72 protein-coding genes and 2 pseudogenes (1 of these 74 cut by a window edge) are annotated in these 84,633 nt (G+C 70.1%); 45 read left to right on the top strand and 29 right to left on the bottom strand.

Annotation, left to right across the window (positions count from 1 at the left end):
* The first annotated feature begins 41 nt into the window (after window positions 1–41).
* The 6 genes from rimO to GAS53_RS56230 all read left to right on the top strand — a co-directional run bounded on the left by rimO (window position 42) and on the right by GAS53_RS56230 (window position 4,612).
* A complete protein-coding gene (gene rimO, locus GAS53_RS12865) occupies window positions 42–1,532 on the top strand; it encodes a 30S ribosomal protein S12 methylthiotransferase RimO (protein ID WP_151477645.1) in 1,491 nt (496 codons plus the stop codon).
* Complete coding sequence (gene pgsA, locus GAS53_RS12860; protein ID WP_151477644.1) at window positions 1,529–2,275, top strand: CDP-diacylglycerol--glycerol-3-phosphate 3-phosphatidyltransferase; 747 nt, start codon at window positions 1,529–1,531, stop codon at window positions 2,273–2,275. The genes rimO and pgsA overlap by 4 nt, the downstream gene beginning before the upstream one ends.
* Window positions 2,272–2,817: a CinA family protein gene (locus tag GAS53_RS12855; protein ID WP_151477643.1), complete on the top strand. Its 546-nt coding sequence runs from the start codon at window positions 2,272–2,274 to the stop codon at window positions 2,815–2,817. Before pgsA ends, GAS53_RS12855 begins: the two co-directional genes overlap by 4 nt.
* A gap of 109 nt (window positions 2,818–2,926) precedes the next feature.
* A complete protein-coding gene (locus GAS53_RS12850) occupies window positions 2,927–3,301 on the top strand; it encodes a helix-turn-helix domain-containing protein (RefSeq protein WP_151477642.1) in 375 nt (124 codons plus the stop codon).
* 370 nt (window positions 3,302–3,671) lie between these two features.
* Window positions 3,672–4,142: a Dps family protein gene (locus GAS53_RS12845; RefSeq protein ID WP_151477641.1), complete on the top strand. Its 471-nt coding sequence runs from the start codon at window positions 3,672–3,674 to the stop codon at window positions 4,140–4,142.
* Between the two features lie 203 nt (window positions 4,143–4,345).
* Window positions 4,346–4,612 carry a hypothetical protein gene (locus tag GAS53_RS56230; RefSeq protein ID WP_404829212.1) on the top strand — a complete coding sequence of 89 codons (267 nt, stop codon included), beginning with the start codon at window positions 4,346–4,348 and terminating at the stop codon, window positions 4,610–4,612.
* 112 nt (window positions 4,613–4,724) lie between these two features.
* Here the strand turns inward: GAS53_RS56230 and GAS53_RS12835 are convergent, their stop codons facing one another.
* The 3 genes from GAS53_RS12835 to GAS53_RS12825 form a co-directional block, all read right to left on the bottom strand.
* Window positions 4,725–5,489, bottom strand: coding sequence for an SDR family NAD(P)-dependent oxidoreductase (locus GAS53_RS12835; protein WP_151477639.1), 765 nt, complete (start codon window positions 5,487–5,489; stop codon window positions 4,725–4,727).
* A gap of 90 nt (window positions 5,490–5,579) precedes the next feature.
* Window positions 5,580–6,392, bottom strand: a complete 813-nt coding sequence (locus GAS53_RS12830; protein ID WP_151477638.1) for an Fpg/Nei family DNA glycosylase — start codon at window positions 6,390–6,392, stop codon at window positions 5,580–5,582.
* 94 nt (window positions 6,393–6,486) lie between these two features.
* The gene (locus GAS53_RS12825; RefSeq protein WP_151477637.1) at window positions 6,487–11,433 is read right to left on the bottom strand and encodes an ATP-dependent helicase; all 4,947 of its coding nucleotides are present in this window, start codon (window positions 11,431–11,433) and stop codon (window positions 6,487–6,489) included.
* 162 nt (window positions 11,434–11,595) lie between these two features.
* Here GAS53_RS12825 and GAS53_RS12820 point away from each other — a divergent pair, with 162 nt between their 5' ends.
* From GAS53_RS12820 to GAS53_RS57585, 4 genes are read left to right on the top strand one after another with little or no spacing between them, the layout of a single operon-like run.
* Window positions 11,596–12,543 carry an AraC family transcriptional regulator gene (locus GAS53_RS12820; RefSeq protein WP_151477636.1) on the top strand — a complete coding sequence of 316 codons (948 nt, stop codon included), beginning with the start codon at window positions 11,596–11,598 and terminating at the stop codon, window positions 12,541–12,543.
* On the top strand, window positions 12,462–13,220 hold the full coding sequence (locus tag GAS53_RS12815) for an AzlC family ABC transporter permease (RefSeq protein ID WP_151477635.1): 759 nt from the start codon (window positions 12,462–12,464) through the stop codon (window positions 13,218–13,220). Before GAS53_RS12820 ends, GAS53_RS12815 begins: the two co-directional genes overlap by 82 nt.
* Window positions 13,217–13,525, top strand: a complete 309-nt coding sequence (locus tag GAS53_RS12810) for an AzlD domain-containing protein (RefSeq protein WP_151477634.1) — start codon at window positions 13,217–13,219, stop codon at window positions 13,523–13,525. Before GAS53_RS12815 ends, GAS53_RS12810 begins: the two co-directional genes overlap by 4 nt.
* 45 nt (window positions 13,526–13,570) lie before the next feature.
* On the top strand, window positions 13,571–13,705 hold the full coding sequence (locus GAS53_RS57585; RefSeq protein WP_263974129.1) for a hypothetical protein: 135 nt from the start codon (window positions 13,571–13,573) through the stop codon (window positions 13,703–13,705).
* Here the strand turns inward: GAS53_RS57585 and GAS53_RS12805 are convergent.
* Entirely contained in the window at window positions 13,676–14,620 is a 945-nt protein-coding gene (locus GAS53_RS12805; protein ID WP_151477633.1) for a hypothetical protein, read from the bottom strand. The genes GAS53_RS57585 and GAS53_RS12805 overlap by 30 nt on opposite strands.
* An 80-nt stretch (window positions 14,621–14,700) precedes the next feature.
* On the opposite strand from GAS53_RS12805, the gene GAS53_RS12800 reads away from it, so the two are divergent.
* The 6 genes from GAS53_RS12800 (at window position 14,701) to GAS53_RS12775 (ending at window position 22,445) form a co-directional block, all read left to right on the top strand.
* Window positions 14,701–14,895, top strand: a complete 195-nt coding sequence (locus GAS53_RS12800; RefSeq protein ID WP_151477632.1) for a DUF3046 domain-containing protein — start codon at window positions 14,701–14,703, stop codon at window positions 14,893–14,895.
* Between the two features lie 60 nt (window positions 14,896–14,955).
* Window positions 14,956–16,215, top strand: a complete 1,260-nt coding sequence (locus tag GAS53_RS12795) for an AI-2E family transporter (RefSeq protein ID WP_151477631.1) — start codon at window positions 14,956–14,958, stop codon at window positions 16,213–16,215.
* Window positions 16,216–16,502: 287 nt separating this feature from the next.
* Window positions 16,503–17,630 (top strand): recombinase RecA, encoded by a 1,128-nt coding sequence (gene recA / locus GAS53_RS12790; protein ID WP_151477630.1) that lies wholly within the window; start codon window positions 16,503–16,505, stop codon window positions 17,628–17,630.
* A gap of 3 nt (window positions 17,631–17,633) precedes the next feature.
* Window positions 17,634–18,554, top strand: a complete 921-nt coding sequence (gene recX / locus GAS53_RS12785; protein ID WP_151477629.1) for a recombination regulator RecX — start codon at window positions 17,634–17,636, stop codon at window positions 18,552–18,554.
* A gap of 736 nt (window positions 18,555–19,290) precedes the next feature.
* The gene (locus tag GAS53_RS12780; protein ID WP_225858893.1) at window positions 19,291–19,917 is read left to right on the top strand and encodes a winged helix-turn-helix domain-containing protein; all 627 of its coding nucleotides are present in this window, start codon (window positions 19,291–19,293) and stop codon (window positions 19,915–19,917) included.
* Window positions 19,914–22,445 (top strand): FtsX-like permease family protein, encoded by a 2,532-nt coding sequence (locus tag GAS53_RS12775; RefSeq protein WP_151477628.1) that lies wholly within the window; start codon window positions 19,914–19,916, stop codon window positions 22,443–22,445. The genes GAS53_RS12780 and GAS53_RS12775 overlap by 4 nt, the downstream gene beginning before the upstream one ends.
* Window positions 22,446–22,638: 193 nt before the next feature.
* On the opposite strand, the gene GAS53_RS12770 is transcribed toward GAS53_RS12775, so the two are convergent.
* The 5 genes and pseudogenes from GAS53_RS12770 to GAS53_RS12755 form a co-directional block, all read right to left on the bottom strand.
* A complete protein-coding gene (locus tag GAS53_RS12770) occupies window positions 22,639–23,181 on the bottom strand; it encodes a cupin domain-containing protein (protein WP_192583087.1) in 543 nt (180 codons plus the stop codon).
* An 82-nt stretch (window positions 23,182–23,263) separates the two neighbouring features.
* Window positions 23,264–23,350 carry a putative leader peptide gene (locus GAS53_RS57985; RefSeq protein ID WP_318722129.1) on the bottom strand — a complete coding sequence of 29 codons (87 nt, stop codon included), beginning with the start codon at window positions 23,348–23,350 and terminating at the stop codon, window positions 23,264–23,266.
* A gap of 65 nt (window positions 23,351–23,415) precedes the next feature.
* Window positions 23,416–25,011 carry an FAD-dependent monooxygenase gene (locus tag GAS53_RS12765; protein ID WP_151477627.1) on the bottom strand — a complete coding sequence of 532 codons (1,596 nt, stop codon included), beginning with the start codon at window positions 25,009–25,011 and terminating at the stop codon, window positions 23,416–23,418.
* 291 nt (window positions 25,012–25,302) lie between these two features.
* Window positions 25,303–25,878 carry a response regulator transcription factor gene (locus GAS53_RS58315; RefSeq protein ID WP_225858892.1) on the bottom strand — a complete coding sequence of 192 codons (576 nt, stop codon included), beginning with the start codon at window positions 25,876–25,878 and terminating at the stop codon, window positions 25,303–25,305.
* 349 nt (window positions 25,879–26,227) lie between these two features.
* A pseudogene (locus tag GAS53_RS12755) lies at window positions 26,228–27,489 on the bottom strand (transposase).
* Window positions 27,490–28,146: 657 nt separating this feature from the next.
* Between GAS53_RS12755 and GAS53_RS12745 the strand changes: the two are divergent.
* Window positions 28,147–28,473 carry a hypothetical protein gene (locus GAS53_RS12745; protein WP_151477623.1) on the top strand — a complete coding sequence of 109 codons (327 nt, stop codon included), beginning with the start codon at window positions 28,147–28,149 and terminating at the stop codon, window positions 28,471–28,473.
* 407 nt (window positions 28,474–28,880) lie between these two features.
* Here GAS53_RS12745 and GAS53_RS58310 read toward each other — a convergent pair whose 3' ends face one another.
* Entirely contained in the window at window positions 28,881–29,180 is a 300-nt protein-coding gene (locus tag GAS53_RS58310; protein ID WP_151477622.1) for a hypothetical protein, read from the bottom strand.
* Between the two features lie 367 nt (window positions 29,181–29,547).
* On the opposite strand from GAS53_RS58310, the pseudogene GAS53_RS58775 reads away from it, so the two are divergent.
* A pseudogene (locus tag GAS53_RS58775) lies at window positions 29,548–29,694 on the top strand (IS630 family transposase); the annotation flags it as partial.
* Between the two features lie 304 nt (window positions 29,695–29,998).
* On the opposite strand, the gene GAS53_RS12730 reads toward GAS53_RS58775, so the two are convergent.
* The 4 genes from GAS53_RS12730 to GAS53_RS12715 form a co-directional block, all read right to left on the bottom strand.
* A complete protein-coding gene (locus tag GAS53_RS12730; RefSeq protein ID WP_151477621.1) occupies window positions 29,999–30,913 on the bottom strand; it encodes an amino acid ABC transporter permease in 915 nt (304 codons plus the stop codon).
* Window positions 30,910–31,575, bottom strand: a complete 666-nt coding sequence (locus GAS53_RS12725) for an amino acid ABC transporter permease (RefSeq protein ID WP_151477620.1) — start codon at window positions 31,573–31,575, stop codon at window positions 30,910–30,912. The genes GAS53_RS12730 and GAS53_RS12725 overlap by 4 nt, the downstream gene beginning before the upstream one ends.
* Before the next feature lie 89 nt (window positions 31,576–31,664).
* Window positions 31,665–32,510, bottom strand: coding sequence for a glutamate ABC transporter substrate-binding protein (locus tag GAS53_RS12720; RefSeq protein ID WP_151477619.1), 846 nt, complete (start codon window positions 32,508–32,510; stop codon window positions 31,665–31,667).
* A 60-nt stretch (window positions 32,511–32,570) separates the two neighbouring features.
* Complete coding sequence (locus GAS53_RS12715) at window positions 32,571–33,347, bottom strand: amino acid ABC transporter ATP-binding protein (protein WP_151477618.1); 777 nt, start codon at window positions 33,345–33,347, stop codon at window positions 32,571–32,573.
* 278 nt (window positions 33,348–33,625) lie between these two features.
* On the opposite strand from GAS53_RS12715, the gene GAS53_RS12710 reads away from it, so the two are divergent.
* On the top strand, window positions 33,626–34,312 hold the full coding sequence (locus tag GAS53_RS12710; protein ID WP_151477617.1) for a response regulator transcription factor: 687 nt from the start codon (window positions 33,626–33,628) through the stop codon (window positions 34,310–34,312).
* 9 nt (window positions 34,313–34,321) lie between these two features.
* The gene (locus tag GAS53_RS12705) at window positions 34,322–35,734 is read left to right on the top strand and encodes a sensor histidine kinase (RefSeq protein WP_151477616.1); all 1,413 of its coding nucleotides are present in this window, start codon (window positions 34,322–34,324) and stop codon (window positions 35,732–35,734) included.
* A 118-nt stretch (window positions 35,735–35,852) separates the two neighbouring features.
* On the opposite strand, the gene GAS53_RS12700 is transcribed toward GAS53_RS12705, so the two are convergent.
* Window positions 35,853–36,851 (bottom strand): TAXI family TRAP transporter solute-binding subunit, encoded by a 999-nt coding sequence (locus GAS53_RS12700; protein ID WP_151477615.1) that lies wholly within the window; start codon window positions 36,849–36,851, stop codon window positions 35,853–35,855.
* Between the two features lie 289 nt (window positions 36,852–37,140).
* On the opposite strand from GAS53_RS12700, the gene miaB reads away from it, so the two are divergent.
* The 3 genes from miaB (at window position 37,141) to GAS53_RS12680 (ending at window position 39,822) form a co-directional block, all read left to right on the top strand.
* Window positions 37,141–38,670 (top strand): tRNA (N6-isopentenyl adenosine(37)-C2)-methylthiotransferase MiaB, encoded by a 1,530-nt coding sequence (miaB, locus tag GAS53_RS12690; RefSeq protein ID WP_151477614.1) that lies wholly within the window; start codon window positions 37,141–37,143, stop codon window positions 38,668–38,670.
* A 29-nt stretch (window positions 38,671–38,699) separates the two neighbouring features.
* The gene (locus GAS53_RS12685) at window positions 38,700–38,966 is read left to right on the top strand and encodes a hypothetical protein (RefSeq protein ID WP_151477613.1); all 267 of its coding nucleotides are present in this window, start codon (window positions 38,700–38,702) and stop codon (window positions 38,964–38,966) included.
* 76 nt (window positions 38,967–39,042) lie between these two features.
* A complete protein-coding gene (locus GAS53_RS12680; protein WP_151477612.1) occupies window positions 39,043–39,822 on the top strand; it encodes a class III extradiol dioxygenase subunit B-like domain-containing protein in 780 nt (259 codons plus the stop codon).
* A 191-nt stretch (window positions 39,823–40,013) separates the two neighbouring features.
* Here GAS53_RS12680 and GAS53_RS12675 read toward each other — a convergent pair whose 3' ends face one another.
* On the bottom strand, window positions 40,014–40,298 hold the full coding sequence (locus tag GAS53_RS12675) for an antitoxin (protein ID WP_151477611.1): 285 nt from the start codon (window positions 40,296–40,298) through the stop codon (window positions 40,014–40,016).
* A gap of 24 nt (window positions 40,299–40,322) precedes the next feature.
* Window positions 40,323–40,520: a gliding motility protein gene (locus tag GAS53_RS12670; protein WP_225858889.1), complete on the bottom strand. Its 198-nt coding sequence runs from the start codon at window positions 40,518–40,520 to the stop codon at window positions 40,323–40,325.
* Between the two features lie 275 nt (window positions 40,521–40,795).
* On the opposite strand from GAS53_RS12670, the gene miaA reads away from it, so the two are divergent.
* From miaA to hflX, 6 genes are all read left to right on the top strand, one after another.
* On the top strand, window positions 40,796–41,734 hold the full coding sequence (gene miaA / locus GAS53_RS12665; RefSeq protein WP_151477609.1) for a tRNA (adenosine(37)-N6)-dimethylallyltransferase MiaA: 939 nt from the start codon (window positions 40,796–40,798) through the stop codon (window positions 41,732–41,734).
* Between the two features lie 108 nt (window positions 41,735–41,842).
* Window positions 41,843–42,364, top strand: a complete 522-nt coding sequence (locus tag GAS53_RS12660; protein ID WP_151477661.1) for a hypothetical protein — start codon at window positions 41,843–41,845, stop codon at window positions 42,362–42,364.
* A gap of 100 nt (window positions 42,365–42,464) precedes the next feature.
* On the top strand, window positions 42,465–43,334 hold the full coding sequence (dapF, locus tag GAS53_RS12655) for a diaminopimelate epimerase (RefSeq protein WP_151477608.1): 870 nt from the start codon (window positions 42,465–42,467) through the stop codon (window positions 43,332–43,334).
* 170 nt (window positions 43,335–43,504) lie between these two features.
* Window positions 43,505–45,613, top strand: coding sequence for a RelA/SpoT family protein (locus GAS53_RS12650; RefSeq protein ID WP_151477607.1), 2,109 nt, complete (start codon window positions 43,505–43,507; stop codon window positions 45,611–45,613).
* A gap of 70 nt (window positions 45,614–45,683) precedes the next feature.
* Window positions 45,684–47,198: a M1 family metallopeptidase gene (locus GAS53_RS12645; protein WP_151477606.1), complete on the top strand. Its 1,515-nt coding sequence runs from the start codon at window positions 45,684–45,686 to the stop codon at window positions 47,196–47,198.
* A 185-nt stretch (window positions 47,199–47,383) separates the two neighbouring features.
* Window positions 47,384–48,877: a GTPase HflX gene (gene hflX, locus GAS53_RS12640; protein WP_151477605.1), complete on the top strand. Its 1,494-nt coding sequence runs from the start codon at window positions 47,384–47,386 to the stop codon at window positions 48,875–48,877.
* Window positions 48,878–48,985: 108 nt separating this feature from the next.
* Here the strand turns inward: hflX and GAS53_RS12635 are convergent, their stop codons facing one another.
* Together GAS53_RS12635 and GAS53_RS12630 are read right to left on the bottom strand one after the other, a co-directional pair.
* The gene (locus GAS53_RS12635; protein ID WP_151477604.1) at window positions 48,986–50,185 is read right to left on the bottom strand and encodes a trypsin-like serine peptidase; all 1,200 of its coding nucleotides are present in this window, start codon (window positions 50,183–50,185) and stop codon (window positions 48,986–48,988) included.
* Between the two features lie 253 nt (window positions 50,186–50,438).
* Window positions 50,439–51,674, bottom strand: a complete 1,236-nt coding sequence (locus GAS53_RS12630; protein WP_151477603.1) for a trypsin-like serine peptidase — start codon at window positions 51,672–51,674, stop codon at window positions 50,439–50,441.
* A gap of 430 nt (window positions 51,675–52,104) precedes the next feature.
* On the opposite strand from GAS53_RS12630, the gene GAS53_RS12625 reads away from it, so the two are divergent.
* Complete coding sequence (locus tag GAS53_RS12625) at window positions 52,105–52,902, top strand: VOC family protein (protein ID WP_151477602.1); 798 nt, start codon at window positions 52,105–52,107, stop codon at window positions 52,900–52,902.
* Window positions 52,903–53,039: 137 nt separating this feature from the next.
* Here GAS53_RS12625 and GAS53_RS12620 read toward each other — a convergent pair whose 3' ends face one another.
* From GAS53_RS12620 to GAS53_RS12600, 5 genes are all read right to left on the bottom strand, one after another.
* Complete coding sequence (locus tag GAS53_RS12620) at window positions 53,040–54,758, bottom strand: PhnE/PtxC family ABC transporter permease (RefSeq protein WP_151477601.1); 1,719 nt, start codon at window positions 54,756–54,758, stop codon at window positions 53,040–53,042.
* Entirely contained in the window at window positions 54,755–55,501 is a 747-nt protein-coding gene (locus tag GAS53_RS12615) for a phosphonate ABC transporter ATP-binding protein (RefSeq protein ID WP_151477600.1), read from the bottom strand. Before GAS53_RS12615 ends, GAS53_RS12620 begins: the two co-directional genes overlap by 4 nt.
* On the bottom strand, window positions 55,498–56,412 hold the full coding sequence (locus tag GAS53_RS12610; protein ID WP_225858888.1) for a putative selenate ABC transporter substrate-binding protein: 915 nt from the start codon (window positions 56,410–56,412) through the stop codon (window positions 55,498–55,500). Before GAS53_RS12610 ends, GAS53_RS12615 begins: the two co-directional genes overlap by 4 nt.
* A gap of 126 nt (window positions 56,413–56,538) precedes the next feature.
* Entirely contained in the window at window positions 56,539–57,453 is a 915-nt protein-coding gene (locus GAS53_RS12605) for an Rv1678 family membrane protein (protein ID WP_225858887.1), read from the bottom strand.
* Between the two features lie 34 nt (window positions 57,454–57,487).
* On the bottom strand, window positions 57,488–58,597 hold the full coding sequence (locus tag GAS53_RS12600) for a radical SAM protein (protein ID WP_151477599.1): 1,110 nt from the start codon (window positions 58,595–58,597) through the stop codon (window positions 57,488–57,490).
* A 113-nt stretch (window positions 58,598–58,710) separates the two neighbouring features.
* On the opposite strand from GAS53_RS12600, the gene GAS53_RS12595 reads away from it, so the two are divergent.
* From GAS53_RS12595 to GAS53_RS12570, 6 genes are all read left to right on the top strand, one after another.
* A complete protein-coding gene (locus GAS53_RS12595) occupies window positions 58,711–59,355 on the top strand; it encodes a class I SAM-dependent methyltransferase (RefSeq protein ID WP_151477598.1) in 645 nt (214 codons plus the stop codon).
* A 224-nt stretch (window positions 59,356–59,579) separates the two neighbouring features.
* Window positions 59,580–61,076 (top strand): diaminobutyrate--2-oxoglutarate transaminase family protein, encoded by a 1,497-nt coding sequence (locus GAS53_RS12590; protein WP_225858886.1) that lies wholly within the window; start codon window positions 59,580–59,582, stop codon window positions 61,074–61,076.
* A gap of 225 nt (window positions 61,077–61,301) precedes the next feature.
* A complete protein-coding gene (locus GAS53_RS12585) occupies window positions 61,302–63,395 on the top strand; it encodes an IucA/IucC family protein (protein ID WP_151477597.1) in 2,094 nt (697 codons plus the stop codon).
* A gap of 39 nt (window positions 63,396–63,434) precedes the next feature.
* Window positions 63,435–64,253, top strand: coding sequence for a GNAT family N-acetyltransferase (locus GAS53_RS12580; protein WP_151477596.1), 819 nt, complete (start codon window positions 63,435–63,437; stop codon window positions 64,251–64,253).
* 366 nt (window positions 64,254–64,619) lie between these two features.
* Window positions 64,620–66,497, top strand: coding sequence for an IucA/IucC family protein (locus GAS53_RS12575; protein ID WP_151477595.1), 1,878 nt, complete (start codon window positions 64,620–64,622; stop codon window positions 66,495–66,497).
* Window positions 66,498–66,621: 124 nt separating this feature from the next.
* Window positions 66,622–68,616: an ATP-dependent DNA helicase gene (locus tag GAS53_RS12570; protein WP_151477594.1), complete on the top strand. Its 1,995-nt coding sequence runs from the start codon at window positions 66,622–66,624 to the stop codon at window positions 68,614–68,616.
* A gap of 120 nt (window positions 68,617–68,736) precedes the next feature.
* Here GAS53_RS12570 and lexA read toward each other — a convergent pair whose 3' ends face one another.
* Complete coding sequence (lexA, locus tag GAS53_RS12565; protein ID WP_055617269.1) at window positions 68,737–69,516, bottom strand: transcriptional repressor LexA; 780 nt, start codon at window positions 69,514–69,516, stop codon at window positions 68,737–68,739.
* Between the two features lie 521 nt (window positions 69,517–70,037).
* Here lexA and nrdR point away from each other — a divergent pair.
* A complete protein-coding gene (nrdR, locus tag GAS53_RS12560) occupies window positions 70,038–70,586 on the top strand; it encodes a transcriptional regulator NrdR (RefSeq protein ID WP_151477593.1) in 549 nt (182 codons plus the stop codon).
* 152 nt (window positions 70,587–70,738) lie between these two features.
* A complete protein-coding gene (locus GAS53_RS12555; RefSeq protein WP_151477592.1) occupies window positions 70,739–73,642 on the top strand; it encodes a vitamin B12-dependent ribonucleotide reductase in 2,904 nt (967 codons plus the stop codon).
* Between the two features lie 151 nt (window positions 73,643–73,793).
* On the opposite strand, the gene GAS53_RS12550 is transcribed toward GAS53_RS12555, so the two are convergent.
* Window positions 73,794–74,327 (bottom strand): TerD family protein, encoded by a 534-nt coding sequence (locus tag GAS53_RS12550; RefSeq protein WP_151477591.1) that lies wholly within the window; start codon window positions 74,325–74,327, stop codon window positions 73,794–73,796.
* Window positions 74,328–74,481: 154 nt separating this feature from the next.
* Between GAS53_RS12550 and GAS53_RS12545 the strand changes: the two genes are divergently transcribed.
* The 4 genes from GAS53_RS12545 (at window position 74,482) to GAS53_RS12530 (ending at window position 78,782) form a co-directional block, all read left to right on the top strand.
* Complete coding sequence (locus tag GAS53_RS12545; protein WP_151477590.1) at window positions 74,482–75,087, top strand: YdbC family protein; 606 nt, start codon at window positions 74,482–74,484, stop codon at window positions 75,085–75,087.
* Between the two features lie 82 nt (window positions 75,088–75,169).
* Complete coding sequence (locus GAS53_RS12540) at window positions 75,170–75,829, top strand: histidine phosphatase family protein (RefSeq protein WP_151477589.1); 660 nt, start codon at window positions 75,170–75,172, stop codon at window positions 75,827–75,829.
* A 12-nt stretch (window positions 75,830–75,841) separates the two neighbouring features.
* On the top strand, window positions 75,842–76,753 hold the full coding sequence (locus tag GAS53_RS12535) for an ADP-ribosylglycohydrolase family protein (protein WP_151477588.1): 912 nt from the start codon (window positions 75,842–75,844) through the stop codon (window positions 76,751–76,753).
* A gap of 580 nt (window positions 76,754–77,333) precedes the next feature.
* Window positions 77,334–78,782, top strand: coding sequence for a DUF4153 domain-containing protein (locus GAS53_RS12530; protein ID WP_225858891.1), 1,449 nt, complete (start codon window positions 77,334–77,336; stop codon window positions 78,780–78,782).
* Window positions 78,783–78,884: 102 nt separating this feature from the next.
* On the opposite strand, the gene GAS53_RS12525 is transcribed toward GAS53_RS12530, so the two are convergent.
* Window positions 78,885–80,432 (bottom strand): MFS transporter, encoded by a 1,548-nt coding sequence (locus GAS53_RS12525; RefSeq protein WP_151477587.1) that lies wholly within the window; start codon window positions 80,430–80,432, stop codon window positions 78,885–78,887.
* Window positions 80,433–80,632: 200 nt separating this feature from the next.
* Between GAS53_RS12525 and GAS53_RS12520 the strand changes: the two genes are divergently transcribed.
* The 3 genes from GAS53_RS12520 (at window position 80,633) to GAS53_RS12510 (ending at window position 82,753) form a co-directional block, all read left to right on the top strand.
* On the top strand, window positions 80,633–81,256 hold the full coding sequence (locus GAS53_RS12520) for a TetR/AcrR family transcriptional regulator (protein WP_151477586.1): 624 nt from the start codon (window positions 80,633–80,635) through the stop codon (window positions 81,254–81,256).
* A gap of 94 nt (window positions 81,257–81,350) precedes the next feature.
* Window positions 81,351–82,052, top strand: coding sequence for a ribonuclease HII (locus GAS53_RS12515; protein ID WP_151477585.1), 702 nt, complete (start codon window positions 81,351–81,353; stop codon window positions 82,050–82,052).
* Between the two features lie 68 nt (window positions 82,053–82,120).
* A complete protein-coding gene (locus GAS53_RS12510; protein ID WP_151477584.1) occupies window positions 82,121–82,753 on the top strand; it encodes a hypothetical protein in 633 nt (210 codons plus the stop codon).
* Between the two features lie 318 nt (window positions 82,754–83,071).
* Here GAS53_RS12510 and GAS53_RS12505 read toward each other — a convergent pair whose 3' ends face one another.
* Together GAS53_RS12505 and GAS53_RS12500 are read right to left on the bottom strand one after the other, a co-directional pair.
* A complete protein-coding gene (locus tag GAS53_RS12505) occupies window positions 83,072–83,698 on the bottom strand; it encodes a hypothetical protein (protein WP_151477583.1) in 627 nt (208 codons plus the stop codon).
* Window positions 83,699–83,920: 222 nt separating this feature from the next.
* Window positions 83,921–84,633, bottom strand: the 3' portion of a protein-coding gene (locus tag GAS53_RS12500) for a RecQ family ATP-dependent DNA helicase (RefSeq protein ID WP_404829210.1). The gene runs 1,450 nt beyond the window's last position; the window shows 713 of its 2,163 coding nt (coding positions 1,451–2,163); its start codon lies beyond the right edge, outside the window; its stop codon occupies window positions 83,921–83,923.

Genomic DNA, 84,633 nt, shown 5'->3' with positions numbered 1-84,633 from the left:
GTCGACGTGGGCTGTCAGTAGGACGAAGTAGTCTTGAGCCCATGCCTGAACGCCGTACCGTCGCACTCGTCACTCTTGGCTGCGCCCGTAACGAGGTGGACTCGGAGGAGCTCGCAGGCCGCTTGGAGGCGGACGGCTGGCACCTTGTGGAGGACGCCGAGGAAGCGGACGTCGCGGTCGTCAACACCTGTGGCTTCGTCGAGGCCGCCAAGAAGGACTCTGTCGACGCCCTCCTGGAGGCCAACGACCTCAAGGGTCATGGGAGAACGCAGGCCGTGGTCGCCGTGGGCTGCATGGCCGAGCGGTACGGCAAGGAGCTGGCCGAGGCCCTACCCGAGGCCGACGGCGTGCTCGGCTTCGACGACTACGCCGACATCTCCGACCGGCTCCAGACGATTCTGAACGGCGGGATCCACGCCGCCCACACCCCGCGCGACCGGCGCAAGCTGCTGCCGATCAGCCCCGCCGAGCGGCAGAGCGCGGGCGCGGAGGTCGCCCTTCCGGGGCACGGTCCGGTCGATCTTCCGGAGGGGCTCGCTCCGGAGTCGGGCCCCCGTGCGCCCCTGCGCCGCCGGCTCGACGGGTCCCCGGTCGCCTCGGTGAAACTCGCCTCCGGCTGCGACCGGCGCTGCTCCTTCTGCGCCATCCCGTCCTTCCGCGGCTCCTTCATCTCGCGGCGGCCGTCCGACGTCCTCGGTGAGACCCGCTGGCTCGCCGAGCAGGGCGTCAAGGAGATCATGCTGGTCTCCGAGAACAACACCTCGTACGGCAAGGACCTCGGCGACATCCGGCTCCTGGAGACGCTGCTGCCCGAGCTCGCCGCCGTCGACGGGATCGAGCGGGTGCGGGTCAGCTACCTGCAGCCCGCCGAGATGCGGCCCGGGCTCATCGACGTGCTGACCTCCACGCCGAAGATCGCCCCCTACTTCGACCTGTCCTTCCAGCACTCCGCCCCCGGTGTGCTGCGCGCGATGCGGCGCTTCGGAAGCACCGACCAGTTCCTGGAGCTGCTCGACACGATCCGGTCCAAGGCCCCGCAGGCCGGTGTGCGGTCCAACTTCATCGTGGGCTTCCCCGGCGAGAGCGCGGACGACCTGGCGGAGCTGGAGCGCTTCCTGAACGGCGCGCGACTGGACGCGATCGGCGTCTTCGGGTACTCCGACGAGGAGGGCACCGAAGCGGCGACGTACGAGAACAAGCTGGACGAGGACGTCGTCGCCGAGCGCCTCGCGCGCGTGTCCCGGCTCGCCGAGGAGCTGGTGTCGCAGCGGGCGGAGGAGCGCGTCGGCGAGACCCTGCAGGTGCTGGTCGAGTCCGTCGGCTCCGCCGGTTCCGGCGGCGAGGAGGACGCTGCGTACGGCCGCGGTGCGCACCAGGCGCCCGAGACCGACGGCCAGGTGCTGTTCACGAGCAGCGAAGGTCTGACCGTCGGCCGTATGGTCGAGGCGAAGGTGGTCGGTACGGAAGGTGTCGATCTGGTGGCCGAGCCGCTCCCGGGCTCGACCGTGTGTACTGAGGAGGCGGCCAGATGACCGGAGCCCCGGCATCCGCGGCGGGCGGCCCCGGTGCGCCCGGTACGCATGGTGCTGCCGGCGCTTCCGGTAAGGGAACCTCTGCTACGGGTGCCTCCGGCGCCCAAGGCTCGAAAACGCCGCGTGGCGCGAAGCTGAGCGCAGCGGTCGTCAACCAGGCGAGCCTGTGGAACGTCGCCAATCTCCTCACCATGCTCCGGCTCGTCCTCGTGCCGGGTTTCGTGGCGCTGATGCTGGCCGAGGGCGGATACGACCCCGTGTGGCGGGCCTGGGCCTGGGCCGCCTTCGCCGTCGCCATGATCACGGACATCTTCGACGGCCATCTGGCGCGTACGTACAACCTCGTCACCGACTTCGGGAAGATCGCCGACCCGATCGCCGACAAGGCGATCATGGGAGCGGCGCTGATCTGTCTCTCCTCACTCGGCGATCTGCCGTGGTGGGTGACCGGAGTGATCCTCGGACGCGAGCTCGGGATCACCCTGCTGCGCTTCGTGGTGATCCGCTACGGCGTGATCCCCGCCAGCCGCGGCGGCAAGCTGAAGACGCTCGCGCAGGGCACGGCCGTTGGCATGTACATTCTGGCGCTGACGGGGCCGCTGGCGACTCTGAGGTTCTGGGTGATGGCTGTGGCGGTCGCCCTGACCGTCGTCACCGGGCTCGACTATGTGAGACAGGCCATTGTGCTGCGCCGCCAGGGACTGGCCGAGCGGAAGGCCGCCGCCGAGGAGGCGGAAGCGTGACCTCCACGGCCGCCGAGGTGCTGCGACTACTCACAGTGAGGGGCGAGACGCTCGCTGTCGCCGAGTCGCTGACCGGTGGCCTGGTGGCGGCGGAGCTCGCGGCGGTCCCCGGGGCCTCCAAGGCCTTCCGCGGTTCGGTGACCGCATACGCCACCGATCTCAAGCGCGACGTACTCGGTGTCGACGCCACTCTGCTGGATCAGCGCGGAGCGGTGGATCCGCAGGTCGCGGCCCAGATGGCGGCCGGCGTACGCAAGGTGCTCGGCGCGGACTGGGGGATCGCGACGACCGGTGTCGCGGGTCCCGAACCGCAGGACGGGCAGCCGGTCGGCACGGTTTTCGTGGCCGTGGACGGGCCCTCCGGAGCGTCCGCCGAGGGCGTTGTTGGCGGGAAAGTGGTGGCGCTGCGGTTGAACGGCGCCCGGACGGAAATCCGTATGGAGAGTGTACGGAGCGTACTCGCACTGCTTCTGGAGCAGCTCGCGGGCGAACGTACAGGGAATGAGCGGGCACAGGATACGGAACAGAACGGGGGGTTTTGATGTTTGCAGCCCTGAGTGAACACGACATCGCTCCCCGCACGGCCGCAGCGCGAGGCGGTACGGTGGGGCGAGAAGGATGCGGCTACGCGGTCCGAGGAGGGAGCCACCGATGATTCTGCTCCGTCGCCTGCTTGGTGACGTGCTGCGTCGGCAGCGCCAGCGCCAGGGCCGTACTCTGCGCGAAGTCTCCTCGTCCGCCCGAGTCTCACTCGGCTATCTCTCCGAGGTGGAGCGGGGGCAGAAGGAGGCTTCCTCCGAGCTGCTCTCCGCGATCTGCGACGCGCTGGACGTACGGATGTCCGAGCTCATGCGAGAAGTGAGCGACGAGCTCGCCCTCGCCGAGCTGGCCCAGTCGGCAGCGGCTACTGAGCCTGTGCGCACGCCAGTACGCCCAATGCTCAACTCCGTCTCGGTGACCGGTGTGCCGCCGGAACGGGTGACCATCAAGGCGCCTGCGGAGGCGGTCGACGTCGTCGCCGCCTGACGCTCACGGGCTCGCGCCTGTGGGCTGAGATGAGAAGAACTGTGTGAGAGCCCCGGCCGGGGCCTCTCCAGGGAGACCTGGAGGGGTGCGGGCGGGGCTTTTGCGTGGGCGCCGCAGGGTGGAGCGGGTCGCGGGGATGCGTGGGCCGGGGCGAGGGGCCGTGGCGATCTGGGCGGATGCCGTGGGGCCGGTTGGTGCGTTGGTCTGGACGGGTGCTGTTGGGGCCGGTTGGTGCACTGGTCTGGACGGGTGCCGTTGGAACCGGCTGGTGTGCTCGTGCGGCTTTTTTCGCGTTTGCCGGTATGAGGCAGGGCGGCCATGGTGGAGGGCGGGGGCCAAGGCCGGGGGTGCTGCTGACCGGAGGATGTCGATGTACGTCGTGAAGAGCCCGCTGTCCGATGCCGATCTGAAGACCGTGTCCGAGGCGCTGCAGGGTGCGCTGGTCGATCTGGTGGATCTGTCGCTCGTGGCGAAGCAGATTCACTGGAACGTCGTCGGGCCGCGCTTCCGGTCCGTCCATCTCCAGCTCGACGAGGTCGTCGACACCGCTCGGCTGCACTCCGACACCGTGGCCGAGCGCGCCTCCACACTCGGCGTCTCGCCGGACGGGCGTGCCGAGACCGTCGCGAGCAGCAGCGGTATCGGGGCCGTACCGGACGGGTGGGTCAAGGACAACGATGCGGTGGGGGCGCTCGTGAACGCGCTCTCGGCTGTGATCGGGCGGATGCGGGAGCGAGTCGAGGCGACGGGGGAGGCGGATCCGGTGAGCCAGGACATCTTCATCGGGATCACCGCGGATCTTGAGAAGCATCACTGGATGTTCCAGGCGGAGAACGGGTGACGTGGGCTCGCCGACGTGGCTTCGGCCTGCAGGGTTGTTACGGCTTGCTGGGTGACGTCGGCGTCGGGTTCGGCTCTGGGCGCGCGACGGTGGAGTGGGAGCCGTCGGTGCGCCGGGCGCGCCCCGTTCGTGCTGGTGCGCCCTGTCGATGGGTGAACGCGGCGGTCTAGCGTCGGGCTGGAGGCGGTGCCATGGCGGGGCGGATGGGGCGAATAGGCGGGTGGGGGCTGGCCCTGGCGGTCGGGGGGCTGTGGTGGTGGGCCGTGATGCGGCTGGTGTTCGCTCCGGGCGCCGGGGTGCTGGAGGGGGCGGTCGCGGCCGGCGGGTGGGGACTGAGTCTGCTTCCGGTGCACTGTGTGCCGAAGGGGCGGGCTGTGGGGGCGGTCGGGTCGGATCAGTGGTTGCGGCGCGTTTTGGAGGCTTGGCGGAGGAGGCGGGGGCCGCTTCTTGGGCGAGGAGGGTCTTCCTGAGGGGTTGTGTTGTCACGGGGCGCTTGGGTGTTCTTGCGGCAGGTCGTCCGGTGCCGCTCGTTGTGTTGTGCGAGGGCGTGTGTTGTTGCGCGGGGCTGCGCGCTGTCGCGTTCTACCAAGGCATCGCCACGCCTCCATTGGGCCGGATTATCTGGCCCGTCGTGAACGACGAGGCGTCGGAGGCGAGATGCAGGACCGCGTGGGCGATGTCCTCCGGCTCGCCGACCCGGCCCAGTGGTGACATCCGGGCCATCAGTGTCTCGGTCCGCGTCTGGGCCTCGATGTCGTTGCGGTCGGTCATGGGCGTACGGATCCAGCCCGGCGCGACCGCGTTGACGCGAATGCCGTGCGGGCCCATCTCGGTCGCCAGGGTCTTCGTCAGCTGGACGACGGCCGCCTTCGCCGCTCCGTAGCAGAGCAGACCCGGCCCGCCGGTATCCACGGCTCCCGAGGCCATCGTGACGATGCTGCCGCGCGTACCGGAGGCGATCATCGCGCCGGCCGCCTCCTGGCAGGCGTACAGGACGCCCTTGAAATTGACGCCGAGCACGCGGTCGAGGTCCTCGTCCCGGGTCTCCAGGACCGGGCTGCGGTGCATGATCCCGGCGACGGCGGCCATGACGTCCAGGCGCTCGCAGGCCGCGACCGCCTCGCCGAGCTGCGCTCGGTCGATGACGTCGAGGGCGTGCGTGTGGGCCGCACCGCCTCTGTCCTTGATCAGAGCCGCTGTCTCGTCGAGGCCCTGGGCATCGCGGTCCGCGCAGTGGACGACGGCACCCGCCTCCGCGAGCAGGACGGCACAGGCGCGGCCGATACCGCTCGCGGCGCCGGTGACGAATGCGGTGCGTCCGGTGAGGTCGTACGCCGTGACGGGCATGAGGGGACGGTACGAGGATTTCTGACGGGTCGTCAATTAGTTGTGCGTGATGGGGTTGGGACGTACGTCATGGGCTGGGTGGGGCGCCAGTCATGGAGTCGGCCCGGGCTGCGGGGACGGGCCCGACTGGCACGCCGGGCACCAGTAGGTGGGTCGGTCGCGGGAGCCGTCGCCCTGGTTCGCCGAGCGGATCGAGGTGCGGCAGCGCAGACAGGGGCGGGGTGCGCGGCCGTACACGTAGAGGTTCTGGTCGCGGCGGCCTGTGGTGCTGCGGGCCGGGCGGTCGCGGTTCGCTTCGAGGAGTTTCTTGGCGAGGGCGGGCAGTTGGGCGGCGTGTGCGGCGGGGAGGTCGCCGATGGGGAGCCAGGGGGTCGCGCGGAGCAGGAAGCAGAGCTCGCTCTTGTAGACGTTGCCGATGCCGGCGAGGTTTCGCTGGTCGAGGAGGGCTTCGCCCAGGGGGCGGGCCGGGTCGCGCAGAAGGTTCGCCAGGGCTCTGTCGAGATCCCAGTCCGGGCCCAGGAGGTCGGGGCCGAGGTGGCCGACGGCTCGGTCCTCGTCGGTGGTGCGGAGCAGTTCCAGTACGGGCAGCCGGTAGCCGACGGCCGTGCGCTCGGCGGTGCCGAGGATCACCCGGATCTGGTGACCTGGGCCGCCGCTCCAGCGCTCGCCCGGTGCGTACACCTTCCAGGAGCCGTCCATCCGCAGGTGCGAGTGCAGGGTCAGACCGCCCTCGATACGGGTGAGCAGGTGCTTCCCGCGGGGGGTGACGTCCAGGACCGTGCGCCCGGTGAGGTCCGCCGTGGCGTACTTGGGCACCCGCAGGTCGGAGCGGGTGAGCACGCGGCCCGCGAGAGCGGTGTGCAGGCGCCTGGCGGTCTGCCAGACGGTGTCTCCTTCGGGCATGGGGTCCAGGGTGGCACGGGGCGGGTGGGGGTGTCTTGTGTGGTGGCGAGGGGGCGGGGTTGTGCTGGGCGGACCCCTTCACGGGCCGGTCCCTTCACGCGCGAAGGCGGAGTCCTCGTGGCGTCGCGTGGAAGCCGGCTCCTTCCAGGAGGGTGCCGAAGGGGGACGTCAGCGCGGAGGCGCCGTTGATGCGCTCCACCGTGACCGTGCCGAGGGAACCCGCGCGGGCGGCCGCGGCGAGCGCCTCGGCGGCTGTGCGCAGGCGGGGGTCCTGCAGGGGCGCGTCGTCCGGAGTCGAGGGCCAGGCCAGGAGCGTCTTGCCGCCTCGCTCCATGTAGAGCGTCAGCTCGCCGTCCACCAGCACGACCAGGGAGCCCGCCTTGCGGCCCGGCTTGTGACCTGCCCCGGTGGGGGGCTCGGGCCAGGAGAGGGCCGCGCCATAGGCGTTCGCGGGGTCGGCTGCGGCCAGGACGATGGCGCGGTTGGCGGTATTCGCGCGGGGGCGGGAAGCCGGGCCTCCTGGGAAGGCATGCGGCGCCGTACGGGGAGTCTCGGCGAAGGGGGACGCGTAGGCCCGCTCGGAGCCGGGTGTCGGGCCGCCGGGGAAGGGCGGTCCAGAACCTTCTCCCAGGGAGTAAGGGTCGCTGCCCGACCGGAGGGTGTCGGTGTCGGGGAAGGCCGGGTCGTCGGCGAAGGGGTCCGGGTGTCCGGCGGGACCCTCGGAGTGGGCCTGCGTGCCCGGGCTCGGGTAGCCGGACGGGGGAGTACCCGGGAATCCGGGATCGGGCAGGGTCTCGCCCCGATCGCGGGCGTTGGCCGCCGCGCGCAGCCGGTCCACGGCGCCGTCCATCGCGAACTGTGCGGCGCCCAGTCCCTCCACCACGTAGCCGCGGCGGGCCTGGCCGCTGTCCTCGAAGGCGGACAGGATGCGGTAGACGGCGGAGAAGCCGCCTTCCACGCCCTCCGCGGCAACCGCGCCCCGGGTGACCACTCCGTGCCGGTCGAGCAGGGTACGGGCCAGGGCGTGGGCGCGGACAGTGAGGTCGGGCTCGCGGTCGGGGAGCAGGGACCAGCGGCCCGCGACGGTCGGTGGGCCGGTCCGTGAGGCGGGGCGCGCGGCGGCCGTCAGGCTTCCGTAGCGCCCGCGGGGCACCGTGCGCTTCGCGCGGTGCGCGGTGGAGCCCGCGGTGCGGCCCGAGCCGAGGAGGGAGCGCATCGGGCCGAGCGTGTCGTTCGTCAGCCGGCCCGACCAGGCCAGGTCCCAGATGGCGTCGGCGAGTTGGGGGTCGGTGGCATCGGGGTGCGTGGTGGCGCGGATCTGGTCGGCGATCTGGCGGAAGAAGAGGCCGTAGCCTCCGGAGAGGGCGTCCAGGACCGACTGGTGGAGGGCGGTCAGCTCCAGTGGATGCGGGGACGGCAGGAGCAGGGGAGCCGCGTCCGCCAGGTACAAGGAGACCCAGCCGTCCTTGCCGGGCAGCGCGCCGGCTCCGGCCCAGACGACCTCTCCGGCGGCGGTCAACTCGTCGAGCATCGCGGGGGCGTAGTTCGCGACACGGGACGGCAGAACCAGCTTCTCGAGCGCGGACGCGGGCACCGAAGCGCCCTGCAACTGCTCTATGGCGCGCACGAGCCCGTCGAGGCCGCGCAGACCGTGCCCGCTGCCCAGGTGCTGCCACTGCGGCAGGAACTGTGCGAGCGCGGCGGGCGGCACCGGCTCCAGCTCATGGCGCAGCGCGGCGAGCGAACGGCGCCGCAGTCGGCGCAGCACCGCCGCGTCGCACCACTCCTGGCCGATCCCCGCCGGGTGGAACTCCCCTTGTACGACACGTCCGCCCGCGGCGAGCCTCTGCAGGGCACCGTCGGTGACCGCCGCGCCGAGGCCGAAGCGTGCCGCCGCCGCGGTCGAGGTGAACGGGCCGTGCGTGCGCGCGTACCGTGCGAGGAGGTCGCCGAGCGGGTCCTTGACGGGCTCGGTGAAGGCTTCCGGGACGCCGACGGGCAGCGCCGTGCCGAGCGCGTCGCGCAGCCGGCCCGCGTCCTCGATCGCCGCCCAGTGGCCGGCCCCGGCGATCCGGACCCGGATGGCGCGGCGGGCTCCGGCCAGCTCCTGGGCCCACTCCGGTTCCGCCCCACGCTCGGCCAGCTCGGCGTCGGTGAGCGGGCCGAGCATCCGCAGCAGGTCCGCGACGCTTTCGGCGTCCTTGGCCCGGCGGTCTTCGGTGAGCCACTGAAGCTCGCGCTCCAGCTCGGTCAGGACCTCGGCGTCCAGAAGCTCGCGCAGCTCCGCCTGGCCGAGGAGTTCGGCGAGCAGCCGTGAGTCCAGCGACAGGGCCGCGGCGCGCCGCTCGGCGAGCGGGGAGTCGCCCTCGTACAGGAACTGGGCGACGTAACCGAACAGCAATGACCGGGCGAACGGTGACGGCTCCGGTGTCGTGACCTCGACGAGCCGCACCTTGCGGGACTCCAGGTCGCCCATGAGCTCCGCGAGGCCGGGCACGTCGAAGACGTCCTGAAGGCATTCGCGGACCGCTTCCAGGACGATCGGGAAGGAGCCGAACTCGCTGGCCACCTGGAGCAGTTGGGCAGCGCGCTGGCGCTGCTGCCACAGCGGGGTACGCTTGCCGGGGCTGCGGCGCGGCAGGAGCAGGGCGCGGGCCGCGCATTCGCGGAAGCGGGAAGCGAACAGGGCGGAGCCGCCGACCTGGTCGGTGACGATCTGGTTGACCTCCCCCTTGTCGAACGCGACATCCGCCGCGCCCACGGGAGCCTGATCGGAGTCGTACTCCGTGCCCAGCTTCACGGGTTCCTGGTCGAGCAGGTCCAGGCCCATCAGGTCGGCGTCCGGGAGGCGCAGCACGATGCCGTCGTCGGCGTGCATGACCTGCGCGTCCATGCCGTACCGCTCGGAGAGGCGGGCGCCGAGCGCGAGGGCCCACGGGGCGTGCACCTGGGCGCCGAAGGGGGAGTGCACGACGACCCGCCAGTCGCCCAGCTCGTCGCGGAACCGTTCGACGACGATGGTGCGGTCGTCCGGGATGTGACCGCAGGCCTCTCGCTGCTCGGCGAGGTAGGACAGGACGTTGTCGGCCGCCCAGGCGTCCAGGCCCGCGGCGAGGAGCCGCAGGCGCGCGTCCTCCTTGGGCAGCGAGCCGACCTCGCGCAGGAACGCGCCCACCGCGCGGCCCAGTTCGAGCGGGCGCCCGAGCTGGTCGCCCTTCCAGAACGGCAGCCTGCCCGGCACGCCGGGCGCGGGGGAGACCAGGACGCGGTCGCGGGTGATGTCCTCGATGCGCCAGGAACTGGTACCCAGCGTGAAGACATCCCCGACGCGGGACTCGTAGACCATCTCCTCGTCGAGCTCGCCGACCCGGCCGCCGCCCTTCTTGGGGTCGGCACCCGCGAGGAACACTCCGAAGAGGCCGCGGTCCGGAATCGTGCCCCCGGACGTGACGGCGAGGCGCTGTGCGCCGGGACGCCCCGTGACCGTCCCGGCGACGCGGTCCCAGACCACGCGCGGCCGCAACTCCGCGAAGGCGTCGGACGGATAGCGGCCCGCGAGCATGTCGAGCACCGCGGTGAACGCCGACTCCGGAAGCGACGCGAAGGGCGCGGCGCGGCGCACCGTCGCGAGCAGGTCGTCGGCCTGCCAGGTGTCGAGCGCGGTCATGGCGACGAGCTGCTGGGCCAGCACGTCCAGGGGATTGGCGGGGATACGGAGGGACTCGATGGAGCCGGTGCGCATCCGCTCGGTGACCACGGCGGCCTGTACGAGGTCACCCCGGTACTTGGGGAAGACCACGCCCGTGGAGACCGCCCCGACCTGGTGGCCCGCGCGGCCCACACGCTGGAGGCCGGACGCCACGGAGGGCGGGGACTCGACCTGTACGACCAGGTCCACCGCACCCATGTCGATGCCGAGCTCGAGGCTGGAGGTGGCCACCACCGCGGGCAGGCGGCCCGCCTTCAGGTCCTCCTCGACGAGGGCGCGCTGCTCCTTGGAGACCGAGCCGTGGTGGGCGCGGGCGATGACCTGCGGGGCGCCCTGGGCCGCGCCCGAGCCGCCCATCAGCTCGGCCGGGGCGTGGTGCTCCTCCAGGGGCTCGCCGGTCGCCCTCTCGTACGCGATTTCGTTGAGCCGGTTGCAGAGCCGCTCCGCGAGGCGGCGGGAGTTGGCGAAGACGATCGTCGAGCGGTGGGCCTGGACGAGGTCGGCGATCCGCTCCTCGACGTGGGGCCAGATCGACGGTCGCTCGGCCCCTTCGTCGGAGTCTGCGACCGGGGAGCCGCCCAGCTCGCCCAGATCCTCGACGGGCACGACCACGGAGAGGTCGAATTCCTTGCCGGACGCGGGCTGGACGATTTCCACCTTGCGCTGCGGCGAGAGGTAGCGGGCGACCTCGTCCACCGGGCGGACGGTGGCGGAGAGACCGATCCGGCGCGCCGGCCTCGGCAGCAGTTCGTCGAGCCGCTCCAGGGTGAGGGCAAGGTGGGCGCCGCGCTTGGTGCCAGCGACCGCGTGCACCTCGTCCAGGATCACTGTCTCGATGCCGGTCAGCGCGTCGCGCGTCGCCGACGTGAGCATCAGGAACAGCGACTCCGGGGTCGTGATCAGGATGTCCGGCGGGCGGGTGGCCAGCGCGCGGCGCTCGGCGGCCGGGGTGTCGCCGGACCGGATGCCGACCTTCACCTCGGGCTCTGGCAGGCCCAGGCGCACTGCCTCCTGGCGGATGCCGGTCAGCGGACTGCGCAGGTTTCGCTCCACGTCGACCGCGAGGGCTTTCAGCGGTGATACGTACAGAACCCGGCAGCGCTTCCTCTGGTCGGCCGGTGGCGGGGTCGAGGCCAGCTGGTCAAGGGCGGCGAGGAACGCGGCCAGGGTCTTGCCGGACCCGGTCGGGGCGACCACCAGCACGTCAGAGCCCTCGCCGATGGCTCGCCACGCTCCGGCCTGGGCCGCGGTGGGCGCGGAGAAGGCCCCCGTGAACCAGGCGCGGGTCGCGGGGGAGAAGCCGTTCAGGGCTCGGTGTGCGGAGCTGACCATGCGTCCATCCTGCACCCAGCCACTGACAATGGCGCTGACCTGCGCGAACGTGGATGGTGGGCGGTTCGCGCCTGCCGGTGGGGTGGGTGGCGAGGGCAGCCGCGGCGGGGCGCCGGGGCTGCCCCTCGGCCGGTCTCCGTCGCGATGGCGGAGAATGAGGGCATGGCGGGTGCGGGGAAGGAGCGGGCACGGCACTGGCAGTACGCGGAGCTGCCCGGCGTCGATCTGCTGCGGGCCCGGTATGTCCACAAGACCTTCGTCCGGCACACTCACGAGAACTTCGTCATCGCCGCCATCGCGGACGGCGTCGAGGTCTTCCATCACGGTGGTGCGGATCAGTATGCGGGAGCCGGGGCGTTGGCCCTGGTCAATCCCGATACCCCGCACACGGGGCGTGCCGGTGTTCCGGAGGGCTGGCGGTACGGGGCGGTCTATCCGTCACCGGAGCTGGTGGCCGAGATCGCGGCCGAGACCACCGCTCTTCGCGGAACCCCCGGGTTCACCAGTCCGGTGCTCGACGACCCGTACGCCGTAGGCCTGGTCCACCAGGTGCTGCGCGCCGCGGACGAGGGCAACGCGCTCGCCGCCGACACACTTCTTCGGGTTGCGGTGACCCGGCTGCTGCGCCTGAACGGCGGCCCGCTGCCGCAGCGGGCCTTGCGGACGGCGGGAGCCCGAGTCGCGGCACGCGCGCGTGCCGTGCTCGAGGAACGGATGGCCGAGCCGCCCAGCCTGGAGCAGCTGGCCACCGGCCTCGGGACCAGCCCCTTCGCGCTGCTGCGCGCATTCCGCGACGCCTACGGCATGCCTCCCCACACCTGGCTGACCGACGTCCGCGTACGCCGCGCACGCCGCCTCCTGGACACGGGCACCGCACCCGCCGAAGCGGCGCTCGCCGTCGGCTTCACCGACCAGCCGCACCTCAACCGCCACTTCACCCGGATCGTGGGTGTGCCGCCGGGGGCGTACCAACGCGAGCGCAAGAACGTACAAGACCCGCGGCAGGGGCTGCTCCTACCGTCCGAGGCGTGGCAGAACAGACAGCACTCGCAGACATACACAGTGAAGACGGCGGAAAACCCGACGCCGCCGTCGTACGGGACGCCCTAGGAGTCGGGGTCGCCGTCGGCCTGTCCGGTTTCGCCTTCGGGGTGACCTCGGCGGGCAGCGGGCTCACGCTGCTGCAGACCTGCGCCCTCAGTCTTCTGGTGTTCACCGGCGCCTCGCAGTTCGCCCTCGTGGGGGCTCTGGCCGGCGGGGGCAACCCGTTCACGGCCGCCGCGGGCGCGTTCTTCCTGGGGGTGCGCAACGCCTTCTACGGGCTGCGTCTGTCACAGTTGCTGGCCCTCCCGCGCGCGGTGCGGCCGTTCGCCGCCCAGTGGGTCATCGACGAGACCACGGCCGTGGCGCTCGCCCAGCCCACGCGGCGCAGCGTACGGATCGGCTTCACCGTCACCGGACTGTCGCTCTACGTGCTGTGGAACCTCACCACGTTGCTCGGCGCGCTGGGTGCCGAAGCCATCGGCGACACAGACGCCTGGGGTCTGGACGCGGCCGGGCCCGCTGTCTTCCTGGCGCTGCTCGCGCCGATGCTCAAGACCACCATGGAGAGGGCCGTCGGGGGGCTCGCGGTGGTCCTGGGGCTCGGACTGCTGCCCGTACTGCCTGCCGGTGTTCCCGTCCTGGTGGCCGCGCTCGCCGCCCCGGCCGTTCTCTGGGCGGAGGGCCGCCGCAGGGGACGTACGACCCAGGCCAAGCCCGACGACGTACCGGGGGAGGACCGTTGAACATCTGGATCGCGATCGGCCTGACCGCTGTCGGCTGCTACGCCGTCAAGCTCATTGGGCTGCTGGTCCCCGCGGGCGTTCTGGAACGGCCGCTCGTCCAGCGGCTGGCCGCCCTGTTGCCCGTCGCCCTGCTGGCCGCCCTGACGGCCCAGCAGACCTTCGCCGACGGGCGCGTCCTGGTGCTGGACGCGAAGGCCGCCGGGCTTGCGGCGGCCGCCGTGGCGCTGCTGCTGCGAGCCCCCTTCCTGTTGGTCGTGGCCGCGGCCGTGCTGGTCACGGCGGGGGTGCGGGCGATGACGGGCTGAGGGCGGCGGCACGCGTGCGCGTGGCACCACCGGGCCGCGGGCGCCGTGACCGAGACGTACGTCGACGCGTGCGCCGTCCTGGAGGCCGACGCCCGCGCCCGGCGGTGCACCGCGGCCGTGCTGGTCACGGCGCTGGAGGCCCAGGGAGCGTCAGCCGACGGGCAGCCCGTAGGCCCGTAGGGTGCGCAGTGTCTCGATCGTCACGATCGGGCGCGCCTCCAGGGCGGCGCTCGGCGCCCACTGGCGCCAGCTGATCGGCCAGCCGCCGTCCTCCTGTTGCTGGCTCACCAGGTACTCCAGGGAGCGCGTCATCTCCTCGTCGGTGAACCACGCGCGCGCGAGTGAGCCCGGTGTCTTCGCGTAGTCGTACGGGAAGTGGTGTTCTCCGGGCGCGTAGCCGGGTGACACGGGGAACGCCTCGAGACGCTCAGGATCCAGCGCCGCGAGCCGGTGCTCGCGCACCAGGCGGCCGAGCCGGTCGGCGGCCCCCTCCGCGCGTGGGCGGTCGGGCGCGGAGTCCAGGAAGGCCACGGCCGCCTCGATCTCGTACGGATGGGACTTCTCCAGGGACTCCACGGCCTGCCAGCAGAAGTCGGTGGCCCTGAACAGCCAGGCGTGCCACACCTCGTTGCGGTGCAACAGGCCCACCACGGGGCCGGTGGCGAGCAGTTCGCTGGGCGGGTTGTCCACGATCGGCACGAAGGGTGCCGCCGGATAGCCGCGCTGGCTGGGATGGATCGCCGGCAGCGCACCGTCCTGAGTCGACACGGAGGTCAGATAGCGGCACACGCGTTCCACCCGCTGCCCGCCGCAGCGCCCGATCGAGTCCAGGACACGCAGCGCGTGTCCCGTGTGCAGGGGCTGGCTGACCGGGCCGCGCAGATCGGGTTCCAGCGCGTGGCCGTACCCGTCGTCCTCGTTGCGGTAGGCGGACAGCGCGGTCTCGACAGCGTCGGCGCCGCCACCCAGGAAGTGGTACTCGAAACGGCGCTGCTCCAGCACGCGCGCGGTGAGCCAGACAAAGTGCTCGGCGCGGGCGAGGGGGGTGTGCGCCGGGGGCGTCGGGGGGAGTGGGGATGCTCCGGTTTCGGCCATGAGTCAGACCGTAGGACGGAAAGCGTTCTCGGCAAGCGGTCCCGGCTCGGGCCCACCCTCAGGGGCGGGATACTGGAGTCATGCGGTTGACGGTCTTCTGGCAGCGGATGGCGGATCACTTCGGCGAGGGGTACGCCGACTCCTTCGCGCGCGACCACGTGATGTCGGAACTCGGCGGACGCACGGTGCAGCAGGCGCTGGACGCGGGCTGGGAGGCGAAGGACGTGTGGCGCGCGGTGTGTACAGCGGTGAACGTTCCGTACGAAAAGCGCTGACAAGCCACGAAGATCCGGGAGCGGGGACCGATTGTCGGTGGCGTGGGCGAGACTTGGTCCGTGGCATCGACAGATGAGACCGCGCAGGTCGGACATCACGCATCCCCGCTCGGCACGACACCTCCCGGCCCCCCGGCCGGGGACGCGGCCGAGGGGCGCGCCCGCATGCCACGCTGGCTGCCGCGCGCCATGGTGCTCGCCCTCACCCTCATCGCCTGCTTTCAGCTGGGCAGTTGGGCCTTCCACCAGCTGACCGGGCTGCTGATCAACATCCTGATCGCCTTCTTCCTGGCACTCGCCATAGAGCCCGCGGTGAGCTGGATGGCCTCGTACGGCATGCGCCGAGGGCTGGCCACCGCGATCGTGTTCCTCGCCGTGTTGATCGTGAGCGCGGGCTTCATCACGCTGCTCGGGTCGATGCTCGCCAACCAGATCATCGACATGGTCGAGGACTTCCCGAAGTACGTCGACTCGGTGATCAGCTGGATCAACACGACCTTCCACACGGAGCTCAGCCGCGTCGACATCCAGGACAGCCTGCTGCGCTCCGACTGGCTCCGGAAGTACGTGCAGAACAGCGCCACCGGCGTCCTGGACGTGTCCACGCAAGTACTGGGCGGACTCTTCCAGCTGCTGACGATCACGCTGTTCGCGTTCTACTTCGCCGCCGACGGCCCGCGGCTCCGGCGCGCCCTGTGCTCCGTACTGCCGCCCGCCCGGCAGGCCGAGGTGCTGCGCGCGTGGGAGATCGCCGTCAACAAGACCGGCGGCTATCTGTACTCGCGCGGACTGATGGCCCTGATCTCCGGCATAGCGCACTACATCCTGCTGGAGTCGCTCGACGTGAACTACGCGCCCGTGCTCGCCGTCTGGGTGGGCCTGGTCTCGCAGTTCATCCCCACCATCGGTACGTATCTCGCGGGCGCCCTGCCGATGCTGATCGCCTTCACCGTCGACCCCTGGTACGCGCTGTGGGTGCTGATCTTCGTCGTGGTCTACCAGCAGTTCGAGAACTACGTGCTGCAGCCCAAGCTGACCGCGAAGACCGTGGACATCCACCCCGCGGTCGCCTTCGGGTCGGTCATCGCGGGCACGGCCCTGCTCGGTGCCGTCGGCGCGCTGATCGCCATCCCCGCGGTCGCCACGCTGCAGGCCTTCCTGGGGGCGTACGTGAAGCGCTACGACGTCACAGACGACCCCCGGGTGCACGGGCGCCGCGAGCGGGCCTCGGGCACCCTCCTCGTACGCATGGGACGCGTGCTGCGAGGACCCCGTGAGGCGAGGCCGGCAGAGGACGCGGAGCCCCGGGACACCGCGTAGCGCGTCGGGGCAGTCGCACTGGCGCGCTGCGCGTACGACCCTGGAAGCAGCCGGGTGTCACCGTCCGCGCCATGCTCCCGTGGGAGCGTGTGGTGCGCTTGACACCAAAATCGAACATCCATTCTTATGGAGGCTCTGGCGAGGCCCGAGACGGGATGTCGACGGGGATTTGATGGAGAAGTGCCCGAGTTATCCACAGGCCGGACGGGCGTCGGGGCGCATTGTCAGTGGCAGGCGTTAGCGTCTTTGACGTGAAGCGATCGACTCAAGCAAATCGGGTGGAACCCATGGCAGGAACCGACCGCGAGAAGGCGCTCGACGCCGCGCTCGCACAGATTGAACGGCAATTCGGCAAGGGCGCGGTGATGCGCCTCGGCGAGCGGCCGAACGAGCCCATCGAGGTCATCCATACAGGGTCGACCGCACTCGACGTAGCCCTCGGCGTCGGCGGCCTGCCGCGCGGCCGAGTGGTGGAGGTGTACGGCCCGGAGTCCTCCGGCAAGACGACCCTGACCCTGCACGCGGTGGCGAACGCGCAGAAGGCCGGCGGTCAGGTGGCCTTCGTGGACGCGGAGCACGCCCTCGACCCCGAGTACGCGAAGAAGCTCGGCGTCGACATCGACAACCTGATCCTGTCGCAGCCGGACAACGGCGAGCAGGCTCTGGAGATCGTGGACATGCTGGTCCGTTCCGGCGCCCTCGACCTCATCGTCATCGACTCCGTCGCCGCCCTGGTGCCGCGCGCGGAGATCGAGGGCGAGATGGGCGACTCGCACGTGGGTCTGCAGGCCCGACTGATGAGCCAGGCCCTGCGGAAGATCACCAGCGCGCTCAACCAGTCGAAGACCACCGCGATCTTCATCAACCAGCTGCGCGAGAAGATCGGCGTGATGTTCGGCTCCCCGGAGACCACGACCGGTGGCCGGGCGCTGAAGTTCTACGCCTCGGTGCGGCTCGACATCCGGCGCATCGAGACGCTGAAGGACGGCACCGACGCGGTCGGCAACCGCACGCGCGTCAAGGTCGTCAAGAACAAGGTCGCGCCGCCCTTCAAGCAGGCCGAGTTCGACATCCTCTACGGGCAGGGCATCAGCCGCGAGGGCGGCCTGATCGACATGGGCGTGGAGAACGGCTTCGTCCGCAAGGCCGGCGCCTGGTACACGTACGAGGGCGACCAGCTCGGCCAGGGCAAGGAGAACGCGCGCAACTTCCTGAAGGACAACCCCGACCTCGCCAACGAGATCGAGAAGAAGATCCTGGAGAAGCTGGGCGTCGGTGTGAAGCCGGAGAAGCCGACCGCTGAGCCGGGGGCGGACGCGGCGGTGTCGGCCACCGCTCCTGGCGAGGCCGCGAAGACGGTTCCCGCTCCCGCGGCCAAGGCCGTCAAGCCCAAGGCCGCGGCGGCCAAGAGCTAGTCCATGACGCGACGAACCGACTGGGCCGAGTACGTCCACCCCGTCGCCTCCGAAGGACGGGGGCGCGGGGGTGACATCGGTTCCGCGGGAGACAGGGACAGGGCGTACGAAGGTGACGGGTCGTACGGTCTCGAGGCCTGGGGCGCCGAGGGGGCGTACGGCGATCCAGGGGGTGACGGTCCGCCGGACGGTGACGGTTCGCCGAGCGGTGGCTCGCGTCGCGGCGCTGGTCGGCGGCGTGGTGACGATGGCTGGTCGTACGGGGACGACGGGTCGCGGGGCGAAGAGCCGCGGGGTGACGGAACCCCGCGTCGCGGCGGCCGGGGCGGCCGGCGACGCGGTTTCGGCGAGGCGCAGACCGACGGCGGCCCACAGGACGGAGGCCCCCCTTCCTCGTCGAGGGCCGAGAAGGGGGAGCCCCCAGGGGACCCGGCTGAGCGGGCGCGGGCGATCTGCCTGCGCCTGCTCACCGGGACCCCGCGCACGCGGAAGCAACTCGCGGACGCGTTGCGCAAGCGCGAGATCCCGGACGACGTGGCGGACGAGGTGCTGTCCCGCTTCGAAGAGGTCGGGCTGATCAACGACAGCGCTTTCGCCGAAGCCTGGGTGGAGTCCCGGCACCACGGCCGGGGCCTGGCCCGGCGGGCGCTCGCCCAGGAGCTGCGGACCAAGGGCGTGGACTCCACGCTGATCGACGAGGCGGTCGGACAGCTCGACTCCGAGCAGGAGGAGGCGACCGCGCGCGAGCTCGTCGCCCGCAAGCTGCGCGCCACGCGTGGCCTCGACCGCGACAAGCGGATACGGCGCCTCGCGGGCATGCTCGCCCGCAAGGGCTACTCCGAGGGCATGGCCCTCAGAGTGGTCCGGCAGGCGCTGGAGGAAGAGGGCGAGGACGCGGAGTTCCTCGGCGACGAGGGGTTCTGAGCCGGGCCCTTGAGGAGGCGTAAAGCTGCCTCCGGGGCTGTCGGCTGCGGGCCTGTCGGCTCCGGGCCGTTCGGCTACGGATCCTGGACACGGTGGACGCGCGGGGGCGCCCATCGCGTCCGGATCCGGACCCGGGCCGGGCTGTGGCCGCGGGCCGCCATCGTGGTGGAGCCTCGATCCCGGATGAGAGACAACTCCCTGCTGGAGAGCCTCCGTTGCGGTGGCCGAGGGTGGGGTTATCCCCCGTACAAGACGCCGGACGACCGCAGTGCACAGGTAGCTGTGCACAGGCGACTGTGTACGCATGGCACAGGAACCCGGCACTACCGATCCCGCGGACCGGGGGCGCATATCCGGACCTCTCGAAACTGGACGCACCTCTCCCGCCCCCGAGGGCGCCGGACAGGCCCCGGGCGAGCCGACGGCAACACCGCACGCCTCCAACCGGACGGCGGAAGCTGAGAGTTCACCTGCTCGGCCCTCGGCAACAGAGCGCGGCGGCGTCGAAGCCGACGGAGGACGCCGAGGCGCTCGGCGGGCCGGTCGCGACGGGTCTGCAGGCGCGGGACACGTTTCGGCAGCAGACTTTCCGCCGGCAGGGCACGTCTCCAACACCCCGGCGGAAGGGGAGGGCTCGCCCACTCAGCCCTCCACGACTGAGCCCGCCGCCACCGCGCCCCCATCCACACGCACCTCCAGCGAATACCCCGACGCCTCCGCAACCCGCTCCGCCCCCATCGAGCTCTCCGGCCTCGCCGCGCTGAAGGCGCTCGCTCAACCCCGTCGGCAGCGGATGTTGCAGCACCTCACCGTGCACGGCCCCGCCACGTCCGCGACGCTCGCCCGGGCGCTCGGGCTCAACACCGGAGCCACCAGCTACCACCTGCGCGAACTCGCGCGCTACGGCTTCGTCGAGGAGACGGGCGGTGCGGGACACGGCAGGGAGCGCTGGTGGCGGGCCGTACCCGGCGACCGCCGTTTCCCGCCGCGCAGTCGGCAGAGCCCCGAGATGCGGCTCGTGATGGACGAGCTGAACCACCACGCGTACGCCGCCGACCTCGAACTCTTCGAGCAGCTCCAGCGGGACGCGGCCGACGAGCCATGGGCCGACGCCTTCCCGTACTCACGCGGCACGATCCGGCTGACGCTCCCCGAACTGCGCGAGTTCTTCGAGGAGTACATCGCGCTCCTGAACCGCTACAAGCGCCCCGAGGCGGACACCCCGGCCGGCGCGCGCACGGTGCTCACCCGGTTCCTCGCCTTCCCCGCCCAGGCCGAAGCCGCGGACGACCCCATGCCCGGTCCCTCGCCCGACTCCGTGCCCGACGACGCAGACAACAGAAGAGAGACCGAGATCTCATGATGCTGCGCTACGCCCTGCAGACCGTCCGGCACCGCAAAGGCGGTTTCCTCGGAGCCTTCCTCGCCCTGATGTGCGCGGCCGCCCTCATCACGGCCTGCGGCACCCTCCTCGAAACCGGACTGCGCGGCACCATCGGCACCGAGCGCTACGCCGCCGCCCCCGTCGTGGTCTCCGCCGACCAGAACGTCCACCAGACCACCGTCAAGCACAAGAAGGGCAAGACGAAGACCAAACACAAGGCCAAACCCATCGCCGAACGGGCCTGGCTGCCGGAGAAACTCACCACGAGGCTCGGCGAAGTCCCCGGCGCCGATCGCGTCATCCCCGAACTGACCTTCCTCGCCGAGCCGTTGACACCCACCGGCACAGGCGGCCGGACCGCCTACGGGCACGCCTGGGACTCCGCGGCCCTCACCCCGTACACCCTCACCACCGGCACCCCTCCCCGAGCGCGCGGCGACCTGGTCGTCGACCGCTACCTCGCCGACCGCGCTCACCTCGAGCCAGGTGACCGCCTCACCGTCCAGTCCACCCAGAACCCGCGTACGTACCGCGTCACCGGCATCGCAGCGCCCGCCGGGGACGGCATACGTCACCAGACCTCGCTCTTCTTCTCCACCGCCGAAGCCCAGGACCTCGCCGCGCACCCCGGCCAGGTCACGGCGTTCGGTGTCGTCCCGGCCAAGGGCACGGACACGGCCACGCTCAAAGCGTCCGTGGCCAAGGCGCTGCACGGCACCACCGCGCAGATCAGCGCCGGTGACGAGCGAGGCCGCGTCGAGTTCCTGGACGCGGCCGCCGCCCGGATCAAGCTCGTCAGCATGGGCGGCGCGATGGGCGGCACGTCCCTGCTCGTCGCCGTCCTCGTGGTCGTCGGCACCTTCGCGCTCTCCGTGCAGCAGCGGCACCGTGAACTCGCCCTGCTGCGTGCCATCGCCGCCACACCAGGACAGATCCGCAAGCTCCTCGGTCGCGAGGCCCTGCTCGTCGGCGCGGCCGCCGGAGTCGCCGGAGCTCTCGCGGGGCTGCCGCTGGGCGGCTGGCTGCACGGCAGGTTCGTCGCCCTCGGCGCCGTGCCCGCCACGCTTCAGCACACGGTCAGTGTGTTCCCGCTGTTCGCCGCCGTCGCCGCCACCCTCTTCGGAGCCTGGGCCGCCGCCCGTGTCTCCTCCCGCCGCATCGCCCGTATTCGCCCGGCCGAGGCGCTCGCCGAGGCCAGGGCCGAGCGCACCCGACCCGCCTGGGGGCGCATTCTCGCGGGGCTCGTGCTGCTCGCCGGAGGTGCGGTCCTCGTCGCCGTACTCAGCGTCCTGCGCACCGAGCCGGCCTCGACTCCCGTGACATTCCTGGCCGTTGTGGTCCTCGCCTCGGCCGTGGCATTGCTGGGGCCCCTCCTTGTTCGGGCGACCGTGGCGATCCTGGGCGGTCCGCTTCGGCTCACCGGCCCGGGCGGCAGGCTCGCCACCGCCAACCTGCGCGGGAACGCAGCCCGTATGGCCTCCGTCGTCACCCCGCTCACCCTCCTCATCGGTATGACCTGCACCGTCCTCTTCGTCCAGCCGACCCTGGGGCACGCCGCCCGAGCCCAGGCCCGCGAAGGCATCCGCGCGGACTGGGTCCTCGCCGCACAGGGCCCTGGCGTCCCTGAGCAGGCCACACGGCAGCTGCGTACGGACCACGACGTCGCCACCGAAGTCGTCCGCACGACCGTCCGCGTGGGACTCGACAAGTACGCGGCACAGGGCGTCACGCCCGCCGGCCTGACCCGCACCTGGGACCCCGACGTCACCGCGGGCTCCCTCGCCGAGCTCACCAAGGACACCGTCGCCATCAGCGAACTCGCCGCGGACCAGCTCCACTTGAAGCCCGGCAGCACACTGAAACTCACCCTCGGCGACGGTACGCCCGTCACCCTCACCGTCGCCGCCGTCTATGCCAGGGGCCTCGGCTTCGGTGACCTCACCATGGCCCACGACCTGGTCGCCCGGCATGTCGACAACCCGCTCGCGGCCACCGTCCTCGTCTCCACCTCCCGTTCACAGGAAGAACTCGCGGCCGCTGTCCGGAAGTTCCCGGGTGTCCGGGTTGTCTCACCCGCCACCGCGGACTCGCTGCAGGCCGAGCGCCAGCAGGCGAACGCCGAGGTCAACTACTTCGCCATGGGGCTCGTCCTGGCCTTCACCGCCATCGCCGTCGTCAACACGCTCGCCATGTCGGTCTCCGAGCGCGTCCGCGAGTTCGCGTTGCTCCGCCTCGCCGGCGCCACCCGCCGTCAGGTGCTGCGGATGCTGCGGACCGAGGCACTGTCGGTGCTGCTCCTGGCCACGGCCCTCGGCAGCGGCATCGCGCTCGCAGTCCTCACGGCCTTCAGCATCGGAATGACGGGCAGTGCGGCCCCGGCCGTCACTCCCCTGGTGTACGTCGCGGTGGTCGCGACCGCCGGACTGCTCGCCCTCGTCGCCACCGCGCTGCCGGGGCGCGTGGCCCTCAAGGCCCGTGCCGTCACGGTGGCGACGGCCAGGGAGTGACCAGGGAGTAAGGGGCGGTACGCAATGGTGGGGGCCCCTTACATGAAGGGGCCCCCACCGCTACATATGCCCAGGAAGCCGCCGGGGCACGCCAGGGAAGCAGACGATCACGACGCGCAGGTCGGGGTCCCGCCCGCTCCGGCGACTCGTCGAATCCGACACGACGGTTCGGCTCCCGCGGGACGTTCCGCGGTCACTGCCAGTCCTCCGGACGCTCGACCTGCTCGAGGCGCAGGACCTGGCCGCTGCGGCTGTAGCGGCGGATCCGCGGCAGGGGCGGGTAGTACGCGTGGACGGAGATCGCGTGCTCCTCGGTGGACTCGTTGAGCACCTCGTGCACATGGTGGCGGCCGAAGGAGCGCCCCTTGCCGGCCGGCAGTCGCCGCTCCCGGTCGATGTCCTCGGTGAGTTCGAGGGTCTTCCAGCCGTCGGTGGGCAGCCGGGCGGTGAGCGAGTTCTCCTTGAGCTCGCCCGACGCGGTGAGGAAGGCGCCGACCGACTCGGCGTGGTCGTGCCAGCCGGTCCCCGTGCCGGGCGGCCAGCCGATGAGCCAGGCCTCGCTGCCACCGGGGCCGTCGAGGCGTACCCATGTACGGCCCTCGGGGTCGAGCGGCAGGGAAGTGATCAGCTCCGTGTCCGCGGCCGTGCGCCGGACGAAGTCGAGCAGCTCGGCCTGGGTGGGCGTGTGAGCCGGAGCGGAGACGGAAGGGGATGCAACAGAAGGGGAGACAGACACGGGCACCGTCCTGATCAGCGTTCGCGTGGGAGCGCGCGGCAGTACATTTCGGTGGCGCGCGCGGGTGAAGAGGAATGCGAATTCAGAAGGACGGGCGACACACGCAGCCCGCGTAGCGGACGAGGTCCATATGGACCCTCCGCCACAGGCGTACACAGGTGTCGGTCACGATCCGGAGTACACCATGACGGTGCAGGCCGGTCAATTCGGTGTCACCGTATGGACAGAGGGCGCTCAGGACGTACCAGCCGTGGCCTCTGCCGTGGTCCGGGGGCCGCCCAGCGCCGCCTCCGCCGCCTCGTACAGATCAGCCGGACGCACCCCGCTCAACGCCGTGACGAGGTGCCCGTCCGGACGGATCAGCAGCACCGTGTGCGCGGCCGCGCCAGGGTAGCTCTCGGTGACCAGCAGCTCGGCGCGGTGCGGCAGCGCGGTCACGGCGGCCGCGAGCCGCGGCATGATCCCGGCCGTCACCCAGTGCTTGCGCTCCCACACTCCGGTCCCCGGCGCGATCAGCAGCACGAGGAGCGCCCCACGGCCCAGCCGGTCCCGCAGCCGTACGAAGGAACCGTCCTCCGCCGTCACCCGCACATCGAAGACCTGGTCACCCACGGCCGTGCCGACCTCGACCGACGACTCGGCGCGTGGAGGCGCGAGCGGCGAATCGGCGTACGCTCCGGGCGCGCCCAGCAGGCCGCGCCCCAGGTGACTGTCCGTGAGCAACGCGTCGTGGCCGCGAGCCGACCCGCGCACCGCGGAGCGCAGGCCGCCGGCGCGCAGCACCGGCAGTGACTGGTCGGCGGCGCGCAGCCGGGCGGCGACGACGGCGCGCCGCTCCACCTGATAGCTGTCGAGCAGCGCCTCGTGCGGGCCGTGGTGCCAGGCGAAGGCCAGCTTCCACGCGAGGTTGTCGGCGTCCCGCAGGCCTTCGTCGAGGCCCTGCGTGCCGAGCGCGCCGAGCAGATGCGCGGCGTCCCCGGCGAGGAAGACACGGCCGGCCCGCCACCGTCGCGCCAGCCTGTGGTGGACGGTGTGGACTCCGGTGTCGAGCAGTTCGTACGGCGGTGTGGAACCCCCGCTCCAACCCGCGAGGGTCTCGCGGACGCGCGCCACCAGCAGGTCCGGGGTGACCAGGTCCTTGCCCGGCGGCAGCAGCCAGTCCAGGCGCCACACGTCGTCGGCGAGGGGTCGTGCGGTCACCTCTCCGGCCGAGGGGCCCGACGTCCGCCACGGCGGCATCCGGTGCAGCAACGCCTCACCGGGCCACGGAAGTTCCGTACGCAGCGCGGCGACGGCGTGCCGCTCCACGGCGGTGCGGCCCGGGAAGCGGATGTCCTGGAGCTTGCGCACCGTCGAGCGCGGTCCGTCGCAGCCGACCAGGTAGCTGCCGCGCCACCACGTCCCCTTGGGGCCGCGGGTGTGCGCCGTGACGCCCGAGGTCTCCTGCTCGATCGAGTCGAGGCGGCTCTCCACGGCGATCTTGACCAGGCTCTCGGCTGTGATCGCCTCCCTGAGGGCGGCGGTCAGCACGTGCTGGGGGACGTGCAACGGCGCGGGTTCGTCGTCGCCGAACGTGATCTGCCGCATCACCTGCTTGCGCCGCATCGACCGCCATCCGGCCCAACGGAAACCGGCTTCGGTGACGGGGAAACCCGTCAGCCGCTCGATGAGCGCGGCGGTGTCCTCACGCAGTACGACGGTCCGCGCGAGCCGCTGTTCGTCCTTGCCGGGCCCCTCGTCCAGGACGACCGACGGGACCTCCTGCCGCGCCAGCGCCAGGGCGAGCGTGAGTCCGACGGGCCCCGCTCCGACGATGATCACCGGGTCCACGGCGCGGTGCCCCCTGCCCGGAGCGGTGTCCAGAGTGTCTTACCGGGACTGGCAGTTGGAGCGGGGTGCACGATCACAGAACGTATGCAACCCACTGCCGGTGCTTGCGTCAAGTGACGGAGGCAGTGCCCTCCACGGCTGGTCGGCAGACGGTTACTGAATCAAGGCCGAGCCACGTGCCGGAGCGGCCAAGGGGCTATGGCGCCTTACGGGCAACCTACGGCTGAGCGGTCGCCATGACGCACACTCTCGCCGGGCCCGGTGAGAGATCTCGAGGATTCACCTATTACGTCAAGCCGAGATACGGCATTCTTTGGCCTGCCATGCGATGCGAGCAGCGTGGAAGCGGCTATCGGCATTCAGTTTCGAGCATACGGAACGTACGTGATCCTTCACGGTCCCCGGACTGATGGTCAGAAAATGGGCTATGGCTTGATTTGGGAGGCCCTCACTCAATAATTCTAGGACTTCGCGCTCCCTTGCGGTGAGGGCGCAGATCTTCGTCTGTGCAGCTCTCTTCAGTGCCGACTCTGTGGCTGGGGCAGTGTATTCGTGGATGACCTGTTTGGAGATCTCAGGAGAGAGGGCGCAGCCCCCTTGAGATGCCGCAAGAACGGCCCATGGTAGATGCTGTGATGCGCTTTCTTGCAGCAGGATTCCGGATGCGCCAAGGGTGAGCAGTTGGCGCGCTCCTCTTTTCGAGATGGATTCCGCTATAACGAGAACCGCAGGAGACTGTGCAAGCTGCCTCAGTTGGGCGAGGGGTCGAATTGCTTCTGTATGCGAAGAAAAGCAGAACAAGACAAGTTCGGGGCGTGTGACTTCAATCAAGGATGACGCTTCGTGTGTATTCCCTTCGGCGACCACGCTCAGTTTGAGCTGAGATTCCAAGATGGCGCGCAAGCCTGCTCGAAAAAATCGCCGATCGTCAACAAGTGTGACCCGTATCACGTGGCCCCCGTAATCCGTGCCTCGCAAAGGCTGCCACTCTGGTCAGGAGGGCAGCGCGGTAAGTGTACTCAGTTCAGTTTATCAATCTCGCTGAAGAAGCTCGAGTGCGATTACTCAAAATTGAGCCCTTCTTGAGCTTCACTCTCGTCAATGTGAATCATTCTGCATTTATCGCCCATCGTGCATATATTCTCTTTGAGTCATAAAGGGCAATCATTTGCAATTGCGTGAGCTACCGGTAGTTCGTTAAACCCGGCAGTAGAGATCAAGGCCGTGACCGGCTGCGACCGCGTCGAGCAGGGCCTGGAGTTCGGGCGGCGGGTCCTTGTCGATCCAGGCCCGCCACCAGCGACGCAGGGTGGTGGCAGGGGTGAGCCAGGACCGAACGGCGCGTAAGGTCCTGGGCCAGCAAGGCAGTTGGGGCTGGTGGGGTGTGCCTGGTCCCGCTCTCTGGCCGGTCGTCGGGGCAGGGGTCCGGTGCGGTGGCGTCCAGCGGTCCGGGTGGGGCGAACCATTGATTCCAGCAGAGGGAGAAGACGCAGTTCACCAGGGTCTGGTGGCGGCGGATGGCCCGGTCGGAGCGGACTGGAAGCCCCAGCCGAGCTCGTCCTTGATCTGCTTGTAGCTCTGCTCGATCCACGGCCGCAGCCTGTACAACCGGACGATCTCGGCGAGGTCGGCCGGCGGGTGCTGGCTGGTGGCGGCGTGCGGCGCGTCGGGGTGGGGCAGGTTGGTGGCCAGGTACCAGGTGGCCTTCTCCGGCAGTGTGCCCGGGTCGGTGGTGGCCACGACCAGGCGGCACGGGCTGTCGGGATCATAGCCGCCCAGGCGGGCATCGGCGGTCCACCAGGTCTCGGTGTGCCCGTCGCGGAAGTGGCGCTCAACCGGTGTCCAGTCGCCCGGATGGTCGGGATCGGTCCCGGTCAGGGCACGGGCGGCGTCGATCGGGGTGTGCGGCTGGTCGGCGCGTGCCCAGGTGCCGCGGTGCGGCTTGAGCGCCACCACATAGGGAAGGTCGGCCTCGCGCAGCGCGAAGTACACGTGTCCGTCGGTCCAGACCGTGGTCACCGTGACGATTCTGCTGTCGGTGTTGCCCAACCGCCCCAGCCACTGTCGACCCACATGTGCGGTGATCGTGCCGTCCTTGCGGTCGCCGGAGTCGTCGATGACGATCACCCCGCCGTCGTGCGGCGCGGTCGTCTCCTGCGTGCACAGCATCTGAAGCCGCCGGTCGTTGACTCGGTCGGCGTCCCAGGACGACTCCGACAGGAAGAACTGCAGCCGCTGCACCACCGTGCCACCCGCGCCGACCACCGGCTCCGCCCCGGCCAGACAAGTAATCGTCTTGTTCCGGTCCCGTGGCGTGAGCAGCCCCGTGAGGTAGTCGCGAAACCCCCGCCTCTGGGCCAGGTCGGCGAACAGGTCGTCAAACCGGGCCGTGTACTCCGCCAACGGCCCCGGCGCGGGCGGGCACGGACGACGCGCAGTCGTCGCCGACCTCCAATGCTCGACGGAACCCCGCTCCACCGTTGCACGCCCGACGAGACCGCACGTCAACCCCAACTACCGCCGGGTTTAACAAACTACCGCTAATGGTTCTGCGCTTGGGGTCCTTTTGGGGAGGATGTCAACCCCCACCTTGGGGGGAGTTGGGTGAGGCTTCCATCCGTCGGGGGGTGTTCTGCGTGCTCCAAGTCCGAGAGGTTGGTTGTGGAAATGGTTGAGCCTCGTAGCGGGGGTCTCAAGCATGTCAACCCGACACAAAGGGACCGAATCCAAAAGAACGGGGATCTGAGTGCGTACGACAACGAGAATTATCCTTACAGGATCCGCAATGCTCGGCCTTATGCTCTCGGCGCCCGTCACGGCGTCAGCAGCCACTACGGCATGGCCGACGGGATGCTCGTACGAGGTCGTTGACACGAAAATGACTGTGGCGAGGTGCAGCAACTCGCATGGCGGCCACTACCGCGCCTCCGCGATGTGCAAGGACACAGACACTGGCGCCATCAAGTTTTTCGAGGGCGACTGGCGGAATAATGGCTCGTTCTCCAGGGCCTATTGCCAGGGATCGACCAGAACTGTGTCCGCCGGCATCACAACCAAGGCGTCCTGAATGCGAGGCGCCAGCCTCCCGCACACGGCACACCTCTAAATGACCGCGCAGCGAAAGGATCCACGCCAATGAAGAAATGGTCGATTCTCGCCATGGGTGGCGTGGTAGCCGCCTTCACCCTCGGCTTCCAGGGGGCAGCCTCCGCAGCGCCCGCTGGAGCAACCGCCTGGCCGACAGGCTGCACCTACCAGAACAACTTCGAAAACGGTGCGATGGCCCGCTGCACCAACAGCAACGGCGGCCACTACAAGGCCAGCGTCAATTGCACACGCTGGGACGGGGGCGGCATTGTCGTCATCGATGCTCCCAGGTGGCGTACCAGCGGCTGGTCGCAGGTCTTCTGCCCGGCACAGACGCAGTTCTCCTCGGCCGGGATCATCACCAAGTCCACGTAAATAGGCCGAACCGCTCGACAGCGTCCGTGGTCGCGCACAGTCCCACGCGGCGACCACCTGCGAGCCGGGCTAGTAAATGCGGCGGCCCACCGGGCTTCCCGGTTGGGACGCCGCATCCGTTGCGCCGACATCTGATCGTTTACATCGACAGTGATGTTGAAATGGCCCGCCGAAACACCCGGCGGGCCATTTCAACTGCATTAATCAGGTTGTTGTCAGGATATGGCGCGACATCGTCACCACGTGCGGTCCGTTTTCTGGCGCCATTGTGGTGCACGCCATAGCGACACTGCCTGTCCTCAAGACGCCTACCTGCCGGGCGGGTCATGGATGACTGCGTCCAGCGGCGGATGCCGGTGCCCTCCATGGGATTGGACCACACGGAGCCTTGAGGCTAGTGATCAAACTCATTTAGAAGAGCCTTTTGTTCCGGCAGAGACGTTTGCTTCGAGGTTCAGCTGTCGAGCCAGTTCGAGGGTGAGTCGGCGGCTTATGAGGTCGACCACCGCGACGTGAACGGATGAGTTTCGTAGTTTCGGGCAAGTCGGTGCTGACGCATCAGCCAGCTGGTTGGGCCGTTCGACAACCCAGCGTCGCAGGATGACCTTGAAGCCCTTCTGCGCGGAGGCGCGGCGAATGCCTTCGACGTCGATGCCGCGGTGGGCGCCGTGGTCGATGCCCTTGGAGCGGTAGCCGGTTTGGCCCAAGCCCTGATCACGCGAGGGTTCGTGGAAGTGATATGGGAGAGTATGTGGATGCCGCCGGTGTTGTCGGAGACGCAGGCGGCGTCACCCAGACCGCCAGCAGGATACCGAGGGCGTCGATGCCGAGGTAGCGCTTGCGGCCTGCGATTTCTTACTCGCATCCATGCCTTGGCCGGCCGCGGACACATGGGCGGAGGTCTTGACGGTATGTGCGTTCAGCACGCAGGCGCTTGGCTCGGCGTCGCGACTTCGGCCTCGCGCGCCAGACGCAGAAGGCCGTTGAGCTGGTTGGAGATGCCCTTTTTTTCTACCAGGTGACGAAGTACCCATAGGCGGTCTCCCAGGGCGCGAAGTTGTGCGGCAGATAGTGGCTGCGTGCGGGCGGCAGGCCCTGGTTTCCAAGGAACCCGGCGGTGCACGCTGCAAGCTCGACGCGGGCCAACTGCGCGTACTGGAAGCGGTGTTGGATGCTGGTCCGGCCTCCTCCGGCTGGAGTGACCAGTGCTGGACTCTGGCGGGGAGTGGGTTACACCGGCAGTGATAACGCTGCTTGTCCCCAACCTGCTGACCGTCGGTATCCCACCGCGCTGAGTGTGAACCGTTTCTGCCTGCAATCTCGTTCTCACCGTGCACACCGGAACACGTCCACTCAGCGTGGGTGGGAGAACCATGCTTGCCTGCGATCTCACCAGCGTGCCTGAGCACTGAAGGCTCTCGGTCAGCCTTATATGTGTCACCTCGACCGCGAGGAGGCAGTGGCCGATCATGCCACTGCCTCCGGCCGCTCACATCTCGTCAGTTCTTCGGTGCGCTCGAGCCGTTCACGGGCCCTTCTCGACGTCGTGGGTGACGTCCACGTGCTCACCGGGTGCGCTGAGCTCCTCGACCGCGTCCGCGCCGAGCACCGCTCCGGTGGACTTCTTGCCGCGGCGGAGCCTGCCCTCCAGCCAGCTCGCGAAGCTCGTGAGAGAGAAGTTGATCACGATGTAGATCACAGCCACGACCGTGAAGCTGGCGATGGTGTTCGCACCGTAGTAACCGCTCATCGTGTTGGCTGACGCGAGCAGCTCGGAGAAGGTGAGGATCGCGCCGCCGAGCGCCGTGTCCTTCACGATCACCACGAGCTGGCTGACGATCGCCGGGAGCATCGCCGTAACCGCCTGCGGCAGCAGGATGAACCGCATCACCTGGTTCTTGCGCAGGCCGACCGCCATCGCGGCCTCGGACTGGCCCTTGGGCAGCGACAAGATGCCGGCCCGGACGATCTCCGCGAGGACCGAGGAGTTGTAGAGCACCAGGCCGGTGACGACCGCGTACAGCGGACGGTCGTCCGAGCTGACGCCCGTGTACTCGGAGTACGCCGCGAGGGCGAAGATCATCAGGATCAGCACCGGGATGGCGCGGAAGAACTCCACGATCGCCCCGGCGGGAACGCGGATCCAAAGGTGGTCGGAAAGCCGGCAGATACCGAGGACAGCGCCGAGCGGAAGCGCGATGACCATCGAGAGCGCCGCCGCGATGAGTGTGTTCTTCAGGCCCGGCCAGATGTACACCGTCCAGGCCTCGGTGCCGGTGAAGAAGGGCTTCCACAACGCCCACTCGAGCTGGCCCTTGTCGTTGAGCATGCTGTACAGCCACCACAGCACCGCGGCGAGAGCCACGAGGAACAGCAGTGTGAAGACGACGTTCCTGCGCTTGGCGCGGGGGCCCTGCGCATCGTAGAGGACCGAGCTCATCGCTTCACCGCCACCTTCTTGCTCACCCAACCGAGAATCAGGCCGGTCGGCAGGGTGAGGCACATGAATCCGACAGCGAACACGGCCGCGATCAGCAGGAGCTGCGCCTCGTTCTCGATCATTTCCTTCATCAGCAGTGCCGCCTCACCGACGCCGATCGCGGCGGCCACCGTGGTGTTCTTCGTCAACGCGATGAGTACGTTCGCCAGCGGACCCACCACCGAACGGAACGCCTGCGGCAGCACGATCAGCGTCAGAACCTGCGTGAAGTTCAGGCCGATGGCGCGCGCCGCCTCAGCCTGGCCGACGGGAACCGTGTTGATTCCGGACCGCAGCGCCTCGCACACGAAGGCCGAGGTGTACGCGACGAAACCGAGTACGGCGAGCCGGAAGTTGATGGTCTCGAACGTGTTCGCGCCGAGACTGATGCCCAGCGTCTGGTTGAGGCCGAGCGAGGCGAACAGAATGATCACAGTCAGCGGGATGTTCCGCACGATGTTGACGTAGGCGGTCCCGAAGCCGCGCATCAGGGGCACCGGACCGACCCGCATGGCGGCCAGCAGGGTTCCCCAGATCAGGGAGCCGACGGCTGAGAGGACGGTCAGCTGCACCGTCGTCCAGAAGGCTTCCCACAGGTTGTAACCTTCAAGAAAGTCGAACACGATCTCCCGCGCTTCCGCGTGTGTGGAGGGCTCTTTCGAGCAGGTGCGCCGCCCCCGGGGGCGGCGCACCTGTCAGGTCAGATCCCGCTTCACTTGACGATGTTGCCGATCTTCGGGGCGGGCTCGTACTTGTAGTTGGCCGGGCCGAAGTTGGCCTCCACGGCCTTCTCCCAGGACTTGTCGGAGACCATCTTTTCCAGAGCCGTGTTGATCTTGGCCTTGAGGTCGCTGCCGTTCTTGACGCCGATGCCGTAGTTCTCGTTGGTCATCTTGAAGCCGCCGAGCTTGAACTTGCCCTTGAAGCTGTCCTGCGCGGCGTAACCGGCGAGGATCGAGTCGTCCGTGGTCAGCGCGTCGATGGCCTTGTTCTGCACACCGGTCAGGCACGCCGAGTACGTCGGGTACTCCTGCAACTGGGCCTTGGGGGCGAGCTTCTCCTTTACGTTCTGTGCCGAGGTCGAACCCACCACCGAGCACAGCTTCTTGTCGTTGAGGTCCTCCGGCGTCTTGATCGAGTTGTCGTCGGCGCGGATCAGAACGTCCTGGTGGGCCAGGAGGTACGGGCCGGCGAAGTCGACCTTCGCGTCACGCTCATCGGTGATCGAGTACGAGGCGGCGATGAAGTCGACGTCACCACGCTGGAGCATGGTCTCGCGGTCGGCGCTCTTCGCCTCCTTCCACTGGATCTGGTCCTCGCTGTAACCGAGTTCCTTGGCGACGTACGTCGCGACGTCGACGTCGAAGCCCTCGTAACCCTGCGGCGTCTTCTGGCCGACGCCGGGCTGGTCGAACTTGATGCCGATGGTGATCTTCTTGTCGCCGCCGGCGCCAGTGTCAGCGCTGTCGCTGTCCTTGTCGTCCGATCCGCACGCGGTGGCTGTGAGGGCGAGCGCGAGGACGGCGGCCGAGGCGGCGGTGACCTTGCGGAGCTTCATGGTGAACATCCTTTGAGTGGTGAAGATGTGCGAACCGTCGGTGGCGGGTGACGCAGGTCGTCAGTGGTGCAGGATCTTGGAAAGGAAGTCCTTCGCCCGATCGCTGCGCGGATTGCTGAAGAACTGGTCCGGCACAGCCTCTTCGACGATGCGCCCGTCCGCCATGAAGACGACGCGGTTGGCGGCCGAACGGGCGAAACCCATCTCATGTGTGACTACGACCATCGTCATACCGTCACGCGCGAGCTGCTGCATGACTTCCAGAACCTCGTTGATCATCTCCGGGTCGAGAGCCGATGTCGGCTCGTCGAAGAGCATGACCTTGGGGTCCATCGCCAGCGCCCGCGCGATCGCGACACGCTGCTGCTGGCCGCCGGAGAGCTGCGCGGGGTACTTGTCCGCCTGGGCGGTGACGCCCACCCGGTCGAGCAGCGCGCGGGCCTTCTCCTCCGCGGCCTTCTTGTCCGCCTTGCGGACCTTGAGCTGGCCCAGCGTCACGTTCTCGAGCACCGTCTTGTGCGCGAACAGGTTGAAGGACTGGAAGACCATGCCGACGTCGGCGCGCAGTCGGGCGAGCTCCTTGCCCTCCTCCGGCAGCGGCTTTCCGTCGATCGAGATGCTTCCCGACTCGATGGTCTCCAGGCGGTTGATGGCGCGACACAGGGTGGACTTTCCGGACCCGGAGGGTCCGATGACCACGACGACTTCACCACGGGCGATGGTCAGGTCGATGTCCTGGAGCACGTGCAACGCGCCGAAGTGCTTGTTGACGTTCTTCAGCACCACCAGATCGCCAGCCATGGGTACGGCGTCCTTGGTCACTGATACTTCGGTCATCGGCCTCTTGCTCCGTCCTCCTCGGTTGCGAGGACAGTAGTAACCCCGCACGACCAGCGTCATTACATCTGAGGGGAAATTGAGCATAACGATCCGGCAGCAAACGGACACTCTTCGTCAAGGGCACTCCGGGTACGTACCGGCTGAGTAACGGAAGCCACCCTCGCCCCGAACCCACTTGACGCCGTCCGCGTCCATCGGCCTGACTTCCAGGGGACACGCGCGTGCTCACCATTATCCGCCGAGAACGTCCGACCGATGAACCTGAGGGGGCTGGGATGAGACTGCTCCTCGTCGAGGACGACAACCATGTCGCCGCCGCTCTGTCCGCGGTCCTCGCACGCCACGGCTTCGACGTCGTGCACGCCCGCAGCGGCGAGGAGGCCCTCCAGGCACTCGTCCCGGAAGGCGCAGGCTTCGGAGTGGTGCTCCTCGACCTGGGCCTGCCCGACCAGGACGGCTACGAGGTCTGCGGCAAGATCCGTAAGCGCACCAGCACCCCCGTGATCATGGTCACCGCGCGCGCCGACGTACGCTCCCGGATCCACGGCCTCAACCTCGGGGCCGACGACTACGTAGTGAAGCCCTACGACACCGGGGAACTCCTCGCCCGGATCCACGCCGTCAGCCGGCGCACAGTCCCCGACGACGCGGCCGCTCCCGCCGAGACCGCGCTGCGCCTCGGTCCCGTACACATCGAATTGCCCACCCGCCAGGTCAGCGTGGACGGTTCGGTTGTCCAACTGACCCGCAAGGAGTTCGACCTTCTGGCGCTGCTCGCCCAGCGCCCCGGAGTGGTGTTCCGGCGGGAACAGATCATCAGCGAGGTCTGGCGCACCAGCTGGGAGGGGACCGGCCGCACCCTGGAGGTGCATGTCGCGTCGCTGCGCTCCAAGCTGCGCATGCCGGCCCTGATCGAGACCGTGCGCGGCGTCGGATACCGACTCGTCGCGCCCGCTTCGTAGCGGGCCCAGGTGCGCGCACGTCTCCTCCCGCTGCTCATCATCCTGATGGCGGCCGTACTGCTTGCCCTCGGCATCCCGCTCGCCGTCAGCCTGGCGGCGGCCCAGCAGCAGAAGGTGGTCGTCGACCGGATCGACGACACGGCACGCTTCGCGTCCCTGGCGCAGTTCGTCAGCGACCGCCCGAGGGGCTCACGGGTGGACTCCGGCTCCACGGACGAGCGCGGTGAGACGCTCAGCAGGGAACTCGTCAAGTACCACGGGCTGTACGACATCAAGGCCGGAGTCTTCTGGCGCGACGAAGAAGTCATGGCCAACGCGCCGCTGAGCTGGTACATCCCCGACGAGGGCGAGGTCCGCGACGCGTTCGACGAGGCGCTCCAGAGCCGCCGCAGCCACGACCCGAAGCAGGTCTGGCCGTGGGAACGCGACCGTCTCGTCGTCGCGTCCCCCGTCATCTACGACGGGGATGTCGTCGCCGTCGTGGTCACCGAATCGCCCACCGGGCAGATGCGTTCGAAGATCCTTGAGGGCTGGCTGGTCATCGGTGCCGGCGAGGGCGCCGCGATGCTCCTCGCGCTCGGTGCCGCGCTGCGCCTGACCGGCTGGGTGCTGCGGCCCGTACGGGTCCTCGACGCCACCACCCACGACATCGCGACCGGCCGTCTGAAGTCCCGGGTCGCGGCCGCCGGCGGACCCCCGGAGCTCAGACGTCTGGCCCGGTCGTTCAACGAGATGGCCGACAACGTCGAGGACGTCCTGGAACAGCAGCGCGCCTTCGTCGCCGACGCCTCGCACCAGCTGCGCAACCCCCTGTCCGCCCTGCTGCTGCGCATCGAACTGCTCGCCCTGGAGCTCCCCGAGGGCAACGAGGAGATCGCCTCCGTCCGTACCGAGGGCAAACGCCTCGCCCAGGTCCTCGACGACCTCCTGGACCTGGCCCTCGCCGAGCACGCCGAGGCGGACCTGCGGCTCACCGACATCGGAGAGCTGACCGCCGAGCGCGTGGCGTCCTGGTCGCCGCTCGCCGACGGCAAGGGCGTACGACTCGTCGGGACCTGCCCCGCCACGACCGCCTGGGCCGACCCCGTCGCCCTCTCCAGCGCCCTGGACGCGGTGATCGACAACGCGCTGAAGTTCACCCCCGAGGGCGAGTCCGTCAAGGTCGAGGTGGCCTCCAACGGCGAGGTCTCGACCGTCGTCGTCGCCGACCGCGGACCCGGCCTCAGCGACGAGGAACTCACCCGCGTCGGCGACCGCTTCTGGCGCAGCCCCGGCCACCAGAACATCAAGGGCTCGGGCCTCGGCCTGTCCATCTCCCGGGCCCTGCTCGCGGCGGGCGGCGGCTCCATCTCGTACGAGCGCCACGAGCCGCACGGGCTGAAGGTGACGGTGACCGTGCCGCGGGCGGTGCCCGGGACCTGAGAGGGCCCCTGTGCCGGCTGCGGGGCCCGCTGGCGTCCCTAGTTGCCGGCCCAGGGTCTTGTTCGGGTCCTGCGGCGGCCCGCGGACGCAGGACCAGCCACGGACGCCGTACGAGTCCTTACGGCTTGACTGAGCGGTAATAGCGACGTGCGCCCTGGTGGAGCTCCAGCGGGTCTGTGTAGATCGCGGTCCGCAGGTCCACGCGCTGTGCCGCGTGGACCTCCTCGCCGATGCGGTCGCGACTGTTGATCACCGTGCGGGTCACGCCCTCGGTGAGTTTCGCGTCCGTCCCGGCCCGGGTCACGAGCAGGTTCGCCACCGCCACCGTCGGCACGGGGCTGCCGACCTGGGCGCTGGGATAGGCGTCCGCGGGCATGACCGCGGACCGGTAGTAGCTGGACTCCCCGCGCTGCTCGTGGAGCTTCTCGACGAGGTCGCTGCCGATCGGGACGAGCTTGATGTCGAATCTGTTCGAGAGGTCGGTCACGGAGGTCGTCGGGAGCCCGCCGGACCAGAAGAAGGCGTCGATCTTCCTGCCCTCGAGCAGCTCCGGCATGGTCCCTATGCCCGCGGACACCGGCTGGATGTCCTTCTTCGGGTCGAGGCCGGCCGCCTCCAGCACGTGCTCCGCGATCAACCGCACTCCGGAGCTGCGCTGCCCCACCGCCACCCTCTTGCCCTTCAGGTCCTCGACGGTGTCCACGGAGGACGTAAGGGGGACGACCACGTGTACGTAGTCGTCGTACAGCCGCGCGCAGCCGCGCAGCAGGTCCGCGCCCGGCCCGCCGGCCAGCTTGTACTTCTCCACCGCGTCGGCCGCCGCGATGGTGAAGTCGTCCTCCCCGGTGGCCACCCGCTCCACGTTCTCCTGGGAGCCCACGCTGTGGTGCAGCGTCACGTCCAGGCGTGGCATGTCCTTCGCGAGCGCGTTCTGCAGCAACTTCCCGTACAGCTGGTACACGCCGGTCGGCGAACCCGTGCTGATGGACACCTTTCCGCTCGGCGAGCTCTCGCCCAGGGGCAGCAGCCACCACAGGAGCAGCCCGAAGGCCACGAAGGCGGCGGCCGAACCCTGCAGGGCGCGGCGTCTGCCGATACGGGGGAGTGCCTGGAACATGCGCGCGATCCTGCCAGCTCACCGGCCGGGATGACCAGGGCCGGGCCCCACGGGGAGCCGGCCGGCTCCGGCATCCACCACGTCGGCAACTGGTCCGACGACGTCGCCGCGGACTCCGCCGAGCTCGTACGCCGGAGCTTTGTGACCGAGGCGTCCCGTACGGGTTCGGACGGTGCCCGTGCGCAGGCGCGGCACCGCTGTCCGGCGACGGCATCGGTGTCGAGCCGGAGCAGGGCTCCGCCGGACCGCTCCCGGGCAGGGCCTTCCCGGGAGCGCCTACCCTAGGGGGATGACCAGCAGCAGTGACCGGAGCCTCACAGTGGACGTTCAAGAATCTAAAAGCTACGAAATCCGCACTTACGGGTGTCAGATGAACGTTCACGACTCCGAGCGGCTCTCCGGGCTGCTGGAGGACGCCGGTTACGTACGCGCGCCCGAGGGCTCCGACGGTGACGCCGACGTCGTCGTCTTCAACACCTGCGCGGTGCGGGAGAACGCCGACAACCGTCTGTACGGCAACCTCGGCCGGCTCGCGCCGATGAAGACGAAGCGGCCCGGCATGCAGATCGCCGTCGGCGGCTGCCTCGCCCAGAAGGACCGCGACACCATCGTGAAGAAGGCGCCCTGGGTGGACGTCGTCTTCGGTACGCACAACATCGGCAAGCTGCCCGTCCTCCTGGAGCGCGCCCGCGTACAGGAAGAGGCGCAGGTCGAGATCGCCGAGTCGCTCGAGGCGTTCCCGTCGACGCTGCCGACCCGCCGCGAGAGCGCGTACGCCGCCTGGGTCTCCATCTCCGTCGGCTGCAACAACACCTGCACCTTCTGCATCGTCCCGGCGCTGCGCGGCAAGGAGAAGGACCGCAGGACCGGCGACATCCTCGCCGAGATCGAGGCACTCGTCGGCGAGGGCGTATCCGAGATCACGCTGCTCGGCCAGAACGTGAACGCCTACGGCTCCGACATAGGCGACCGTGAGGCCTTCAGCAAGCTCCTGCGGGCCTGCGGGCAGATCGAGGGCCTGGAGCGTGTCCGCTTCACCTCGCCGCACCCGCGCGACTTCACCGAGGACGTCATCGCCGCGATGGCCGAGACGCCGAACGTGATGCCGCAGCTGCACATGCCGCTGCAGTCCGGGTCGGACACCGTCCTGAAGGCGATGCGCCGCTCGTACCGGCAGGAGCGGTACCTCGGGATCATCGACAAGGTCCGCGCCGCGATCCCGCACGCCGCGATCACCACCGACATCATCGTGGGCTTCCCCGGCGAGACCGAGGAGGACTTCGAGCAGACCCTGCACGTGGTCCGCGAGGCCCGCTTCGCGCAGGCGTTCACGTTCCAGTACTCCAAGCGCCCCGGCACCCCGGCGGCCACCATGGAGAACCAGATCCCCAAGAAGGTCGTGCAGGCGCGGTACGAGCGTCTCGTCGCGCTCCAGGAGGAGATCTCCTGGGACGAGAACAAGAAGCAGGTCGGCCGCACGCTGGAGCTGATGGTCGCCGAGGGCGAGGGCCGCAAGGACGGCGCCACGCACCGCCTCTCCGGGCGCGCCGCCGACAACCGCCTGGTGCACTTCACCAAGCCCGACGTCGAGGTCCGTCCCGGTGACGTCGTCACCGTCGAGATCACGTACGCCGCCCCGCACCACCTGCTCGCCGAGGGCGCCGTCCTCGATGTGCGCCGCACGCGCGCGGGGGACGCCTGGGAGAAGCGCAACGCCGCCGAGGCCGCGAAGCCGGCGGGTGTCATGCTCGGGCTCCCGCAGATCGGGATTCCGGAGCCGCTGCCGGTCGCCACGAGCAGCGGGTGCGGCCGCGACTGACCCTGTCACGGGCCGGGAAGGGGTCCCTCATGCCGTACAGCGTGGAGTTCACCGAGCGTGCCGCACGCGTCCGGGACAGCCTTCCCGCCGAGCGCCTGGAGGTCCTGGACCGCGGGCTGGCCATTCTGGTGGCCGACCCGCGCCACAAGCTGTCGCACCCCGTGGGCGGTGACGAGGCGACCCGTGAGATAGCCCTGTCGCGGAACCTGTTCATCGAGTACGTGATCAGCGATGGCAAGCTCGTGGTGCTCCTCCTCACGGTCATCGATCTCACGGACGTGCTCATCGAGGAGTGACGTCCGGCCGCCGAGGAGTGACGTCGGGCCGCCGAGGAGTGACGTCGGGCCGCCGCGCGGGGTTACGCTGCCGATCATGCTGGTCGCCGCCGCCGTCTGCCCCTGTCCACCCCTGCTCGTGCCCGACCTCGCCGCGGATGCCGCGCACGAGTTGGACGCCGTGCGCGCCGCGTGCATGGATGCCCTGGGGGTGCTGGCCGCCGCGCGGCCCGACCGGCTGGTGGTCGTGGGTCCCGCCGAGCAGAGCCGGCGCGGGCCGTATCCGGAGGGCGCGCGGGGTTCCTTCCGCGGGTTCGGCGTGGATCTTGATGTGCGGCTGGGCGGGAACGGGGGCCGTGCGCCGGAAGGCCCGGCCGGATCGGAGCCCGCCGAGGGTTCCGCACGTGTGCTTCCGTCCTCGCTCGCCGTCGCCGCCTGGCTGCTCCGTCGTACGGACTGGTCCGACGCTCCCGTCGAAGGGTTCGGCGTCGGGGAACCTCTCGCGGCCGAGCGGTGTATCCAAGCCGGAGAGGACATCGTCGCGCGGACGGGGAGCGGGCGGACGGAGAGCGGGCGGGCTGAGAGGGTGGCGCTGCTGGTGATGGGCGACGCCAGCGCGTGCCGCACACTCAAGGCGCCGGGCTATCTGGACGAGCGGGCGGCGGGCTTCGACGCGGAGGTCGCGCGTGCGCTGGGCGCGGCCGATGTGTCCGCCCTCAAGGCACTGGACGCCGAGCTCGCATACGAGTTGAAGGCCTCCGGCCGGGCGCCCTGGCAGGTACTCGCGGGCGCGGCGGAGGGTGCGGGGCTCGAGGGCGCGCTGTTGTACGAGGACGCGCCCTATGGCGTTGGGTATGTGGTGGCGGCCTGGTCGTAGGCCCTGCGCACCGTCGTAAGAAAGTCGCAGGCCCTACGCGCGTGACCCGGGCGCAGCCCGTACGCAACCGTGGCGCACCCCAAGGATGCCACCCTGGCGCACCCCAAGGACGCAACCCTGGTGCACCCCATGAACACGGCGGACGGCCCGGAGCCCAAACGCTCCGTGGCCGTCCGCCGATGTGGTGTCGCTCAGGATGCCGAGGGCGGTGGCGGCGGGGGTGACGGAGGCGTCGCGCCGCCTTCCGTACCGTCGCTCTCCTTGTGCGCGAGTCGGTCCAGGGCGCCCTTGGCCTTGCCCGTGCCCGTCTGGATCTTGTCGCTGTACTTGCCCTTGGTCTTCTCATCGGCCACCTTCGCGGCCTTGTCGAGACCCTGCTCGATCTTGTCGATCTTTCCCCCGTGCTGCTGCGCGAGGTCAGAGACCTTCTCCTTGGCAGGCGCGAGCCTGGCCTTCAAGTTCTTCAGGAGACTCATGGTTCACCTTCCCTCGCGAGACAGTTACTTGTGGGCGCCCTCGCCGGCGTCGCTGTCGGCCGCTTCCTCGGCGGACTGCTGCTTGGGGATGTCGACGCCGTCCGCCGCGGACTCGTCGGACTCCGCTGTTGCCGTCGCCGTCGCCGCCGCGGATTCGGTCTCGGGTTCGGCCTCGGCCGACCCCTTCGCCGCTTCCTCCGCATCCGCCCCGGACTCGGCCATCAGTGTGTCGGCCTGTGCCTCGGCGGTTGACGCCTCCTCCGGTCCTTTGGACTTAGGCCCATCTTTACGAAGAAGTCGTGCAAAAACGCCCATATCATCTCCATACCCTACTCGTGTGGGCGAAATCCCGCGTCACCCGGTGCGTCCCATTGCGTCGCCCGGGTCACCGGTCCTCAAAACCGGCGGCTGGAACCTCGCAACAGGCAACGACCCCGGCCCCGTGCCGTCACGTAGCTCGTTCGAGAAGAGGCCCGGAGGTTTGCGAGACTGTTGCGGTGAGTAGTGCACCCCCCGCCCCGCGGGTCATCGCCGTCGTCGGTCCCACCGCGGCGGGAAAGTCCGATCTCGGCGTCTATCTGGCCCAGCGCCTCGGCGGCGAGATCGTCAACGCCGACTCGATGCAGCTCTACCGGGGGATGGACATCGGCACCGCCAAGCTGACGCCCGAGGAACGCGGCGGCATCCCGCACCACCTCCTGGACATCTGGGACGTGACGGTCACGGCGAGCGTCGCCGAGTACCAGCGGCTCGCACGGACCCGCATCGACGCGCTGCTCGCCGAAGGCCGCTGGCCGATCCTCGTCGGCGGCTCCGGGCTGTACGTGCGAGGGGCCGTCGACAACCTCGAGTTCCCCGGCACCGACCCCGAGGTACGCGCCCGCCTGGAGGAGGAGCTCACCCTGCGTGGCTCCGGCGCCCTGCACGCCCGGCTGGCCGTCGCCGATCCCGAGGCCGCCCACGCGATCCTGCCCAGCAACGGCCGCCGTATCGTCCGGGCCCTCGAGGTCATCGAGATCACCGGCAAGCCTTTCACCGCCAACCTCCCCGGCCACGACTCCGTCTACGACACCGTGCAGATCGGCGTCGACGTGGCGCGCCCCGAGCTCGACGCCCGCATCGCCCGCCGGGTGGACCGCATGTGGGAGGAGGGTCTCGTCGACGAGGTGCGCGCACTGGAGGCGCAGGGGCTGCGCGAGGGGCGTACGGCGTCGCGTGCCCTCGGCTACCAGCAGGTGCTCGCGGCGCTCTCCGGGGAGTGCACCGAGGACGAGGCGCGCGCCGAGACCGTACGTGCCACCAAGCGCTTCGCGCGCCGCCAGGATTCCTGGTTCAGACGCGATCCACGGGTGCATTGGCTCAGTGGGGCTGCGGCGGATCTCACAGAACTTCCGCAGCTTGCGCTGGCGTTGGTAGAACGACCGGTTACAGCCTGATCACGTCATGGCATCGGGACGCTCCGGCCGTCATCCCGGCCTCTGAGGCCGTGCCATCATCGAGCTTCGATCGACCAAGTGGAGTCCGAGTTGGGAGGGCGCGTGGCGATGGAGGCCGGCCCTCGCGACACCGCACAAGGCGCGGAACAAGGCACCGCCACCGGCGGGGCGCACGACACCGCACAGGATCAGCAGGACCCTGACGGGGACCGACTGAGCCCGGACGGGCCCGACGAGACCACCGGCGGGGTGACCGCCGACGGACCTGAGCCCGATGAGATGTTCCCGGGGCCCGAGGTCGAGGTCGAGCTGCGCCCGCAGCGCCGGATGCGCATCTGGCAGCTCGCGCCCATCGTGGGCCTCGCCGCGCTCGGCTCCCTGATGTTCGCCTTCCCGCTGGCCTTCGACTTCGGCGACAGCGGGGCCATGATCGCCATGCTCGGCCTGCTGATCTGCTCCTGCGCCGCGGGCTGGGGCATGATGGCCGCCCGCCGCGTGGGTTACACGTGGCCCGGCCTGCCGCAGCGCGGATCCGGCCGACGCCCGGACTGGCGCGTCGTGATCGCGTACGCCGTCGTCGTCGGCGCGGTCGTGGTGCTGGCCGTGTGGCGCGTGGCCCGGCTGCGCTGAGCATCCCGGTCCAGCTGCCGGACCGGTCGCCCCTGTGCCGTGCGGTCCGCCTGCCGGACCGGTCGGCCGGGCTGTCGTACCGACCCCTTACGATCGAGGAATGAGCACGCGGATCGCCTTCCTCAAGGGGCACGGGACCGAGAACGACTTCGTGATCGTCCCGGACCCCGAGAACGCCGTCGACCTGCCCCCGGCCACCGTCGCCGCCCTGTGCGACCGCCGCGCGGGCATCGGCGGGGACGGCCTGCTGCATGTCGTTCGGTCCGCCGCGCACCCCGAGGCCGCGGCGATGGCGGCCGAAGCGGAATGGTTCATGGACTACCGCAACGGCGACGGCTCGATCGCGGAGATGTGCGGCAACGGAGTGCGTGTGTTTGCCCGCTACCTCCAGCGTGCCGGACATGTGGCCGAAGGCGATATCGCGATCGCCACGCGGGGAGGCGTCAAGACGGTGCACATCGCCAAGGAGGGCGACGTCACCGTCGGCATGGGCAAGGCGCTCCTCCCCGAAGGGGACGTCACCGTGAGCGTCGGCGATCGCAGCTGGCCCGCGCGCAACGTCAACATGGGCAACCCCCACGCGGTCGCCTTCGTGGACGACCTCGGCCACGCCGGGAATCTGTACACGCCGCCGCCGTTCAGCCCCGCGTCCGCGTACCCGGACGGTGTGAACGTCGAGTTCGTCGTTGACCGTGGCCTTCGTCACGTCGCTCTGCGTGTCTACGAGCGAGGCTCCGGAGAGACCCGCTCGTGCGGCACGGGCGCGTGCGCCGTGGCCGTGGCCGCGGCGCGCAGGGACGGCGCCGACCCCGCCATGACCGGCATCCCGGCGACGTACACTGTCGATGTGCCCGGCGGACGCCTGGTGATCACCGAGCGGCCCGACGGCGAGATCGAGATGACCGGGCCCGCGGTGATCGTCGCGGAGGGTGAGATCGACACCGAGTGGCTCGAAACCGCGACCCCCTGAACCTTCGCTCGAATGGGTGATCCGTTTCACGCTCGGCGAGAGGCGGTCAGTCGGGCGTGGTGGGCTCGGTAGCATCAAGCACCGGCCCGGACGGGGGAACGACGCCATCCCCAGAGCCGTGTACGCCATTGGGGCACCCCGTCCGCCGGTCCACGCAGCCGGAGGTGCCCATGAGTGCGGAGGCCACGAACCCCGCGACGCCCGGCCCCATGACGCCCGGAGCGCAGCGCAGGAGGGGCCGCCCCCGTATCGACCTGCGACGCCTCGGCCGGGCCGCTCTCCTGGGGCCGACAGCCCGTGACCGGCTGCCCGACGCGATCGGTCACGTGGCCGAGGCCCATCGCGCCCACCACCCCGACGCCGACCTGGACCCGCTGCGCCGCGCGTACGTCCTCGCCGAGTCCTCGCACCGAGGTCAGATGCGCAAGAGCGGCGAGCCCTACATCACGCATCCGCTCGCCGTGACGCTGATCCTCGCCGAACTCGGCGCGGAGACCACGACTTTGACGGCGTCTCTGCTCCACGACACCGTCGAGGACACGGAAGTGACGCTCGATCAGGTGCGCGAGGAGTTCGGCGAGGAAGTCCGCTATCTCGTCGACGGCGTCACGAAGTTGGAGAAGGTCGACTACGGAGCGGCCGCCGAGCCCGAGACGTTCCGCAAGATGCTCGTCGCCACCGGCAGCGACGTACGCGTGATGTCGATCAAACTCGCCGACCGGCTGCACAACATGCGCACCCTCGGCGTCATGCGCCCCGAGAAACAGGAGCGCATCGCCAAGGTGACGAAGGACGTGCTGATCCCGCTCGCCGAACGCCTCGGCGTCCAGGCCCTGAAGACCGAGCTCGAGGACCTCGTCTTCGCGATCCTGCACCCCGGGGAGTACGCGCACACCAGGGAACTCATCGTCAGCAACGCCTCCCGCGGCGACGATCCCCTGGCCGAGGTCGCCGAAGAGGTACGCGCGGTCCTGCGCGAGGCCGGTCTGCAGGCCGAAGTCCTCATCCGGCCACGGCACTTCGTCTCCGTGCACCGCGTCTCGCGCAAGCGCGGCGAGCTGCGCGGCGCCGACTTCGGACGCCTCCTGGTCCTGGTGAACGAGGACGCCGACTGCTACGGAGTCCTCGGCGAACTGCACACCTGTCTCACACCCGTGGTCTCGGAGTTCAAGGACTTCATCGCCGTCCCCAAGTTCAACCTCTACCAGTCGCTGCACACCGCCGTGGCCCGCCCCGACGGCCAGGTCGTCGAAGTCCTCATCCGCACGCACCAGATGCACAAGGTCGCCGAGGCCGGCGTCATCGCGCTCGGCAATCCCTACGCTCCTCCTTCGGAGGAGCCCGTGGACGGGGAACGAGCGGACCCGACCCGCCCCGGCTGGCTCTCCCGCCTCCTCGACTGGCAGGAGGCGGCCCCTGACCCCGACACGTTCTGGTCCACGCTCCGCGAAGACCTCGCCCAGGACCGGGAGATCACCGTCTTCCGCCCCGACGGGGGCACGCTCGGGCTGCCGGCGGGCGCCAGCTGCGTGGACGCCGCGTACGCCCAGTACGGCGAGGACGCGCACGCCTGCATCGGCGCACGCGTCAACGGCCGCCTGGCGACGCTGAGTACGGTCCTGAGCGACGGCGACACCGTGCAACTGCTCATGGGTCAGGACCCGACCTCGGAGCCCTCCAGGGAATGGCTGGAGCACGCCCACACACCCGTCGCGCGGATCGCCATCACCCGCTGGCTGGCCGCGCACCCGTCGCCCGCCACACCGCCCGAGGCGCCCGCCGCGACCCCCCGCCCGTCCGCGGACGGGCCCGCCGCGCGCCCGGCCGCGGCGGACGTCGTCGTCGACCAGCCCGGCGCGACCGTACGCCTCGCGGGCTGCTGTACGCCCGTACCGCCCGACGCGGTCACCGGATTCTCCGTGCGCGGGGGAGTCGTGACCGTGCACCGCGTCGCGTGCGCCGCGGTGGCGCGCATGAAGGGCGCGGGGCGCGCGGAGGTCGACGTGCGCTGGGGTGACACCACCGAGTGCCGCGTCACGCTCGTCGCCGAGTCCTTCGGGCGGCCCCATCTGCTCGCCGACCTCACCGAAGCCATCGCCCTGGAGGGCGTCGCCATCGTCTCGGCGACCGTCGAACCGCCCAGCCAGCAGCGCGTACGCCACACCTACACGCTCCAACTCCCGGACGCCGCCCACCTTCCCGCGCTGATGCGGGCGATGCGCAACGTGCCGGGTGTGTTCGACGTGAGCCGGGCCCAGCACCCTGCGACGGCACCGTAGAGGAGCCCGTTCGGGTGGGCCCGGCGCGAGTCGTCACCGTAAGGCGGGGCGGCACTGATAGCCGTGGTCCATGCTGCGCACCCCCAGGACCACCCGTACCGGGACTCCACGCCCGAAGACCGCCCGACGGCTGCGGACGACGTTCGTCGTCTCCGCCGCCTCCGTCTGCCTCGTCGCCGCGAGCGTCCCCTCGCCGGCCCCGCTCGGCATCGGCGACCGCCTCTTCCCGCACCTCGGCAACCCCGGGTACGACGTCACGGCGTACGACCTCGCCTTCACCTATCCCGGCAGCAACAGCAAGCCGCTGTCGGCCGTCACCACGATCGAGGCCCGGACGACAGCCTGGCTGGAGCAGATCAATCTTGACTACTCGCACGGAACAGTGCGATCCGTCGAGGTCGGCGGCGAGCCCGCGGAGTTCCGGAGCACCGGCGAGGATCTGGTGGTCACGCCCGCGGAGTCGCTGCCGCCCGGCGTCCCGATGCGGATCACCGTGCGCCACGACAGCGACCCGGTGTCCGGAAAGGTCCAACGGAGCGGCTGGGTGCGGACCGAGGACGGCCTCGCCATGGCCAACCAGCCCGACTCAGGGCACCGGGTCTTCCCCGGCAACGACCACCCCTCGGACAAGGCGATGTTCACCATCCGGGTCACCGCGCCCAACGGCTACAAGGCCGTCGCCAACGGGCTGCCCGCGGGGGTCAGCCGTCGCGCCGCGGCCACCACCTGGACGTACCGGACCGAGCACCCCATGGCCACCGAGCTGGCCCAGGTGTCCATCGGCCGTTCCTCCGTGCTGCACCGACGCGGGCCGGACGGTCTGCCGGTACGCGATGTGGTGCCCACCAAGGACCGCGAGCTGCTGGAACCCTGGCTCAAGAAGACGCCCGGCCAGATCGCCTGGATGCAGGAGAAGGTCGGCGACTACCCCTTCGAGACGTACGGGCTGCTGATCGCCGAGGCGCGTACGGGGTTCGAACTCGAGACACAGACACTCTCCCTCTTCGAGAAAGAGCTCTTCAACCAGCCCAAGTACCCCAAGTGGTTCGTCGAGGCGATCATGGTGCACGAACTGGCGCACCAGTGGTTCGGCAACAGCGTCTCCCCGCGCACCTGGTCCGACCTGTGGCTCAGCGAAGGACACGCCACCTGGTACGAGGCCCTGTACGCCGACGAGAAGGCCGGCAAGCCCATGGAGGCACGGATGCGCAACGCCTACCGGGCGTCCGACACCTGGCGTGCCGCCGGAGGCCCGCCCGCCGCGCCCAAGGGAGCCGAACCCGGCGAGAAGCTCAGTATCTTCCGGCCGAACGTCTACGACGGCAGCGCCCTTGTCCTGTACGCGCTGCGGGAGGAGATCGGGCGTCGCGCCTTCGAGCGGCTGGAGCGCACCTGGGTGAACGCCCACAGTGACGGAGTCGCGGACACCGCCGACTTCCAGCACCTCGCCTCGGGCATCGCGGGCCGCGACCTGAGCGGATTCTTCAAAGCATGGCTCTACGGGAAGAAGACCCCGCCCATGCCGGGGCACCCCGACTGGCGCAGCGCGGCGCCCACCGAGAAGGCCATGAAGCGCGCGCGATAGCCCGCGAAAAGTCGGGTGACGAGACGGGCCGTGCCGTGCGACCATCTTCACGTCGACGACGCTTCGGGCCTACGGCACGGCCCTCCGGACTCCGGTCGGGAATCTCCCGGCGGCCCCGGACGTTGTCGGGAGTGACGGATCGAAGTCCGTCGCCGCACAGCTGTCTCCATCGACGTAAGGACCCAATGACCTCCTCTTCTTCCCCTTCCCAGGACTCGCAGAGCCTCGCGCAGAACTACCCCGAAGGTCTTCGGGCCGATGCCCTGATGGAAGAGGACGTCGCCTGGAGCCACGACATCGACGGGGACCGGGACGGCGAGCAGTTCGATCGTTCCGAGCGTGCGGCCCTGCGCCGCGTCGCGGGCCTCTCCACCGAGCTCGAGGACGTCACCGAGGTCGAGTACCGACAGCTCCGCCTGGAGCGTGTGGTGCTCGTCGGCGTGTGGACCTCGGGGACAGTGACCGACTCGGAGAACTCTCTCGCGGAGCTTGCCGCCCTCGCGGAGACAGCGGGAGCGCTCGTGCTCGACGGCGTCATCCAGCGCCGCGACAAGCCCGACGCGGCCACGTACATCGGCTCCGGCAAGGCCAATGAGCTGCGGGACATCGTCCTGGAGACCGGCGCGGACACCGTCATCTGCGACGGTGAGCTGTCGCCGGGCCAGCTGATCCACCTCGAAGACGTCGTCAAGGTCAAGGTTATCGACCGTACGGCCCTGATCCTCGACATCTTCGCCCAGCACGCCAAGTCCCGAGAGGGCAAGGCGCAGGTCGCCCTCGCGCAGATGCAGTACATGCTGCCGAGGCTCCGAGGCTGGGGTCAGTCGCTGTCCCGTCAGATGGGCGGCGGCAAGGGCGGCGGTCTCGCCACGCGTGGTCCCGGTGAGACCAAGATCGAGACCGACCGGCGTCGTATCCGCGAGAAGATGGCGAAGATGCGCCGGGAGATCGCGGACATGAAGACCGGCCGCGAGATCAAGCGCCAGGAGCGCCGTCGCAACAAGGTGCCCTCGGTCGCGATCGCCGGTTACACCAACGCCGGCAAGTCCTCGCTGCTCAACCGCCTCACGGGCGCGGGCGTGCTGGTGCAGAACGAGCTGTTCGCCACCCTCGACCCGACCGTGCGCCGGGCCGAGACGCCCAGCGGGCGGATCTACACGCTCGCCGACACCGTCGGCTTCGTACGACACCTGCCGCACCACCTCGTCGAGGCGTTCCGCTCCACGATGGAGGAGGTCGGCGACGCCGACCTGATCCTGCACGTGGTGGACGGTTCGCACCCGGCGCCGGAGGAGCAGCTGGCCGCCGTGCGCGAGGTCGTCCGCGACGTGGGCGCGACGAACGTGCCCGAGATCGTGGTGATCAACAAGGCGGACGCGGCCGACCCGCTGGTGCTCCAGCGGCTGATGCGGATCGAGAAGCGCTCCATCGCCGTCTCGGCCCGTACGGGCCTGGGCATCGACGAGCTGCTCGAGCTCATCGACGTCGAACTGCCGCGCCCCTCGGTCGAGCTCGAGGTGCTCGTGCCTTACACGCTCGGGCGACTCGTCGCGCGCGCCCACTCCGAGGGCGAGGTGATCTCCGAGGAGCACACCCCGGAGGGCACGCTGCTGAAGGCGCGGGTGCACGAGGAACTGGCGGCGGAGCTGGCTCCGTACGTTCCGGCGCCCGCTCTCTGACGCACGCCCTGCGCGCTGTAGAGCGAAGGCCCGCTCCCTCTTTGAGGGGGCGGGCCTTCGTCATGTGGGTGGCGCCGGCGACGGAAGCCGACGCGCGTACGGCGGTGCCTACTTGTCGCCGTACTCCTCGCTCATCTGGTCGTAGATCGCCTCGGCACCCTTGCCCAACTGCGGTCCCGCGAGCCAGGTGTTGTCGGCCGGGCCGATCGACGTGTTCGAGACCAGCTTCGTCGTGCCGTTGATGACACGGAACCAGCCACCGCCCGACGAACCGCCGGTCATCGTGCAGCCGATGCGGTACATCGTCGGCAGGTTCGGGCTGAGCGAGAGCCGGCCCGGACGGTCGACGCACTTGTGCATGATCAGACCGTTGTACGGCGGCGCGGCCGGGTAGCCCCAGGCACCCATCGCGCCCGAGTCCGCCGCGGCCGGCGTGGAGAAGTCCACGTCCAGCGCCGTACCGACGGTCTCCTCAAGGGACTTGGAACCCGACTCCGGCTTCACATGCAGCACCGCGTAGTCGTACGCGGCACCCGCGCCGCCCGACTCCGAGCCGCCCTGGATCCACTCGTTGGAGGTCGAGGCCCAGTCCGCCCAGTACTGGCCGTACGGGGCGATCTCCTGCTGCGTCGCGGTGCCCAGCTCGGCCTCGGTCTTGCCGAGGTCGTTGTACGCGGGCACGAAGGCGATGTTGCGGTACCAGCCGCCGCCACCGCCGGCGTGCACACAGTGGCCCGCGGTCCACACGAGGTTGGACTTCCCCGGGTTGCGCGGGTCCTTGACGACCGTGCCGGAGCAGACCATCGACCCCTGGGGGGAGTCGAAGAAGACCTTGCCGACCGGGGCGGCGGACTCGTGGTAAGGGGTCTTCTCCCGCGTCGCGTCGACCGGGGAGGGTGCCGGGTCGCTCACGCCCTGGTCGGCCGAGGCGTCCTTCGCGGAGATCGTCTTGGCCGGGTCCTCGGCGGACTTCATCCGCTCGGGCTTCCAGAGGCCCTCGATCACCGGGTTGACGAAGTCCGCGGCCTCACTGAGCCACTTGTCCTTGTCCCAGTTCTTCCATTCGCCGTCTTTCCAGTCGTCGACATCGATGCCGTGCTCCTTGAGCTTGTCGGCGATGTCGGCGGGAATTTCGATCTTGTCGTCGCCGGGCGACCGGGATTCGCCGGCGGTCGGCTTGTCCGCGGCGTTGTCGTCGCCCGATTCGCAGGCGGTGGCGGTGAGCGCCAGGGCCGCCATCAGTCCGGTTGCGGCGAGGACGCGGCGTCGCCCGCGGCTCCTCGCGAAGGACGGACGTGTGGAACGCATGGTGTTGTTACCCCCGATAGAACGTGCATCTTTCGCATGCGGGTGAGGCGCGGAGAACGCGGAGAACGCGAAAACATGAAGAAAGCGAAAGACATGAAGAACCCGAAGAAGGCTCTCCGCGGATCCCGTGTCAAAGCTCTCCGCGGGGTCCACGCCGCCGCGACACCCCACTATGCCTGCGGAGTCGGGGACGAACGGCGGTGTACAGGTGAAGGTTTCCGTGAGGCACCCGTCGCCGTCCGTCCCCCTGCCGCTACTGTCGGCCTGCGAACTTCTTGCTCACCGCGTCGTAGATCCCCTTGGCCTCAGCGCCCAGGTGCGGGCCCGCCAGCCAGCCCGCGGTCACCGGGCCGATCGAGGTGTTGGACACCAGCGCGGGCTTGCCGTCCGAGCCCGCCGCGACCCAGCCGCCGCCCGAGGAGCCACCGGTCATGGTGCACCCGATGCGGTACATCGTCGGCTCGGACTCGGCGAGCGAGAGCCGTCCCGGCTTGTCCGCGCACTGGTACATGGTCTCCCCGTCGAACGGCTTCGCCGCCGGGTAACCGGTCGCCGTGATGTCCCCGACCTTCGACACGGCCGGGGTGTTGAAGTCCACCGGGAGCGCCGAACCGACCGTCTCCTCGAGGGACTTGCCGCCGCTGCCCTTCTCCGGCGTCACATGAATGACCGCGAAGTCGTACGAGGCGCCCTGGCCGCCCGTGGCACCGCCCTGCTCGATCCACTGGTCCGAGGTCTGCGCCCAGTCACCCCACCAGAGACCGTACGGAGCGACCTCCTCCTTGGTGGCGGTCGCGAGCTCCGCCGCCGACTTGGCGTCGTTGTTGTACGAGGGCACGAAGGCGATGTTGCGGTACCAGCCGCCCTTCTTGCCGGCGTGTACGCAGTGGCCCGCGGTCCACACGAGGTTGGACTTGCCCGGGTTGGCCGGGTCCTCGACCACGGTCGCCGAGCAGACCATCGTGCCCTCGGGGGAGTCGAAGAACACCTTGCCCGCCTCGGGCACGTTGTCGTGGTACGCCGCCGGAACGGCCTTCGCCTCCACGGGCGCCGGCTCCGGGTCGGTCACGCCCTGGTCACCCGAGAGGTCGTTCTCGTCGACGCCCTTGCCCTGGTCCGGGTCCTCGGCCTCACGCATACGGTCCGGGTCCCACAGGCCGTCGATGATCGGGTTGATGAAGTCCCCGGCCTCGCGCAGCCAGTCGTCCTTGTCCCAGTTCTTCCAGGCGCCGCCCTTCCACTGGTCGATGTCGATCCCGTGCTCTTTGAGCCGGTCCTTGATGTCGTCCGGGATCGTGATCTTGCCGTCGCCGCCCGCGGCCGCCGAGGCGGACGCGTCGCCGCCCGCGTTGGTGTCGTCACCCGAGTTGCAGGCGGTGGCGGTCAGCGCCAGCGCGGTGGCGAGGCCGACCGCGGCGAGTACGGGGGAGGTTCTGCGGCGCGGGCTCCTCCCTCGACGGGCGGCGAAGGACGGGCGTATGGGTCGCATGGTGTGACTCCCCCTGGAGGTGAACGAACAACTCTGTGCTGCCACATGGGACTTCGTACGGATCCGGGGACCCGGATGTGTCCGGCACGTGGACCGTGGATGCTGATCAGCGGGGATCGCTGAACGGCACCACAGACTATGCCGTCGCTGTGGGGGACTTCCGACGGAACCGCAACGGTTTCGCTACGGGCTGTCTGAGCTGGCAACTCGTCCACAGAGCTACCGATTTGACGTCCTCTCGTGGGTGCGCAGAAGGCTCGGCGGATTCCCATGGTCCATGGTTCCCGGCATCGGCCACCAACCGGTCGTCGGGGAACCGGCGCAAGGCGATCGAACGCCCGCCGCAGGACTGACCAGGTGACGCCGACGGGCGAGTGTCAGTACTCGGTGTCACGCTGAAGTCACACAGGACCTGCGAAAGGGAATCGTCGTGATCACCACTGACCTCACTCCCGGCTCCCCCTGCTGGCTGGACCTCGGCGCCCCCGACGTCCGGGCCGCCGCGGCCTTCTACGGCGCGGTGCTCGGCTGGGAGTACGAGTCCATGGGCGAGGGGGAGGACATGGAAGGCGGGATGTTCAGGAAGGGCGGCAAGACCGTCGCCGGGCTCGGCAAGCTCACCGAGGAGGGCGCGCGCTCGGCTTGGATGATCTACTACACCGTCACCGACGCGGACGCCACGACCCAGGCCGTGGAGCGCGCGGGCGGCACGGTGCGGGTGGCGCCGCGGGACCTCGACGACTGGGGCCGGATGGCGCAGTACAACGACCCGTCGGGGGGCCAGTTCGCCGTCTGGCAGCCGGGGAAGAACTCGGGCTTCGAGCTGGCTGACGAGGCGGGCTCGCTGTCCTGGACCGAGCTGTACACGAGCGACGCCGCGGCGGCGAAGGAGTTCTACGGCGATGTCTTCGGCTGGCAGTTCAGCGACATGGAGCTGCCGGGCGGCGGGGGCACGTACACCCTCATCACGCCTGCCGAGCTTCCCGAGGAGCGCATGCAGGGCGGCCTCATGGAGCTCGGCAAGGAGGACCTCGCCCTGGCGAACGGGCGGCCGTACTGGCACCCGGTCTTCAACGTCACCGACTGCGACGCCGCGGTCGCCCAGGTCACCGGGGACGGCGGCAGCGTGCAGATGGGACCGGAGGACGCGGAGGGCGTCGGCCGCCTGGCCGTCTGCCTCGACCCTTCGAACGCGGACTTCGTGGTGCTTACCCCGACCCAGAGTTGAACCCCGGGTCGAACCCCGGCAGGCCGGGCCGGCGGTCCTTCGCACCGACCGGCCCGGATTGTTTCCATGATCGCGGCGATGGCCGGAGAGTACGGCGCGAAGCGGGTGCGGGGGGAGCGCCTGCGGTCGGCCTGGGCTCAGGCCCGGAGCGCGCGTCGCAGTCGGCGTCCGAGTATCTCGACGACGAGGCTGACCAGCAACGATGCCAGCAGGACGCTGGTGACCACGGGGAAGTCGAAGGCCGCGAGACGCTCGCTGAGCAGGCGGCCGAGTCCCGCGGCGCCGACGACACCGACGACGGCGGTGTCGCGCACGCAGATCTCGAACCGGTAGAGCGTGTAGGTGACCAGATGGTTCGCGGACGGCGGTCCCACGGACACGACGGCCGACACCACGCGGGGTACGCCGGCGTTGCGCAGGGACTCCCGGGGCTTGAGGTTCATGGTCTCCCAGGCCTCGGCGACCAGCCGGCCGAGGATGCCGCCGGTGTAGAGGCCCAGCGCCAGGGCCCCGGGCAGTACGCCCGGGAAGAGGCCCAGGAGCGCGACGACGGCCCACACCGTCGGAGGGATCGACCGCAGAACCAGGAGCAGCAGCCGGGCCGTCCACCAGACGGCCCATCGGCCCCAGGCCGCCGGGCCGCGCCGGTCGGCGCGCGGGCGGCTCGCCCAGGGGCCCGCGACCAGGGTGATCACGACCGCCACCACCATGGCGAGGACGGCCATGGTCACGGTGTCGAGGGCGGCGCCGGTCAGGGCCCGCAGACCGCCCTCGGGGAGCGCGGGAGGCCACAGGTCGCCGAGCAGCCGGCCGGCGAGGTCCTGGGTGCGGGCCGAGGTGAGTCCGGCCGGTGAGAGGCCGGCCCACCACCAGGCGACCGCGATCGCCGGCACCGTCAGGGCCAGCGACCAGCGGGTAGAGCGGGACAGGCCACGCGGCGACCGGCCCTCGTCGCCGGAGCGCTCCTGCCCGACCGACCAGTCGGCGCAGGTCACCACCGCGACATCGGAGCGGACGCGGTTGCTCCACAGCTCGACCGCCGCCGCGAGTACCAGCAGCGCCGCGACCAGCGTCCAGACCTCGCCCCAGTTGCGCGACTGCAGACTCACTGTGAGCTCGAATCCAAGGCCTCCGACGCCGGCCACCCCGAGTACGACCGCGGACCGCAGAGCGCACTCGAACCGGTAGAAGGAGTACGACAGCAGCAGTGGCGCCGTCCCGGGGAGGAGGGCGTAGGCCAGGGCCGAGCAGCGCTTGGCACCGGCGGCGCGGAGCGAGCGCAGCGGCGCGTCGGGCACGGCGTCGAACGTCTCCCCGAAGACCTGGGCGCTCTGCGCGCCGAACGGCAGGGCGAGTGCCAGAACAGCGACGAGCGGGTCGAGGCCGAGCACGCTGACGAAGAACAGCGCCCACACCAGCTCGTGGACCGAGCGGACGGCCACCAGTGCGCCGCGCAGGAGCAGCCGTGCGACCCGTACCGGCCAGGGCAGCGCACCGGCCCACGCCACGTCGCTGAGGATCAGGCCGCCGATCAGGCCGATCACCAGCGCCCCCGCCGTCCCGAGCAGGGCCAGGGCCAGGGTCGTAGCCATCGCATCGAGGACCACGCCGAGGAAGTCGGCTTCGAGGGAGGGGTGCAGCGCGGTCGCCGCGAGGTCGTCGAGCAGGGCCAGGCCGCCGTGGTTGACCAGTTCGCTCCCGGAGGGGAGGGCGCGATGGACCGACCAGGCCAGCAGCCCGGCCACCGCCACCAGCGTCACGAGTTTGCGCAGCAGCGCCCTGCGCCCGCTCACGGGCTTTCGCCCCGGCGCGGATGCGGTCGGTGGTGCGGGCGGGGCGTCGAGTCCGAGTGTCATGCGAGCGTGTAGAGATCGTTCAGGTCCGCGTCATCGACGTCGGCGGCCGGGCGGTCGAGGACGATACGGCCCTGGCGCAGGCCCACCACGCGCGTGCAGTGCTCGCGGGCGAGTGCCGGCTGGTGCAGGCTGACCACGAGCGTGCTCACGGTCGGCGAGGTGCCGAGCAGGCCGAGAATGCCCGCGGCGCGCACCGGATCGAGACTGGAGACAGGCTCGTCGGCCACCACCAGCTCGGGCTCCTGCACCAGCAGCCGGGCGATCGCGACCCGCTGCCGCTCGCCGCCGGACAGGCGCTCGGTGCGTTCGTGGAGAGCCCAGCCCAGGTCGACACGGTCCAGCGCGTCCCGGACCACGTCGAGCGAACGGGGCCAGACCAGCGAGGCCAGCGCGCGGGCGGTGCTCCACCGGCCGAGCCTGCCCGCGTTGACGTTGTGCACCACCCGGACCTGCTCGATCAGGGCGAGCTCCTGGCTCACCGAGCCGATGCGTCGCTGAAGCAGTCGCCGCCGTGGGGCGGGCAGGCGTGCGGGGTTCTCGCCGAAGATCTCCATGCTGCCCGTGGTCGGCTCCAGCGAACCGTTGAGCAGAGCCAGGAGCGTGCTCTTGCCGGCGCCACTGGTGCCGAGCACCGCGACGCGTTCCCCGGCGTGGACGGTGAGATCCAGATCGCACAGCGCCTCGTGCGAGCCGAACCGGCGTCCCGCGCCCAGGAGCCGGATCACCGGCGAGGAGCCGCTCACCGCAGCAGCCCCAGTTCGCGGGCCACGTCCTCGATCCGGTCGTAGGCGGAATTCCTGGTCCGTACGAACGACCTGGCTCCGAAGAGCCCCAGCAGCTCGGCGTCCTCGGCGTCCTGCCGGTCCAGGCCCAGGAGCAGATCCAGCACCTTCTCCTGGGTGCCGGCGCCGAAGGTCTTGTCGAGATCCGGACGGGCCAGCCAGTGGTAGTCGGCGTAGCCGGGGGTGCGCCACAGCACGACCACCTTGCTCAGGTCGATGTCGTCCGCCGCGACGGTGGCGTCCCAGACCTGCTTGTTGACGGCCCCGGCCTCGAAGCTGCCGCCCGCGACGAGCTCGATGGTGGCGTCGTGGGAGCCGGAGAAGCCCGGTTTCCCCTTCAGATCGCCCGGCTCGAGTCCGGCCTGCCGCATGAAGTACTGCGGCATGAGCCGACCGGAGGTGGATGTCTCGCTGCCGAAGGTGAGAGTGTGCCCCGCCAGGCCGCGCAACCCGTCCACCTGGTCGAACGGCCGCAGCCCCGAGTCGGTGTGGGCGATGAAGAGACTGCGGAAGTCGGCGTCGATGTCGCGCTGCGCGACGGCGGTGGCACCCGGTACCCGCTCGCGCGCCTGGACGCCGGTCAGCCCGCCCATCCAGGCCAGGTGTATGTCGCCGATCTCGAAGGCCCGCACCACGGCGGTGTAATCGGTGACGGGGCGGTAGGCGACCTCCAGGCCGGTCGTGTCGGCGAACCGCTCGGCCACGGCGGGATAGAGCCGGTTGAGGAGCTCGGGATCCTGATCGGGAATGGCGGAGATCCCGAGCTGTCGCGCGTCCGACCCGGCGGTCCCACCGCCGCCGCAGGCGCTCAGCAGGAGCGTCGCGCCGGTGCCGAGGAGCAACGTGCGACGGGTCATCTGTCGTACAGGCATGGACACTTCCTTGTTCCGGACCCGGTGTTCCGGACCGGGTGTTCCACCGGGCCGGGCAGTGATCGAACTCCAGTGATCGGACCCCAGTGATCGGACTCCAGCGATCGGACTCCAGCGATCGAGGTCTCACCCGCGCGGCGACGCCCGGCCCGGAGCACGGGCGACCATCACGGCGACCAGGGCGAGGGACAACAGAAAGGCCGCCGAGGTCGCGGTGCCGCCCAGGAACGGATCGGTGAAGCCGATCTGGGCGTACAGGGACAGCCCGGCCGCCGCACCGACGACCGCTGCCGCCCCGCCGAGGAGGGCGATGTGGCCGCGGGCGGCCACCAGCACCAGTACGCCGACCACCACCAGCGCCAGGCCGCCGACGAGGTTGTACGTGCCGAGGCTGACCGACGGATCGGAGGACCCCAGGGCATAGCCGCGCGCGTCGAGGGGGTCGTCCCCGGCCGTGCCCACCACGACGACGGCGCCGGCGACCACCGCGACCGCGCCCCACACCAGGCCGAGGTTCCGGGCGGAGCCCACGCCGGAGCGCACCGCGTCGACGGCGAGGACCCGCCCGGCCGAGGAGAACAGGATCACCAGATGGCCCCCGATCATCAGCCAGTAGGACCACGCCCATTCGTGCGGACCGTAGGCGACCGAGAGGCCGATGGCCAGGGACTGGGCCACCCCGAGGAGCGCGGCCGCCCGCACCCAGGCGCCCGTCAGCAGCAGCACCGCGAGGGCGGTCTCGGCGATCAGCACCCCCCAGCCGAAGACCTCGATACTGGGCAGTACGGCGTGCTCCACGACCCAGCTGTACGGCGGAAACACCGGGTCGCTCACGGCGAAGGCCGTGAACTTGTAGAGCCCGCTCCCGGAGTCCTCCCCGAAGTCCGGGGGGCGCTTCCACGCCACGTTGTAGAGCCACATGAGCCCGAGCAGGACGCGGAAGAAGGCCGCGGCGACGGCCTGTTCGCGACGGACGACGTCGGTCGCGGGTGCGAAAAGCCAGCGGACGAACGTGGTCGCCCCTGAAGCCGTGGCTCTCACTCTCGCCTCCTTCATCCCGTTCCCGGGTTCTTTCTCAGGCACAGCGGAAGACCTCACGTCCCGACCGGGCAGCGGCGTCCTGGACGGCGAGCGTGTCCCGTACGACGCCGAAGACCTCGGCCAACGGCAGCGGGGCGTCGGCGATCCGCAGATGCGGGTCGGTGACCGCCACCGGGTGCCACCAGGCGCCGTCCGCGGTGAGGGTCGGTTCCGGCTCCAGACTGTCGAGAGAGACGTGCACACCCCTGTCGGCGAAGCCCTCCCGGGCCACCGGCCGAATGACCCGGTCCGGCAGGGCGATCCCGGCTTCGTCGAGGCGCCGGTGCAGCGCGTCGACACCCTTCGGGTCCTCGTCGTACAGCGTGGCGGCCACCCGCACCCGGAACCCGAGCGAACGCGCCAGTGTGATGCCGTCGAACGCCCGCGACCACGACCCCGCACCGCGTTGCCGGTCGTGCAGATCGGGTGTCGCCGAGTCGAGACTGATCTGGAGCACCACGTCGCGATCCAGATTCTCCAGGGTCGTCCGGCGGGTGCCCCTCGCGAAGATCATCGCGTTGGTCAGTACGGTGCGCTCCAGACCGGCCGCCGCCGCGACCAGGGCACCGAGCTCCGGGTGCATGAAGGGCTCGCCGCCGGTGAAGAACACCTCGCGACCGCCCTGGGCCACGAACTCGTCGAACACCGCGGTGGCGAGGGCCGGTTCGAAGCGCCGGGCCGCCGCTTTCGGGGAGGACTCGGCGCAGCAGTATGCGCAGGCGAGGTTGCAGTCGAAGTTGGTGTAGATCCACAGCCGACGGCCCACCGGTGTCCGCTCGCCCTGGGTGAAGACCGTGACCGCCTGGGCGCCCCTGCCCGCCTTGCTCACGGCGAACCACCACGGGCCTTCGGCCGACTCGGCGATCTCGGTGACGACGTCGTGCCCGACCAGGTCCGCCCAGGCGGACAGATCGGTGACGACGCTTGCCTCCGCGCTGCGCACCCCGAGCAGCTGCCCGGGTTCGAGCCGCCTCATCGCGCGGGTGATCAGCAGCAGCAGACCGCTGCCGCAGTCCATGTCGCCGCCGTCGACCAGGGCCTCGACCTCCACTTCGCCGAGGAGATTCGGCGCCCGACCAGAATCGGTATCTGTCCGTTCGACCATGGCGTCACCGTGCCACGGCCGGGCACGGCATGGACCGGACCGGGTCCTTACGGAACCATGACGGCGTGTCGCCGTACGACCGAGGCGCACTCGCCAGGACTACCGTCAGAACCATGAGCGACCACGCCACACAGCACCCCGACGACGCAGCGGGCCGGACGGCGTTCTGGGAAGGCGTCCATCACAGTAAGGACGTCGACGGGGTCTCCTGGTGGCAGTCGGTCCCGGGGCTCTCACTGAGCCTGGTCGACAAGGCCGGGCTCGGCCTCGACGAGCCGGTCATCGACGTGGGTGCCGGCTGGTCGACGCTGGTGGACCACCTGGTCGAACGCGGCTACCGAGACCTGTCGGCGGTCGACCTGTCACTCACCGCCCTGCGGACCGTCCGCGACCGGCTCGGTCCGGCGGGCGCGGACGTCGTCCTCACCGTGGCCGACGTTCTCGACCTGCGCATGGGGCGGACCTACGCACTGTGGCACGACCGGGCCGTCTACCACTTCCTCACCGAGCCCGAGGAACGCGCCGACTACCTCGCCTCGTTGGAGCGCTCTCTGCGACCGGGCGGCTGGCTCGTCGTCGCGACGTTCGGCCCGGACGGCCCGACCACGTGCAGCGGTCTCCCGATCGTCCGCTACACCCACGCCGAACTCGCCGGCCAGTTTCCCGGCTTCCAGCTCGTCGACACCGCCGGCGAAGACCACCTCACCCCGTGGGGCACCTCCCAGCAGTTCACCGCGGTACTGATGCGACGCCTCTGAGCTGCTTCCGCGCGCCTGACCCGAGGAAGGAGGGCCGGGGCTCTGTCCGGGCGGGCCCGCAGGACCATCGGTGCCGTCACAGCAAGGATCTTCGTCCCACCGTTGCCCCTCGCGGTCGCCGTCGTTGGTACGTACGGGGGACGTTCCGGCCGCGTTCATCCCCCTGCCGCCTCCCACCGGGCGGCCGAGCAACTCGCCTCTGGACTGCGGGAGGACCGACAGACGTGGCTGTGACCGAGTCTGCGCCCGAGGTGGCGCCCGCGATGCACGAGGCCGTGGGAGCGCCCGCGCCGTACGAGACCGGTGCGCGCACCGGGCACGTGAACGCGGGGGCGCGCGCGGCGCACGAGGGGATCCTGCGGAGGCAGTCGGCGCGTGAGTCCGCGGCGCGCACGTACGCGCGCGCCCTCCCGATCGTTCCCGTGCGGGCACGCGGGCTGACGATCGAGGGCGCCGACGGGAGCCGCTACCTCGACTGTCTGTCGGGCGCGGGGACGCTGGCCCTCGGCCACAACCACCCGGTCGTCCTGGAAGCCATCAGAAAGGTCCTCGACTCGGGGGCGCCGCTGCACGTCCTCGACCTGGCCACACCGGTCAAGGACGCCTTCACCACAGAGCTGTTCCGCACGCTGCCGCCCGGCCTCGCCGACCGTGCGCGCGTGCAGTTCTGCGGGCCCGCCGGCACGGACGCCGTCGAGGCGGCGCTGAAACTGGTGCGCGCCGCGACCGGCCGCAGCGGGATTCTCGCCTTCGCCGGCGCCTACCACGGGATGACCGCGGGGGCGCTCGCGGCATCCGGGGGCGCGTCCGACGTACGCGTCGCGCGCCTGCCCTATCCGCAGGACTACCGCTGTCCGTTCGGCATCGGCGGCGAGCGCGGGGCCGAACTCGCCGCGCGCTGGACCGAGTCCATCCTCGACGACACCAAGTCCGGGGTGCCGAGCCCCGCCGGAATGATCCTGGAACCGGTACAGGGCGAGGGCGGAGTGATTCCGGCACGCGACGACTGGATGCGCCGGATGCGGGAGATCACCTCGGCGCGCTCGATCCCGCTGATCGCCGACGAGGTGCAGACGGGGGTCGGCCGGACCGGCACCTTCTGGGCGGTCGAGCACAGCGGCATCACCCCGGACGTGATGGTCCTCTCCAAGGCCATCGGCGGCAGCCTGCCGCTGGCCGTCGTCGTCTACCGCGACGGCCTCGACGTGTGGGAACCGGGCGCCCACGCGGGCACGTTCCGCGGCAACCAACTCGCCATGGCAGCGGGTGCCGCGACTCTCGCGTACGTCCGCGAGAACGATCTCGCCGAGCGCGCCGCCACTCTGGGCGCCCGCCTGATCGCCCAACTCCAGGGTCTGAGCACGGACTTCGCCTCCATCGGCGACGTACGCGGCCGGGGGCTGATGATCGGCGTCGAATTCGTGGACCCCGAAAAGCCGCCGGCGTCTCCTGGGGGACCACCTCCCGCCGCCCCCGAAGTGGCGGCAGCCGTCCAGCGGGAGTGTCTGCGCCGCGGCCTGATCGTGGAACTCGGCGGCCGGCACTCCAGCGTGGTGCGCCTGCTTCCACCACTCACGATCAGCGACGAGCAGGCGAGCGCGGTGCTCGACCGGCTGGCGGACGCGGTGGCGGCGGTCGCGAAAGCGTCCACCGGCACGGCAGACAAGGACACCCGGCGGACAGCGACCGAGAACACCGAACGGGCCGAGCACTCCGGATAGGCGGCCGACCCGGTGGACGGTTCGACCCGGAGCCCTGGAGGTGCTGTCGCTCGGTGACACACCGCAGGGCAGTACCGGAAAGGCAGCCTCCTCCCTGACCACCCAGAGACCGGAAGACGACGCACCCCCACCCGAATCAACCACGAAACGCACAGGTCCAACGCACCCCCGAACAGCCCCGGTTCGTCGCCGCACGAGCCTGAACCACCCCACAAGGAACCCTCTTTGAACGCTACCCCCGCATCCGACGGCCGCCCCCACACCCACGAGCGAGGAGCCCGCGGCACGCAGGCCCCGCTCGGGCCGGGGGCCGACTCGGTCCCCAGGCAGAAGGGAGGGCCCCGGGAGTCCGAACGGCTGCGCGGCGCCACCACCGACCTGCTGGAACACCCCGATCCCTACACCGCGGCCCAGGCCGCGGCCATCGAGAACCTGCTGCGCTGCTGGGTACGCGAGCACGATCTCCCCGCGCCCGACGACGGCACGCTGCGCATCCCCCTGCCCGCCAGCGGCACAGCCCTCGTCGTCCCGGTCCACTACTGGTCCCCCACGGGATGGCACCGCTTCGGCCCTCCTTACCTCTCCGACGCGCCTGACCAGGCGCCTCCCACGGACGCGGCCACACTGGCGGCCCTCCTGAGCCGAGAGACACCTACGGGTGCGGCTCCCGCCGAGCCACTCGCCTCCGCCGAGACGAACGCCTCCGCCAAGCCATGTGCCCCCGCCGAGCCAGCCGCCTCCGCCCAGCCGGACGCGTCTGCCGAGCCGATCACCTCCGCCGAGCCAGCCGCCTCCGCCCAGCCGGACGCGGCTGCCGAGCGACAAGCCTCGGCCGACGACGGCGACCTGGTCGGCCGAGTCGCCGACTCCGTCCGGCGGACCGTCGTCTTCATCACGGACCGCAGGGAGAACGCCGCCGACGGCCCCGACCTCTTCCTCTCCGCCGAGCAGGCGCTGCTGCTCGGGCACCCGCTGCACCCCGCCCCGAAGAGCCGCGAGGGACTCTCCGAGGCCGAAACCCGGCTCTACTCGCCGGAGTTGCGCGGCTCCTTCCCGCTGCACTGGATGGCAGTCGCCCCCTCCGTACTCGCCACCGACTCGGCCTGGACCGAGCGAGGCCGCCTCGTACCCGCGGAACAGCTCACCCCCCGTCTCGCCGGTGCCGGACTGCACCTGCCCGACGGGTACGCCGCGCTGCCGATGCACCCCTGGCAGGTCCGCGAGGTCCGCCACCGCCCGGAAACGGCGAAACTTCTGGACGCCGGACTGCTGAGGGACCTCGGTCCTCACGGCTCCCCGTGGCACCCCACCTCCTCCGTACGCACCCTCTATCGCTCCGGTGCCCCCGCGATGCTGAAGCTGTCACTGGGCCTGCGCATCACCAACTCCCGTCGGGAGAACCTCCGCAAGGAACTCCACCGCGGCGTCGAGGTCCACCGTCTCCTGCGCGGCGGCCTCGCCGAACAGTGGCACGCGGCCCACCCGGGCTTCGACATCGTCCGCGACCCGGCCTGGCTCGCGGTGAACGACCCGGACGGCAACGCCGTACCCGGCGTCGACGTGATGATCCGCCACAACCCGTTCGCGTCGACGGACGACGTCTCCTGCATCGCCGGACTCGTCTCACCCAAGCCCCAGGTTCTGCCCACCGGACAGCGGCACACCGGGGAGCAGCAGCCCGGGCAGAGCAGGCCCACGACGCGTTCCCGGCTCACCGAGATCGTCACCCGCCTCGCCGGACGCACGGGCCGACCGCGCGGCGCCGTCGCCACCGAGTGGTTCCTGCGCTACCTGGAGCAGGTCGTCCGCCCCGTGCTCTGGCTGGACAGTGAGGCCGGCATCGCTCTGGAGGCCCACCAGCAGAACACCCTGCTCCTGCTGGACCCGGAAGGCTGGCCGACGGGCGGTCGCTACCGCGACAACCAGGGCTACTACTTCCGCGAGTCCCGGCGCGCGGACCTGGACAAACGACTCCCCGGCATCGGCGGACGCAGCGACACATTCGTCTCCGACGAGGTCACCGACGAACGCTTCGCCTACTACCTCGCCATCAACAACGTGCTCGGCCTCATCGGCGCCTTCGGCTCACAACGCCTCGCCGACGAACGGCTGTTGCTCGCCGCCTTCCGCCGCTTCCTCACCGATGTCGCCTCCGGACCCGCCCGGCTTCGTACCTCCCTGCCCGCCTGCCTGCTCGACTCACCCGTCCTGCGTTGCAAGGCCAACCTGCTGACCCGGCTGCACGGCCTCGACGAACTCGTCGGCCCGGTCGACACGCAGTCCGTCTACGTCACCATCGCCAACCCCCTTCATTCCTGAGGAACATGATCCGCCCCGTCTCCTGAGAGGAGCGTCGCCGTGCCTCCCACCGATGCGAGCACCGACGCCGGTACCGCCCCCTTCACCGCCGTCGGCAGCGACCCGGGCCCCCGTGCGGACAGCGAGGACACCCTCGATCTGCGCCTGCCCGACGAATTCCTCGCACTCTTCGCCGAGAAGGCCGAGGCCGAGGATGCCGAAGCAGCCGGGGGAGCCACGGAACCGGGCGGGGAGACGGGCGCGGCGCGGGACATGGAGTGGCCCGCCCCCGTCACCCAGGCCGGTGACCACCTCCTCGACCGCGTCGGCGACTGGGGGCCGACCGCCACTTCCGTGGGCGTCTTCCACCTCGTCCCCGTACGCATCGACCGTGATCTCCCGCTCATCAGCCGCTGGATGAACGACCCTGCCGTGGCTGCCTTCTGGGAGCTCTCCGGTCCCGACACGGCGACCGAGCACCACCTGCGCGCCCAGCTCGCCGGCGACGGGCGCAGTGTCCCCTGCCTCGGCGTACTGGACGGCACGCCGATGAGCTACTGGGAGATCTACCGCGCGGACCTCGACCCCCTGGCCCGCCACTACCCGTCCCGCCTCCACGACACCGGAATCCACCTCCTCATCGGCGGTGTCGCCAACCGCGGGCGCGGACTTGGCACGACCCTGCTCAGAGCTGTGTCCGACCTGGTCCTCGACCGGCGCCCCTCATGCGCACGCGTCATCGCGGAGCCCGACCTTCGCAACACCCCCTCCGTGTCCGCCTTTCTCAGCGCCGGCTTCCGGTACTCCGCCGAGGTCGATCTGCCCGACAAGCGGGCAGCCCTCATGGTCAGAGACCGGGCCCTGCGCGATCTGTTGTAGCGCCGTCACTTTTAGTACACCGCTCGTCCCGATCAGGTTCCCAGCCGAGGAGTCCCCGTGCCGAACCCGCCCGCCGCCCCGACTCCAGGCGAGCCGTCATGGCTCTACGACCCGCCTGAACTGAGCCCGGAGCGCTGGGAAAGAGCGGGGCGCCGACTGCTCGCCAAGATGATCGGGGAGTTCGCGCACGAGGAGATCCTGGTACCGGAACCGGATGTGAACCGCGTCAGCTGCACGGCAGCAGCCTCCGCTCCTGCTGGGGCCACGGCACCGGTCGGCGCCTCAACCCCTAGAGGAGACGATTCGCCACCTGGCGCAGACGTCCAAGATTCTTCGACCTCGCTCCCTACCCCTGGCCGACAGGCCTTGCCCCCGACCGCCCCGAACGAAGCAGACCCAGCCGGCGAGCGCCCCTACACGCTCCGCCTCGACGCCGGAGGCATCCTCTCTTTCCGCGCCCGCCGTGGCGCGTACGAGAGTTGGCAGGTCGATCCGTCGTCACTCACCTTGACTGAAGCCACCCAAGCCACCCAAGCCACCCAAGGCACCGAAGCCACCAAAGTCGCTGAAGCTACTAAAGCCACCGAAGTCGCCGAAGCCACTGAGGTCACGAAAGTGACCAAAGCAATCAAAGAGACCAACGCAACCAAAGTCGCAGAAGGTGCCAGCGAAACCGGCGGCCTCGACGGCACCTCAGGAAATCAATCTCCCCGCCCTTACACCGACCCCCTCGACTTGCTCACCCGCGCCCGCGCCACCCTGGGCCTGGACGGCTCCACCCTCGGCCACGTCATCCGCGAACTGACCACCACCCTCGCCGCGGACGCCCGCCTCGATCACACGGCACTCCCCGCCGCCCGCCTCGCTGATCTCAGCTATGCCGAGCTGGAAGGCCACCAGACGGGCCACCCCTGGATCGTCCTCAACAAAGGCCGCCTCGGCTTCTCGGCGACGGACGCTGCCCACTGGGCACCCGAGGGCCGCAGAGTGACAGCCCTGCCATGGATCGCAGTGCACACCTCACTCGCCACCTATCGAGGCGTCGCGGGCCTGGAGACCGCCGACCAGCTGTACGCGCGCGAGCTGAGCCCCACCACCAGGGAGTCCTACGACACGGCACTACGCGCGCGTGGGCTCGCTCCGGAGTCGTACCTCTACCTGCCCGTGCACCCCTGGCAGTGGAACGACGTCGTGCTGCCGCTCTTCGCGCCCTCCGTCGCCGCGGGCGCCATCGTCCCCATGCCCCCGGACGGCGATCTGCGCCTTCCCCAGCAGTCGATCCGCACCTTCCTCAACACCTCACGACCGGACCGGCACACCGTCAAACTGCCGCTGTCCGTCCTCAACACCCTGGTGTGGCGCGGCCTCCCGACGGAACGCACGCTCGCGGCTCCCGCCGTCACCACCTGGATGCACGGCCTGCGCGACGCCGACCCGTTCCTGCGCGACACCTGCCAGGTCGTCCTGCTCGGCGAGGTCGCTTCGGTGACGGTCGGGCACCCCGTGTACGACGCGCTGCCGGAAGTCCCGTACCAGTACAAGGAGTTGCTCGGCGCGATCTGGCGCGAGCCGCTGTCCCGCCATCTCGTATCCGGCGAACGCGCCCGTACCCTGGCGGCTCTCCTGCACATCGACCCGGCCGGCCGTGCCTTCACGGCGGAGCTCGTGGAGCGCTCGGGTCTGGCTCCGCGGACCTGGCTGCGCCGTCTCTTCGCCGCGTTGCTGCCGCCCCTGCTGCACTTCCTCTATCGCTACGGCACTGTGTTCAGCCCACATGGCGAGAACGCGATCGTTGTCTTCGACGACCACGACGTACCCGCCCGTCTCGCGGTGAAGGACTTCGTGGACGACGTGAACGTCAGCTCCGAGCCGCTTCCCGAACACGCCTCCATGCCGGACGACGTGCGGGCCGTTCTGCTCACGGAACCGGCCGCGTTCCTCACCCAGTTCATCCACTCCGGGCTCTTCGTCGGTGTCTTCCGTTATCTGGCCCCGCTGTGCGAGGAGCAACTGGGTGTTCCCGAGGCCGAGTTCTGGTCGCTCGTCCGGGCGGAAATCCTCCGCCACCAGAAGCGGTTCCCGGAGCTCAAGGAGCGTTACGAAACGTTCGACCTGCTCACTCCCCGTATCGAGCGGCTGTGCCTCAACCGCAACCGACTGCACCTGGACGGCTACCGCGACCGCCCCCAGCGCCCGCACGCCGCCGTGCACGGCACCGTCCCGAACCCACTGCACCAGTCTTGATCGCCGCCCGCAGCACCGCCCGCATCGCCACCTGTATCACCGCCCGTGCACACGTCTTGATCGCGTCCCTCGCTCCGGCCTTGATCGCACGGTTGTCAGTGCCGAGCCGTAGGGTGGTCTGGCTATGACAGAGCCCTCACTCCCTGAACTCCTGCATGCCGCCGTCACAGCCGTCGGCGGTACGGAGCGCCCTGGCCAGGTGACCATGGCCGAAGCCGTCGCGCAGGTCATCGACGACGGCTCCCATCTGCTGGTCCAGGCGGGCACCGGCACCGGAAAGTCGCTCGGTTACCTGGTGCCCGCGCTCGCGCACGGGGAGCGGGTAGTCGTGGCGACGGCGACCCTGGCGCTCCAGCGGCAGCTCGTGGAGCGGGATCTGCCGCGCACGGTGGACGCGCTGCATCCGCTGCTGCGCCGCCGCCCCGAGTTCGCGATGCTCAAGGGCCGGTCGAACTACATGTGCCTGCACCGCCTCAATGAAGGCATGCCGCAGGACGAGGAGGAGGGCCTCTTCGACCAGTTCGAGGCGGCCGCGCCCACCAGCAAGCTGGGCCAGGACCTGCTGCGGTTGCGCGACTGGGCGGACGAGACCGAGACCGGCGATCGCGACGATCTCACCCCCGGTGTCTCGGACCGGGCCTGGTCACAGATCTCGGTGTCTTCCAGGGAGTGCCTGGGTGCCTCGAAATGCGCCTACGGAGCGGAGTGCTTCGCCGAGATGGCCCGTGAGCGCGCCAAACTCGCCGAGGTCGTCGTCACGAACCACGCCCTCCTCGCGATCGACGCCATCGAGGGCGCCCCGGTCCTCCCGCAGCACGAGGTGCTGATCGTGGACGAGGCGCACGAGCTGGTCTCCCGCGTCACCGGAGTCGCGACGGGCGAGCTCACGCCGGGCCAGGTCAACCGCGCCGTGCGCCGCGTCTCGAAGCTGGTCAACGAGAAGGCGGCCGACCAGCTCCAGACGGCCGCCGAGGGCTTCGAGCGACTGATGGAGCTCGCCCTGCCCGGCCGCCTGGAGGAGATCCCGGAGGACCTCGGGTACGCGCTGATGGCCCTGCGCGACGCCGCCCGCACGGTGATCTCGGCGATCGGCGCGACCCGCGACAAATCCGTCGGCGACGAGGACGCGGTCCGCAAGCAGGCCCTCGCCTCCGTGGAGACGGTCCACGACGTGGCGGAGCGAATCACGAACGGCTCCGAGTGGGACGTCGTCTGGTACGAGCGGCACGACCGATTCGGCGCTTCCTTGCGGGTCGCCCCGATGTCCGTCTCGGGCCTGCTGCGCGAGAAGCTCTTCGCGGACCGCTCCGTCGTCCTGGCCTCGGCCACGCTCAAGCTCGGCGGCGACTTCAACGGCGTGGGGGCCTCGCTGGGTCTGGCCCCGGAGGGCACCGAGGGGGAGGACGTCCCGCCCTGGAAGGGCATCGACGTCGGCTCGCCCTTCGACTACGGCAAGCAGGGCATCCTGTACGTCGCGAAGCACCTGGCACGGCCCGCGCGCGACAGCGACCGCGGAGACATGCTGGACGAGCTCACCGAGCTGATCCAGGCGGCCGGCGGCCGCACGCTCGGCCTCTTCTCCTCGATGCGCGCCGCCCAGCTCGCCGCGGAGGAACTGCGCTCCCGTATCCCGGAGTTCCCCATCCTGCTTCAGGGCGAGGAGACACTCGGCGAGCTGATCAAGAACTTCGCGGCCGACCCGAAGACCTGTCTCTTCGGCACGCTCTCGCTCTGGCAGGGCGTGGACGTACCGGGGGCCAGCTGCCAGCTGGTCGTCATGGACAAGATCCCCTTCCCACGCCCCGACGATCCGCTGATGAGCGCCCGCCAGAAAGCGGTCGAGGACGCCGGGGGCAACGGCTTCATGGCCGTCGCGGCCACCCACGCGGCCCTGCTGATGGCCCAGGGCGCCGGCCGCCTCGTACGGGCGATGGGGGACCGCGGTGTGGTCGCCGTACTGGACCAGAGGCTCGCCACGGCCCGCTATGGCAGCTATCTGAAGGCGTCACTGCCCGACTTCTGGTACACGACGGACCGTAATCAGGTGCGGCGGTCGCTGGCCGCGATCGACGAGGCGGCAAAGAAGGCGGAGAGCGCAGAGGTAGCAGAAGGCGCGTAGACGTCAGTGGGCTGCCCCCCGGCTCAGGCCGGGGGGCAGCCCACTGACGTGCGCAATCGTGGACAGCACAGGGCCCCGGAACCGGCGCAGGGGTCCCGGGGCCCGGTCAGGGGCGGAGACTCAGATCCGCCGCAGTACCGCCACGACCTTGCCGAGGATGGTCGCCTCGTCGCCGGGAATCGGCTGGTACGCGGAGTTGTGCGGGAGCAGCCATACATGGCCGTCCTCGCGCTTGAAGCGCTTGACGGTGGCCTCGCCGTCCAGCATGGCCGCCACGATGTCGCCGTTCTCCGCGACCGGCTGGCGGCGGACCGTCACCCAGTCCCCGTCGCAGATCGCGGCCTCGATCATCGAGTCGCCGACGACCTTCAGGACGAACAGCTCGCCGTCGCCGACCAGCTGCCGGGGCAGCGGGAAGACGTCCTCGACCGACTCCTCGGCAAGGATCGGGCCACCGGCGGCGATCCGGCCGACCAGCGGGACGTACGACGCGGCCGGCTTGCCCGCGGTGTCGGTGGGCTGCGCGGTGGACTGGTCGGATCCCCGGACCTCGTAGGCCCGCGGGCGGTGCGGGTCGCGGCGCAGGAACCCCTTGCGCTCCAGTGCCATCAGCTGGTGTGCCACCGAGGAGGTGCTGGAGAGGCCCACGGCCTGTCCGATCTCCCGCATGGACGGCGGGTATCCGCGCCGCTGCACGGAGTCCCTGATGACCTCGATGACCCGGCGCTGCCGGTCGGTGAGTCCGGAACTGTCCGCCCGGATGCCTGGAGGTCGGCCCGGCAGGGAGCGTGTGGGCTTGGGCCCCTCCTGGTTCACTTCATTCATGGCATGCACCGGCTCAAATCGGCCCTGGGAGCGGTCCTGGGCAGTGATGGTGGCACTGTCTGCGGTGGTGGTCACGTCGGCCCCTCTCGTTCGTCTCCCTGCTGGACAACGGTAGTTGCTTTCGAAAGGTTGCGCCAAACACACGTTCGAGTGAAAAATCGCGGATAGCCTGACGTGATCATGTGTCTGGGTGTATGGCTAACGCTGCTCCGGGCGGACAAAAGCGCTCATTGCTGTACTCTCCACCGCCGGGGCCATGGCCTTGTGGGCCGGAGCGGGCGCGAGGGCCAGTCTGCCACCAGGTGTCCCGTCGGCCGGGTACCGGCCCCCTTGTCCGTGGCGCCCACCGTATCCCCGTACACCCCTTCGCCGGTATGGCCATGCGGCACATGCCAATACGGGAGCGACACGCGCGCGACGTGTGAATTTATGGGCCAAGCACCACATCTAGTGGTTGGATTGCAGTAGCAGCCCAGAAGTTGTGGTGCCCCGGTCCTCCGGACCCATGGTCATCGCCTATGCTTGGGGCTGCTTCGAGGGGCCCAAGGGGCCTGTCGAGGCTATTGAGTCGTGCTGTGAAGGAGGGTTGGAGTTCGATGCACTGCCCCTTCTGCAGGCACCCCGACAGCCGCGTCGTCGACAGCCGTACGACGGACGACGGTACGTCGATCCGCAGGCGCCGCCAGTGTCCCGACTGCTCCCGTCGTTTCACGACGGTGGAGACGTGCTCGCTGATGGTGGTCAAGCGGTCCGGAGTCACCGAGCCCTTCAGTCGTACCAAGGTCATCAACGGCGTGCGCAAGGCGTGCCAGGGACGACCTGTCACCGAGGACGCACTCGCCCAGCTCGGCCAGCGGGTCGAGGAGGCGGTGCGGGCCACCGGAAGCGCCGAACTGACCACCCACGACGTGGGGCTGGCCATACTCGGCCCGTTGCAGGAGCTCGACCTCGTCGCCTATCTGCGGTTCGCGTCCGTGTACCGGGCGTTCGACTCGCTGGAGGATTTCGAGGCCGCCATCACGGAACTCAGGGAAGAACAGCGCCCCGCCGCGGACGACGATGACGCGGGCGAGGGGCGCCAGGGAACGGATCGCGGGTCCGGGGGGACTGTCGAAGTCCCCGTGCCCGCCAGCGCCGCCGACTGACGAGGGGGGCCGGACCGGCCCGGCCGTTCGGCGGCGACCACAGACCTGGTGTGGGCGGCCGCGCAGGCGGAGCTCGCAACATTCAGACACACACCGTGCCACGGGAAGAACGAGGCACTTCAGGGCGTTTTAGCCCGATACAGGGAGGCGGCATGACAGAGACGGCGAGCGGCCCGGCACGAGGTTCCCGAGCGAAGGGCACCAAGGCCAACAAGGGGCTGCGCATCGAGCGCATCCACACCACCCCGGGCGTGCACCCGTACGACGAGGTGGCCTGGGAGCGCCGTGACGTCGTCATGACCAACTGGCGCGACGGCTCGGTCAACTTCGAGCAGCGTGGCGTCGAGTTCCCCGACTTCTGGTCGGTGAACGCGGTCAACATCGTCACCAGCAAGTACTTCCGCGGTGCCGTGAGCACCCCGCAGCGCGAGGTGAGCCTCAAGCAGCTCATCGACCGCATCGTGAAGACGTATCGGAAGGCCGGCGAGGACAACAAGTACTTCGCCTCGCCCGCCGACGCCGAGATCTTCGAGCACGAGCTGGCGTACGCCCTCCTGCACCAGATCTTCAGCTTCAACTCGCCGGTGTGGTTCAACGTCGGCACCGCGCAGCCCCAGCAGGTGTCCGCCTGCTTCATCCTGGCCGTCGACGACTCCATGGAGTCGATCCTCGACTGGTACAAGGAAGAGGGCATGATCTTCAAGGGCGGCTCCGGCGCCGGCCTGAACCTCTCCCGGATCCGCTCCTCCAAGGAACTGCTCTCCTCCGGCGGCAACGCCTCGGGTCCGGTCTCCTTCATGCGCGGTGCGGATGCCTCTGCAGGAACGATCAAGTCGGGCGGCGCGACGCGCCGCGCCGCCAAGATGGTCATCCTCGACGTCGACCACCCCGACATCGAGGACTTCATCCAGACCAAGGTCAAGGAAGAGGAGAAGATCCGCGCCCTGCGCGACGCGGGCTTCGACATGGACCTGGGCGGCGACGACATCACGTCCGTCCAGTACCAGAACGCCAACAACTCGGTCCGCGTGAACGACGAGTTCATGAAGGCCGTGGAGAACGGCGACAAGTTCGGCCTGCGTGCCCGCATGACCGGCGAGGTCATCGAGGAGGTCGAGGCCAAGGAGCTCTTCCGCAAGATGGCCGAGGCCGCCTGGGCCTGTGCCGACCCCGGCATCCAGTACGACGACACCATCAACCGCTGGCACACGTGCCCGGAGTCCGGCCGCATCAACGGCTCGAACCCGTGCAGCGAGTACATGCACCTGGACAACACGTCCTGCAACCTCGCCTCGCTGAACCTGATGAAGTTCCTGAAGGACGACGGCCTGGGCCACCAGTCCTTCGACGTCGAGCGGTTCTCCAAGGTCGTCGAGCTCGTCATCACCGCGATGGACATCTCCATCTGCTTCGCGGACTTCCCGACGCAGAAGATCGGCGAGAACACCCGCGCCTTCCGCCAGCTGGGCATCGGCTACGCCAACCTCGGCGCCCTCCTGATGGCGACCGGCCACGCGTACGACTCCGACGGCGGCCGCGCCCTCGCCGGATCCATCACCTCGCTGATGACCGGCACTTCGTACAAGCGCTCCGCGGAGCTCGCCGCGGTCGTCGGCCCGTACGACGGCTACGCCCGCAACGCGCAGCCGCACCAGCGCGTCATGAAGCAGCACTCCGACGCCAACGCCGTGGCTGTCCGCATGGACGACCTGGACACGCCGATCTGGGCCGCCGCCACGGAGGCCTGGCAGGACGTGCTCCGCCTCGGCGAGAAGAACGGCTTCCGCAACGCGCAGGCCTCGGTCATCGCCCCGACCGGCACCATCGGTCTCGCGATGTCCTGCGACACCACCGGTCTCGAGCCCGACCTCGCGCTGGTCAAGTTCAAGAAGCTGGTCGGCGGCGGCTCGATGCAGATCGTCAACGGCACCGTCCCGCAGGCCCTGCGCCGCCTGGGCTACCAGGAGGAGCAGATCGAGGCGATCGTCGCCCACATCGCCGACCACGGCAATGTGGTCGACGCCCCCGGCCTCAAGCACGAGCACTACGAGGTCTTCGACTGCGCCATGGGCGAGCGTTCCATCTCCGCGATGGGCCACGTCCGCATGATGGCCGCGATCCAGCCCTGGATCTCCGGCGCGCTCTCCAAGACGGTCAACCTGCCGGAGTCGGCGACCGTCGAGGACGTCGAGGAGGTCTACTTCGAGGCGTGGAAGATGGGCGTCAAGGCGCTCGCGATCTACCGCGACAACTGCAAGGTCGGCCAGCCCCTCTCCGCCAAGAACAAGGGCAACCAGAGCCCCGAGGCCACCGCGGCCGCCGAGAAGGCCGAGGCGACCATCCGCGAGACGGTCGAGAAGGTCGTCGAGTACCGCCCGGTCCGCAAGCGCCTCCCCAAGGGCCGTCCCGGCATCACCACCTCCTTCACCGTCGGTGGCGCCGAGGGCTACATGACCGCCAACTCCTACCCGGACGACGGTCTCGGCGAGGTCTTCCTGAAGATGTCCAAGCAGGGCTCCACCCTCGCGGGCATGATGGACGCCTTCTCGATCGCCGTCTCCGTAGGCCTGCAGTACGGCGTGCCCCTGGAGACGTACGTCTCGAAGTTCACCAACATGCGCTTCGAGCCGGCCGGTATGACGGACGACCCGGACGTGCGGATGGCGCAGTCGATCGTCGACTACATCTTCCGACGCCTGGCGCTCGACTTCCTGCCCTTCGAGACGCGTTCCGCACTCGGCATCCACTCCGCCGAGGAGCGTCAGCGCCACCTGGAGACCGGTTCGTACGAGCCGACCGACGACGAGCTGGACGTCGAGGGCCTGGCCCAGTCGGCGCCCCGCGCGCAGGAACTGAAGGCCGTCGTCACCCCGAAGGCCGAGGTCGAGGCGGCCAAGCCCGCCCCGCAGCAGGCCCACACCAGTGCCGAACTGGTGGAGATGCAGCTGGGCATCCAGGCGGACGCCCCCCTGTGCTTCTCCTGTGGCACGAAGATGCAGCGGGCCGGTTCCTGCTACATCTGCGAGGGCTGCGGCTCGACCAGCGGCTGCAGCTGATTTTGGGCACTGCCCGGGTGTGAATCCTGGTGGTCAGGGCGGTGGAGCCGATTTCTCGGCGCCACCGCCCTTGGCGTGTGTGAGGCCTGGCTGCCTGGCCGGCCCGCCTTGCGCCACCAGCCAGGGCACGCGTCCCTCCGGTGCGCGTGGATCAGGATTCGTGGGCCCTGCCCATGGTCCTGGCGAAGGTCGCCGGGTCCGTGTCGAAGCCGCGGATGCCCGGGTAGAAAGTCCACTCTCCGGATTCGTCGCGTACGAACTCCGCGACCGTTGCGGCCGTCGCCCCGAGGACGCCGCCGAAGTCGTCCTCGGCCAGGACGGTGTAGCCCTCGCGGATCCGCAGGCCGGGGTTGTGCACGCTGACGAAAGTGCGTAGCCCGGTGCGCTGTTGGATGGCGACGCCGACCACCACGCGCGCGTACCGCTTGTCGAGACGGGTCAGCTCCAGGGTCATCACCTCGTCCCAGCCGAAGCCCTTGCCGTCCTTGCTGTCCCGGTTGAGAGTGATGGTGCCGTCCGGGGAGCGGCTGCCGAAGTGCACTACGTAGTCGGGGTTTTCGCGTGTGTCGGTCGCGAGGTAGGTGGCGGCGACGATGTCGAGATCGGTGGGCGGTTCGCCGGCGGGACTGGGATCCCATTTCGCCGAGATCTCGACCTTGCTGATGCCCTTGTTGAGGCCGTTCACCGGTTCTCCCCTCGTGGTCCCCCTGTGTCAGCCGCCTCAACTGCCGGGCAGGTGAGGCATGTTGCCCATCGTGCCACGCGCGCGGGGGCGCTCGTGCGGAGGCAGTACGCCGGAGCGTGACCGACGCCACGTTCCGTGGCCTTACGATGGCGCGGTGCTGGTCAAGTGGATTCGCTGCACCGTGGTGGACCGCCGCGGTTTTGAACGGGGGCAGCGGAAATGGGCGGGACTTCTGGGGGAGCCGGGATTCCGGGGGCAGGGTGGGGGCTGGAGCCGGGGAAGGCCCGGGGTGGCCCACATCTTCGCCTTCTGGGAGAGCCGTGCCTTCTACGACTCCTTCATGGCGCGCTCCCATGACCGGCTCGCCGCTTCCCAGTCGGGCACCTTCAAGGATTCGCAGGTCAAACTCTTCGATCACCGTTTCGATGTGAAGACCGGCTTCGAGCCGCGCTTCACGGACACCGATCTGGTGCGGGTGGCGCACTGTCGCGTTCACCAGGAGCGCGCCGAGCACTTCGCGCTGATGCAGGAGAAGGTCTGGAACCCGGCGATGGCCGGCTCGCCGGGCATGGTGCGGGGCCTGTTCGGCGAGGCGCCCGGCCATGAATTCCTGGTTCTGTCGATGTGGCAGTCGGCCGCCGAGCACGGCAAGTACCGCGCCGAGCGTGTGGAGCGGCTCGCCCTGCGGGCCCAGATCGAGGCGGACGTCGTGGCGCTCGCGGGCGACATCGTCCAGTTGGAACCGGCCTGGACGGTCTGAAACGACCACGATTTATGTGACCTGTGCCTTACGGAGTCCGTACGAGTGCTCGATCGGCCGCGACTCGATCTAGTGTTTCGGTATGGCACGACCACGGCGCATCGTCCTTGTCCGGCACGGCGAGTCGGTGGGCAATGCCGATGACTCTGTGTACGAGCGTGAACCCGACCACGCCCTGGCGCTCACCGAGAAGGGGTGGCGGCAGGCGGAGGAGACGGGAAAGCGGCTGCGGGAGGTCTTCGGCAATGAGCGCGTAAGCGTTTACGTCTCCCCGTACCGCCGTACGCACGAGACCTTCCGCGCCTTCCACCTCGACCCCGAACGAGTACGTGTGCGCGAGGAGCCGCGGCTGCGCGAACAGGACTGGGGAAACTGGCAGGACCGGGACGACGTACGGCTGCAGAAGGCGTACCGCGACGCGTACGGGCACTTCTTCTACCGCTTCGCGCAGGGTGAGTCGGGTGCCGACGTGTACGACCGGGTCGGCGGCTTCCTGGAGAGCCTGTACCGGAGCTTCGAGGCGCCCGATCACCCGCCGAACGTGCTCCTCGTGACCCACGGCCTGGCCATGCGGCTGTTCTGCATGCGCTGGTTCCACTGGACGGTCGCGGAATTCGAGTCGCTGTCGAACCCGGGGAACGCGGAGGTGCGGATGCTCGTTCTCGGGGAGGACGGCAGGTACACGCTTGACCGTCCTTTCGAACGCTGGCGTGATCCGGAACCGTACGGAGTCACCGGATAGAGTGGCAGGGCGATGACCGCTGACTCCTCACCCGACGGGCGCCTGGACCGCGCCGTGGCCAGCCTGCGCGGACTCGCGGTGGGGGACGCGCTGGGCTCGCAGTTCTTCGTGCCCGCGAACTATCCGCTCCTCAAGCGCCGCGCGCTGCCGCCCGGGCCGTGGCAGTGGACCGACGACACGGAAATGGCCTCCTCCGTAGTGGCCACTCTGGCCGCCCACCGTCGCATCGACCAGGACGCGCTGGCCCGCTCCTTCGCGGAGCACCACGACTTCGACCGGGGTTACGGACCCGCGGTCAACCGGCTGCTGCGGCAGATCCGGGAGGGCGGCGACTGGCGCGAGCTGGCCTCGGCCCTCTTCAACGGACAGGGTTCGTGGGGGAACGGCGCCGCGATGCGGATCGCCCCCTTGGGCGCCTGGTACGCGGACGACCCGGAGCAGGCCACGCACCAGGCCGAGATCTCGGCCTACCCCACGCATCAGCACCGCGAAGCCGTCGTCGGCGCCATGGCCGTGGCCGCGGCCGCCGCGCTGGTCGCGTCTCCGGGTGGTCCGCCACCTCCCGAGGCGCTGCTCGACGGCGTCATCGCCCTCGTGCCACGCAGCGCCGTGGGCGCAGGTCTGCGGCGTGCCCGGGACATGCTCGACTACGGCGACCCGACGACGGTCGCCGCGGTCCTCGGCTGCGGGCGGCGTACGACCGCGCACGACACCGTGCCCTTCGCTCTCTGGTCGGCCGCGCGGGCCCTCGGTGACTACGAAGAGGGCTTCTGGGCCACGGCTCAGGTGGGCGGCGACATGGACACGACCTGCGCCATCGTCGGGGGCGTCGTGGCCGCCGGGAAGGCCGGGGCACCGCCTGCGGAGTGGGTGGAGCGGACCGAGGCACTACCGAAGTGGCTGTCGGTGGGGGTTGCGGGTTAGAGCTCGCCCGCGGCCGTCGGCAGGCGAGCCCAGAGCCGTGCTGTCGGCTCGCTCACGGCTGTCGGCAGGCGAGCCCAGAGCCATGCTGTCGCGATCAATTGGGCTGTCGCGATCACTTGGGTGAGCCATGCGGCTCCGCGAGTGGCGGGGCACGCGTGCGTGCCCCGATTTCTCCCGCCTCAAGCGCTGTCCACTGTCACAGCCCTGCCACAGAGGCGCTGTGACCCGCTGTGCCGACTGTCCCGCGGTTAATCTTTCCGCCACGCCGCTCGTTGATCATCACGGGCGTGCACGACGAGACACCGGTCCCTGGCTTCCGCCGCAGCCACGAGCTGCGCGCTGCCCGGACCGGTCGGGAGGGGGTCCCGTGTCCGACACGCCGTCCGAGGCCGAGCCGAGAGGGTCGCTGACCAAGAAGCCCGGCATCGATGCCGAAGAGCCCGAGGACGCCGTTCCCGTGTCCCGCTCCGGCGACGGCTCGGACGAGGAAGGACGGCCAGTCGGCGTCGCGGACGAAGACTGGGACGGCCCCGTCGTCGAGTCCTGGTTCGCCGACAGCCAGGCGGAGCCCCCGCCTCCCATCCGTACCGCCACCCTCTGGGCCGCCCTCGCCACCGGCGTGCTCAGCATGCTTCTGCTGGGTGACGGCCTGGCCCTCAATCTCCTCCTGGTGGCGATACCGGCCACGCTCGGCGCGTACTTCGCGGCCCAGGCGGCGGGCCGGAGCGTGCGCCGCTGGACGCTGGTGTGGGGCGTCGGAGGACTCGCCCTGCTGACCGTACCGGCGCTCCGCGACGCCGACTGGCCGTCCTTCCTCGCCCTCGTGGCCGCCATGGCGGCGGGCTCGCTCGCCCTGCACGGCGGCCGCACCTGGACCGGGGTGCTGTTCGGCCCGATCGGTCTCTACACCTCGCTGCTCACCGGCCCCGCCTGGGGCTGGCGCGGGCTGCGCGAGCGGACCGGCGGCGCCCGGGGCAACGTGGGCCCGGTGCTGCGCGCGGTCGTGGTGGCCGCGGTCCTGCTGCTGGTCTTCGGCGCGCTGTTCGCCGGGGCGGACGCCGCCTTCGCGGATCTCCTCGCCGGTCTCGTGCCGGACGCGTCGGTCTCCGGCGGACCCTGGCACATCGTCCTGTTCGTGATCGGCGTGGTCGGCGCGCTCGCGGCGGCGCACACGGCCGCCGCGCCCGTTCAGTGGGACCGCGTCGAGGTACCCCCGGGCCGCGCTCGCGGCCGCGTCGAGTGGGCGCTGCCCCTGATCGTGCTCGCCGTGCTCTTCGCGGTCTTCAACGCCGTCCAGCTCGCAGTCCTGTTCGGCGGATACGACGCGGTACTGGACAAGACAGGCCAGACGTACGCCGAGTACGCGCGCCAGGGCTTCTGGCAGCTGTTGCTGGTCACACTCCTCACCCTGCTCGTCATCGTCTTCGCCCTGCGCTGGGCCCCGCGCGACGGCTCGCGCGACCGGACGCTGGTGCGCGCCGTCCTCGGAACCCTCTGTGTCCTCGCGCTCGTTGTCGTGGCATCGGCGGTGCGGCGTATGGACATGTACGTGGGGGAGTACGGGCTGACGCGTCTGAGGATCTCGGTGGTGACCGTCGAGCTCTGGCTCGGCCTGGTCATCGTGCTCATCATGGCGGCCGGCGTCTGGGGCGCCCGCTGGCTGCCGCGTGCGGTGCTGGCCAGTGCCGCCGCGGGGGTGCTCGCCTTCGGTCTCATGTCGCCGGACGGCATGATCGCCGAGCGCAACGTCCAGCGGTACGAGAAGACGGGCACCTTCGACCTCGACTACGCGCGCGGGCTGTCCGCCGACGCCGTACCGGCTCTCGACGGGCTCGAGGAGCCCCTGCGTTCCTGCGCGCTGCAGTCCATCGCGCGGGACCTGGAGCGGGAGGACGAGCCCTGGTACGCCACGAGTTGGGGCGAGATGCGCGCCCGGGACGTCCTCGACGACCGGTCGCTGTCTCCCGAGGCCCACTGGCGGGTGTGCAGTCGGCTGAGCGGCGAGCTGGCGTATGGGGCGTATCGCTGAGGCGAGGGCCGCACCGACCGCGTACACGCCGTCCTCGAGGCCTCAGGAGCGAACCACCAAGGCCGGGCCGCCGTCCCCAGGACGGCGGCCCGGCCTTCCCGTTCAGCCTCCGGCGGGCCCCGCCGTGCCCGCCAGAGCGTCGAGGTCGCTCTTGCGGACCCGGATCACCAACGTGGCGATGACCAGGGCGAGTACGGCCATCGCGACGGCCGGTATGAAGGCCGTGGAGATGCCCTGGGACAGCACCTCGTGGCTCCAGGGAGCGGGCAACTGCTGTGTCCTGGCGAACTCGGCCTTCTGCTCGGCCGAGGCGTTGGCCATGAAGTCCTGGACCTGCTTCTCCGCCTCGTCACGGCTGGCCGAGCCGAAGACCGTGGTCAGGATGGAGAGGCCGAGCGAACCGCCCACCTGCTGCGTGGCGTTGAGCAGGCCCGACGCCGCGCCCGCCTCGTGCGCGGCGACCCCGGAGACCGCGGTCAGGGTCAGCGTCACGAAGTTCAGGCCCATGCCGAAACCGAACAGCAGCATCGGACCGAGCACGCCTCCGACGTACGAGCTCCCCGGGTCGATGAAGGTCTGCCAGCCGAGCCCGAGCGCGACGAGCGCCGAGCCGACCAGCATGAAGGGCTTCGGGCCGAGCACCGGAAGGAATCGCTGCGACAGACCCGCGCCGAACACGATCGCGACCGTCACGGGGAGGAAGGCGAGTCCCGCCTCGATCGGGGTGTACTGCAGCACGTTCTGCACGAAGAGAACGATGAAGAAGAACATGCCGAACATCGCCGCGGCCAGGCTCAGCATGATCACGTACGTACCGGACCGGTTCCGGTCGGCGAACATCCGCAGTGGTGTGATCGGTTCCTTGGCCCGGGACTCGACCAGCGTGAAGGCCAGCAGCAGGACGATCGCCGCGCCGAAGGACCCGATGGTGAGGCTGTCCCGCCAGCCCTCCTCCGCGGCCCGGATGAAGCCGTAGACGAGGGAGGCCATACCGGCCGTCGAGGTCAGCGCGCCCGCGATGTCGAAGCGCCCGGGGTGCCGCTCGGACTCACTTATGTAGAGCGGCGTGACGACCGCGATGAGTATACCGATGGGTACGTTGACGAAGAGCACCCAGCGCCAGTCGAGCCACTCCGTGAGCATGCCGCCGGCCAGCAGACCGATCGCGCCGCCGCCGGCCGAGACCGCGGCGAAGACGCCGAACGCCCTGTTGCGCTCGGGCCCTTCGGGGAACGTCGTGGTGATCAGCGCCAGCGAGGTGGGCGACGCGATCGCGCCACCCACGCCCTGGAGGGCGCGCGCCGCCAGCAACTGCCAGGGTTCCTGGGCGAAACCGCCGAGCAGCGAGGCGGCCGTGAAGAGCAGGATTCCGGTCATGAAGACCCGGCGCCGGCCGAGGATGTCACCGGCCCGGCCGCCGAGAAGCAGCAGGCCACCGAAGGTGAGCGTGTACGCGCTGACCACCCAGGTGAGGTCGGTGGTGGAGAACTTGAGCGCGTCTTGAATGTGCGGGAGCGCGATGTTCACAATCGTCGCGTCGAGTACCACCATGAGTTGACAGGCGGCGATGACGGTGAGTGCGATGCCGGGATGCCCCTCCCGGCGGGCCGCTCCTGGCTTTTGATCCTGAATCAACGGAGAGGTTGTCACTATTAAGTCCCCCACGAGTGCGTTAGTGAACGCTCGCGTTCACTGCCGCGCCAAACGGTAGTGAGTCCCCGACAGTGAACGCAAGCGTTCACTGAAGTCGCAACCGCTTTATGGCGCTTGACCGCTCACGGACCCCAAGTCCGCACGGCACGCATGCACGCACGCGCGTGCCGCTTGCCCGCTCAAACGGAGACACGCTCATGGTTACTTCGAGTTGGACGGCCGCTCCCGCTCACGCGGCCTCCCCGCGCCGCCGTGGCGCCGTACTCGAACGTGCGATCCTCGACGCCGCACTGGAGCAGCTCAGCACGGTCGGCTGGAACGGCCTCACGATGGAGGGCGTCGCCGCCGGCGCCCAGACCGGCAAGGCCGCGGTCTACCGCCGCTGGCCGTCGAAAGAAGACCTCGTCGCGGACGCGCTCCGGGCCGGGCTGCCGTCACTTGAGGACGTGCCCGATCTGGGGAGCGTACGAGAGGACCTGCTCGAGCTGTGCCGGCGGGCGCGCGAGGCGATGTACTCGCGCCCCGGATTCGCACTGCGCTCAGTGATTCACGAATGCGACGCCTCCCAGGCCCAGCGCTTCCAGGAGGTGATCATCGGAGGGGTGGTGGAGCCGACCATCCGGCTGCTCGGTGAGGTCATCAACCGCGGTATCCAGCGGGGAGAAGTACGGCCGGACGCCGCGAACTCGTATGTCTTCGACGCCATTCCGGCGATGATGATGTACCGCTCCAAGGTGCACGCGAGCGAATGGAGCGAGCGTGACATCGAGGAGATGGTCGATCAGTTGGCGGTTCCACTGCTGCGGCCGGAGCGTGCATGACCGGCCTCTGAGGCGGTACGGCCACAGGTGCTGAGGTTGCCCTGGGAAACCGAGGTGTCGCGTGGGGTTCCGGGCGGCGTAGGCTGAGGGCGCCATGCCGTACGAACCACCTACCCACACAGTCGAGCGCTCCCTGCGCGCCACGACCGGAGCCAAGGTCATCGCCGGTGTCGACGAGGTGGGGCGCGGCGCGTGGGCCGGCCCGGTCACCGTCTGCGCGGCGATCACAGGCCTGCGTCGCCCGCCCGAAGGCCTCACCGACTCCAAGCTCCTCACCATCAAGAGGCGCACAGCGCTCGCCGGGGAACTGGCGAAGTGGGTGACGTCGTACGCCCTGGGTCATGCCTCTCCGGAGGAGATCGACGACCTGGGGATGACGGCTTCGCTGCGGCTGGCGGCCGTCCGCGCTCTCGAAGCCCTGCCGGTGCGTCCCGACGCGATCATCCTCGACGGGAAGCACGACTATCTCGGGGCCCCCTGGCGGGTCCGTACGGTGATCAAGGGCGACCAGTCCTGCGTGGCCGTCGCAGCGGCCTCGGTCCTCGCGAAGGTCCAGCGCGACAAAATGATGGCCGAACTGGGTATCGACCATGCAGACTTCGGTTTTGCGGCCAACGCCGGGTATCCGTCACCGGTGCACAAGGCCGCGCTGGAGATGCGGGGGCCCACCCCGTACCACCGGCTGTCGTGGGCGTATCTTGATGCGCTGCCCCAGTGGCGGCACCTCAAGAAGGCCCGCACGTGGGCGGACGGAGGCATTCCGGAAATCGAGGGCCAGCTCGGCTTCGACTTCTGACGCATCCGCTCGCCCTCATGTGCCACCCGCCGACGCGACTCGCACCGGCGTTTGATAAAAATCAGCTCATGCCTCTCATTCCCGAGGAGCCTCAGATTCACGAGAGTGCCCAGGGTCCCCGCGCGACTCCGGCCAGTGGCCGCACCGCGCCGACCCCCCGCCCCGTACCCGGACCCCGTCCCGCGGCTGCGCCGCGTCCCGGCCGTCCGGGTCCTGTCCGGCCGATGCCGCCGGTGCAACGCGCGCCGCGCGACACAGCCGTGGCCGACAAGCCGGGGCCGTCCGCTCCGGCGGCCCCCACCGCTGCCCCGACTCCGCAGATCCAGCTGATCCCGGCCTCGGCCGAGGGCGCGCTGGACGCCGCCGAGGAAGCGGTCGACCTGCTTCTCGACTCGGGCCGGTCCCCTGGTGAGGTGCTGGTGATCACCACCGGCGAACCGCACCCGTGGGCCGCCCACGAGCTCTCGTTCGGCGAGGCCGCGTACTGGGCCCAGCACGACACGGGCGACGACGTCTTCTACGCCGACGCGTCCGCCGCCGGTCGTGCCGCGTCCCGGCCCGTGGTCGTCGTCGCCGTCAACGGCGGGTCCGACGCTGCCGTCGGTACCGCCCTGCCGCTCGCCCTCGGCCGAGCCGGCACCCTGCTGATCGTCTGCGGGGACCCGCAGCAGATCAACTCGGTGCTGGGCGCGGGGGTCTGAGAACCTCCGCTTTTTTTGGGGGTACTTGGGGCGGGGTGCCACTGCGGTGGCATTTTGCACGGTGGACGGTTCGACGTGTGCCGGTACGGGGGGACGTGCCGGCGTGGTCGTCATGGTCCGGCGCGGCCGTCATGGTCATGGAGCGGTGGACCTGCCGGCGAGTGCCTGTACGTACCCGAGGGCTCGGTTGTATGCCCGCCCGCGCGCATGTCGACAGCGTCGTGCCTGTTGTGGCCGGTGAGGCCGGTGTCCACGATCGCGCGGCGGCCGGTGGTCCTGGTGCTGAGGGACGACCGGTGCCGCGGGCGGGGTGGCGGCTCAGCGGGCGGCCGCGCGGCGCAGCACGTCCGAGGCGGCGCCACCGGTGCGCGGCTGGACGGTCTCGGCCGCCCCGAAGGACTCCAGGGACTCCGGCTGTGAGTCCGCGCTGGGCCGCCGCCCGCCGCGCCCCTCGCCGAGCACCTGCCAGCCGTCACGCGTCAGCGTGATGTACGCCCCGCAGCGCAGCCCGTGCAGCGTGCAGGCGTCCCGCAGCCCCCACATCCAGGCCCCGTCCTCCTCCGTCCATCGTGCGTCGCCCTCACGGCAGTAGAGCAGCACGGCCGTACGCACCGGTGTGCGGCGTCGCAGGTCGTGCGGGATGACCCGGCGCAACTGCGCGAGCAGCGAGTTACGGAACATCCAGCCGTCCGCCGGAGCCGTCCGCCGGGTGAACGAGGCGCTCGCCCTCAGCCGTTCGTCCGGATCGAGGACGGCCACGATCGCGGTATCGGGCCGGGGCCGATGCCGGGAGTGCAGCCCGCTGACGACGTCCCGGGGATTGCGCAGCAGCGGAATCCCCGCGGCGGCCCACTCGGCGGGTTCGAGCATCCGCGTCAGTGGGTTGGCGGAAGTGGCGGACGTCGACATCGATGCCGCCGAGGACGGAGCGAATCCGAAGGTCACGGTCCTCCCTTCGGCTACGCGCCCACACTGCGGGCGGGGGTCGGGCTGGGGGAGCGCACCGCGGCACAGCCCGAACGGGCGGCCTTGGTGGGGCCGCGCGGGGCGCGAGACCAATTCTTCCTGTCGAACTTGGTTGCGGCAACGAGCAATTGGGGCCACCGACCGTTATCCGGTGATCCGCCGTATATATCCCTGCCCGATATCCCCCGCGGCACGCATGGATCACCCTTGCACGGCGAGGACCAGCGGCAACACCCCCTGGGCACCGGCACGCCGGAGCATGCGCGCGGCCACTGCGAGCGTCCAGCCGGTCTCGGTCGAGTCGTCCACGAGCAGGACGGGCCCCTGGGTCTCGGCGAGAGTCGCGGCCAGACCGGGCGGCACCACGAGTGCCCCGTCGAGCGCCTTCAGCCGCTGCGCGCTGTTGCTCCTGGAGGCCTGCGCCGCCTCGGCCCCCGGGGCGTACTCGATGGAACCCAGTAGGGGCAGCCGCCCGACCTCGGCGATCCGCGCGCCCAGCGACTGGATCAGGCGCGGGCGGCTGTGCGAGGCCATCGTGACGACGCCGACCGGGCGCGGTTGCGCGTCGGGGCTCCCGGAAGCCCAGCCGCCGGGTCCCTTCGCCCAGTCGGCCAGCACACCGACCACGGCCTTCGCCACATCGTCCGGAACGGGGCCGTCCGGGGCCTGGGGCGAGAGCATCGGCCGCAGCCGGTTGCCCCAGCCGATGTCCGAAAGCCGTCCCAACGCCCGCCCGGTCGTGGCCTGTTCACCGACCGGGATACGTCCCTTGAGCTCGACGCCGACCGCGGGCAGGCCCGTCGGCCACATCTTCCGGGGCTCGACCTCGACACCCGCCCGGCCGAGCTCACCCTTCGCTTCGTCGAGAGCGGACGAGGACACGGAGTCGGTGAACCTGGGCCCCGCGCACATGT

Source organism: Streptomyces albicerus (assembly GCF_008905045.1).
In the GTDB taxonomy this organism is placed as follows: Bacteria; Actinomycetota; Actinomycetes; order Streptomycetales; family Streptomycetaceae; genus Streptomyces; species Streptomyces albicerus.
This window is presented reverse-complemented; position numbering and strand designations above follow the sequence as displayed.

Excerpts from the sequence above, each read along its gene's own strand:
- GAS53_RS12775 (WP_151477628.1), top strand. The coding sequence starts at position 19,914 with ATGATGCTGCGCTACGCCCTGCAGACCGTCCGGCACCGCAAAGGCGGT.
- GAS53_RS12845 (WP_151477641.1), top strand. The coding sequence starts at position 3,672 with ATGTACGTCGTGAAGAGCCCGCTGTCCGATGCCGATCTGAAGACCGTG.
- GAS53_RS12555 (WP_151477592.1), top strand. The coding sequence starts at position 70,739 with ATGACAGAGACGGCGAGCGGCCCGGCACGAGGTTCCCGAGCGAAGGGC.
- GAS53_RS12570 (WP_151477594.1), top strand. The coding sequence starts at position 66,622 with ATGACAGAGCCCTCACTCCCTGAACTCCTGCATGCCGCCGTCACAGCC.
- GAS53_RS12745 (WP_151477623.1), top strand. The coding sequence starts at position 28,147 with ATGAAGAAATGGTCGATTCTCGCCATGGGTGGCGTGGTAGCCGCCTTC.
- GAS53_RS12675 (WP_151477611.1), bottom strand. The coding sequence starts at position 40,298 with ATGAGTCTCCTGAAGAACTTGAAGGCCAGGCTCGCGCCTGCCAAGGAG.
- GAS53_RS12730 (WP_151477621.1), bottom strand. The coding sequence starts at position 30,913 with ATGAGCTCGGTCCTCTACGATGCGCAGGGCCCCCGCGCCAAGCGCAGG.
- GAS53_RS12850 (WP_151477642.1), top strand. The coding sequence starts at position 2,927 with ATGATTCTGCTCCGTCGCCTGCTTGGTGACGTGCTGCGTCGGCAGCGC.
- hflX (WP_151477605.1), top strand. The coding sequence starts at position 47,384 with ATGACCTCCTCTTCTTCCCCTTCCCAGGACTCGCAGAGCCTCGCGCAG.
- dapF (WP_151477608.1), top strand. The coding sequence starts at position 42,465 with ATGAGCACGCGGATCGCCTTCCTCAAGGGGCACGGGACCGAGAACGAC.
- GAS53_RS12535 (WP_151477588.1), top strand. The coding sequence starts at position 75,842 with ATGACCGCTGACTCCTCACCCGACGGGCGCCTGGACCGCGCCGTGGCC.
- GAS53_RS12595 (WP_151477598.1), top strand. The coding sequence starts at position 58,711 with ATGAGCGACCACGCCACACAGCACCCCGACGACGCAGCGGGCCGGACG.
- GAS53_RS12645 (WP_151477606.1), top strand. The coding sequence starts at position 45,684 with ATGCTGCGCACCCCCAGGACCACCCGTACCGGGACTCCACGCCCGAAG.
- GAS53_RS12660 (WP_151477661.1), top strand. The coding sequence starts at position 41,843 with ATGGAGGCCGGCCCTCGCGACACCGCACAAGGCGCGGAACAAGGCACC.
- GAS53_RS56230 (WP_404829212.1), top strand. The coding sequence starts at position 4,346 with ATGGGGCGAATAGGCGGGTGGGGGCTGGCCCTGGCGGTCGGGGGGCTG.
- pgsA (WP_151477644.1), top strand. The coding sequence starts at position 1,529 with ATGACCGGAGCCCCGGCATCCGCGGCGGGCGGCCCCGGTGCGCCCGGT.
- GAS53_RS12670 (WP_225858889.1), bottom strand. The coding sequence starts at position 40,520 with ATGGCCGAGTCCGGGGCGGATGCGGAGGAAGCGGCGAAGGGGTCGGCC.
- GAS53_RS12635 (WP_151477604.1), bottom strand. The coding sequence starts at position 50,185 with ATGCGTTCCACACGTCCGTCCTTCGCGAGGAGCCGCGGGCGACGCCGC.
- GAS53_RS12620 (WP_151477601.1), bottom strand. The coding sequence starts at position 54,758 with ATGACACTCGGACTCGACGCCCCGCCCGCACCACCGACCGCATCCGCG.
- recX (WP_151477629.1), top strand. The coding sequence starts at position 17,634 with ATGACGCGACGAACCGACTGGGCCGAGTACGTCCACCCCGTCGCCTCC.
- GAS53_RS12820 (WP_151477636.1), top strand. The coding sequence starts at position 11,596 with ATGGCGGGTGCGGGGAAGGAGCGGGCACGGCACTGGCAGTACGCGGAG.
- GAS53_RS12835 (WP_151477639.1), bottom strand. The coding sequence starts at position 5,489 with ATGCCCGTCACGGCGTACGACCTCACCGGACGCACCGCATTCGTCACC.
- GAS53_RS12600 (WP_151477599.1), bottom strand. The coding sequence starts at position 58,597 with ATGGTCGAACGGACAGATACCGATTCTGGTCGGGCGCCGAATCTCCTC.
- miaB (WP_151477614.1), top strand. The coding sequence starts at position 37,141 with ATGACCAGCAGCAGTGACCGGAGCCTCACAGTGGACGTTCAAGAATCT.
- GAS53_RS12515 (WP_151477585.1), top strand. The coding sequence starts at position 81,351 with ATGCCGTACGAACCACCTACCCACACAGTCGAGCGCTCCCTGCGCGCC.
- GAS53_RS12805 (WP_151477633.1), bottom strand. The coding sequence starts at position 14,620 with ATGGCCGAAACCGGAGCATCCCCACTCCCCCCGACGCCCCCGGCGCAC.
- GAS53_RS12825 (WP_151477637.1), bottom strand. The coding sequence starts at position 11,433 with ATGGTCAGCTCCGCACACCGAGCCCTGAACGGCTTCTCCCCCGCGACC.
- GAS53_RS12520 (WP_151477586.1), top strand. The coding sequence starts at position 80,633 with ATGGTTACTTCGAGTTGGACGGCCGCTCCCGCTCACGCGGCCTCCCCG.
- GAS53_RS12700 (WP_151477615.1), bottom strand. The coding sequence starts at position 36,851 with ATGTTCCAGGCACTCCCCCGTATCGGCAGACGCCGCGCCCTGCAGGGT.
- GAS53_RS12630 (WP_151477603.1), bottom strand. The coding sequence starts at position 51,674 with ATGCGACCCATACGCCCGTCCTTCGCCGCCCGTCGAGGGAGGAGCCCG.
- GAS53_RS12650 (WP_151477607.1), top strand. The coding sequence starts at position 43,505 with ATGAGTGCGGAGGCCACGAACCCCGCGACGCCCGGCCCCATGACGCCC.
- GAS53_RS12540 (WP_151477589.1), top strand. The coding sequence starts at position 75,170 with ATGGCACGACCACGGCGCATCGTCCTTGTCCGGCACGGCGAGTCGGTG.
- GAS53_RS12610 (WP_225858888.1), bottom strand. The coding sequence starts at position 56,412 with ATGCCTGTACGACAGATGACCCGTCGCACGTTGCTCCTCGGCACCGGC.
- recA (WP_151477630.1), top strand. The coding sequence starts at position 16,503 with ATGGCAGGAACCGACCGCGAGAAGGCGCTCGACGCCGCGCTCGCACAG.
- GAS53_RS12800 (WP_151477632.1), top strand. The coding sequence starts at position 14,701 with ATGCGGTTGACGGTCTTCTGGCAGCGGATGGCGGATCACTTCGGCGAG.
- GAS53_RS12685 (WP_151477613.1), top strand. The coding sequence starts at position 38,700 with ATGCCGTACAGCGTGGAGTTCACCGAGCGTGCCGCACGCGTCCGGGAC.
- GAS53_RS12720 (WP_151477619.1), bottom strand. The coding sequence starts at position 32,510 with ATGAAGCTCCGCAAGGTCACCGCCGCCTCGGCCGCCGTCCTCGCGCTC.
- GAS53_RS12830 (WP_151477638.1), bottom strand. The coding sequence starts at position 6,392 with ATGCCCGAAGGAGACACCGTCTGGCAGACCGCCAGGCGCCTGCACACC.
- GAS53_RS12510 (WP_151477584.1), top strand. The coding sequence starts at position 82,121 with ATGCCTCTCATTCCCGAGGAGCCTCAGATTCACGAGAGTGCCCAGGGT.
- rimO (WP_151477645.1), top strand. The coding sequence starts at position 42 with ATGCCTGAACGCCGTACCGTCGCACTCGTCACTCTTGGCTGCGCCCGT.
- GAS53_RS12680 (WP_151477612.1), top strand. The coding sequence starts at position 39,043 with ATGCTGGTCGCCGCCGCCGTCTGCCCCTGTCCACCCCTGCTCGTGCCC.
- GAS53_RS12710 (WP_151477617.1), top strand. The coding sequence starts at position 33,626 with ATGAGACTGCTCCTCGTCGAGGACGACAACCATGTCGCCGCCGCTCTG.
- GAS53_RS12715 (WP_151477618.1), bottom strand. The coding sequence starts at position 33,347 with ATGACCGAAGTATCAGTGACCAAGGACGCCGTACCCATGGCTGGCGAT.
- nrdR (WP_151477593.1), top strand. The coding sequence starts at position 70,038 with ATGCACTGCCCCTTCTGCAGGCACCCCGACAGCCGCGTCGTCGACAGC.